138 protein-coding genes (2 of these 138 running past the window's edge) are annotated in these 115,343 nt (G+C 32.1%); 19 read left to right on the top strand and 119 right to left on the bottom strand.

Annotated features, from left to right (window positions below; translation table 11 throughout):
* The 28 genes from PTA89_RS03975 to PTA89_RS03840 form a co-directional block, all read right to left on the bottom strand.
* Positions 1 to 101 carry the 5' portion of a restriction endonuclease subunit S domain-containing protein gene (locus PTA89_RS03975; RefSeq protein ID WP_324177421.1) on the bottom strand. The gene continues 121 nt to the left of window position 1, outside the view, so the window shows 101 of its 222 coding nt (coding positions 1-101); it begins with the start codon at positions 99 to 101; its stop codon lies off the left edge, out of view.
* A 23-nt stretch (positions 102 to 124) separates the two neighbouring features.
* The gene (locus PTA89_RS03970) at positions 125 to 319 is read right to left on the bottom strand and encodes a hypothetical protein (RefSeq protein ID WP_324177420.1); all 195 of its coding nucleotides are present in this window, start codon (positions 317 to 319) and stop codon (positions 125 to 127) included.
* Complete coding sequence (locus PTA89_RS03965; RefSeq protein ID WP_324177419.1) at positions 313 to 1,578, bottom strand: N-6 DNA methylase; 1,266 nt, start codon at positions 1,576 to 1,578, stop codon at positions 313 to 315. Before PTA89_RS03965 ends, PTA89_RS03970 begins: the two co-directional genes overlap by 7 nt.
* Positions 1,575 to 1,733: a hypothetical protein gene (locus PTA89_RS03960; protein ID WP_081530473.1), complete on the bottom strand. Its 159-nt coding sequence runs from the start codon at positions 1,731 to 1,733 to the stop codon at positions 1,575 to 1,577. Before PTA89_RS03960 ends, PTA89_RS03965 begins: the two co-directional genes overlap by 4 nt.
* Before the next feature lie 39 nt (positions 1,734 to 1,772).
* On the bottom strand, positions 1,773 to 2,240 hold the full coding sequence (locus tag PTA89_RS03955; protein WP_324177418.1) for a super-infection exclusion protein B: 468 nt from the start codon (positions 2,238 to 2,240) through the stop codon (positions 1,773 to 1,775).
* A gap of 271 nt (positions 2,241 to 2,511) precedes the next feature.
* Entirely contained in the window at positions 2,512 to 2,961 is a 450-nt protein-coding gene (locus tag PTA89_RS03950) for a transcriptional regulator (protein WP_225442341.1), read from the bottom strand.
* Between the two features lie 66 nt (positions 2,962 to 3,027).
* Positions 3,028 to 3,189: a hypothetical protein gene (locus PTA89_RS03945; RefSeq protein WP_324177417.1), complete on the bottom strand. Its 162-nt coding sequence runs from the start codon at positions 3,187 to 3,189 to the stop codon at positions 3,028 to 3,030.
* 79 nt (positions 3,190 to 3,268) lie between these two features.
* Positions 3,269 to 3,577, bottom strand: coding sequence for a hypothetical protein (locus PTA89_RS03940; protein WP_324177416.1), 309 nt, complete (start codon positions 3,575 to 3,577; stop codon positions 3,269 to 3,271).
* 14 nt (positions 3,578 to 3,591) lie between these two features.
* Positions 3,592 to 3,834, bottom strand: a complete 243-nt coding sequence (locus PTA89_RS03935) for a hypothetical protein (protein WP_324177415.1) — start codon at positions 3,832 to 3,834, stop codon at positions 3,592 to 3,594.
* 461 nt (positions 3,835 to 4,295) lie between these two features.
* Positions 4,296 to 4,526, bottom strand: a complete 231-nt coding sequence (locus PTA89_RS03930; RefSeq protein ID WP_324177414.1) for a hypothetical protein — start codon at positions 4,524 to 4,526, stop codon at positions 4,296 to 4,298.
* A gap of 13 nt (positions 4,527 to 4,539) precedes the next feature.
* Entirely contained in the window at positions 4,540 to 4,779 is a 240-nt protein-coding gene (locus PTA89_RS03925) for a hypothetical protein (protein ID WP_324177413.1), read from the bottom strand.
* Positions 4,780 to 5,022 carry a hypothetical protein gene (locus PTA89_RS03920; protein WP_324177412.1) on the bottom strand — a complete coding sequence of 81 codons (243 nt, stop codon included), beginning with the start codon at positions 5,020 to 5,022 and terminating at the stop codon, positions 4,780 to 4,782.
* Positions 5,019 to 5,339, bottom strand: a complete 321-nt coding sequence (locus tag PTA89_RS03915; RefSeq protein WP_324177411.1) for a hypothetical protein — start codon at positions 5,337 to 5,339, stop codon at positions 5,019 to 5,021. The genes PTA89_RS03920 and PTA89_RS03915 overlap by 4 nt, the downstream gene beginning before the upstream one ends.
* Positions 5,340 to 5,440: 101 nt before the next feature.
* Positions 5,441 to 5,755: a hypothetical protein gene (locus PTA89_RS03910; RefSeq protein WP_324177410.1), complete on the bottom strand. Its 315-nt coding sequence runs from the start codon at positions 5,753 to 5,755 to the stop codon at positions 5,441 to 5,443.
* Between the two features lie 10 nt (positions 5,756 to 5,765).
* Positions 5,766 to 6,089 carry a hypothetical protein gene (locus PTA89_RS03905; protein WP_324177409.1) on the bottom strand — a complete coding sequence of 108 codons (324 nt, stop codon included), beginning with the start codon at positions 6,087 to 6,089 and terminating at the stop codon, positions 5,766 to 5,768.
* Entirely contained in the window at positions 6,079 to 6,255 is a 177-nt protein-coding gene (locus PTA89_RS03900) for a hypothetical protein (RefSeq protein WP_324177408.1), read from the bottom strand. Before PTA89_RS03900 ends, PTA89_RS03905 begins: the two co-directional genes overlap by 11 nt.
* Positions 6,256 to 6,585: a hypothetical protein gene (locus tag PTA89_RS03895; RefSeq protein WP_324177407.1), complete on the bottom strand. Its 330-nt coding sequence runs from the start codon at positions 6,583 to 6,585 to the stop codon at positions 6,256 to 6,258.
* Positions 6,586 to 6,590: 5 nt separating this feature from the next.
* Entirely contained in the window at positions 6,591 to 6,791 is a 201-nt protein-coding gene (locus tag PTA89_RS03890; protein ID WP_255906358.1) for a hypothetical protein, read from the bottom strand.
* A 3-nt stretch (positions 6,792 to 6,794) separates the two neighbouring features.
* Positions 6,795 to 6,971 (bottom strand): hypothetical protein, encoded by a 177-nt coding sequence (locus PTA89_RS03885; protein WP_324177406.1) that lies wholly within the window; start codon positions 6,969 to 6,971, stop codon positions 6,795 to 6,797.
* Positions 6,972 to 7,011: 40 nt separating this feature from the next.
* The gene (locus tag PTA89_RS03880) at positions 7,012 to 7,740 is read right to left on the bottom strand and encodes a hypothetical protein (RefSeq protein ID WP_324177405.1); all 729 of its coding nucleotides are present in this window, start codon (positions 7,738 to 7,740) and stop codon (positions 7,012 to 7,014) included.
* Between the two features lie 4 nt (positions 7,741 to 7,744).
* Positions 7,745 to 8,161, bottom strand: a complete 417-nt coding sequence (locus PTA89_RS03875) for a replication terminator protein (RefSeq protein ID WP_324177404.1) — start codon at positions 8,159 to 8,161, stop codon at positions 7,745 to 7,747.
* The gene (locus PTA89_RS03870) at positions 8,142 to 8,405 is read right to left on the bottom strand and encodes a hypothetical protein (RefSeq protein ID WP_255906349.1); all 264 of its coding nucleotides are present in this window, start codon (positions 8,403 to 8,405) and stop codon (positions 8,142 to 8,144) included. The genes PTA89_RS03875 and PTA89_RS03870 overlap by 20 nt, the downstream gene beginning before the upstream one ends.
* Before the next feature lie 3 nt (positions 8,406 to 8,408).
* The gene (locus PTA89_RS03865; RefSeq protein WP_255906348.1) at positions 8,409 to 8,612 is read right to left on the bottom strand and encodes a hypothetical protein; all 204 of its coding nucleotides are present in this window, start codon (positions 8,610 to 8,612) and stop codon (positions 8,409 to 8,411) included.
* Positions 8,612 to 9,577: a phage replisome organizer N-terminal domain-containing protein gene (locus PTA89_RS03860; RefSeq protein WP_324177403.1), complete on the bottom strand. Its 966-nt coding sequence runs from the start codon at positions 9,575 to 9,577 to the stop codon at positions 8,612 to 8,614. The genes PTA89_RS03865 and PTA89_RS03860 overlap by 1 nt, the downstream gene beginning before the upstream one ends.
* Complete coding sequence (locus PTA89_RS03855) at positions 9,570 to 10,283, bottom strand: putative HNHc nuclease (protein ID WP_324177402.1); 714 nt, start codon at positions 10,281 to 10,283, stop codon at positions 9,570 to 9,572. Before PTA89_RS03855 ends, PTA89_RS03860 begins: the two co-directional genes overlap by 8 nt.
* Positions 10,276 to 10,494, bottom strand: a complete 219-nt coding sequence (locus PTA89_RS03850; protein WP_324177401.1) for a hypothetical protein — start codon at positions 10,492 to 10,494, stop codon at positions 10,276 to 10,278. The genes PTA89_RS03855 and PTA89_RS03850 overlap by 8 nt, the downstream gene beginning before the upstream one ends.
* Positions 10,495 to 10,499: 5 nt before the next feature.
* Positions 10,500 to 10,652 (bottom strand): hypothetical protein, encoded by a 153-nt coding sequence (locus PTA89_RS03845; RefSeq protein ID WP_324177400.1) that lies wholly within the window; start codon positions 10,650 to 10,652, stop codon positions 10,500 to 10,502.
* Positions 10,649 to 10,858: a helix-turn-helix domain-containing protein gene (locus tag PTA89_RS03840; protein ID WP_324177399.1), complete on the bottom strand. Its 210-nt coding sequence runs from the start codon at positions 10,856 to 10,858 to the stop codon at positions 10,649 to 10,651. The genes PTA89_RS03845 and PTA89_RS03840 overlap by 4 nt, the downstream gene beginning before the upstream one ends.
* A 128-nt stretch (positions 10,859 to 10,986) precedes the next feature.
* Here PTA89_RS03840 and PTA89_RS03835 point away from each other — a divergent pair, with 128 nt between their 5' ends.
* On the top strand, positions 10,987 to 11,301 hold the full coding sequence (locus tag PTA89_RS03835; RefSeq protein ID WP_324177398.1) for a hypothetical protein: 315 nt from the start codon (positions 10,987 to 10,989) through the stop codon (positions 11,299 to 11,301).
* Between the two features lie 22 nt (positions 11,302 to 11,323).
* Here the strand turns inward: PTA89_RS03835 and PTA89_RS03830 are convergent, their stop codons facing one another.
* The 6 genes from PTA89_RS03830 to PTA89_RS03805 form a co-directional block, all read right to left on the bottom strand.
* Positions 11,324 to 11,476 (bottom strand): hypothetical protein, encoded by a 153-nt coding sequence (locus tag PTA89_RS03830; protein ID WP_324177397.1) that lies wholly within the window; start codon positions 11,474 to 11,476, stop codon positions 11,324 to 11,326.
* Positions 11,477 to 11,664: 188 nt separating this feature from the next.
* Positions 11,665 to 11,958, bottom strand: a complete 294-nt coding sequence (locus PTA89_RS03825; RefSeq protein ID WP_250200978.1) for a hypothetical protein — start codon at positions 11,956 to 11,958, stop codon at positions 11,665 to 11,667.
* A 26-nt stretch (positions 11,959 to 11,984) separates the two neighbouring features.
* On the bottom strand, positions 11,985 to 12,716 hold the full coding sequence (locus PTA89_RS03820) for a phage antirepressor KilAC domain-containing protein (protein WP_324177457.1): 732 nt from the start codon (positions 12,714 to 12,716) through the stop codon (positions 11,985 to 11,987).
* A gap of 41 nt (positions 12,717 to 12,757) precedes the next feature.
* Complete coding sequence (locus PTA89_RS03815; protein WP_187397204.1) at positions 12,758 to 12,952, bottom strand: helix-turn-helix transcriptional regulator; 195 nt, start codon at positions 12,950 to 12,952, stop codon at positions 12,758 to 12,760.
* Positions 12,953 to 12,966: 14 nt separating this feature from the next.
* Entirely contained in the window at positions 12,967 to 13,116 is a 150-nt protein-coding gene (locus PTA89_RS03810; protein WP_324177396.1) for a hypothetical protein, read from the bottom strand.
* Positions 13,117 to 13,190: 74 nt separating this feature from the next.
* Complete coding sequence (locus PTA89_RS03805; protein WP_193524176.1) at positions 13,191 to 13,337, bottom strand: hypothetical protein; 147 nt, start codon at positions 13,335 to 13,337, stop codon at positions 13,191 to 13,193.
* A gap of 173 nt (positions 13,338 to 13,510) precedes the next feature.
* On the opposite strand from PTA89_RS03805, the gene PTA89_RS03800 reads away from it, so the two are divergent.
* From PTA89_RS03800 to PTA89_RS03790, 3 genes are all read left to right on the top strand, one after another.
* A complete protein-coding gene (locus PTA89_RS03800; RefSeq protein WP_324177395.1) occupies positions 13,511 to 14,284 on the top strand; it encodes an XRE family transcriptional regulator in 774 nt (257 codons plus the stop codon).
* 21 nt (positions 14,285 to 14,305) lie between these two features.
* A complete protein-coding gene (locus PTA89_RS03795) occupies positions 14,306 to 15,640 on the top strand; it encodes a DUF4041 domain-containing protein (RefSeq protein ID WP_161022389.1) in 1,335 nt (444 codons plus the stop codon).
* 80 nt (positions 15,641 to 15,720) lie between these two features.
* The gene (locus tag PTA89_RS03790; RefSeq protein WP_289582584.1) at positions 15,721 to 16,113 is read left to right on the top strand and encodes a hypothetical protein; all 393 of its coding nucleotides are present in this window, start codon (positions 15,721 to 15,723) and stop codon (positions 16,111 to 16,113) included.
* Between the two features lie 186 nt (positions 16,114 to 16,299).
* On the opposite strand, the gene PTA89_RS03785 is transcribed toward PTA89_RS03790, so the two are convergent.
* Positions 16,300 to 16,914 carry a hypothetical protein gene (locus tag PTA89_RS03785; RefSeq protein ID WP_289582585.1) on the bottom strand — a complete coding sequence of 205 codons (615 nt, stop codon included), beginning with the start codon at positions 16,912 to 16,914 and terminating at the stop codon, positions 16,300 to 16,302.
* 155 nt (positions 16,915 to 17,069) lie between these two features.
* Between PTA89_RS03785 and PTA89_RS03780 the strand changes: the two genes are divergently transcribed.
* The 6 genes from PTA89_RS03780 (at position 17,070) to PTA89_RS03755 (ending at position 20,803) form a co-directional block, all read left to right on the top strand.
* Entirely contained in the window at positions 17,070 to 17,219 is a 150-nt protein-coding gene (locus PTA89_RS03780; protein WP_157664642.1) for a hypothetical protein, read from the top strand.
* Positions 17,220 to 17,380: 161 nt separating this feature from the next.
* The gene (locus PTA89_RS03775; RefSeq protein WP_324177394.1) at positions 17,381 to 17,602 is read left to right on the top strand and encodes a hypothetical protein; all 222 of its coding nucleotides are present in this window, start codon (positions 17,381 to 17,383) and stop codon (positions 17,600 to 17,602) included.
* Positions 17,603 to 17,687: 85 nt separating this feature from the next.
* Entirely contained in the window at positions 17,688 to 18,605 is a 918-nt protein-coding gene (locus PTA89_RS03770) for a ParA family protein (RefSeq protein WP_324177393.1), read from the top strand.
* 13 nt (positions 18,606 to 18,618) lie between these two features.
* A complete protein-coding gene (locus PTA89_RS03765; RefSeq protein WP_163614042.1) occupies positions 18,619 to 18,921 on the top strand; it encodes a hypothetical protein in 303 nt (100 codons plus the stop codon).
* Entirely contained in the window at positions 18,914 to 19,543 is a 630-nt protein-coding gene (locus PTA89_RS03760) for a hypothetical protein (protein ID WP_324177392.1), read from the top strand. Before PTA89_RS03765 ends, PTA89_RS03760 begins: the two co-directional genes overlap by 8 nt.
* An 81-nt stretch (positions 19,544 to 19,624) precedes the next feature.
* On the top strand, positions 19,625 to 20,803 hold the full coding sequence (locus tag PTA89_RS03755; RefSeq protein WP_324177391.1) for a tyrosine-type recombinase/integrase: 1,179 nt from the start codon (positions 19,625 to 19,627) through the stop codon (positions 20,801 to 20,803).
* 348 nt (positions 20,804 to 21,151) lie between these two features.
* On the opposite strand, the gene PTA89_RS03750 is transcribed toward PTA89_RS03755, so the two are convergent.
* Entirely contained in the window at positions 21,152 to 22,039 is an 888-nt protein-coding gene (locus PTA89_RS03750; protein ID WP_003706120.1) for a LysR family transcriptional regulator, read from the bottom strand.
* A gap of 112 nt (positions 22,040 to 22,151) precedes the next feature.
* Here PTA89_RS03750 and cls point away from each other — a divergent pair, with 112 nt between their 5' ends.
* The gene (gene cls, locus PTA89_RS03745; protein WP_324177390.1) at positions 22,152 to 23,645 is read left to right on the top strand and encodes a cardiolipin synthase; all 1,494 of its coding nucleotides are present in this window, start codon (positions 22,152 to 22,154) and stop codon (positions 23,643 to 23,645) included.
* Between the two features lie 66 nt (positions 23,646 to 23,711).
* On the opposite strand, the gene PTA89_RS03740 is transcribed toward cls, so the two are convergent.
* From PTA89_RS03740 to PTA89_RS03630, 23 genes are all read right to left on the bottom strand, one after another.
* Positions 23,712 to 24,785: an acyltransferase gene (locus tag PTA89_RS03740; RefSeq protein ID WP_087250189.1), complete on the bottom strand. Its 1,074-nt coding sequence runs from the start codon at positions 24,783 to 24,785 to the stop codon at positions 23,712 to 23,714.
* A 173-nt stretch (positions 24,786 to 24,958) separates the two neighbouring features.
* The gene (gene purD / locus PTA89_RS03735; RefSeq protein ID WP_003709975.1) at positions 24,959 to 26,215 is read right to left on the bottom strand and encodes a phosphoribosylamine--glycine ligase; all 1,257 of its coding nucleotides are present in this window, start codon (positions 26,213 to 26,215) and stop codon (positions 24,959 to 24,961) included.
* Between the two features lie 16 nt (positions 26,216 to 26,231).
* Positions 26,232 to 27,770 carry a bifunctional phosphoribosylaminoimidazolecarboxamide formyltransferase/IMP cyclohydrolase gene (purH, locus tag PTA89_RS03730; protein WP_160993581.1) on the bottom strand — a complete coding sequence of 513 codons (1,539 nt, stop codon included), beginning with the start codon at positions 27,768 to 27,770 and terminating at the stop codon, positions 26,232 to 26,234.
* Positions 27,771 to 27,781: 11 nt separating this feature from the next.
* Positions 27,782 to 28,369, bottom strand: a complete 588-nt coding sequence (gene purN, locus PTA89_RS03725; protein ID WP_003709972.1) for a phosphoribosylglycinamide formyltransferase — start codon at positions 28,367 to 28,369, stop codon at positions 27,782 to 27,784.
* A 12-nt stretch (positions 28,370 to 28,381) separates the two neighbouring features.
* Complete coding sequence (purM, locus tag PTA89_RS03720) at positions 28,382 to 29,419, bottom strand: phosphoribosylformylglycinamidine cyclo-ligase (protein WP_081537938.1); 1,038 nt, start codon at positions 29,417 to 29,419, stop codon at positions 28,382 to 28,384.
* Positions 29,420 to 30,871: an amidophosphoribosyltransferase gene (purF, locus tag PTA89_RS03715; RefSeq protein ID WP_324177389.1), complete on the bottom strand. Its 1,452-nt coding sequence runs from the start codon at positions 30,869 to 30,871 to the stop codon at positions 29,420 to 29,422.
* The gene (purL, locus tag PTA89_RS03710; RefSeq protein ID WP_003709965.1) at positions 30,847 to 33,072 is read right to left on the bottom strand and encodes a phosphoribosylformylglycinamidine synthase subunit PurL; all 2,226 of its coding nucleotides are present in this window, start codon (positions 33,070 to 33,072) and stop codon (positions 30,847 to 30,849) included. Before purL ends, purF begins: the two co-directional genes overlap by 25 nt.
* A 1-nt stretch (position 33,073) precedes the next feature.
* Positions 33,074 to 33,748, bottom strand: a complete 675-nt coding sequence (purQ, locus tag PTA89_RS03705) for a phosphoribosylformylglycinamidine synthase subunit PurQ (protein ID WP_003700039.1) — start codon at positions 33,746 to 33,748, stop codon at positions 33,074 to 33,076.
* Entirely contained in the window at positions 33,748 to 33,996 is a 249-nt protein-coding gene (gene purS / locus PTA89_RS03700; protein WP_041822741.1) for a phosphoribosylformylglycinamidine synthase subunit PurS, read from the bottom strand. The genes purQ and purS overlap by 1 nt, the downstream gene beginning before the upstream one ends.
* An 18-nt stretch (positions 33,997 to 34,014) precedes the next feature.
* Positions 34,015 to 34,728, bottom strand: a complete 714-nt coding sequence (purC, locus tag PTA89_RS03695; protein ID WP_201897173.1) for a phosphoribosylaminoimidazolesuccinocarboxamide synthase — start codon at positions 34,726 to 34,728, stop codon at positions 34,015 to 34,017.
* Between the two features lie 310 nt (positions 34,729 to 35,038).
* Positions 35,039 to 36,073: a SepM family pheromone-processing serine protease gene (locus PTA89_RS03690; RefSeq protein WP_087366205.1), complete on the bottom strand. Its 1,035-nt coding sequence runs from the start codon at positions 36,071 to 36,073 to the stop codon at positions 35,039 to 35,041.
* Positions 36,070 to 36,552, bottom strand: coding sequence for a pantetheine-phosphate adenylyltransferase (coaD, locus tag PTA89_RS03685; RefSeq protein ID WP_003706099.1), 483 nt, complete (start codon positions 36,550 to 36,552; stop codon positions 36,070 to 36,072). The genes PTA89_RS03690 and coaD overlap by 4 nt, the downstream gene beginning before the upstream one ends.
* 2 nt (positions 36,553 to 36,554) lie before the next feature.
* The gene (gene rsmD, locus PTA89_RS03680) at positions 36,555 to 37,115 is read right to left on the bottom strand and encodes a 16S rRNA (guanine(966)-N(2))-methyltransferase RsmD (RefSeq protein ID WP_069469423.1); all 561 of its coding nucleotides are present in this window, start codon (positions 37,113 to 37,115) and stop codon (positions 36,555 to 36,557) included.
* Between the two features lie 10 nt (positions 37,116 to 37,125).
* The gene (locus PTA89_RS03675; RefSeq protein ID WP_003700030.1) at positions 37,126 to 37,404 is read right to left on the bottom strand and encodes a YlbG family protein; all 279 of its coding nucleotides are present in this window, start codon (positions 37,402 to 37,404) and stop codon (positions 37,126 to 37,128) included.
* A gap of 160 nt (positions 37,405 to 37,564) precedes the next feature.
* Positions 37,565 to 40,990 carry a pyruvate carboxylase gene (locus tag PTA89_RS03670; RefSeq protein ID WP_201897172.1) on the bottom strand — a complete coding sequence of 1,142 codons (3,426 nt, stop codon included), beginning with the start codon at positions 40,988 to 40,990 and terminating at the stop codon, positions 37,565 to 37,567.
* Positions 40,991 to 41,020: 30 nt separating this feature from the next.
* On the bottom strand, positions 41,021 to 42,220 hold the full coding sequence (locus tag PTA89_RS03665; RefSeq protein ID WP_113896139.1) for an FtsW/RodA/SpoVE family cell cycle protein: 1,200 nt from the start codon (positions 42,218 to 42,220) through the stop codon (positions 41,021 to 41,023).
* 299 nt (positions 42,221 to 42,519) lie between these two features.
* Entirely contained in the window at positions 42,520 to 43,440 is a 921-nt protein-coding gene (locus PTA89_RS03660) for a PTS system mannose/fructose/sorbose family transporter subunit IID (protein ID WP_003700025.1), read from the bottom strand.
* Between the two features lie 20 nt (positions 43,441 to 43,460).
* Positions 43,461 to 44,261, bottom strand: coding sequence for a PTS mannose/fructose/sorbose transporter subunit IIC (locus PTA89_RS03655; RefSeq protein ID WP_003706091.1), 801 nt, complete (start codon positions 44,259 to 44,261; stop codon positions 43,461 to 43,463).
* 20 nt (positions 44,262 to 44,281) lie between these two features.
* Positions 44,282 to 45,274, bottom strand: a complete 993-nt coding sequence (locus tag PTA89_RS03650) for a mannose/fructose/sorbose PTS transporter subunit IIB (RefSeq protein ID WP_069469426.1) — start codon at positions 45,272 to 45,274, stop codon at positions 44,282 to 44,284.
* A gap of 404 nt (positions 45,275 to 45,678) precedes the next feature.
* Positions 45,679 to 47,520 (bottom strand): translational GTPase TypA, encoded by a 1,842-nt coding sequence (gene typA / locus PTA89_RS03645; protein ID WP_081534066.1) that lies wholly within the window; start codon positions 47,518 to 47,520, stop codon positions 45,679 to 45,681.
* Between the two features lie 126 nt (positions 47,521 to 47,646).
* The gene (locus PTA89_RS03640; RefSeq protein WP_081534064.1) at positions 47,647 to 48,426 is read right to left on the bottom strand and encodes an inositol monophosphatase family protein; all 780 of its coding nucleotides are present in this window, start codon (positions 48,424 to 48,426) and stop codon (positions 47,647 to 47,649) included.
* 9 nt (positions 48,427 to 48,435) lie between these two features.
* Complete coding sequence (locus PTA89_RS03635; protein ID WP_003706083.1) at positions 48,436 to 48,711, bottom strand: UPF0223 family protein; 276 nt, start codon at positions 48,709 to 48,711, stop codon at positions 48,436 to 48,438.
* A 10-nt stretch (positions 48,712 to 48,721) separates the two neighbouring features.
* Positions 48,722 to 49,606: a Rossmann-fold NAD(P)-binding domain-containing protein gene (locus PTA89_RS03630; RefSeq protein WP_201897171.1), complete on the bottom strand. Its 885-nt coding sequence runs from the start codon at positions 49,604 to 49,606 to the stop codon at positions 48,722 to 48,724.
* 155 nt (positions 49,607 to 49,761) lie between these two features.
* Between PTA89_RS03630 and def the strand changes: the two genes are divergently transcribed.
* Positions 49,762 to 50,322 (top strand): peptide deformylase, encoded by a 561-nt coding sequence (def, locus tag PTA89_RS03625; protein WP_081534059.1) that lies wholly within the window; start codon positions 49,762 to 49,764, stop codon positions 50,320 to 50,322.
* Between the two features lie 105 nt (positions 50,323 to 50,427).
* Here the strand turns inward: def and PTA89_RS03620 are convergent, their stop codons facing one another.
* Positions 50,428 to 50,931 (bottom strand): hypothetical protein, encoded by a 504-nt coding sequence (locus tag PTA89_RS03620; protein WP_003706076.1) that lies wholly within the window; start codon positions 50,929 to 50,931, stop codon positions 50,428 to 50,430.
* A gap of 206 nt (positions 50,932 to 51,137) precedes the next feature.
* On the opposite strand from PTA89_RS03620, the gene PTA89_RS03615 reads away from it, so the two are divergent.
* Positions 51,138 to 51,353 (top strand): DNA-directed RNA polymerase subunit epsilon, encoded by a 216-nt coding sequence (locus tag PTA89_RS03615; RefSeq protein ID WP_003707954.1) that lies wholly within the window; start codon positions 51,138 to 51,140, stop codon positions 51,351 to 51,353.
* Between the two features lie 4 nt (positions 51,354 to 51,357).
* On the top strand, positions 51,358 to 53,034 hold the full coding sequence (gene rnjA, locus PTA89_RS03610) for a ribonuclease J1 (RefSeq protein WP_003700012.1): 1,677 nt from the start codon (positions 51,358 to 51,360) through the stop codon (positions 53,032 to 53,034).
* Positions 53,035 to 53,113: 79 nt separating this feature from the next.
* Here the strand turns inward: rnjA and gndA are convergent, their stop codons facing one another.
* The 8 genes from gndA to rpsO form a co-directional block, all read right to left on the bottom strand.
* Positions 53,114 to 54,535 carry an NADP-dependent phosphogluconate dehydrogenase gene (gndA, locus tag PTA89_RS03605; RefSeq protein ID WP_003700011.1) on the bottom strand — a complete coding sequence of 474 codons (1,422 nt, stop codon included), beginning with the start codon at positions 54,533 to 54,535 and terminating at the stop codon, positions 53,114 to 53,116.
* A 108-nt stretch (positions 54,536 to 54,643) separates the two neighbouring features.
* Positions 54,644 to 55,870, bottom strand: a complete 1,227-nt coding sequence (gene clpX, locus PTA89_RS03600) for an ATP-dependent Clp protease ATP-binding subunit ClpX (RefSeq protein ID WP_003700010.1) — start codon at positions 55,868 to 55,870, stop codon at positions 54,644 to 54,646.
* 214 nt (positions 55,871 to 56,084) lie between these two features.
* Positions 56,085 to 57,395 (bottom strand): trigger factor, encoded by a 1,311-nt coding sequence (gene tig, locus PTA89_RS03595; RefSeq protein ID WP_201897169.1) that lies wholly within the window; start codon positions 57,393 to 57,395, stop codon positions 56,085 to 56,087.
* A 199-nt stretch (positions 57,396 to 57,594) separates the two neighbouring features.
* On the bottom strand, positions 57,595 to 58,782 hold the full coding sequence (tuf, locus tag PTA89_RS03590; RefSeq protein WP_003706071.1) for an elongation factor Tu: 1,188 nt from the start codon (positions 58,780 to 58,782) through the stop codon (positions 57,595 to 57,597).
* Between the two features lie 347 nt (positions 58,783 to 59,129).
* On the bottom strand, positions 59,130 to 60,017 hold the full coding sequence (locus PTA89_RS03585) for an outer membrane protein assembly factor BamD (protein ID WP_087250169.1): 888 nt from the start codon (positions 60,015 to 60,017) through the stop codon (positions 59,130 to 59,132).
* 51 nt (positions 60,018 to 60,068) lie between these two features.
* Entirely contained in the window at positions 60,069 to 61,766 is a 1,698-nt protein-coding gene (locus tag PTA89_RS03580; protein WP_003700005.1) for a ribonuclease J, read from the bottom strand.
* Positions 61,767 to 61,784: 18 nt separating this feature from the next.
* The gene (gene dapA / locus PTA89_RS03575; RefSeq protein WP_003700003.1) at positions 61,785 to 62,657 is read right to left on the bottom strand and encodes a 4-hydroxy-tetrahydrodipicolinate synthase; all 873 of its coding nucleotides are present in this window, start codon (positions 62,655 to 62,657) and stop codon (positions 61,785 to 61,787) included.
* Positions 62,658 to 62,797: 140 nt separating this feature from the next.
* Positions 62,798 to 63,067 carry a 30S ribosomal protein S15 gene (gene rpsO, locus PTA89_RS03570; RefSeq protein WP_003701713.1) on the bottom strand — a complete coding sequence of 90 codons (270 nt, stop codon included), beginning with the start codon at positions 63,065 to 63,067 and terminating at the stop codon, positions 62,798 to 62,800.
* Positions 63,068 to 63,370: 303 nt separating this feature from the next.
* On the opposite strand from rpsO, the gene rpsT reads away from it, so the two are divergent.
* A complete protein-coding gene (gene rpsT, locus PTA89_RS03565; protein WP_003699999.1) occupies positions 63,371 to 63,625 on the top strand; it encodes a 30S ribosomal protein S20 in 255 nt (84 codons plus the stop codon).
* A gap of 299 nt (positions 63,626 to 63,924) precedes the next feature.
* On the opposite strand, the gene rplS is transcribed toward rpsT, so the two are convergent.
* From rplS to PTA89_RS03480, 17 genes are all read right to left on the bottom strand, one after another.
* Positions 63,925 to 64,281, bottom strand: a complete 357-nt coding sequence (gene rplS / locus PTA89_RS03560) for a 50S ribosomal protein L19 (RefSeq protein WP_003701743.1) — start codon at positions 64,279 to 64,281, stop codon at positions 63,925 to 63,927.
* Between the two features lie 116 nt (positions 64,282 to 64,397).
* Positions 64,398 to 65,828, bottom strand: coding sequence for an APC family permease (locus PTA89_RS03555; protein WP_003706000.1), 1,431 nt, complete (start codon positions 65,826 to 65,828; stop codon positions 64,398 to 64,400).
* Positions 65,825 to 66,421: a GNAT family N-acetyltransferase gene (locus tag PTA89_RS03550; RefSeq protein ID WP_147759317.1), complete on the bottom strand. Its 597-nt coding sequence runs from the start codon at positions 66,419 to 66,421 to the stop codon at positions 65,825 to 65,827. The genes PTA89_RS03555 and PTA89_RS03550 overlap by 4 nt, the downstream gene beginning before the upstream one ends.
* Entirely contained in the window at positions 66,408 to 67,160 is a 753-nt protein-coding gene (trmD, locus tag PTA89_RS03545; protein WP_289571165.1) for a tRNA (guanosine(37)-N1)-methyltransferase TrmD, read from the bottom strand. Before trmD ends, PTA89_RS03550 begins: the two co-directional genes overlap by 14 nt.
* 2 nt (positions 67,161 to 67,162) lie before the next feature.
* On the bottom strand, positions 67,163 to 67,669 hold the full coding sequence (gene rimM / locus PTA89_RS03540) for a ribosome maturation factor RimM (protein ID WP_289571164.1): 507 nt from the start codon (positions 67,667 to 67,669) through the stop codon (positions 67,163 to 67,165).
* Between the two features lie 84 nt (positions 67,670 to 67,753).
* Positions 67,754 to 67,999: a KH domain-containing protein gene (locus PTA89_RS03535; protein ID WP_003699990.1), complete on the bottom strand. Its 246-nt coding sequence runs from the start codon at positions 67,997 to 67,999 to the stop codon at positions 67,754 to 67,756.
* Between the two features lie 9 nt (positions 68,000 to 68,008).
* Entirely contained in the window at positions 68,009 to 68,284 is a 276-nt protein-coding gene (gene rpsP / locus PTA89_RS03530) for a 30S ribosomal protein S16 (RefSeq protein ID WP_003699989.1), read from the bottom strand.
* A gap of 94 nt (positions 68,285 to 68,378) precedes the next feature.
* Complete coding sequence (gene ffh / locus PTA89_RS03525) at positions 68,379 to 69,818, bottom strand: signal recognition particle protein (protein WP_324177388.1); 1,440 nt, start codon at positions 69,816 to 69,818, stop codon at positions 68,379 to 68,381.
* 15 nt (positions 69,819 to 69,833) lie between these two features.
* Positions 69,834 to 70,172 (bottom strand): putative DNA-binding protein, encoded by a 339-nt coding sequence (locus PTA89_RS03520; protein WP_003699985.1) that lies wholly within the window; start codon positions 70,170 to 70,172, stop codon positions 69,834 to 69,836.
* An 18-nt stretch (positions 70,173 to 70,190) separates the two neighbouring features.
* Positions 70,191 to 71,462 (bottom strand): signal recognition particle-docking protein FtsY, encoded by a 1,272-nt coding sequence (ftsY, locus tag PTA89_RS03515; RefSeq protein ID WP_324177387.1) that lies wholly within the window; start codon positions 71,460 to 71,462, stop codon positions 70,191 to 70,193.
* An 11-nt stretch (positions 71,463 to 71,473) separates the two neighbouring features.
* Positions 71,474 to 75,010: a chromosome segregation protein SMC gene (gene smc, locus PTA89_RS03510; protein WP_324177386.1), complete on the bottom strand. Its 3,537-nt coding sequence runs from the start codon at positions 75,008 to 75,010 to the stop codon at positions 71,474 to 71,476.
* A 14-nt stretch (positions 75,011 to 75,024) separates the two neighbouring features.
* Positions 75,025 to 75,723 (bottom strand): ribonuclease III, encoded by a 699-nt coding sequence (gene rnc, locus PTA89_RS03505; protein ID WP_003699981.1) that lies wholly within the window; start codon positions 75,721 to 75,723, stop codon positions 75,025 to 75,027.
* A gap of 153 nt (positions 75,724 to 75,876) precedes the next feature.
* Positions 75,877 to 76,119, bottom strand: coding sequence for an acyl carrier protein (gene acpP / locus PTA89_RS03500; RefSeq protein WP_003699980.1), 243 nt, complete (start codon positions 76,117 to 76,119; stop codon positions 75,877 to 75,879).
* A gap of 76 nt (positions 76,120 to 76,195) precedes the next feature.
* The gene (gene plsX / locus PTA89_RS03495; RefSeq protein WP_081540694.1) at positions 76,196 to 77,197 is read right to left on the bottom strand and encodes a phosphate acyltransferase PlsX; all 1,002 of its coding nucleotides are present in this window, start codon (positions 77,195 to 77,197) and stop codon (positions 76,196 to 76,198) included.
* A gap of 12 nt (positions 77,198 to 77,209) precedes the next feature.
* The gene (gene recG, locus PTA89_RS03490; protein WP_268857631.1) at positions 77,210 to 79,246 is read right to left on the bottom strand and encodes an ATP-dependent DNA helicase RecG; all 2,037 of its coding nucleotides are present in this window, start codon (positions 79,244 to 79,246) and stop codon (positions 77,210 to 77,212) included.
* A gap of 74 nt (positions 79,247 to 79,320) precedes the next feature.
* Positions 79,321 to 81,021, bottom strand: a complete 1,701-nt coding sequence (locus tag PTA89_RS03485) for a DAK2 domain-containing protein (RefSeq protein ID WP_069469439.1) — start codon at positions 81,019 to 81,021, stop codon at positions 79,321 to 79,323.
* Between the two features lie 42 nt (positions 81,022 to 81,063).
* Positions 81,064 to 81,426 (bottom strand): Asp23/Gls24 family envelope stress response protein, encoded by a 363-nt coding sequence (locus PTA89_RS03480; protein WP_003701710.1) that lies wholly within the window; start codon positions 81,424 to 81,426, stop codon positions 81,064 to 81,066.
* 264 nt (positions 81,427 to 81,690) lie between these two features.
* On the opposite strand from PTA89_RS03480, the gene rpmB reads away from it, so the two are divergent.
* Positions 81,691 to 81,876: a 50S ribosomal protein L28 gene (rpmB, locus tag PTA89_RS03475; RefSeq protein ID WP_003694225.1), complete on the top strand. Its 186-nt coding sequence runs from the start codon at positions 81,691 to 81,693 to the stop codon at positions 81,874 to 81,876.
* Positions 81,877 to 81,947: 71 nt separating this feature from the next.
* Here rpmB and PTA89_RS03470 read toward each other — a convergent pair whose 3' ends face one another.
* The 31 genes from PTA89_RS03470 to PTA89_RS03320 form a co-directional block, all read right to left on the bottom strand.
* Positions 81,948 to 82,610, bottom strand: coding sequence for a thiamine diphosphokinase (locus tag PTA89_RS03470; protein WP_003709940.1), 663 nt, complete (start codon positions 82,608 to 82,610; stop codon positions 81,948 to 81,950).
* On the bottom strand, positions 82,607 to 83,521 hold the full coding sequence (rsgA, locus tag PTA89_RS03465) for a ribosome small subunit-dependent GTPase A (RefSeq protein ID WP_034982533.1): 915 nt from the start codon (positions 83,519 to 83,521) through the stop codon (positions 82,607 to 82,609). The genes PTA89_RS03470 and rsgA overlap by 4 nt, the downstream gene beginning before the upstream one ends.
* Positions 83,522 to 83,566: 45 nt before the next feature.
* The gene (pknB, locus tag PTA89_RS03460) at positions 83,567 to 85,270 is read right to left on the bottom strand and encodes a Stk1 family PASTA domain-containing Ser/Thr kinase (RefSeq protein WP_193524184.1); all 1,704 of its coding nucleotides are present in this window, start codon (positions 85,268 to 85,270) and stop codon (positions 83,567 to 83,569) included.
* Positions 85,270 to 86,013: a Stp1/IreP family PP2C-type Ser/Thr phosphatase gene (locus PTA89_RS03455; protein WP_003705984.1), complete on the bottom strand. Its 744-nt coding sequence runs from the start codon at positions 86,011 to 86,013 to the stop codon at positions 85,270 to 85,272. The genes pknB and PTA89_RS03455 overlap by 1 nt, the downstream gene beginning before the upstream one ends.
* Before the next feature lie 12 nt (positions 86,014 to 86,025).
* Positions 86,026 to 87,363 (bottom strand): 16S rRNA (cytosine(967)-C(5))-methyltransferase RsmB, encoded by a 1,338-nt coding sequence (gene rsmB, locus PTA89_RS03450; protein WP_003705982.1) that lies wholly within the window; start codon positions 87,361 to 87,363, stop codon positions 86,026 to 86,028.
* Positions 87,353 to 88,309 (bottom strand): methionyl-tRNA formyltransferase, encoded by a 957-nt coding sequence (fmt, locus tag PTA89_RS03445; RefSeq protein WP_003705980.1) that lies wholly within the window; start codon positions 88,307 to 88,309, stop codon positions 87,353 to 87,355. Before fmt ends, rsmB begins: the two co-directional genes overlap by 11 nt.
* A gap of 17 nt (positions 88,310 to 88,326) precedes the next feature.
* Positions 88,327 to 90,747, bottom strand: coding sequence for a primosomal protein N' (gene priA / locus PTA89_RS03440; RefSeq protein ID WP_324177456.1), 2,421 nt, complete (start codon positions 90,745 to 90,747; stop codon positions 88,327 to 88,329).
* Positions 90,748 to 90,753: 6 nt separating this feature from the next.
* Positions 90,754 to 91,953: a bifunctional phosphopantothenoylcysteine decarboxylase/phosphopantothenate--cysteine ligase CoaBC gene (coaBC, locus tag PTA89_RS03435; RefSeq protein WP_113896125.1), complete on the bottom strand. Its 1,200-nt coding sequence runs from the start codon at positions 91,951 to 91,953 to the stop codon at positions 90,754 to 90,756.
* A 144-nt stretch (positions 91,954 to 92,097) separates the two neighbouring features.
* A complete protein-coding gene (rpoZ, locus tag PTA89_RS03430) occupies positions 92,098 to 92,295 on the bottom strand; it encodes a DNA-directed RNA polymerase subunit omega (protein ID WP_003699958.1) in 198 nt (65 codons plus the stop codon).
* Position 92,296: 1 nt separating this feature from the next.
* On the bottom strand, positions 92,297 to 92,914 hold the full coding sequence (gmk, locus tag PTA89_RS03425) for a guanylate kinase (protein ID WP_003699957.1): 618 nt from the start codon (positions 92,912 to 92,914) through the stop codon (positions 92,297 to 92,299).
* 121 nt (positions 92,915 to 93,035) lie between these two features.
* The gene (locus tag PTA89_RS03420) at positions 93,036 to 93,890 is read right to left on the bottom strand and encodes a phosphotransferase (RefSeq protein ID WP_034998106.1); all 855 of its coding nucleotides are present in this window, start codon (positions 93,888 to 93,890) and stop codon (positions 93,036 to 93,038) included.
* A 155-nt stretch (positions 93,891 to 94,045) separates the two neighbouring features.
* Entirely contained in the window at positions 94,046 to 94,399 is a 354-nt protein-coding gene (locus PTA89_RS03415) for a Spx/MgsR family RNA polymerase-binding regulatory protein (protein ID WP_003701717.1), read from the bottom strand.
* 24 nt (positions 94,400 to 94,423) lie between these two features.
* A complete protein-coding gene (locus PTA89_RS03410; protein WP_003699953.1) occupies positions 94,424 to 95,626 on the bottom strand; it encodes an FtsW/RodA/SpoVE family cell cycle protein in 1,203 nt (400 codons plus the stop codon).
* A gap of 71 nt (positions 95,627 to 95,697) precedes the next feature.
* Positions 95,698 to 95,919, bottom strand: a complete 222-nt coding sequence (locus PTA89_RS03405) for a DUF2969 domain-containing protein (RefSeq protein ID WP_003699952.1) — start codon at positions 95,917 to 95,919, stop codon at positions 95,698 to 95,700.
* Positions 95,920 to 95,930: 11 nt separating this feature from the next.
* Positions 95,931 to 96,194 (bottom strand): membrane protein insertion efficiency factor YidD, encoded by a 264-nt coding sequence (gene yidD, locus PTA89_RS03400; protein WP_283604514.1) that lies wholly within the window; start codon positions 96,192 to 96,194, stop codon positions 95,931 to 95,933.
* Positions 96,169 to 97,155, bottom strand: a complete 987-nt coding sequence (mreB, locus tag PTA89_RS03395) for a rod shape-determining protein (RefSeq protein ID WP_003701754.1) — start codon at positions 97,153 to 97,155, stop codon at positions 96,169 to 96,171. The genes yidD and mreB overlap by 26 nt, the downstream gene beginning before the upstream one ends.
* Positions 97,156 to 97,312: 157 nt before the next feature.
* Positions 97,313 to 98,638 (bottom strand): UDP-N-acetylglucosamine 1-carboxyvinyltransferase, encoded by a 1,326-nt coding sequence (gene murA / locus PTA89_RS03390; RefSeq protein ID WP_324177385.1) that lies wholly within the window; start codon positions 98,636 to 98,638, stop codon positions 97,313 to 97,315.
* A gap of 19 nt (positions 98,639 to 98,657) precedes the next feature.
* Entirely contained in the window at positions 98,658 to 98,924 is a 267-nt protein-coding gene (locus tag PTA89_RS03385) for a DUF1146 family protein (protein WP_003699948.1), read from the bottom strand.
* A gap of 100 nt (positions 98,925 to 99,024) precedes the next feature.
* Positions 99,025 to 99,444, bottom strand: a complete 420-nt coding sequence (locus tag PTA89_RS03380; protein ID WP_003699947.1) for a F0F1 ATP synthase subunit epsilon — start codon at positions 99,442 to 99,444, stop codon at positions 99,025 to 99,027.
* A gap of 14 nt (positions 99,445 to 99,458) precedes the next feature.
* Positions 99,459 to 100,865: a F0F1 ATP synthase subunit beta gene (atpD, locus tag PTA89_RS03375; RefSeq protein ID WP_003699945.1), complete on the bottom strand. Its 1,407-nt coding sequence runs from the start codon at positions 100,863 to 100,865 to the stop codon at positions 99,459 to 99,461.
* Between the two features lie 24 nt (positions 100,866 to 100,889).
* Positions 100,890 to 101,819: a F0F1 ATP synthase subunit gamma gene (locus PTA89_RS03370; protein WP_003699944.1), complete on the bottom strand. Its 930-nt coding sequence runs from the start codon at positions 101,817 to 101,819 to the stop codon at positions 100,890 to 100,892.
* Positions 101,820 to 101,838: 19 nt separating this feature from the next.
* Positions 101,839 to 103,350: a F0F1 ATP synthase subunit alpha gene (atpA, locus tag PTA89_RS03365; RefSeq protein ID WP_003699942.1), complete on the bottom strand. Its 1,512-nt coding sequence runs from the start codon at positions 103,348 to 103,350 to the stop codon at positions 101,839 to 101,841.
* Between the two features lie 20 nt (positions 103,351 to 103,370).
* Positions 103,371 to 103,913, bottom strand: coding sequence for an ATP synthase F1 subunit delta (gene atpH / locus PTA89_RS03360; RefSeq protein WP_003705975.1), 543 nt, complete (start codon positions 103,911 to 103,913; stop codon positions 103,371 to 103,373).
* On the bottom strand, positions 103,900 to 104,427 hold the full coding sequence (gene atpF / locus PTA89_RS03355) for a F0F1 ATP synthase subunit B (protein WP_003699938.1): 528 nt from the start codon (positions 104,425 to 104,427) through the stop codon (positions 103,900 to 103,902). The genes atpH and atpF overlap by 14 nt, the downstream gene beginning before the upstream one ends.
* A gap of 52 nt (positions 104,428 to 104,479) precedes the next feature.
* Complete coding sequence (atpE, locus tag PTA89_RS03350) at positions 104,480 to 104,704, bottom strand: F0F1 ATP synthase subunit C (protein WP_003699937.1); 225 nt, start codon at positions 104,702 to 104,704, stop codon at positions 104,480 to 104,482.
* An 18-nt stretch (positions 104,705 to 104,722) separates the two neighbouring features.
* On the bottom strand, positions 104,723 to 105,436 hold the full coding sequence (gene atpB / locus PTA89_RS03345; RefSeq protein WP_003705974.1) for a F0F1 ATP synthase subunit A: 714 nt from the start codon (positions 105,434 to 105,436) through the stop codon (positions 104,723 to 104,725).
* Positions 105,437 to 105,666: 230 nt separating this feature from the next.
* Complete coding sequence (upp, locus tag PTA89_RS03340; RefSeq protein WP_003699935.1) at positions 105,667 to 106,296, bottom strand: uracil phosphoribosyltransferase; 630 nt, start codon at positions 106,294 to 106,296, stop codon at positions 105,667 to 105,669.
* Positions 106,297 to 106,389: 93 nt separating this feature from the next.
* Positions 106,390 to 107,400 carry an L-threonylcarbamoyladenylate synthase gene (locus tag PTA89_RS03335; RefSeq protein WP_324177384.1) on the bottom strand — a complete coding sequence of 337 codons (1,011 nt, stop codon included), beginning with the start codon at positions 107,398 to 107,400 and terminating at the stop codon, positions 106,390 to 106,392.
* A 17-nt stretch (positions 107,401 to 107,417) separates the two neighbouring features.
* Positions 107,418 to 108,257 carry a peptide chain release factor N(5)-glutamine methyltransferase gene (gene prmC, locus PTA89_RS03330; protein ID WP_324177455.1) on the bottom strand — a complete coding sequence of 280 codons (840 nt, stop codon included), beginning with the start codon at positions 108,255 to 108,257 and terminating at the stop codon, positions 107,418 to 107,420.
* Complete coding sequence (gene prfA / locus PTA89_RS03325) at positions 108,250 to 109,332, bottom strand: peptide chain release factor 1 (protein WP_003705971.1); 1,083 nt, start codon at positions 109,330 to 109,332, stop codon at positions 108,250 to 108,252. Before prfA ends, prmC begins: the two co-directional genes overlap by 8 nt.
* Positions 109,325 to 109,930 (bottom strand): thymidine kinase, encoded by a 606-nt coding sequence (locus tag PTA89_RS03320; protein WP_003699928.1) that lies wholly within the window; start codon positions 109,928 to 109,930, stop codon positions 109,325 to 109,327. The genes prfA and PTA89_RS03320 overlap by 8 nt, the downstream gene beginning before the upstream one ends.
* Positions 109,931 to 110,201: 271 nt before the next feature.
* Here PTA89_RS03320 and PTA89_RS03315 point away from each other — a divergent pair, with 271 nt between their 5' ends.
* Both PTA89_RS03315 and PTA89_RS03310 read left to right on the top strand, forming a co-directional pair.
* Positions 110,202 to 111,551 (top strand): Mur ligase family protein, encoded by a 1,350-nt coding sequence (locus tag PTA89_RS03315; RefSeq protein ID WP_034983410.1) that lies wholly within the window; start codon positions 110,202 to 110,204, stop codon positions 111,549 to 111,551.
* Between the two features lie 2 nt (positions 111,552 to 111,553).
* Positions 111,554 to 112,258 carry a type 1 glutamine amidotransferase gene (locus PTA89_RS03310; protein WP_003705969.1) on the top strand — a complete coding sequence of 235 codons (705 nt, stop codon included), beginning with the start codon at positions 111,554 to 111,556 and terminating at the stop codon, positions 112,256 to 112,258.
* 53 nt (positions 112,259 to 112,311) lie between these two features.
* On the opposite strand, the gene PTA89_RS03305 is transcribed toward PTA89_RS03310, so the two are convergent.
* Positions 112,312 to 113,313 carry a serine hydrolase domain-containing protein gene (locus PTA89_RS03305; protein ID WP_003705968.1) on the bottom strand — a complete coding sequence of 334 codons (1,002 nt, stop codon included), beginning with the start codon at positions 113,311 to 113,313 and terminating at the stop codon, positions 112,312 to 112,314.
* 92 nt (positions 113,314 to 113,405) lie between these two features.
* Here PTA89_RS03305 and PTA89_RS03300 point away from each other — a divergent pair, with 92 nt between their 5' ends.
* Positions 113,406 to 113,735, top strand: coding sequence for a hypothetical protein (locus tag PTA89_RS03300; protein WP_003704574.1), 330 nt, complete (start codon positions 113,406 to 113,408; stop codon positions 113,733 to 113,735).
* Positions 113,736 to 113,815: 80 nt separating this feature from the next.
* Here the strand turns inward: PTA89_RS03300 and PTA89_RS03295 are convergent, their stop codons facing one another.
* Together PTA89_RS03295 and PTA89_RS03290 are read right to left on the bottom strand one after the other, a co-directional pair.
* Positions 113,816 to 114,556, bottom strand: coding sequence for an amino acid ABC transporter ATP-binding protein (locus tag PTA89_RS03295; protein WP_081533976.1), 741 nt, complete (start codon positions 114,554 to 114,556; stop codon positions 113,816 to 113,818).
* Positions 114,556 to 115,343, bottom strand: the 3' portion of a protein-coding gene (locus tag PTA89_RS03290; protein WP_324177383.1) for an amino acid ABC transporter substrate-binding protein/permease. Its footprint extends 670 nt past the window's final position; only the last 788 of its 1,458 coding nucleotides appear in the window; its start codon lies off the right edge, out of view — the gene reads right to left on this strand; the stop codon is at positions 114,556 to 114,558. The genes PTA89_RS03295 and PTA89_RS03290 overlap by 1 nt, the downstream gene beginning before the upstream one ends.

Below are 115,343 nucleotides of genomic sequence, written 5' to 3'. Positions count from 1 at the left end.
TCATAGTCATGCAGATAGATAGGAAACTTACCTACTTCATGTTCTTGAATATTGATACCAGTTGCGTACTTATGCATAAACAAATCTATGTTACGTTGCATCGCAATATTGAAATACAATGGATCTATTCCAGTTTGTGGGATAATAGCAACGTTCTTTGTGTGAACATATCCTGGCTCAGATAGAAAGCCAATCCCCCCCTAGTAGCTGATATCTGTAGAGTAGATGTTCCAGCAGGATATATCTTTCCTTGCTTGGCTCTAGCATACTCAGCAACATCTTCAAGTTTAACTACTTCATAAGTTCTGAAATCTACCATAGTGTCAACTGCCTTTCCCTATCCTTGCTATACTTTTCTTTCCAATACTTGGTAAAGTGTTTTAGTTCCTTATCCATGCTTGGTGTTGTTCCAACCAAATCATCTAGCATATTGCCGAACTCAATAGAATTCTCTTCGATTTGCTTATCTATCTTTCGCATCTCTTTAGTAATCTCATATAGCGATGGAACTTCTTCAGGTTCAAATGTATCTATATATCTAGGAATGTTAAGATTGAACTCATTCTCTTCAATAAGATATCTAGATATATCATCGCTGAACTTATCTATTTTCTTTCGATCCTTGTATGCTTTGATAATTTTATCTACATGTTCTTGCTTTAGGTAATTATGGTTCTTACCTTTTTCAAACTCTTTACTAGCATCAATAAAGAAAATCTTCTTATGTTCTCTTTTCTTCTTGAGAATTAATATAACTGTTGGAATATCAGTATTTAGGAATAACTTAGCAGGCAATCCTATTACTGCATCCAATGCATTAAGTTCTATTAAACGTTCTCTTATCTTTCCTTCAGCTTGTCCCCTGAACAACACACCATGTGGCAGAATGATAGCCATAGTTCCATCATCTGAAAGCCTGTTATATCCTTCTAATAAGAATGCATAATCAGCTTTAGATTTAGGTGCTAATACTTCGAACTGTTTAAATCGTTCTTGTTCTAGCATTTTGTTATCTGGTTGCCACGTAAAAGAATAAGGTGGATTCATAACTACTGTATCAGCTTTACTTTCTAGTAATTCATTAACCAACTCTATCTTGCTAAATTGTTCTTGCTTTGATAGTTTGTAAAGATGTTTTACTTTTCTAGATAAGCTATCGCCATGAAATATGTATGCATTAATGTTTCTAATTGCTAGGTTAAATAATAGGAATGGCATCGCTCTGTCTGAAAATTCTTCACAGTAGAAACTACTGTCACGATTAGTACTCCAACGTTTAATGGTTAATCCACCAGTACCAGCACATATATCAGCGATGACTTTAGATGATCCTAGTAATTGATTAACTAATTCCACAACTCCATCTGGTGTGAAATCTTGTTTGTTTTTCTTTCGGTCAGAATGTTCTTCTTGGTAGTAATCTGTAAACCAATCATAAGTTAAGTCGCTTTCGATAGCTAAGAATAACTTGAATAGTTCATCCTTTTCATCGCTCATCAGTAACTTATATAATCTATCTGATGCTTTAAAGCTCTCATCTACTCCAATCAGTTCATTAATCTTTTGAATATCTATCAATTACTACCACCACCTTTTAATTTGATTTTGCTGATATCTCTACTGTACTTACGCTTACGTTTGACTGGATGTTTCTTGTAATGTTTCTCTAACTCACGTAACATCCTTAGTTCTTCATAAGTTTGTACTTTTCCGAAATCTATACTGTCTTTCATAATTTTCTCCAAAATAAAAAGCCAGCCTGGATAGACTGACTAATTATTTGATTGACTATATTTATGTAAAACTTCTAAAGCTGCAGGTTGCAATATAAATAAAAATTCTGGATCATTAATATCTTCAACTTCACGTTCTCTAACAATAACTTGGTTTCCTAACTGACAAATTACTTTCTTACTAACAAGTTCTATTATGTTTGTGTCATGTTGTCTAAAGTATCCTTGATGATATTTATTTTTGTAAAGTTCATTTACAATTTTCAGTTTTCTTCCTGTCAAACCCAAGATATACTCTTCGTAATTCTTTTCATTCATATGATGATCGTATTTTTTCTTTAAGAAACTACAAAAATCAAAAAATAAAGTCGCAATAAAAGCAATAGTTATTAACACGACCAGCCACGTAAATTTATCATAGAACCATACCATTTTTAAATAATTAGCAAAAGGCATTAAACATAAGACTATAATTCCAAAAAATACTATTTCAGCTCTTTGTCTCATATTAGATTTCAAAGCCTCCAAAAAATATTTTATATTTTCAATCATTAAATTTCACCTCATAACTATAATACAAAAGCCTAGCCATAATGACTAGACTTCTTGAAGTGAAATTTAATTTAACAACTAAAGTACGCATTAGTAAGTTTTAACTCTCGTGGTCTATAAAGCGACTAACCTAACTTACCTTTGCTACAATACCATAATAGCACGGAAAGCTACCCCTTGTGGTTCGTTGCTCATCCCTTTGTTTTCCGATTTTTAACATACCTTATTAAACATAAATATGTAAATCAGGACAATTAATTTTCATCTCTAAACCATCTGCAAACTCATTTAATGCCATTTTTCTTATTTGATAATATCTAGTTTTTTCAAAATGTAGTCTCATCATTGCTTCAACTGCTGATATTTTCCCTAGTGTATTATCTAGTACTACTTTCAACTCTACTGACCCTTTATCGTATGTATCTGCAACTCCATCAACTATTGATTTAGCATACAAATATTTTACTAATTTTTCTTCATTACTGTTTCCTATACTTCCACCAGGCATACCACTTAAACTTGGACTTTGTATAAACTCTGGACTTGCCTGTTGATATATCTTATATAGTCTTGGATAGTAACGTTTGTCAGTTAGAAACCTTGCCACATTATCAGCTGTTTTATCATAGTCAATGTTTTTCATTCCGGGTATCATTAATTCTTCCAAGCTAAGCACTCTCCCTGTGGTATAATTATCTTAGTTTATGTATTATGCATGTTTCCAAGGGAGCGTGCTTTTTTATTAGTTATAGCTTCTAACCATATCGACTAATTGCTGTTCTTTACCTGTCCATTGGCGTTTAGTTTTTCGATAATCAAAATGTCCTGGATACTTATTGTTGGGGTTTGTTTCTTCTAGTCCTAATTCACGTTTTCTAACTATCCAAGTTAAATTTGTATTCACATCTAGAATTGACGCTGTATTCTTATAAATTCTGATAACCTCTACTTCTTTATGATTATTTCCAAAAATATCCTTAACATTAATTTTCTTTAATCATATATTTACACTCTTTCTCAACGCTCTTTAGATCTCGTGTCTCTTGATCATCAAATGTATGTAAGGTATCAAATCCGATAACTTTAACTTTTGATGATCCATCTCTAACGTATCCTTTAAACGTTATACCACCATGAACTGTTAGTTCGTCTTCATCGCCATCTTTCCAACTCTTAGGTAACTCAGCATAACCATTTAAAGCTCCAAATAGACTTGGAATGATAAAGTATTTATATCCTTTGTACGACCTTATCTTTGCAGGCATCGCTTCATTTGTTCCTAAATATTGCATAAATAATTACTCCCTTAATCAAAATCGCTTGGCACTATATCCCATAAACCAAGTTGATTTCCTAAAACATCAAATTTTACTTCATAAGTATTAGGTTCTAAATATCTAAGCACTACTTTCTTTGTGCCTTTTTTATAAGATTCATCAGTATGGTACGTTAACTTTATAAAATTGATTCCTTTCTCTTCTTCATCAATATACAATTTCATGTTGTCCATATCATCATCAGTAAATTCTATCCTGTATTTTTTAGCCATAATTTCACTCCTGTCGTTTTATTTTCTATACCGGTATAAAAAGCCTTGCTATGCTCTCAACACATACGACCATCTCAAATCATGTGGATGCAAGGCGATGTTACAGTTACACACGAAGAATATAATGCACGGAGGTTTAACTCCTTCCAAATTTATTTGTAACTGTAACGTGTATTTAAAATTAGTAGGGTTCGGTAGTAATAATCGCCAAACTACTGCGATATAAAATGTAATAACGGAAAGGAAAACTTCACCTACCTTTTCAATAAATTTTGTTGTTTGCAGCTCATCAGTAATATCACTACCTATGACTCAGCATCCTTTGACAGATACTAAGCCTGTACTGTTTATGTCGTTATTTGTGAGATCCTGATTTACGTTGTTGTGAATGTATACCGTTCAAATAGACATAAGCCAGTATTAACAGTTTTCTGACTTGTTAAGGTCAATTTATTTGCTGTTTAAAATACATTTATTTCTGCATTAACTAAAACATTGTCTTGTGATTCATTAAATTTAATTAATTCTTCAATTGTTTTATATCTTCCAATAACTTGATCGTGGCTTAGATTGACAATTAAATATCCACCATCAATATCTCTAACTACAAGATATAAGTATTCTTCATTTCTGATAAGGTTTCCTACTTCGTAAATGTCTTCTGGTTTTATATTTTTAAAATTAATTTTCATTTACTTATTCTCCTTAAATTTCGTTTATCTCTACGTTTATTAATTCGTCGGTTTCGTCTCCTATAGTCATATATAAGTCTTCAAGCGTTTTGTAAGTTCCAAAAACTCGATTATTTTTTAAATCGATAATCGAATACCCGTCATCTATGTTTGTGGCTATAAGATACAGAACGTTGTTTTCGTCTTTAATGACATTTCCAACTTTGTATATTTCTTTCATATTTTTCTTTATTTTTTTTAAATTAATTTTCATTTACTCATCTCCTAAATTGATACCTAAAATCAAAGATAGTAGTATTAATTTATCTTTATCATCTAAATTTTCAATAATGTTATATATGGTATTCAATGCATCTTTTCTAGTTCCAAAAGCATTGATAGCTGTTCCGATGTCTTTACTTAAAGCTATTAATCCTGCTCTATATCCTGAATTTTTTAAAATTGTAGATATTTCTTCTGCTTGCTTCTGCATTTCTTTTGCTTTTTCTGAACTCATATTTTCACCTCATTAGGTTCATAACCATATCCAATAAAATTAGGGTTGTCCACTTTGAAAATTGCTACATGTTTTTTGTTTCTAGCTTTATTAAGATAAAAGATTTTAAGCCATTTATCATTGATACTAAAACTTGAAACTCGGAAAAATACTTTTTCCTCACCTTTTAGAAAAACTGTCATATTTATTGTATTTTCTGTTCCTACTGTGTATTTACCTTCTACATCATCAAACATCGCTCTACTCCTTTTGCTTATTGCCAATTTATCTATTTCTTGTCTAATCTTGCTAAATGCTCGTTTATTAATTTTTGCCATTTAGATCAGCTTCTTTCACGAATATTCTTCTGTTTACGTTTTTTTCAAAAAAAGGTAAACTATTAACATTACACGTTCTAGTTTTTATTTTTTCTAAAATACTATTCTTCTTCAAATTCAATCTTGCTCAAGTGTTTAACTACTATACTTATAACTTTTCCGATAACTGCTAAATCTTCTTGCTCGATAAGTATGTCTGTTTGAATATCGAATAAACTATATTTATTTCTCCTTACATCCACTACATTCGCTTCGTAATCTATAAACAGATTTCTAAATATTTTTTCTTGAAATTCATCATCTTCAGAATATTCGTTTCCATCGTTATCATAAATTATCAAATCTAATTCTTGATATACGTTTTTCGGAAACTCTTTCCTTAATTCGTCAAACATGTTGTCAATATTTTCATTCATACCATATACCTCAATCCCACTTGTAATTGATTCTCTTTAAATGCTTACCTATTATGTTAATAATCTTTCCAAGATCATCTAAATAGTGTATATCTAAATAATCGTCGCCCGAAATTTCAAATAAGTCAGTATATTTACGTCTAATCGTAAATAACTTATCACGATAAAAAATTATTACCTTCCACAATTTAGATTCATCAAAATCAGCATAAACATCATAGTTATAATTTTTATCCACAACTTCAACCCTTATATTTTCATTTTCGTAATCAATAGCGTATTCCTTTCTAAGTTCTGACAGCATCGCTTTGATGTTTTTATTTCTATTCATCATCAAGTCCATACCTTTCGCTTATTTTCTTACGAAGATCCCTCATACCACGTCTGTACTCATATTCTTGTCTAATCTTTAAACCTTTAATGAAACCTGCTAGATAATCACTATCCCAATATCTAGCTCGATTTCTTATCTTTTGTCTTGGCGATTGCTTTCTAATCATCTAGTTTAGTTCCTTCCAATTCTTAAAATGTTTACCAATGATTCCAATAACTTTAGTAATCACATCTAAGTTTTCGTACTTAACTGTATTAGCTTTGAATGTGCATTTGCCTATAAAGTTTGGGAAAACTGAAACTGCATCGCCATTGTAAATAACTTGAACTTCGTCAATATCATCTTCATTGAAATCTGGCTCTGATTCATCATCGTAAATCTTGCCATTTTCATCAATTACAAGTACGTATAGTCCGTAATTGATACGATCATAAATGTTTGGAAATGTGTCTTCCAGTTCTTTCACCAATGCTTTTGTTTTTTTATTTTCGTTCATCTTCTTCACTCCTTATCAGAAACATATATCTTTCTGATTGTCCCACCTAAATCAGATGCAACTCTTTCTGCGATGTCTAATTCATTTTCATCATATATTTCCGCTTGTTGTGGCTTTTTCACGATGTTAATTGAATTTTGAATTCTGCCATTTAGGTAATAATTTCCAAGCTTGATAACATATCCGATAAATTCAACTTCTGTCATCTCTTATATCCCCTTAACTCGATAGATTTTTATTTTAGGATTTATAACCCCACGTCTGAGTCTACTTGATAAGGTATAGACTGATCTTATCCCAATCCCAAGATAATCAGCTATTTCCTTAGCAGTACCCAAAGTCAGAATTCTTTCTTTGTCGTCATAAACTATGTATGTAGCTTCCATTTGCATCACTCCTAAAAGACTATTCTTACACTTCGAATAATTAAGCGAGTAACACTACTCCAGTTCCTTCTAATCGCTCTTCTAAATATTTAGCAATGGTCTTGATAGCTTCAACTCTCCATAAACCACCATCGCCTTCAAAGATTGCACCACGTGGCCCGCTTTGCATTCTAAAGATGAACTTGCTTTCAGGTTGCTCAACTTCAACGAATGTTCTATATGGTGAAAGTATTACTGGATTAGGAACTTTGATATTTTCTGCAGTAGCAATTCCAGATTTGATTGTCACTGCTTGACTGATACCATCATCGCCAGTGCTACGAACATTATCTTCTTTAAGGTTTCCAACCACCTTAAGCAAGATGTCCCTATCATCAGTCTTTACAAATTGTGATTGTAAGGCGATGTTAAATGATTCAATATCCATGTATGAATCAAAATTAAATTCTGGAACAATTGCAGTTGCTACTGCTAACAATTCACGATCACCACTAGGTTGTAACTTGCCTTTCAATTCGACCAACTTTTCATCAACTACATGCAAGATTAAGTCATCAAAACCATCAATGTTTGACTTGATGTAATCAACTAAACCAGATAGAGTATTTAATCTGATTGGCTCTTTAGCATTATGAACTACTGGTTCAACCAATACTGGCTCGCCATCTTTGTTGATAATGTAGTTCTGGCCATCAATTTTTAATTGTCGTTCTTCAGGTTTAATACCTTGTTCCGCTAAGTAATCTAGTGCTTCTTTTGTTAAATCCATCGCTCTAACCTCTCTTTTCTTGTAAATCTATAATCTTGCTCTTTTTCTCAATATCTTCAACCTTTTCGCCAGTGTCTGTTCTTACATCGCCTTGTTCATCGATATAAGTTTGACCCTTAACACCAGATTTGAGTTCACTAGCTGCAATCATTCCTGTATTTAAATCACGTCCAGTCATGATTTTAGTTGTAATTGGTGCTGCAGGAGCTAACTTACTAGAAACATTAATTGACGCTTTAACTTCGTCATAGTCTGCATCTGGAACAAAGTCCACTTTGACGATTAAGCTACGTTTCTTTGTTGGATCTGCATTTGGATCATTAATATTGTTAAAGATGTCGCTCAACTCACGCTCGATTAGTTCCTTACCTGCACCTTCTGCCAATGAATCAATACTGAAATTAATCTTTACTTTTGCCATCGTTATTACCTTCCTTTACTACGTTATTTAGAAATTTAACAAACTTGTTAATACCCGCTAGATGCTTGCTTGTATCAAAGCATCGCATTGAGTCAATTTTTGGACTATATAAAGCAACTAAGTCATCTTCGAATAAGTCCCCTTTATTTGCGATGAACTGTTTCAATCCATAAGTATCATCGCTGAATTTAACTGCTGTATACTTAGCATCAAATGGCCACTCATTTATAACTACTCGTTCCATGCTCTAACCTACTTTCACATAATCATTTTTCAAATCAGATGGAATCACTGGCATTGGTGGTCTAACATCTGACAAGCTCACCAACACTAGATATCTATCATGGTGTTCACTTACCATGTATTGAACACCATCTTTATCAACTAACTTGTCATATCGCTTAATAAATTGACCTTTAGCGTCTTTGAATTCTGCAATTCTTTTCTTCATTAGGACATCCTCCTCAACATCTCATCAATTTCAGCTTCTGCCTTAGCTTTCTCAGCCCTAGACATAATTGAATTTGATGGTTGTTTCTTACCTGCATTCTTAGCCCAATCTGGTAATTTCTCTTTTTGAATTAGTTGTCGCTGATTATTATTTCGTTTAGGCGGTTCGAAGTTGTATTCATTTTCCCACCCAGCGTTACCAAACCAAGTAGCACCATACTGAATGAAGTTAGTTTGAGTGCCTTGAACTCGAATTTCTTTGTTATAGTTCTCAATACCCTTTTTTATCGTTTCATCGCTAGTGCCATTCTTGACTGCTCGCTCATAGTACTTACGTGCCTTTTGCTTACCGACTTTTCTAGGATATAAAGCCCATAAGCTTTCAAATCTTTCATCCAGCTCTTTTTTAGTTGGTTTATGAATTGAATGATGTTCCTTAGATGCAGATTTTTCAGAAGTAACTTGATCGTTTTCGTCAGAAAATGATCGTATATTATTATCTATATCTTTCTCTTTATCTATATCTATATCTAAGTTACGGTTCGTTTCATCGGTGTTACATTGTAACGCTTTTTGTTCGTTAGCTATCGCTTTTTGGCGTTCACGATATGCTCGAACTCTACGAGCTGATGCACTTTCCGAGCCTACTAAGTCTGCAGTCACATCTTCTGTAAATTTAAAAGATGCATCATCAGCAAATTCAATCAATCGTTTTTGTTTTAAGAATGCTAAAACGAACTCAACGTTAATTGTTTCTTCATCTAGTACCAAAGCAATTTCTTCAGCGAAACTATCGCCTACACCTGAATAATAGATATACCCATTGTTTTCTAGTGATAACAAAATCATCTCAAGGTAGATGACTGCATATGTGTCACCACCTGATGGTTTACGTAACATTTTTACGACTGGACTTTTCCAGAAATCCATCTGCAATTTAATCCAGAAGTAACGTTTTTCAGTCATTTTTACTCATCTCCTGTTGTCTTTTGTATTCTTCATCAAATTCATCCATTTGTTTTTGACTCATAAGCTTTAAATTTAAAATACTTTTATCGCTTAACTTGATACCATGAAAGTGATATTTATCAGCAAAAGCTTTAGCTCCGATGTTGTGAAATTCACTATGATGTTTAAAACACAACATCTCAAGTCTATGATTTCTATGATCGATATGATTACGATTATTTCCCATACCGACCGTATCTTCGTGATTTATCTGCAGTCCCTGCCTTGATCCACAAACAGTACACTGTCTATGCACCAAGCACAAAAACACACGACGTTCTGCATCGATTGTGTTTTCCATTGCTTTTGAATCGAATGGAATATCATATCGAAAGCAAAACTCAATCACAAAACGAATGAATTGTGTTGCCAGTTCTTTAGTGCAATTGCTCAGTGAAAAATCTTGCTTTATATTGTATGAAAATTTGAATTTTAAGCGATTTTTGACTTCTTGTTCTTCATACCCTGTATATTCTGAAATATCACGAAACAAGGCATAAATTTTCTTTCTCTGAGCATTCGAAATCATGTTATGATCTGCGGGCGATGCATTGAATTTAAGATGACCTTTTCTGAGATCTTTCTTAAATGCATCAAGATCATCGATTTCAAATTGAACTTTGGAACCCACTATTTTATTAAATTTGAGTTCATAATTATCCATCGTCATACCTACCATAGATACTTTCTAACTTTTTTAAGAATTCATATTGCTCCCGTTCTAAATGCGGAACAGTGAACAATATGTTAATATGTATATAGAGTTGTATCGACTCTATATAATTTAAGTTAGTAATATTTCTGATTATTTCTTTTTGATAATCAGAACTCATCTTGATAGGTGTTGCAGCACCTATCTTTTTTATTTCTTTCAAAATTCTTATCCCCTTTTCTTCCTGTCTACCGAATCTTCATCGCCCCAATCAAAGAACGTTCCGTCCTTGATTGCTTCAACAATTCCGTGTAGCACATATCCAGCACTTATACATAAACCAATCAACGTCCAATATGAAATCCAATGCATTACAATCATTTTTCTTCATCCTTTCTGAAATAATCTAAGCTAACGTCTAAGGCATCTGCTATTTTGCACATCAATTCAAAGCTAGGTTTCTTAATCTTTCCATCTCTCAACTGATACATAGTTCTATTATTTTTAGATAGCCCCATTTTTAAAGATAGTTGATTGATACTCATATCCTTTTCTATTAATAATTTTTGCACTTTATACCACAACATATTGTAGTACCCCTTTCTTGATTGTCTATATATTGACATAAGCTATTATTTTTGATATATTGCTGTTAGCAAATAGACAGCCTCCTAAAAATGTTTATTTGCTAATTTATGAAGAAAGGAGCCACAATATGAAAATTAAAGGATTAGATAACGTGAACAAAAATCTGAATAATTTTACTAAGAATGTTCAAAAGTTATCTGGTACATCTAACATCTCTATAACTAGCTTGTTGAATCCAAAATTCATGGCTAAATATACTTCCAATAAGTATCAATCTTTAGAAAGCTTTCTAGCTGATAGTGATTTTTCAGGGATTCCACTCGAACAAATTCCCGAAAAAGATCTAGATAAGTTGGTATCTCAATCAACTCCCTTTACCACTTGGAAAGATATGTTAGCTAAAGCTATGAATGAGTACGTTGCTAAAAAACTTGGCTTTTAGCCTTATCAAGGTAGATAGCATTTTAGTTATCTGCCTTTTTTAGTTCATCAATTTTCTTAATTATTTCTTCTTGAGTATCCCCAATTTGTTGCAATGCTTCTAAAATACCTTTTAAATAATCTATGTTGTTTAATAATTCAGCTGCATCAATTTTTACTTTGATTTCTTTGTCCATCTTTCATCATCCTTTCTTTTCAAATATCTATACAAATCAACGCTCCCTGCGTATGCTATGCATAGCAGAATACCGTATATACACCACATTTCATTTCCTCCATGTAAATAAATCTTTTAACCAACTGACTAAAATAAAAATTATTACATAAGCTATACACGCTACAATCACTGCTAAAACTGGTTCCATCAAGCTACCCCACTATATTTATTTTCCAATTTATTCAGTTCGATTAATTCGTCTAAATCTCGTACGTCATATAAAATCTTATTTACACCATCAAACCTAACTGGGGTAATCATTCCTTGCTTAGCTAGTCTGTCTAAAATATCAACACTAAGTCCTATATACTTAGCAGCATCTTTTCTACTTTTTAAACGGCCTTCATTTGTTTTAGTAGCAATTTTTACAGCTTCCATAAATAACTCTTTTAACTCATTAATTAATGCTTGCAATGCTTTTGGAGATAATATATTTAACATCAAAAACACCTACCTTATTTTTAAATCTATGCTGTCTCATTCATCTTCATGAACTTATTGATGAAATATTGTTGTCCTTTACCAGTAACTTTTGTTGTTTTACTGATTGATACTGAACCATTGCTATGTGTAATAGTTGATTCCTTAATCTTGAACAACCCCAAGTTCATGCTTCTTTGAGTTGGCATATTGTAGTCTGTTCCTTTTCTACTGATGAGATAACCTTGATCTCTCATCCATTGGAACAAACGATTAGCTCCAATATTTATTCCGTTACCACGTAAAATCTTAGCTAGTTCACCGATTAAGATTGTGGTGTGGCTTGCTGCAACACTATCAGCAAATAATGCTTTAGGCTGCATCTGCTTGTTTTCTAATTTCAATTGCTCTACTTTCTTATTAGCAATTTCCAACGCTCTCTTCATAACCATTTCAGGACTATTCCAAGCTTGTTCCACCTTGATAAAGTAGTCTCTGATTTCATATCCTTTATCAGTTCCACTCATCATGGCGATATGCTTAGCCATTTCAATGGTTAATACATAATCTTGCAATTCTTGTTGTTTCCCATCTGGATAATTAGGATTAAAGGGTGTAGTTACAACTACGCCCTCGAAATCAATACCCTTGCGAAAGTGTTTAAAGTTTTGTTTAGCCCATTGACTAAATCTTGTTTTCACACCTAACACTTCATATAAATCCCTAGCTGATACAATTTGCATATCTTCCTTTGTTTTCACTTTTATTAATTCATTCATTTTTCTTACCCTTTTCTCTTTTTTCATTTTAAACCGTAATTTTATTTTAAAAAAATATATTCCAATGGAAAGCCATAAACGGAACACATTTTTTTAATCATCGCAAGTTTGACTTTACTCTCATCTTTTTCGTACTCAGACAAAGTCTGATAACTAATACCTATCTTTTCAGCAGCTTCCTTTTGTGTTAAGCCTGCATTTACTCTTGCCGCCTTTAATGTAATTTTAGGCACCATGATCAACTTCCTTTCTATTTATCTTTTTTCTTCAATTCATCTAGCTCTTTTTTTAGTTGTTCTCGTTCTTTTTTTAATTTCTTGATTTTGTTATCAAGATAAAAATCAATCATTTTGCTAACAATTACAACTGCTAAGATTACATATAATAATGCTGTATTCATAATCATTATTATGTTATGATGAGGGTGCCACAAATTAAGGGGCAAGCCCCTTTCATTGTGGTTTAATCAGAACTTTAATGTTTTCGTCTATATCTTAGTTCTGATTTTGTTTTTTTATTTTCTAGTCTTAGTTTTTCGACTTCCAGATATTTCTTATATAGATTTAAGAATATATCTGTTATGAAGTAGATAGCTAAGGCTATTTTTATTACCTCATTCATAACTTTCTCCTTTCTTTAGTATTCGTAAAGTCCTTATCAACCTTACATACATTATTATATTACGTTTTAAAACGTAAAACAAGTATTTTTTCGTATTTTTTTATTTTTTTTTCGCTTTTATATGAATTTTTGTTAAAATGTATATTGTAAGTAAACTATAGGAGGTGTGTATTATGGGTAGAAATAAATTAACACCACAAGAAATTGAGTTAAAGAAAGTTGTTGCATCTAACTTAAACGAATTGTTAAATAAAACAACAAAAAAGAAAATAGATATACATAGAGAATATGGCATTCCTAATAGTAGTATCAGTGATTATTTTAAGGGCAAGAGTTTACCTTCAGAAGAAAATGTAATTAAACTCGCTAAATTTTTCAATGTTAATACTTATGATATTGACCCTCGAATGAAAGTTAGTGATTTTAATAATGATAAATTACGTATGTCTTTGCTAGCTAAATACGAAAAACTGAATACAGATAACAAGAAGAAAGTTGTTGAATATGCCGACAATAGGCTTAAAGACCAAATTAGACAAGAAAATAATATCTACTCCATTAATGATAAAGATAATACATATACTATTGAAGTTCTAGGCTCCGTTTCTGCAGGTACTGGCGAATGGTTAACAGATGAGCAACACGAAGAAATAACTGTTAATAATGAGCCACCAATGCACGACTTCGCTTTACGTGTTAATGGTGATTCAATGATTCCACTATTTTCAGATGGTCAAATTATCTATGTAAATAAGATCGATGACTTGGATATGGTTAGAAATGAACAGATAGTAATTGCTGAATTGAACGGTGACGCTTTTGTTAAGAAAATCGTTTTTGATAACAACAGAAAGAGTTGCAAATTGATTTCCTTGAATAAAGAATATAAACCTATTGATGTTACTTCTGATGATGAATTTAAAATATCTGGAGTAGTAGTTATATAACATTTTATAAGGAGTATTATTATGGCTGTATTTTTTCTTATATTTTTGGTAGTAGTTATTCTTTTATTTATAGCTTCTATTAATTCACGTGGATATTCTAATAAGGTTGAAAAATTAGAATCTCTTAACGAGAAACTCCAATGGAAAGAACAACAATTAGACAATAGGGAAATGAATATTTCAAATAGAGAACGTGAACTTAGTGAGTTAAAAAATGAAATTTCTAAATTAACAAAAAATATTAAATCAGCTAAAAAAGAATACAATGATATTCTTAAATCTACTGCTGATATATTAAAAAATAAGGATTCAGAGCTAGCTATATTTGAAGAAAGTTATCGCCCTACTCTAGTAAGTTCTCTAATTCCACTAAAGATTGATGATAAATTAACATCTTCTGAAGTAAGAAACAAATTAGTAATTTTTAGAGATGAGAATAAAGATCTAGTTAAGAATAATTCTGTTGAGTTTTATAAGACTTTTGATTCCAAATTAGAAAAGTCAAACTTACAGAAAAAAATCCTACTTCTATTTAATTCCGAAGTAGCTGGTCTACTTAATAAGTTAACTTTAAGTAACATTAATAGTATTAGAAATAAGATTGTCACTTCATATGAACGTGCAAATAAATTATTCAAAAATGATGGTGTTCAAATATCAAGACAATATTTTGAGTATAAATTAAACGAATTAGACTTTAATTATCAATATCTAGTTAAGAAAAATGATGAAAAAGAGCAACAAGCTGCAATTAAAGAACAAATGATTGATGAAGCTAAAGCTCAAAAAGAACTCGAAAAAGAGCAAAGGCGTATTGAGAAGGAACAACGTAAATTTAACAATGAATTAGATAAAACCATGAAATACTTGAGTAAGAGTACAGACTCTATACAAAGTGAAATATATGCTGAAAAGATAAAAGAACTTGAGGCAAAAATAAAAGAACTTGAATCTGACAAAGCTAATGTTACTAAGCGTTTGGCAAATACTCGAGCTGGCTATGTTTATGTAATTTCAAATATCGGATCTTTTGGTGATAATGTCTATAAAATCGGTATGACTAAACGTCTAAATCCGTTAGATAGAGTTAATGAATTAGGTAGTGCATCTGTTCCATTTAAATTTGATGTACATGCAATGATATTCTCAGATGATGCTCCTACTTTGGAAAATCATTTGCATAAAGTATTTGCTGATAAGTCCGTTAATAAAGTAAATTCCAGGAAAGAATTCTTCAATGTAACTTTAAAAGAAATTGAAAAAGAAGTTTTAGATAACTTTGATGCGACGGTTGAATTTACTGAGTACGCTAAAGCTGAAGAATATAGGCGCAGCTTAGAATTGCGTGAAGAATAATCTCAGTTATCAACTTTGAACATTCTTTTATAATGTTCATGTTTTAACAGAACCTGTATTCTACTTAAGGAGGAACTATTATGACACCGGAAAATTATTTTAATTTATGTAACTTACTTATCAAAACTATCAATGATTTTTATATAAGAGATAGAGATACCCTTCTTTTAAAAATAAAAAATAATGACTTAATAGTAACTTTATCAAAAGAAATTTCACCTCTAATGTTAGAGCAACAAATTGATAATATACTTATGGATATGATTAATAACGGTTTAATTAAGGGTAACGCTACCTCGACAAAGATGGGACCGATTTTTACATTTCGAGGCCTAACTTCTAAAGGTATGGAATATATTAGCTCTATCAATTCGAATACAATTAAAAATAAAATGAAAAAAGCAATACATGATGAAGGATTACCACTAACAATACCTTCTTTACTAAAAGTATTAGGAAAAACAATTTGTTAATCCTTTTATACAATTAAATTTAAAGATCATAATCTCGCCAGAATTGACGGCTTTAAGATCAAGAAAGGAGAACCAGATGACAAATACTACTCAACCAGATTATAGAAATAGTGGCAATAAAGCTGTAAAGATTCCAGAACGTGGAAAAGGACCAGCTCCCGTTCCTAAACCTATTAAGAAAGATAGCTAGTCCCTAAGAATATATATTTTGATTTTCTTTTCAAAGTCTATCAAAGTTCTAGAATCTTGATGCTTCGATGCTTCTTCTACTATCTGATTAAAACTATATTGATTTTCTGGATAATCTAACGGAATCAATGCTAAATCAAAATAATTATTGTCACCAGATTGTTGGTAGTCAAGATATCCACACGTTATAAGTTTGTTATCAAAACCAAAGATAAATAACGTTTGTGTCTTATTTGTATTAAATATGTAATCCCTAGTTTCTCTATTTTCTGCATAACTTTGTCCGAAAATACGTCTAATTATGTTAATTACATAATCTATACCTTTAGCTAACGGTGCAATAATCAAGATCGTACCCACAACATCAAACAATAATACAAGCACAATTGATAAGGCTATTTCATAATTTAGTACAGTCGTTAGGATCCAGTACAAGCTGATATTAATACCTGTAAATATCATTATTTTTTGTTTCTTATCGGTTTCTTTATTCGGTCTATCAACTACTACATTAAGTTTCTCAAGGATATTATAGTTGATATATCCAAAGCAACCAGATGTAATTAAAATCGTTATAATCGAGTATATTAGTTTGTATAATTCGTCATTCATGCGTTACACCTCTTTACTTGATTATATCATTATTTACAAATCCGCAAAATTAGCGGGTTTAAAAATACATTTAACAGAACTTAGTAGCGTTACAAAAAGATGATGAGTTTAAAATTGTTGGTGTAGTTATCATTTAAATAAAGGAGTGAATAACTGTGGATTGGAAAAAAGTACTATTAGGTAAGTTCGATTATTCTAAAACAACAGAAAATGGCAAATACAATTTAAACATTAATATTCAAGGTGGTATTTTCTCAGTAGCAATTATCATTGTTTTAATCGTCTGGTTAATTAAGGTTATCTAACTCACAATGTCATTTGAAGATAGTGTACGTCGAATTATTATGGGTGGGTTGAGTGTTTAGAGACTTTAATACTTTTAACGGTGTTTTAGATTGAGATATCTGACCAATGATTTGACGTCACTAAAAGCTAATCTCAAAGATATTTTTAGGGAGGTTCCTTTATGAGACGTTACTATAAGTCAACATTTTGGTTTATGTTTTTTTGTGCTTTTTCTTTAATTATTTTATCTATAATAGATGGTGTACTATTTGTGTTTCTTCCTAATAACGCTTTTGTTATTATGTTTGATAAATTTTTGTCTATTAGTGTTGCTCCTATTCTAGTCTTTTCACTTGGTATAGCAGTAGGTGAAATTGATAAAATAAATAATAAATTTAAATAATAATTAATATATTTTCTAGTATAATTTTAGAAAAAAATCCATATTAAATTTGATATTCAAATAAAGTATTTTGGAGATGATTATAATGTCTGGCGAAGGAAAAGTTATTAGTTTTATTAATATGAAAGGTGGCGTGGGTAAAACAACATTGAGTATGGGAATTGCTGATTATCTAGCTGAGCAAAATAAAAAGACCTTATTTATTGATATCGATCCTCAATTTAATGGTACTCAAGGGTTGCTAGATTATTATAAAAAGAACGACACTGTTAATATTATTTCTGAAAGAGAAAAAATAAATAAAAAAGAAGCTCTAGATAATTTTGACTCCTATGAATATAATTATTATACTGAAATGGTAAAGAAACAGCATAAAACTATTTATAGACTATTTACTCCACAAATTGAATTAAGTGAGGAATATCGCTCTCCTAAAAATATTATCACTACTCTGACTGATAACCTAGATATTGTTTGCGGAGATTTGAATTTGGTACTTGCTAATAAAAGTGCCAATTATGACTTCATTAATAGAATTAAAAACTTCATTGTAGATGAGAAAATAAAGGAAAACTACGACTATATAATCATAGATTGTCCTCCTACCTTAACTATATACACAGATAGTGCTCTATACGCATCAGATTATTATGTTATTCCGAATAGAATAGATCGTTATTCTATTACTGGTATTGATTCATTACAAAGTTCTGTTAAGAGCTTAATAAAAAGTCACCAGCTATCTCTACGTTGCTTAGGAATTGTTTACACAATGGTTCCTACAGATATTGGAAAAAAGCAAGCTCGTATTCAGAGTAGTTTTGAATCAAGGAAGGCAGTTAATGAACTCGACATCTTCTCTTCTAAAACACATATAGTTAATAACATTCAAGTTGGAGTAACAGGTGGAACATTACCAACTAAATATCAAAATTCCAGGGAAGACATTATTGCAATTGGGCAAGAATTAATAAAGCGCATAAATGAAAAAATGTCAGATTGAAGAGGTGCTAACAATGGATGAACTATATATTTATAGAAACGAATTAAAAAATAAAATTATCCCTAAATATAAGATTATTGGTATCTCTAGTGAACTGATTCTCTCAAAAGAGTTATTTAAAAATAACATTGACATAGTTCCATTTATAGAGATTGTTTTTTCTACTTCTTTTAGACCTTATGTTATAAAAAGCAGAACTTTATTATTAGCAAGAGTATCTAGTCTAATAAACGATTATTCTGATGAACAGCTTTTTAACGTTAAAACAAAATTATACAACTATATCGGAAAGGCTTTGACAAATCAAAATGAATAATATATCTTACCTTCCCTTCATTAAGGGAGAACTGAAGTCATCAATAGATTATATTAGGAAAGAATTTAATGATTTTGAAGTTGATTCCTCTTTTCTAAGTTTCAATTTAAAAAAAGCTATATTTTTTAAATTATTAGCTATTAAAGGATATGATAAAGAACATTCTATCATACTAGTCAGCGAATTTCTTTACTTAATCAAGTATTATTGTTCCCGTGACTATAGAGCGTTCACTCTTTCCGAACGTACTATTATAGAGAATTTGCTAAAAATAATAACCAAATCTAACACTAGAGAAAGTACTACCGAATTAATTGCCAAAGCTAATTTACCTGATACTAAGAAATCTCAAGTTATGTCTATCTTTAAGGAAGATAGTAATATAATTCACCATAGTTTATTGTTTAAAGATAGTGATACTATTTCTATTTTGTTATCAGATGTTTTTAAAAAAAGTAGTGAATTTACCACAACTGACAAAAGAAATACAGTTATCCGAAAAAACTTGAATGTAATCAACATACTGATACATCATTTAATATTAACTTCAGAAAATGAATTAAGGCTTGCCTTTTCTAGGGAGATTGATGTGTTGAATTTTCTAACAAATAGCAAAATTTAAAAATATATTAATAATTAACCCGCTACTACAGCGGGTTAAAAAAGAACTTAAAAAGAACATATATTCTAAGGAGATGATAGTATGCCTAAGATAGATAAACGTATCAAAAAATACTTTTTAAAAGATGGCTCAATTAGATATGGGTTTAGGGCTTATCTAGGGACTGACGAATTAACTGGTAAAGAAGTTCGTGTTAAAAGAAATGGTTTTAAAACTTCTAAAGATGCAACACTTGCTTTAAATACTTTAGAATTAGAATTTGAAAATAAAGTTTTCCGCCCTACTACTGATATAATGACTTTTGGAGATATTTATAATCTATGGTTTGAAGTTTATAAAACTAGTGTAAAGAAGTCTACTTATCAAGAACTAAATGATAGTTATCAACGACACATTATGCCTATTTTTGCTAAATTACGAATTAATAAAATTTCATCTGCTTTATGTCAAAAAGCTATTAATAACTGGTATAAAAAATATGCCAATGCTAATAAATATCGGTCTATTTTAAATAGAGTTTTCAAATATGCTCTGAGTCTTAATTTGGTCGACAATAATCCTATTGAAAGAACTATTATTCCCCATAAAAAAGCTAAAGAAAAAAAGATTGATTTTTTCGATAAACAAGATTTAAACTATTTCTTAAATTTTGTCAAGGATAACTACCCTATACAAACCTATACTTATTTTAGATTATTAGCTTATTCAGGCATGCGTAAAGGTGAAGCTGGAGCACTACAATGGTGTGATATTAACTTTAGAAATAATACTATTAGTATTACTAAAACTGCTTACCAAGATAATGAAAATAAGGGTGTTATGATTAACGATACACCCAAAACAAGTTCTTCTGTTCGTACAATTGATATTGATAATGAAACTATGAATATCTTAGAAAAATGGAAAATAGAACAAGCTAAACTCATGTTATCACATGGCTACAACCCCAATACTAAGCATGGTAAACAATATGTATTTACTAAAGATTGGACTAAAAATACTCCTTTAAATTACAGTGTTTATAATAGTTTGTTAAGACGATTATTACAACGAGATGACTATCAAGGTAAAAGAATATCTATTCATGGATTCAGACATACTCATGCATCATTACTATTTGAAGCAGGAGCTAGTATTAAAGAAGTTCAAGAAAGATTAGGACATTCAAATATTCAAACCACCCTTAACATCTATACTCACGTTACTAAAAATGCTAAAAAAGAAACTGCTAATAAATTTTTTGAATATATGTCATTATGATAGTTAAATTTATTTAAACACCTTTTTTTATAAATTTGTACCGAAATTTGGTCCAGAATTTTAATTCATAATCTGTTGCTATACGTTTATAAAAAATGTAAATACCATATTTAAAACAATATCTGCTATTACAAATTAATATATGTTCTAATATTGCAATTTCCCAAGCTGGTGTCGCGAGTTCGATTCTCGTTACCCGCTTATTAATTTATCAAGTCTTTGACGCATTACTAGTAATACTCATTATCCATTAAGGTCTGAAAGAGTACCCAGAAAATTTAATATAATTATGGAAAATAAGCTCATCTAATCCTTTTTCTAGGGAATAGATGAGCTTTTATTCTATCTCTAATTAATATCTCCATATCTATCACTAATATAGTTTTCAATTATAGATACAAAGGCTTTAACGGATGGAGTTTGCTGTTTCTTCTGATGTGTTACTAAACATATTGTTCGATAAAAATGTTCACTAAAAATATATCTATTAACATCTCCACTTAAATTTTGTAAAGCAAGCTCTGGTAAAATTCCTAGTCCCAAACCACTTTCCACCATCGCTATAATTGAAGCATCATCTATACTATACTGTAGTGAATTGACAGAAACATTATATGTATCCAAAGCTCTTTTGGTATCTCTATCATAATCAATTTGTTGTAAAATAAATTTTTCGTTCTTTATATCATCTCTTGTAATTGATTTTCCCCTATGAAGTTTAAAGTCTTGTGGCGTAATGCAATATATTGGGTCTTTATATAATGGGATAACTTCTAAATTTTCTTCAATTGGCAATGCACTAAAACCTATATCAAGTATCCCTAATTTAACTTGTTCAACAACATCATTAAAATTTCCCTGCCAAACCGTTACTTCTATATCAGGATAAATATTTTTAAATTTATTTATTATGTCTGGCAACCAATTAATGCATACACTACTAAATGCTCCTATTCTTACACGTCCTTTATTTAATCCATTAATTAGAGCAGCCTCTTCGTTTAAAGTAGCCTCAGCATTCAAAATATCTTGAATAAGCGGTAATACCCTTTGACCATTAGGTGTGAGTCTTACACCACTTCTACTCCTAACAAACAGTGAGAATCCTAAATCTTTCTCTAAACTATTAATTGAATGACTAATTGCTGAAGGTGTAACTTGTAATTGTTTAGCAGCAGCAATAAATGTTTTTTGTCTAGCAACTTCACTAAAAACTTCGTAACTAAAATTTGTCATATTATTTAATCCTCATTACTAAAATTTGCTTTTATGTTACATTTAATTTCTTACTTATTCAAGACGTAAACTCAAGATAATGTTATAATTACTTTAAAATCTTTAGAAAGGTGTGAGTGCTATCATTATTTTTATTACTCATCCATTATGGATTATTGCAATTATTTTCTTTGCTAACTTGATAGCAGCTATTTGGACAGTTTTTCGTGAAAAACGAGATATTGCAACCACATGGGCTTGGTTATTAGTTTTAACATTACTACCTATAATCGGCTTCACTTTGTACCTTTTCGCTGGTAGAAAGATTTCTAATGAACAAATTTTCAGTATGAAGAAGGAACAACAGGAACAAATTACCAAGTTAGCTAATGAACAAAAAAGCCTCTGGAATAAACATTCCCTAATTCCATCTGAAAAAACTACTGATACTGGTCGTGCACTAATTCATTTTTTCCTTGAATCAGAAGATGCTTTTATAACTCAAGATAATCAAGTAGAAATTTTTACTGATGGAAAAGAAAAATTTGAATCTCTTCTTCGTGATATAAAGAATGCTAAACACCATATTCACATCGAATACTATTCTTTTATCGCTGATGATATTGGTAATAAAATACTGAAAGCTCTAGAAGAAGCTGCTGCTCGGGGAGTAGAAGTTAGAGTTTTATACGATTTATTCGGTTCACACGGTACTACCTACAAATTCTTCAAACATTTAGAAGAACTCGGAGGGTATGCTCAAGCCTTTATTTCAGCATCTAAGGCGTTAATTTCGACACCTAGGCTAAATTACCATGATCACCGAAAACTTGTTATTATAGACGGTAATATTGGCTATATCGGTGGGTTTAATATTGGAGATCAATACTTAGGAAAGTCCCCAAAGTTTGGTTACTGGCGCGATACTCATCTTCGTATCAAAGGATTTGCCCTTTTTGAAATGCAAGCACGTTTTTCAATGGATTGGAATACTACTTGTCGGAAAACTAAAAAACCCCGTTTAGATATTTCAACTAAAAAATATATGCCTATGGATTCTAACGAACAAGCCAATGGCTCTACCAGAATACAAATTGTTTCTTCGGGACCAGATAGTGAGCGTCAATCAATTAAACGTGGATACCAATATATCATTGCAAATGCTAAAGATTATGTTTATATCCAGACTCCTTACTTAATTCCTGACGATTCAGTCCTCGAAGCCCTTATTATTTCTGCTAAAGCTGGTACTGACGTGCGTATTATGATTCCATGTATGCCTGATCATGTTTTTGTTTACAGAGCTACTCAATTCTATGCCAAATACTTAGTTGAAAATGGAGTTAAAGTTTACCAGTATAATAATGGCTTCCTACATGCTAAAACTGTTGTTTCTGATGACCACATTTCTTCTGTTGGTTCTGCTAATATGGACTTTCGTAGTTTTAAACTTAATTTTGAAGGTAATGCTTTTTGTTATGATGATAAGTTATCAAAAGATTTAAAGGCTATCTTTTTAAAGGATTTGGATAATTGTACAGAGTTAACTACTGAATTCTTTGATAATCAATCTAGTTGGTTAAAATTCAAGCAATATTTCTCAAGACTGCTTTCTCCAACTCTATAATTATCTGCAACTAAATACCCTCTAAATATGCTGTATATTGGCATACTTAGAGGGTATTTTTATACATTAAATTAACTTTTCAAAATGTCTTTGTATATACGCCGCTATTGCATCTGCCAATACGTTCAATTTCAACAATTTAAATAGTTTTGCACGTACTAACTCAATAATTGAACAAACTAAGTAAATACATAAACTAAAAATTATAATTTTTCCAATAAACATGACAGGCGAATTTAGAGCTATATCAGCAAATCTATCTTTAAATAAATACTCCGCTACAAAGGGATGAATATGTATCAAATATACTCCAAAAGTCAATGGGGCAAATAATTTTACTCCTTGTATAATTCTAGAATTCAACGACAGCTTACTAAAAATATTTAACAATGCTATTCCCATAAATAACATTGTTGGTGCAGGATAATTTATTAGAACACGTCCATGCGATTGTTCTCCACCTAACAATAAGAAAACTGCAAAAGAAAGGATTGCCATTGAAAAATACACTGTTTTATCGTGTTTCCAAAACTTCCAACCATACAATTTAATATATCCACCAATTAAATATAGAATTATTAACCATGGTGCACTATATCCACTCTGGAGGCTTAGGAAGGTTTTAGCCCTAAAAATGAAAGTTTCCCCAAAAGAACATACTAATATTAATGTTATTAATAACTTAGTCGCCATTGATTTATCCAACTTATTCAGTAATAGATTCAAGAAAGGCATAAATGCAAAGAGAATAAAATATGCTGAGAAGTACCAGTATCTTTCAAAAGAAATCGGCATTAACATTTGTATTAATAACCCTTTATTAATAGGCACATTGGGTATTGTTACCCATATTATTATATTTAATACTACAGAATAGAATAATACCTGAAACCAAAGTTTTATTATATTTTGTAATTTAAATTTACTTTTTACCCCTACATAACCAGATATTAGTGCATAGCAATTAACTGCACAATAGCATAATGTATCTAATAGCCAGCTTATATCATAATTTATACTTCCTATACCAATTTGTGTTGCTTTATTAATCACTCCACCTAGTAATAAGCAATGATACAATACAATCATATACATCGCTACTATTCGTAATAAATCAATCCCATAATTTCTACGTTTCACAAGTATAAACTCCTTAATTAAAAAATGTTCATTTACAAGTTTAAGTTGTTAAGTTAGAAAGGTCAATATTAGTTGAGATATAATCCTAATAAGTATCTCTTAATTAATTCTAACTATCAATAAAATTAAAAAAGCTGTACAAACATAATTGTACAACTTTTACTATATTATAATTATTTAAAAGCTTTTACACCTATATCATGACGATAGAAACAATCATTCCACTTGTAGTTTTCCAAATACTTGTAGACTAATTTATGTGCTTCTTCAATTGTAGATGCCTCACCTACGATTGATAAAATTCTACCACCATTACCATATACAACCTCATCTTCAATCTTAACATTTGCATAAATGGTGTATATGTCTTTTTGACTTTCCAACTTAGGTAAAGCTTGCCCCTTTACTGCTTGCTTAGGATAGCCTGCTCCTGCAACTACTACATTTAAGTATGCTTTATCTGAAATCTTCAATTCTGGTAATTGTTTATCATTAATGGCCGCATCTATCAACTCAGCAAAATCACTTTCTACACGAGGTAAAACTACTTGAGTTTCTGGATCTCCTAAACGAACATTATATTCAATAACTTTAGGACCTTCTTTTGTCATTATCATACCTATATACAAAATTCCATGATAATGATAATCCCCAGCTTCTAGTCCCTTCACTGTTGGTTCTACAATATCTGTAATCATTGCTTGGTATTCTGCATCAGATAACTGTGGTAAAGGACTATATGCACCCATACCACCTGTATTGGGACCTTCATCATTATCGTATGCTCTTTTATGATCTTGAGCCATTGGTAAAATTCGATAGCCCTTATCACTTAATACTAAGAACATAGAGTATTCATTTCCAACCAAGAATTCTTCAAGTACTACTTTTTTCTGACCTTTTCTAAACATCAATCGAATTTCATCTTCAGCTTCTTGATAGGATTGAGCTATTACAACACCTTTACCTGCTGCTAATCCGTCTTCTTTAATAACTACAGGTTCGTCAAATTCTTTCAACCCTGCGATTGCTTCATCTGAGGTAGTATAGGTTTTAAATTTAGCAGTTGGAATATGATACCTATCCATAAATTCCATCGCATAATTTTTTGATCCTTCTAATTGTGCTGCACGTTTGTCTGGACCGAAAATCTTTAGATTATCTTCTCTAAAAGAATCAACAATCCCTGCAACTAAAGCATCTTCAGGACCTACAAAAGTCCATTCTATATCATTATCGTAAACAAAACCCTTTAACGCATCAAAGTTCAACTCATTTATTGCTACAACTTCAATGCCATCAAAAGTCATTCCTGGATTACCTGGTGCACAGTAAACTTTAGCAACTTTCTCGCTTTTCAATAATGCTTTACAAATTGCATGTTCGCGTCCACCAGAACCTACAACTAATAAATTTACGTTTTCTTTCATCTTATAACTCCATTAATTAGTGTCTAAAATGTCTTACACCTGTGAATACCATCGCTACCCCATACTTATTAGCCATAGCAATGGAATCTTTATCTCTAATTGATCCACCAGGTTGAACTATTGCTTTAATCCCATGTTCAGCAGCATATTGGACACAATCATCCATTGGGAAGAATGCATCACTTGCTAACACAGCTTTATCATTTAGTGAATCGCCAGCATGCTTAATTGCTATCTTTGTAGAATCAATACGGTTTGGTTGTCCAGCTCCTATACCTAATGTTCTCTCATCGTTTGCTACAACAATTGCATTAGACTTAGTATGTTTAACTGCTTTCCAAGCAAATAATAATGTTTCTAATTGACTATCACTAGGAGCATTTTCTGTTACTACTTCCCAATTCTTAGGATCTTCATCTATAACGTCTTGTTCTTGACGAAGCAAACCACCCATAATTGAAACTGTTTCATCGCGAACATCTTCATCTTTTTTAGTAAAATCAAGTTGTAATAAACGTAGATTTTTCTTCTTGGATAATACTTCTAAAGCGTCAGCATCGAATTCCGGAGCAATTATAATTTCTAAAAATAGTTTATGCATTTTTTCTGCTGTTGCTAAATCTACTTTTCTATTTAAAGCAATTACACCACCAAAAATTGAGATTGAATCAGCTTCATATGCTCTATCCCATGCTAATTCAATATTATCAGCTTGACCTATTCCACAAGGATTCATATGTTTCAAAGCTACAACTGTTGGTGCATCAAATTCTCTAACTACTCTAATTGCAGCATCAGCATCGCGTATATTATTGAATGAAAGCTTTTTACCATTTAATTGCTTAGCTTGTGTAATAGAGTATGCTTTAGGCATAGCATCTTCATAGAACCATGCTTTTTGATGACTATTTTCTCCATATCTCATTGAAGAAATCAAATCATATGTTAGTGTTAATTTTTCTGGATTATTTTCACCAACTTGTTTACTTAAGTAATCTGCAATTAAAGCATCATATGCTGCTGTATGTCTAAATGTTTTAGCAGATAATTTAAATCTTGTTTCTAATGAAATTTCTCCATTTTCATCTAATTCTTTCTCTAAGCCTTCATAATCACTTGCATCTACAACAACCACTACATCGCGATAATTCTTAGCTGCTGAGCGTAGCATACTTGGTCCGCCAATATCAATATTTTCAATAGCATTTTCTAAGGTTACTTCAGGATTTTCGATAGTTTGCTTAAATGGGTATAAATTTACACATACTAAATCAATTGGTGTAATATTTTGTTCTTTTAAAGTTTCCATATGTTCTGGTAACTCACGTCTTGCAAGTAAACCGCCATGAATATAAGGATTCAAAGTTTTAACTCGTCCATCTAAAATTTCTGGGAAATGAGTAACTTCTTCAACAGAAATAGTCTTAATACCTGCTTCATCTAAGTATTTCTTAGTTCCACCAGTTGAAACAATTTCAAAATCATGTTCTACTAATTTCTTTACAAATGGTACTAAATTATTTTTATCAGATACACTAACTAATGCTCGTTTCATTTTAATTCTCCTTAATTATTTGACTTACTTAACAAAACTTCGTTTAAAACTTTAGGATATATACGATGTTCACACTCATGAATTCTTTCTTCTAAAGTTTCACAAGTATCATCTTGATAAATGGGTACATGTTCTTGGTATATAACTGGTCCCGAATCTAAACCAGAATCAATATAATGTAATGTTACTCCTGTTTGATCCTTATTATGCTCTTTATGATCAGCAAATGCTCTTTCAATCGCATGTAACCCTTGATATTCAGGTAAGTATGCAGGATGAAGATTTATAATGGATCCTTCATACTCATCTAGTATTGGCTTGCCAATAATTCTCATGTATCCTGCTAAAGCGATAAAATCTATTTGATGAGCCTTTAACACTTCAACAATTCGTTTTTCATAATCTAATTTATTGCCGCATTCTTTAACTGTAAATGTTTCATAGGGAATGTTAAATTTTTCAGCTCTTTTAATAACTGGAGCATTAGGATGATCACAAAAAAGCAATACTAAATTTCCAGTAATTTCTTTTTTAGCAAATTTATCTGCTAATACCTCAAAATTAGTTCCATTTCCTGAAGCAAAAATTGCTACTCTCATCACCTATGCTCCTTAATGTACAATGATTTTTTCTTCATTGCCTTTTCTTTTCCTCAAGTTTCCAATAATATAGAAATCTTCGTTTTTATCACTTAATAATTTCTTTACTGATTCTAACTTATCTTCAGATACTGCTAAAACCATACCAATACCCATGTTGAAAGTTTCATAACAATCATCTTGTGATAAGTTACCTAATTTTTTAAGATATTCAAAAATTGGTAAAACTTTCCAAGAGCTTGCATCAATTTCAGCAGTTAGATCATTAGCAAACATTCTTGGTAAATTTTCAATCAGTCCCCCGCCTGTAATATGAGCTATCCCATTTACTAAATTTTCTTTTACAAGTGGTAAAACACTATCTATATAAATTTTTGTTGGTTCTAAAATTACTTCTCCAATTGTTTTTCCACCAAATTCTTCCCTTTTTTCAGATAAATCAATTTTATTATCCTTAAATAGAATTTGACGAACTAAGGAGAAACCATTTGAATGTATTCCACTAGAAGCTAAGCCTACCAAAATATCATTTTCTTGAGGATTAGCATCCGTCAATAGCTTACTTTTTTCTACAACACCAGAGGAAAATCCTGCTAAATCATATTCATCTTTCGCATACATATCTGGCATTTCAGCAGTTTCTCCTCCAATTAAGGCAGTTCCCGCTTGTCTACAACCTTCAGCAACTCCAGCAACAATCTGCGCAATCTTATCTGGATCATTTTTTCCAGTAGCAATATAGTCTAGAAAATATAGAGGTTCTGCTCCTTGAGCCAAAATATCATTTACACACATAGCAACACAATCAATCCCTATGGTGTCATGCTTGTACATCTTTTGTGCAATTAATAACTTAGTTCCTACTCCGTCAGTACCAGAAACTAATACAGGTTCTTTAACATTTAGTACACTTAAGTCAAAAGTTCCACCAAAGCTGCCAATATTTCCTGTTGTTCCCATTCTTTGAGTAGATTTGACATCTTTTTTTATTTTATTAACTAATTCATAACCCGCATGAATATCTACTCCAGCTTCTTGATAGCGACTCATTTACTTTTCCTCTCTTTCTTGTTGTGATTTCAAAGAAGTTAAGTAAGCTTCTTCATAATCATATAAAGGAGTTGGATACTTACCATCAAAATAAGCAACCGTTAATCCACCATTAGGATAATCGACACCACCTTTAACAGAAATAGACTTTATTAAGGATGGTATACTCAAAAATCCTAAACTATCTGCACCTATTAAATCTGACATTTCTTCTACAGTATGATTTGCAGCCATTAACTCTGAACGAGTTGAAATATCAATTCCATAGAAACAAGGGAACTTAAATGGTGGAGATGAAATTCGCATATGAACCTCTTTAGCCCCAGCCTCTCGTAATAATTTTACTAATTGCTTTGAAGTTGTTCCTCTAACAATTGAATCATCTACAACAACAACTCGCTTGCCTTCAACTACCCCTCTAACAGCTGACAACTTCATCTTTACTCCACGTTCACGTAATTCTTGTGTCGGTTGAATAAATGTACGAGCAATATACTGATTCTTTATTAATCCCATTTCATAAGGTAGTCCCAATTCCTCTGCATATCCAGAAGCAGCCGATAATGAGGAGTTAGGAACGCCAATAACCATATCAGCATCTGCTGGTTGTTCCTTGGCTAAAAGTTTTCCCATTCTCTTTCGCGCATTATGCACAGTTACACCATGAATAATTGAATCAGGTCTGGCAAAATATATGTATTCCATTGAACAAATTGATAGTTGTGTTTTATCAGTATATCGATCTATCTTCATACCATCTTTGTTGATTACAATTAATTCACCCGGCTGCACATCTCTAACAAATTTTGCTCCTACTGTGTCCAACGCACAAGTTTCACTTGCTACTACATATGCACCGTTATCTAATTGTCCTATTGATAAAGGACGAAAACCATTCGGATCCAGTGCTGCAATTAAACTATCCTTACGTAATAAGAGAAAAGCAAATCCACCTTTTACTTCATTTAAACTTTGCTTAAGTGCTTCAATAAAAGTGCAATTTTGTTTTTGACGAATCAAATGAATTAGAATTTCAGTATCTGAATTTGACTGAAAAACTGCCCCTCTGTCTTCAAGATCTCGCTTTAAAGTTACAGCGTTGGTCAAATTACCATTATGAGCTAAAGCAACATCACCATCATGAAATCTGAATAAAAATGGTTGAATGTTATTGATAGAATTATTACCACTTGTTCCATAACGAACATGACCAATAGCACTATCTCCAGTTAACCTTAGTAAGTCTTTTTCGTCAGCAAATACTTTTGCTAATAATCCCCTATCGCGATGTTGATGTAGTCTATCGCCATCACTTGAAACAATTCCTGCTCCTTCTTGTCCTCTATGTTGTAAACTATGTAGACCAAAATAAGTCAATTGACTTGCATTTTCAGCCCCAAAAACTCCAAAGACTCCACACTCTTCGTTTAATCCTTTGATTTCATAAGACATGGGATTGCCTCCTCCCATAGTTTTTCTAATTCTGATACTTCTGCAACAAAGTTTTCATCTGTTAAAGTTATATCTAATTGATGATCAGCTTGAACTTCACCAATTTCTGTAATATCTTCACCCATAATTTCTTCAAAAGCTGCTACATTACCCTTTGAAACACTAACAACTAATCGTCCAGGAGTTTCACTGAATAATAGTTCTTTTTTCATATCTAAACTAACTTTGATCCCCTTATCAGTTCCAAAAACCATTTCAGCTAAGCTAACACCCAAGCCACCTTCACTCAAGTCATGAGAAGATGAAACTAAACCTTGTTCCATAGCTGCTAAAAGGTTCTTCAAATATGAGTTAACTTTTTCTAAATCAAAATCATTTAGATCACCAGAGATCTTATTATTTAATAATTTTTGCAATTCGGAACCATTAAAATCATTACCTGTTTTACCTACCAAGTAAAGTTTATCACCTACATTTTGAACAAAAGATGGTACTGTGCGATAAACATCTTTAATTAATCCAACCATACCAATCATAGCAGTAGGATAAATAGCTTCTCCGTTATTTTCGTTATACAAAGAAACATTACCGGAAATAACTGGTGTATCCAAAGTTCTGCAAGCTTCAGCCATCCCATTAATAGACTGATGTAGTTCCCAGTAGATTTCAGGATCATTAGGATCACCATAATTCAAACAGTCAGTTATAGCTAATGGCAAAGCACCACTTGAAATAATATTTGTTGCAGCTTCTAAAACAGCTATTTTTCCACCAACTTCTGGATTTAAATAAATGAAGCGACCATTTCCATCAGTTGTCATTGCTAAAGCTTTTTTAGTTCCACGAATACGAATTACACCAGCATCGCTTCCTGGTCCTACAACTGTACTTGTTCGTACTTGTGAATCATAAGTTTCTGTAAACATCTTCTTTGAAGCAATTGTTGGTTGTTGCAATAAAGCTTTTAATGTTTCTTTTGCATTAGATAACTGTGGTACCCCAGCATCTTTATTTTTATTATCTAAAATACGTTGAGGAACTCTTTCTTCACTAGGTTCTTCTAAAACATCATCCGTTAGAGTAGATACTGGTATATTTGTAACTACTTCACCTTTATGATGTAATATGTAATCATGTCCTTCTGTTACTCTACCTATAACTACAGCTTCTAAATTGTAGTCTTCAAATAACTTTTTAACATCATTTTCATGTCCTTTTTTGACACATAATAACATTCTTTCCTGGGACTCACTCAACATGATTTCATAAGCAGACATTCCTTCTTCACGTTGTGGAACCATATCTAAGTTTAATTCCATACCACTGTTAGCTTTTGAAGCCATTTCACAACTAGATGAAACAATACCTGCAGCTCCCATATCTTGAATACCAACTAACCAGTCTTGGTGATTATTTGTTAATTCAATACATGCTTCCATAAGTAGTTTTTCCATAAATGGATCACCTACCTGAACAGCTGAACGTTGAGTTTCCTTATCATCAGCAAAATCTGCAGAGGCAAATGTTGCACCATGAATACCATCACGACCAGTTTTAGCCCCCACATACATAACTGCATTACCAATACCTTTAGCTTGTCCTTTTTGAATATGACTTTGGTCTAAAATACCAACACTCATTGCATTTACTAAAGGATTTCCAGCATAGCAACCATCAAAAGTTATTTCTCCAGCAACAGTTGGAATACCCATACAGTTACCATAACCACCGATCCCAGCTACAACTTCATTGATAAGATACTTAGTTCTAGCATTATCAATTTCACCAAAATGCAATGAATCTAAAGATGCTATTGGTCTAGCTCCCATACTGAAAATATCACGTAAAATTCCCCCAACACCTGTTGCTGCACCTTCATAAGGTTCTACAGCTGAGGGATGATTATGACTTTCAGCCTTGAAAACTACTGCTTGATTATCACCAATGTCTACGATACCAGCACCTTCACCAGGGCCTTGCAAAACACGTTCATTTTTATTTGGAAATAGTTTAAGCACTGGTTTAGATTTCTTATATGAGCAATGTTCTGACCACATTACAGAGAAAAGACCAGTTTCTGTATAATTAGGTAAGCGACCTAATAATTTATCACAAATATATTCGTATTCTTTTTGTGTTAAGCCCCATTCTAGATAAACCTTTTGCTCTTTTATTTGTTCAGGTGTTAATTCCTTATTCATATTAGCCTTTTACCTTTCCTTCTTCTAGTAATGATTTGAATACTCTTAATCCATCTTCATTGCCTAATAACATTTCAACAGCTCTTTCAGGATGTGGCATCATTCCTAAAACATTTCCTTGCTTATTTGTAATTCCAGCAATATCATTCAAACTGCCATTAGGATTTTCTTTTGAATATCTAAAAACAACTTGTCCATTTTCTTCAAGCTCTGCTAATAATTCTTCATCTGCATAATAACTTCCATCAGCATGAGCAATAGGTAAGTTTATTTTTTCGCCTTTTTTATACAAAGAAGTAAATGGTGTATTAGTATTTTCAACAGTTAATTCGACTGTTTTACATACAAACTTCAAACTGTTATTTCTCTTCAAAGCTCCTGGTAATAGACCAACCTCTGTTAAAATTTGGAATCCATTGCAAGTACCAAAAACTGGCTTACCATTTTTTGCAAATTCTATTACTGCTGGCATAATAGGTGAGAACCGTGCTATTGCACCACAACGAAGATAATCACCATAAGAGAATCCCCCTGGTAACATTACAGCATCAAAACCATCTAAGTTATCTTGCTTATATGAAACATATTCAACATCTGCATCACATACAGTATGTAATGCTTCGTATAAGTCTATATCACAATTTGAGCCAGGAAAAACGATAACTGCTATTTTCATTAATCTTCCTCCATAATTTCATAACGATATGTTTCAAGATTAAAGTTCACCAATAATTGTTCTGAAATTTCTTTTACAGATTCTTCAACTTCTTTTTCTTTACTATCAATAGTTACATCGAAAAATTTTCCCACTTTAATTTCTTTTACTTCATCATGTCCTAAAGAATGAACAGCTTCAGTAATTGTTTCTCCTTGTGGATCAAAAACAGATTGCTTATATGTTACGAAAATACGTACCTTTGTCATGGTGTTGTGTTCCTCCTATTATTTGTTTAGCACTTTCTTCAAACGATTTAATACTTCTTCATATACAGGTGTTAAGTCACCAATATCTCTACGATAGACATCTTTATCTAAATGACGATTATCCTCTAAATCCCATAAACGACAATTATCTGGAGAAAATTCATCAGCTAAAACTAATGTACCATCTGCTAAATTTCCAAATTCGAGTTTAAAATCAACTAATTTCATCCCTGCTTGTTTAAATAAATCTGTCAATAATGCATTTACTTTTCTAGATAAATCCCAGATTCTATTTAAATCTTCCTTAGTAGCAATTTCTAATGCTAATGCCTGTGACTCGTTAATGAATGGATCATCTAATTCATCACTCTTGAAGTACATTTCTTCTACAGGTTTATTGAATTTCTTTCCTTCTTCTACTCCATATCTAGTTGAAAAATGTCCTGCCGAAACATTTCGTGTAACTATCTCAAGTGGGAAGATTTTAACTTTTTTTACTAATTCTTCGTTCTCAGAAATCTTCTTTATAAAATGTGTAGGAATGTCATTCTTTATCAAATATTCAAAGATTAAACTTGAAATTTGATTGTTAACATGACCCTTACCTTTAATGACATCCTTTTTCTTACCATTGAGTGCAGTAGCCTGGTCCATATACACTACTCTTAATACATTTTCATCTTCTGTACTCCACATTTGCTTAGCTTTACCTTCATATAACAGTTCAGACATTATTCTATCTCCTTATTGTTCGTCTTTTAAATAAAAAATATATTTTATAAACCTTACAAACCATATATTATCAATTAAACACGAATAATGCAACAAATAAAATGCACTTTATTTTTAAAAAACGATTTCATTTTTAACAAAAAAGGTAATGATTAAGTCTATTACATAAACTCTATCTTTTATATATTACGTATAATCAAGTTTATATAAAGGCTTATAATACGTTTTTAATTAACAAACATATATAATATGATAGTTCGCAAAAAATGGCGTTATAAAGATTTCTTCAATCTTTATAACGCCATTTATACTAATTATTTTCCAAATAATTAACTGCATCATTAAATGATCTTACTGGAACAATTTTCATTTTTGTATGAATTTCTTTTGCAGTCTCAACTGCTTCTTCATAATTTGATTTAGCATTCGGATCATACTTCTTAACCACTTTACTTACAGGATTATCAGGAGCAAAGAATATTTTAGCATGTGCTTTAGAAGCGGAGATAACCTTCTTGTCAATTCCACCAATATCTCCAACTTTTCCATCTGCATCAATAGTACCTGTACCTGCAACATCTCTACCTTTTAATAAGTCTTTTTTCGACAATTGCGAATACATTTGTAAAGACAACATTAAACCTGCAGATGGTCCTCCTATCCCTTCCATATTAGCGGATATCTTTTCATTGGTTTTTACTTTCGAACGGTTAGCCAGTGTTATCCCTATACCTGTTCTCTTAGTTTGTGGTAATTTCATTGTCTTACCAATAGCCTTATGATTCTTTCCATCACGTTGATAAGTAATAGTTACTTTTTCTCCGGCTTTAATTTTTGCTAAAGCATTTTGATATCCTGTGGCATTACTATAATGTTTTCCATTAACGTTTGTTATTGTATCGCCAACTTGAATTTTATTCTTAAAATCAGATTTATCTAAGACAGACATAACATATATTCCAATATATTTTTGGCTAACTTCTTTCCCTGCATGTTTCAAAGCTACATATTTGGCAGAGTTCACTGCATCTTGCATATAATATTCTTGAATTCTATCAAATTCTGCATCTGAACTGCCACCTGTCATTTCTTCAGCTGATACTCTATCAATATGTTTTTGCGAAAAACTCCATAAGTATGTTAGTGGTGTTGCTTTTTGAACAGCAACATAAACTAGCATGAAATCACCTTTTTGCTTATTAGTCTTACCATTAACCGTTACATATTGATTAATACTTTCAGCTGCACCTGGCTGCTCTAAGTAAATGGGAATTGGTAAAAACATTAAAATAGCTACTATTACCAATATAGTTAAAGTAACAATGTATTTATTTACTTTTTTCAATTCTTAACCTTCTTTCTTAATGCCTCAATAACATTATCTGGCACCGTCCCAACCAATTTGTCTAAATTAAACTGTGAAATTTCTCTAACTAAGGTTGAAGAAATAAAACTTACTTCTGGATTTGAAAATAAAGTAATTGTTTCAATATCACTATCTAACTTTTTATTCATTAATGCTATTTCTTGTTCATACGTGAAATCTCTTGTATTTCTAATTCCACGAATAATCGCATCCGCATTAAATTTTTTTACTACATTGATAGTTAAGTCAGTTTGAATAAGCTCAACTGATACATTACTAAATTTTGATAATGCTTCAGTGACAAGATGATATTTTTCTTTGGGAGTAAATAATGAGTGTTTACTAGTATTATTGGAAATAACTACTACAACTTGATCAAATAACTTACTTGCACGACTAATTAAATCCATATGACCATTTGTAATAGGATCAAAACTTCCTGGAAAAATAACTTTCATTATTATTCACCGCCTTCAAACTCATAGATATTTAGTTGTGTAATCCCATAATCTGCTTTTTTTATCCACTTAAATCCTAATATTTCATCTGGTAAATTAGCTTCCTGATCTGTCTCACACACAATAATCGCATTTTTATTAAGTAAAGATAATTCTGCTAATTTTAACATCATTTCTACTATTTTTTGTTCCTTATAAGGTGGATCAAAATAAACTAAATCATAACTCAATTGTTTTTTAGCTAGCACATGAATTATTTTATTAGCATCCCCCTTTATAATTTTAAATTTTTCTGGATGCTTTGTTACTGCTATATTTTCTTTAATAGTTTTTATTGCTTGATATTGTCTATCTATAAGGGTTGCTTCTTCAATACCACGAGAAACCCCCTCAATACTTAATCCGCCACTTCCAGAAAATAGATCTAACGACTTTCCACCTTCAAAATATGGACCAATAATATTAAACATTGCTTCTTTAACTTTATCTGTAGTTGGACGAGTTTTCATTCCTGGAACTGCCTTTAGACGTCGTCCACCATATTCACCTGCTACAATTCTCATTCTAATTACCTCAATCAAAATCTTCTAAATTTTCTCTTGCTGTACCTCTAACTTGTTCTAAATCCTTATCAATTTCTTTACGAGGTGAAATTTCAACCTTCGATACAAATTTCATGCTTTTTAGTTTATGCAAAGCTTCATTAACATCCTCAGCGTTCATATAAATTAAAACATATTTCATCTTTCGAGATACATAGTGAATAGTTCCAAATTTCCGTAATTGTTTACTTTGTTTTAAATGTTTCAAATAAACAATTACTCCCTGGCGTTCTACTCTTTTAAATTCCATTATTTTACACACCTCACTTTAAAATAAAAGTTTTCAGGTTATTAATACAATCATATCAAATTATACTTGATATATGCTAAAAATTCAGTGAAAAAATCTTTTAATTCCATGTGAAATAAAAAAAGTGAGAAGAAACTTCTTCCCACTCCTAAAATGATTATTAGTTTTTGTCCAATTCCAATAATAAATCTTGACTTTCAAGAACATCGCCATTTTTAACATATACATGACTAACTTTTCCATCAAATGGAGCCTTAATTGTTGTTTCCATCTTCATAGCCTCAGTAACAATTAATGCTTCACCCTTCTTAACTTCTTGACCCTTTTGTACTAATACTTCTAGTACTGATCCACTTAAAGTTGCACCTATATGACTTTCATTAGTTGGCTCTGCTTTAGGAATCTTCTTAATCTTAGCTTCCTTACTCTTATCATGAACAATAATTTGAATATTTTGACCATTTAATGAGAAGAATAAGCTACGATTTCCTTCCTCATCAGCTTCTGAAACAGAATCTAGACGAATTATAATACTACGTCCTGGTTTAAAGTCAACATGAATTGTTTCTCCTTCACGCATTCCTTGATAGAAAGTAATTGTATCTAAATCATGCATAGAACCAAAACGTTTTACGTTGTTAATATAATCTATGAAGACTTCTGGATATAGGATATAACTTAGAACTTCTTCCTTTGTAGGGTTACGTTTAATCTTATCTTTTAATTCATCAGCTACTTCATCAAAGTCAACTGGCTTAGCTAAACTACCTGGTCGCACTGTGATTGGCTTCTTACCTTTAAGTACAAGTTCTTGTAGTTTCTTAGGAAATCCACCAACTGGTTGACCCAAATCGCCTGCAAAGAAATCTACAACTGATTTAGGGAAATCTAAAGTTTTACCTCTTTCAAAGATTGACTTTTCATCTAAATTATTTTGAATCATAAAGATCGCAAAATCACCCACAACTTTTGAACTTGGAGTAACTTTAATAATATCACCTAATAACTTATTAACAGTTCTGTACATTGACTTAACTTGTTCAAAATCATCAATACCTACTGCCTTTGCTTGTTGTTGTAAATTAGAATATTGTCCACCCGGCATTTCTGTTTGATAGATATCCGTTTGTGGAGATGTAGTTCCATTCATAAAATCTTGATAGAATGGCTTAATTCCACTCCAATAACGATTCAATGTTTCAACATTATCAATATTTAGTTCTGGCTGACGAGCATTCCCTTCTAATGCGTAATACAAACTACTCATACTTGGTTGACTTGTTGTACCAGAAAGTGAACTAGTTGCAACATCAATAATATCAACTCCACCGCGAACTGCTTGTACATATGTTGCCACACCATTACCTGTTGTATCGTGTGTATGTAAATGTATTGGCACATTAACTTGTTCTTTCAATGTACTAATTAATTCATAAGCAGCATTTGGTTTTAGAAGTCCTGCCATATCTTTAATACCAATAATATGCGAACCCATTGTTTCTAATTCCTTAGCTAAGTTGACATAGTAGTCTAAACTATACTTATTATTCTCAGGAGTTAAAATATCTCCAGTATAACACATTGTCCCCTCTGCTATCTTTCCAGCATCACGAACAAACTCTATACTCTTTTCCATTTGATCTGTCCAGTTAAGACTATCGAAAATTCTAAATACATCAACTCCATGTTTTGCACTTTCATTGACAAATTCTCTCAATACATTGTCAGGATAATTCTTATATCCTACAGCATTAGAACCTCTCAATAGCATTTGTAGCAAAGTATTAGGCATTTTCTCACGAATAATATCTAATCTATCCCATGGACTTTCATTTAAGAAACGATACGCTACGTCAAAAGTAGCTCCACCCCAAACCTCAGCAGAAAATACATGAGGTAAAGCTGTATCATATTTTTCAATTACTGGAAGCATATCTTTAGTACGCATTCTAGTTGCAAATAAACTTTGGTGGGCATCTCTCATTGTTGTATCTGTTATTAATACCCTTTCTTGTTTATTTACCCAATTTGCTAAAGCGTCAACTCCACCATTATCAAATACTGATTTTGCATTTTCTACTTTACTTTCAGATACAAAATCCTTATCCAATTTAATATCAGGGACAAATACTTTACGATGATGCTTTGTGCCTGGGAATCCGTTAACAGTAACATCACCAATATACTTCAATAATTGGTTATTATTGTTACTGCTACGATTAAATTCGAATAACTCTGGTGTGTTATCAATAAATGTAGTGCGTGCATCGCCTGCAACGAAAACAGGATGGTTCAACACGTTACGCATGAATTTAATATTTGTTTTAACACCTCTAATTCTAAATTCATTAAGCACTCTGTTCATACGCTTAATAGCTTCTTTAAAGTTTCGTGCTTGAACACAAGCCTTAACTAATAAAGAATCATAAAAAGGTGTTATTACTGCTCCAGCATATACATTACCACCATCTAGGCGAACACCAAAACCACCTGGTGAACGATATGTTTCCAATTTACCTGTATCTGGCATAAAGTTATTTTCTGGATCTTCAGTTGTAATACGACATTGGATTGCTATACCTTGGCTTGTTAACTCCTCTTGCTTTGGTAATTCTAAATCATTATACAAATCTTTACCTTCAGCAATTTGAATTTGTGATTGTACAATATCAACACCTGTGATCATTTCTGTAACAGTATGCTCTACTTGAACACGTGGATTTACTTCAACAAAGTAAAAATCATCTTCAGTTACTAAAAATTCTACTGTTCCAGCATTATAGTAGTTTACAGATTTCGCCAAATTAACTGCAGCTTCACAAATTTCTTTGCGACGTTCTTGTGATAAAGTTATGCTTGGGGCAAATTCTATAACCTTTTGATTACGACGTTGTACAGAACAGTCTCTTTCAAAAAGATGCATTACATTTCCATGTTTATCTGCTAAAACTTGAACTTCTATATGTTTAGGGTTAACAATCATTTTTTCAACATAAAGTTCATCATCACCAAATGATTGGTTAGCTTCACTTCTAGCACGTTCATATGCCTCGCGTAATTCTTCTTTACGTTTAACAATTCTCATACCACGGCCACCGCCACCCATTGCTGCTTTAATCATAATAGGATAACCGTGTTTATCTGCAAACTTTTCAACATCTTTAAGTGATTTTACTGGATCATTCGTTCCCGGAATAGTATGTAAACCAGCAGAATTAGCAACATTACGAGCTTCTACTTTATCACCAAAAATACGTAGATGTTCCACTGATGGTCCAATAAATGTAATTCCATTTTCTTCACATTTTTGAGCAAATTCTTCATTTTCAGCTAAAAATCCATAACCTGGATGAATTGCATCAGCATTTGTCATCTTAGCTATTCGAATTATGTCATTGATATCTAGATAAGCTTCAATAGGCTTTTTACCACTACCTACTAAGTAAGCTTCATCAGCTTTAAAACGATGAACACCATATTCATCTTCTTTGGCATAAATAGCTACTGTTTTTAATCCTAGTTCATGACATGCTCTAATAATACGAATCGCAATTTCGCCACGATTAGCAATTAATACTTTTTCCACTCGTCTTCACTCCTATTCCGAAAACTTAAACTATTTCTTCAACTCCATATTTAAAAACATATTTCTTGCTGTATGTCTCTTCTCATTTGCTGAAATGTTCATTACCATTCCTAAAGCCATAGACAATACCACCATACTTGAACCACCATAAGAAATAAAAGGCAATGTAACACCTGTAATAGGTAGTAGTCCATTAACAGCGCCAATATTAAATATTGATTCTACTGTAAAAAATGTTGCTACTCCGTAACAAACTAAGGTATTGAAAGTATTATTGGATCTTATACCAATCAAAATTATTCTTAAAATTATAAAAAATAGTAACCCTAAGACCACTAAAACTCCTATAAATCCTAGTTCTTCTGCAATGATTGCCAATATAAAATCTGTATAGGGTTCTGGTAAATATCCTCTTTTTTGAATACTATTTCCCAGTCCTACTCCAAACAATCCTCCGTTACTGATAGCGTAAAAAGAATTAACTAACTGTTTACCACTTGTAGTTGCATATGTAAATGGATCAAAATAACCCTCAAAACGCTTATACATATACTCAACTTTACTTCCCTTAAATGGGTTAATTGCATGGATAACCATAACTGTAAATGCTATTATTGAAATTGCTACTCCCAAAATTCCTATGCTTGCTCTCCAATTTTTAGAATTGGCCAAAATAAGAACTAAACAAATTGCAGCACAAATTGTAGCGCCACCAGTATCAGGTTCAATTGCGATCAAGGCCAAAATTGGTAAGATATTTACTGCCAAATTTTTTCGCGTAGTCGTACGTTTATGTTTTCCTAAATAAATATCAGCTTCTCTTTTTGAAAAAGCTTTAGAAATCGCAACTACCAAGTAAAGCTTAGCTATCTCTGCTGGCTGAATACTAAATGAACCTAATGTAATCCAACCGTTAGCACCATTAATAGCACCAAATAAAAATTTAGCCATCATCAGGAGAATTATTACAGTCCAATATCCAAATCTTAGAACATTTTTACTAACCCAAAATTTTGGATTCATATGACTAAAAATTAAAGTTAATGTAATCCCTATTCCAACAAAAATTATTTGCTTAAAGAGATAAGAAGTTGCTTTGACTCCGACATAAGTAAGGTTAATCGCACTAGCAGAGTAAACCATTACAATGCCAATAAGACATAAAATTAAATACGGTATAAATAATCCATAGTCGAAATATTTTAACTTTTCTTTTAACTTATTCTTCATTATCAATTCTTCAAATCCTTAACGATTTAAATTCCTCCTTTACCCTTAAATTTATTATAACATAACGTAATACTATGCAATAAAATGATTTCTATAAGAAAAGTATAAAGAATTAGATAATTCGCAAGTTAACGATATTTTTATCATATAAGTCTTTATTTTTTCGTATTTAAATGACTTAACACTATTATGTTAGCATATATTTTCGCTTTTATCAGCATTAATATAAAGATAATCAAAAAATAAACTACAAAAAAAGATAGGCTATAAAACCTATCTTCCTTAAATTAATTATGAAATTACATTAAACCAATAACGTGTGCAATAATACCTACAATGAAAATCCCCAAGATGATAACAATTGGAGAAACTTTCTTCTTCAATAACCACATACATAAGAATGTTAGAAGTAAAGCTGCTAAACCAGGAATTAATTGATCCAAGTTATCTTGCAATGTTGTAACTTTAATCTTATCTAAGGACATGCCCTTACCCATATTCCATTGAGTTAGAACTTCCTTGATTCCTTTAGCACCACTAGGAATGTGATCCCAGTCAATGTAACCACCTTTTTGCACAGGAGTCTTTGAAACAACTGGTGTAAATTTAATACTTACCCAACGTTCAATTAAAGCACCTAGAACAAACATACCCATCATGGCAGCACCACGAGTAACTTTTTGCAATAATCCACCAGAAAGATCGTCTGTGATCTTAGAACCTGCACGGTAACCAAATTCTTGTGTATACCATAAGAATGCAATACGTAGAACATTCCAAAGTACGAAGAATAAGATAGGTCCAACAATGTTTCCTGAAATAGCTAAGGAAGCACCTAATGCACCAATAATAGGACGAGCTGTAAACCAGAATACTGGATCACCAACACCAGCCAACGGTCCCATCATACCAACTTTAACACCGTTAATAGCAACATCATCAACTGGAGCACCATTAGCACGATCTTCTTCAAGAGCTAATGTAACACCTAAAATAGGAGCTGCTAAATATGGATGAGTATTAAAGAATTCCAAGTGACGCTTTAAAGCTGCAGCACGATCTTCTTTAGTAGTGTATAATTTCTTTAAAGCTGGAATCATAGAGTAAGCCCAGCCACCATTTTGCATACGTTCGTAGTTCCATGATCCTTGAAGGAATGTTGAACGCCAACAAACAGCCATACGATCTTTTTTACTTAATGTAACTTTCTTTTCAGCCATTATACTCTTCCTCCTTCATCTTAGTAGTCATCTAAAATATCGCCAAGTGGATCTCCAGTATTGCTTGAACCACCATTACCTGAACCGCCCTTAGATTCTAATTCTAAATAGATTAAAGCAAAAGCAATACCTAAAGCACCAATAGCAATTAATGTTAATTGAGAAATTGCAGCAATAACAAAACCAATGATGAAGAATGGCCATACTTCACGAGAAGCCATCATATTGATAACCATAGCATAACCTACGGCAACAACCATACCACCACCGATTGCCATACCATCTGTTAACCAAGCTGGCATTGATTCTAGGAATGAACGTACAACGCTTGTTGGAATAACTAATAAGAATGCAGCTGGTAATGCAATACGTAAACCTTGTAATAGTAAGGCGATAAATTGCCAAACTTCAATACCGCGGAAGCTACCTTTTTCAGCTTCTTTATCCATAATGTGAATAATAGCAACAGAAATTGTACGAACAATCATTGTTAAGAATAGACCAGCAACAGCTAAAGGAATAGCAACAGCAATAGCTGTACTGATTCCTGCTGTACCTTGACCACCTTTAACCAAAATAATAGCAGATGCAACAGCAGCCAAAGCAGCATCAGGAGCAACAGCAGCCCCAATGTTAGCCCAACCTAAAGCGATCATTTGCAAAGATCCGCCTAACATAATTCCGGCAGTTAAATTACCTGTAACTAAACCAATTAATGTACATGCAATTAATGGTTGATGGAATTGGAATTGATCCAAAATACCTTCCAAACCTGCAAAGAACGCTACAATAACAACTAAAATCATTGAAATAGCAGACATGAGATATTTCCTCCTTAATTTTAATTACCTTGATTTACAAGGTCTTGTGCCTTCTTTAATAAGTTATCCATATTTTCTGGAGAACTAGAAGGAACTTTGCGGACATCAAATTTTACACCCAATTTTTTGAGTTCATTAAATGTATCAATATCCTTTTGATCCATAGCAAGAACTTGGTTAACGTTAACTTTACCATCGCTATAAGCCATTGAACCAACGTTGATTTCTTTGATATCAACGCCACCCTTAATTGCTTCAAGAGCATCTTGAGGTGTTTCAAATAAAAGCATTGCCTTTGTGTTACCAAAACGAGGATCTTTAGCTACTTCAATCATCTTCTTGATTGGAACGGTATTAGCATGTACACCACTTGGAGCAGCTTGAGCAATCATGTTCTTACGTAACTTATCTTTAGCAACACTATCAGATACAACAATGATACGATTTGGATTCATTGCTTTAGTCCATCCTGTAGCAACTTGTCCATGAAGCAAACGTGTATCAATACGTGCTAAAACATATTTGATTTTACCATCACCGATAACAGTACCTTTAGGAATAGCTCCAGTTGGTTGACCAGAATCTGCTGCTTGTTTAGGTGCTTCCTTAGGTTGTAATGATTCTGGCATTACTTTGACACCATCTTTTGCTGTTTCAATAATATGAGCAGCAATTTCATGTGCAGATTCCATAGAGAAACGTGATGCATAAGCTTCAATAACCATCGGCAAGTTCATACCTGCAACGATTGCCCATTTATCTTTGTGTTGCTCAACCAAGTTATTTGCTTGATTGAAAGGAGTTCCTCCCCAAAGATCCACTAAGAAAAGGACTTCATCTTGACTATCAAAAGATTCAATAGCCTTTTCCATCTTAGCACGTACATCATCTGGACCTTCATCAGGTTTTAAAATAACATGTGCTACGTTTTCTTGCTTGCCAAAAATCATTTCACCAGATTGATAAATACCATCGGCAAAGCCACCATGACTAGCTAGGATAATCCCTACCATTTGTCTTACCTCCTATAAAATAAATTGAAACTACATTTTCAAATTTATAAAGCCTTTTCATTCAATAACAAAAAAATAAAAACATTATAAGTGCTCATGTTGAAAATGTTGTTCCCTTGAAAACACTTACTATAATATCATGAAATGTGATTATTGTCATCAATTTCTTTAAAAATAATTAAAAATAATCAAAAAAACTTAGTTTCTAATTGTTTCTTAACTTAAATATATGATTGGTACGCCCCAATCGAGAAAACGTTTTATGTTGCATAGATACATTGTATATCAAATATTTCACCGATCTAATACTTTACTTCTATACATTATAGTTACTTATATTATTATAATTTTATATCCGTATAAATAAGAAAAAGCCCGTAAATACTTACGAGCTTTTTTCCGTATTATTCAGTTACTTTCTTAGCTTTTTTAGCAGCCTTTTCACGCGCATTTGTTTCCAAAATACGTTTACGTAAACGTATGGATTCTGGTGTAATTTCTAGAAGTTCATCCTCATTCAAGAATTCTAGAGATTCTTCCAATGTCAAATGTGTTGGTTTCTTAATTGTTGCTGTTTGGTCTTTTGTAGCAGAACGAACGTTAGTCATGTTCTTACCCTTTGTAACGTTAACAGAAATATCACGTTCACGTGAAGATTGACCTATAATCATACCTTCATAAACTTCTGTACCTGGATCTACAAAAATAGTTCCACGACCTTCAACACCCATAATTGCATATGTTGTAGTTTTTCCTTGATTAATTGATACTAATGCTCCGTTACGACGACCTGGTTCCCATCCTCTAATAACTGGTTTATATTCAGAGAATGTATGGTTTAAGATACCGTATCCACGAGTCATTGATAGGAATTGTGAATCGTATCCAATCAAACCACGTGTTGGTGTAGAGAATTCTAAACGTGTTTGACCATTATTACCAGTTTCCATGTTCAACATTTCACCTTTACGTTGAGCCATAGAATCAATAACCGCACCAGAATATTCATCAGGTGTATCGATAACAACACTTTCAAATGGTTCAGAAAGCTTACCATCAATTTCTCGATAGATTACTTTAGGACGAGATACAGCTAATTCGAATCCTTCACGACGCAATGTTTCAATTAAGATAGATAAATGTAATTCCCCACGACCTGATACAGTCCAAGCATCTGGAGATTCTGTATCTTCAACTTTTAATGAAACATCAGTATGAAGTTGAACTTTCAATCTATCTTCTAGCTTACGTGCAGTAACATTATCACCTTCACGTCCAACAAATGGAGAGGTGTTAGTCATAAATGTCATTTGTAATGTAGGAGGATCTATACGAAGCAATGGTAGTGCTTCTGGATGATCAACAGGACATACAGTTTCACCAACGAAAATATCTTCCATACCAGAAACTGCAATTAAATCGCCGGCTTTAGCTTCTTGAATTTCCAAACGTTTCAAACCAAAGAAACCAAATAACTTGGTTACACGGAAGTTCTTTTGAGAACCATCAAGTTTCATAACTGTTACTTGATCACCAACTTTGATCTTTCCACGGAATACACGACCAATACCTACACGACCAACAAATTCGTTATAATCAAGCATTGCCACTTGGAATTGAAGTGGTTCATCTGAGTTATCAACAGGAGCAGGAATTGTATTGATAATTGTATCAAAAATTGGATTCATTGTATGTTCTTGTGTCTCAGGATCAGAATCAAGAGAAGTTGTACCATTCATTGCAGAAGCGTAGATAACTGGGAAATCTAATTGATCTTCATCTGCTCCTAATTCAATGAATAAATCCAATACTTCGTCTACTACTTCTTCTGGACGAGCACCTGGACGGTCAATTTTATTAATAATAACAATTGGTGTTAAATGTTGTTCAAGAGCTTTCTTCAATACAAAACGAGTTTGTGGCATAGTACCTTCAAATGCATCGACAATTAAAAGTACACCATCAACCATTTTCATGATACGTTCAACTTCTCCACCGAAGTCAGCGTGTCCAGGTGTATCTAAAATATTAATTTGTTTATCCCCATACTTAACAGCTGTATTCTTGGAAAGAATTGTAATACCACGTTCCTTTTCAAGATCATTGGAATCCAAAGCACGATCACCAATGTCAGTATGTTCATCTAATGTATCTGATTGCTTAAGTAATTCGTTAACTAAGGTTGTTTTACCGTGGTCAACGTGGGCAATAATTGCAACGTTACGAATATCTTCACGTCTTTTCAAAGCTATTTCTTCCCTTCAAAAAATTTTTTAGCACAAAAAGCTTTCATTAATTCATGAAAACAAATTACTCTACTTTCATTTACTTATATTAAAAATGCTGTGGTTCAACCACAGACTTACTCTTATCTATATAGAAATGAGTTTTGTAATGTCTTTTTCAGCATTCTTTGTAGCTACTAATACAACTTTTGATGATAACATATTAGTTTCTTTTACGTCAATTGTTTCAACAACTAAATCTAATGTTTCAGCTAAAATTTTTCCAGCAGCCAAATCCCATGGGCGTAATGTTGAAGCATAACAAATACATCTTCCTGTTAAAACATTAATAAATTCTAGACCAGCACAACCGTACATTCTTAAACCAGCACTAGCATCTACTACTCTTCTAAAACCATAGCTATCATTCATGACAAAAGGTCTGCAAAGTTGTACTAAACCTTCACTTAAAATACTATCTGTTGGAATTGCAAGCTGATAATCGTTGCAATAAACGGCATCATATACCGGTCCACCCCAATATAGTTCATCCCTTATAATGTCATATATATATCCTAAAAGCGGACGATTATTATAATATACAGCAATCATACTTGCAAAATTACGTTTTTGCTTAACAAAATTCATCGTACCATCAATTGGATCTAAAATAAAAACTAGCCCTTCCATATTTGTAAGCGGATGTATTTTTGAAGTTTCCTCTCCTAAAATCTTAGCTTCTGGGTATGCATTTTGTATTTGTTGAATATAAAATCTCTCAACCTCTTTATCAACATTCGTCACTAAATCTGTCGGTCCACTTTTCGTTTCAACATCCAAGCTTAAATTGAAACTATCTAATATTATTTCCCGAGCTTTTCTTAGCCAATCTTTAACGTTAGCATCAATGCCTTGAAAATCTCTCATAAAATTCCACTATCCTTTTACAAATTTTTTCTCGTTTTCTTTAACTTTCTTTACTGATTGATAAATACTATAACCCGAAAGTTTTTCATATTCTCTATCTAGCCTTTTTTGAAGCATTTTAGATGGGGCTACTTTCAAAAAATCTTGATATTTATCCAGGAATTCCTCCCTATTCACCCCATTAGTATTATATTTTTCAACTTCTGCATAAAATTCACAAGCAATTATAATCTCCTCCGTACTCCAATCAGGTAGTAACGGATAACTGTAATTTTCTTTTACCATTTGTTAAACCTCATCTTAATTTATATCTATCTAACTCATCATTAATAGCTTTTTTTATCTCGTTTAAAGTCTCTTGCTCATCTTCTGTATAATTTACTTTTATTAATTCTATAACTCCCATCTTTCCAACTAATACAGGTGAACTATAACTTTCAATCTCTTCATTCCTACTATGAACCAGAGTTATTATAAACTGTTCGGAAGTATCCATCGCCATTAATATCTTATTCAATACAGAAGAAAAAACTAACTTCCGAGTCTTTTCAGCTAACTCTTTATACTCTCTAGATATTTCTTGCATATTTTTTACACTAAACATATTTTTTCCTTGCACTATTAAACTCATAAGTGATGCTTCAGCAACTCTACCCTTACTCCACAAAACAAAAGACTTATCCCTAGTTCCAATTACACTCGTCTGAATATAATTACTATTAATCCCTAATTTCTTTGCAACCATTCTAGCTACAACTTCTGATTCTATAGAAGTTCCTAATCCCAACATTTGTCTAGATGAAAGCCCTGTGTATTTTAAAATTTCATTAATCAATAAATAGTCCTTATTACTATCTAATACAACTATACCATTAAATCCATTGGCTACAGCTTCAGTGACCACTTTTTGAATCCAACTATTCTTTTGAGCAAAATTATCTCTATCCACATCAATTGAAAGTAGCATCATGTCAATTTCATCCCAATTTACAGTTTCATTTATATAAAAATAAAAATTAGATGATAGCAGACGTGAACACTCTACCAAATTATTTATTTCATCCTGAATATCAGTATCATTAATTTGCCAATTAAAATATAACTTAGTATTATTATTTATGCCTATTTTCAGAAAGTCCAGTACGCTTTCATTATATCCATAATATACTATCTTCTGCATTAATCATTTTACTCCTTTCTTTATATTTTATTACTACTATTCTACCATATAATTAGATATAGTAACTTTTTTTGACTTAAAACTATTAATATGCTATTACAGAAAAATTGTGATATCATAAGTGTATTAAATCATATTATTGGAGGTCTTTTCTGTTGATTACAATGGATAACATTATTCGTGATGGAAATCCAACTCTAAGAGCCAGAGCAAAAGCTATCGAATTTCCATTAAGCGAAGAAGATAAAAAATTAGCACATGATATGATGGAGTTTCTCGAAAATAGTCAAAATCCTGAAATTGCCAAAAAATATCATCTTCGTGCGGGTGTTGGTTTAGCAGCTCCTCAAGTAGATGTTTCTAAAAGAATGACTGCTGTTTTGGTTCCAGGTATTGAAGATGATGACGAACCAATTTTTAAACATGTTCTGATCAATCCTACAATTTTAAGTGAATCCGTTCAATTAGCAGCACTTGGTGAAGGTGAAGGTTGCCTTTCAGTTGATCGTGATATTCCAGGATATGTCCCTCGACACGATCGTATTAAACTTCGCTGGTATGACCTAGAAGGAAATAAGCATGTTGAAAGACTTCGTGACTACCCTGCAATTGTAGTTCAACATGAAATTGATCACTTAAATGGTATTTTATTCTATGATCATATTAATAAGGAACAACCTTTAACCGTTCCAGAAGGTACTATTATTTTAGAATAAAATAAATCTCAAAAATAATTTTATACAAGCAAAAGATCGATAAAGATTAATATTTTAGTAGCTTAATCTTTACCGATCTTTTATTTTTTACTTGATGATTCTCCACTATTTCTTAAAACCAGGCTCTAACTTTTCAATATCATTTAAATACTTATACGTTGCCTCATTCATTATATATGCTACATCTATATGCAGTATATTTTCTAACTGCCAAATATCTGATACTATAAATGGAGGTTTATTAGTTATATTTTGAATCTTTTTCTGTTTTGCATAATCAAATAATTTCTTTTCTAGTAATTCCTTCAAAGCATTTAGTTTCTCACTGGAAAATTTTTGATTCTGAATCAATTCTACTGAATATTCAAAAACCATCACATCTTTTCCCCAAACGTCAGATACTACTGCTATATCTCTTATATTTTTGTGATTATTCTGATTAAACCATTCTAGATCTATCTCATTTATCGATTTATACATAGCATCGTCAGTAAGCTTTCTACTTCTTGCTTGTAATCTTTTCAATTCCTTATTTTTTATGTAATACTGTATAACAACAATAATTACAATGAAAACTATCGCAGTTAATATAACTAACCAAAATTTCATATCATCAGCCTCTTTCTACAAAGCTTCCTCATTTTTAAGTATATCACAGTCTATTGTCTAATTTTTATATGTTTTGTCTAAGTTCTATACTTAATTTGCTTGTTATGCTAAAATGTACTTAACTATTGTGTAAAGCAATCTTTGTTCGGTTAAATAATTTTTTGTTATACACTATTGTGTAAATTCATTTTAAAGGAGAAGTTTTAATGACTTTTAAAGTATATTATCAACCATCAAAAAAATCTAATCCAAAGCGTGAAAATACTCATGTTATGTATTTTGAAGCTAAAGACGAAGTTGAAGCTCGTCATCTTGTTGAAACACATTTTCCAGAATACAATGTTGAATTTATTGAAGCTTTGGACGAAGCTACACTTGAATATGAAAAACAAAGTGTTAACTTCAAACTCACGGAGTTTTAGTTAAATGAAAAAACTAAATGTTAAAAATAATGAGACTGCTGTTTTTGCAATCGGTGGTCTTGGAGAAATTGGAAAGAATACTTACGGTATCCAATTTCAAGATGAAATCATCGTAGTGGATGCTGGTATCAAATTTCCAGAAGATGATTTGTTAGGTATTGATTATGTTATACCTGACTACTCATATTTAATTGCAAATCAACAAAAAATTAAAGCTTTAGTTATCACACATGGACATGAGGATCATATTGGCGGTATTCCTTATTTACTACAAAAAATAAATGTACCTGTCTATGCTGGCCCTCTTGCACTTGCATTGATTAAAAGCAAACTAGAAGAACATGGACTACTTCGCACAACTGAACTTCATGAAATAGATGAAGACTCTATTCTAAAATTTAGAAAAACGACAGTATCTTTTTTTAGAACAACACATTCTATCCCTGATACTTTAGGTGTGGCTGTCAAAACACCTTCTGGAACAATTGTATGTACAGGAGATTATAAGTTCGATCTTACTCCTGTTACAAATCAGCCACCTAATTTACAGAAAATGGCAAAATTAGGTGATGAAGGTGTGCTTTGCCTACTTTCTGATAGTACTAATGCTGAAGTTCCTAACTTTACTAAGTCAGAACGCTGGGTTGGCCGTTCTATTCGTCGTATATTTGAAAAAGTCGAAGGCCGTATAATATTTGCTACTTTTGCCTCTAACATTTCGCGTGTACAGCAAGCTACATCTGCAGCTATTGCTCGTGGTCGTAAAATAGCTGTTTTTGGACGTAGTATGGAAGCTGCAATTGTAAATGGTAGAGAACTTGGTTATTTAGATATTCCTGACGATGCTTTAGTTGATGCTAGAGAAATAAGTAGTTTACCCGCTAATAAAATTATGATTCTATGTACAGGATCTCAAGGAGAACCTATGGCAGCTTTGAGTCGTATAGCTAATGGTACTCACCGTCAAGTATCTATTCAACCCGGTGATACTGTAGTATTCTCTAGTTCTCCTATTCCAGGAAATACTACCAGTGTAAATAAAGTTATTAATGAGTTAGAAGAAGCTGGAGCTACTGTTATTCATGGTAAAGTTAATAATATTCACGCCTCTGGACATGGTGGTCAAGAAGAACAAAAACTTATGCTTCGCTTGATGAAACCTAAGTACTTCATGCCTGTCCATGGTGAATACAGAATGTTAAAAATTCATACTGAGTTAGCTGAAAAGTGTGATGTTCCTAAAGAAAATTCATTTATTCTAAAAAATGGAGATGTTTTAGCACTTACAAAGGATTCAGCAAGATATGCAGGCCACTTTAATGCTGGTGATGTCTATGTTGACGGTTCTGGCGTTGGAGATATTGGAAATGTTGTACTTCGAGATCGTCGTTTACTTTCAGAAGAAGGTCTAGTAGTTGTTGTAGCAACCATAGATATGCAAAAGCGCCAAATTATTGCCGGCCCAGATTTATTATCACGAGGTTTTATCTACATGCGTGAATCTGGCGATTTAATTAATCAAGGTCGTCGTCATCTTTATCGTTCTATTAAGAGAGAACTTAAAAATGATAAAGTTTCTGAAGCTCAAATTAAAAATACTATTATCTCTGATCTGCAAGAATTTTTATTTGAACAAACAGAAAGACATCCTATGATTTTACCAATGCTTGTTACAATATAATTTAGATATATTAAAAACGGTATAAGAACTATTGTTAATAGTCCTTATACCGTTTATTTTATACTATACATCTTAATAATTATTCTTCATGATACCATTCGTAATGGTAAATACCTTCACGATCAGTACGTTCATAAGTATGTGCCCCAAAGTAGTCACGTTGTGCTTGAATAATATTTGCAGGAAGATGTGCAGATCTATATTGATCATAATATGTGATAGCACTAGAAAATCCTGGGCAAGCAACACCTGCTTTAATTGCTAAAGCAGCAATATCACGGACATCATTTTGATATTCTTCAACGATTTTCTTGAAGTAATCATCTAACATCAAATTCTTTAATTCAGGATTCTTTTCATATGCATCAGTAATCTTTTGTAAGAATTGAGCACGAATAATGCAACCTTCACGCCAAATCTTAGCCATATCGCCATAATTTAGGTTCCAGTCATAATTTTCAGATGCTACTCTTAATTGTTCAAAACCTTGAGCATAACTCATAATCTTACTAAAGTATAATGCACGACGAATTTTTTCTACTAATTCTTTCTTATTTACGTCACCTAAATCAAATTCCGGATTAGGTAAAACTTGACTAGCAGCCACACGTTCATCTTTCATTGCTGAAATATAACGAGCATATACAGATTCTGTAATTAATGATTGAGGTACTCCTAATTCTAAAGCACTTTGAGAACTCCACTTACCAGTACCCTTGTTGCCAGCACGATCTAAAATAACATCTACAATTGGTTTACCCGTACCCAAATCATCTTTACGAGTTAAAATATCGGCAGTTATATCAATTAAATAACTCTTCAGCTCGCCATCTTTCCATTCATTAAATACGTCAGAAATTTCATCATTTGATAAACCTAGTAAGTTACGCATCAAGTTATAGCTTTCAGCAATAAGTTCCATATCACCGTATTCAATACCGTTATGAACCATCTTAACATAGTGACCTGCTCCGTTAGGTCCAACGTAAGTTACACAGGCTTCACCATCTTCAGCCTTAGCAGCTATTTTCTTCAAAATTGGTTCTACTAAATCATATGCTTCTTTTTGTCCACCTGGCATTAAAGAAGGTCCTTCTAACGCACCTTTTTCTCCCCCAGATACACCCATACCGATAAAGTTAATACCAGAATTATCTAGTTCTTCATTGCGACGCATAGTTTCTTGGAAGAATGTATTTCCACCATCAATTAAAACATCACCTTTATCTAAATGAGGCAATAATGACTTAATTGTTGCATCTGTTGGAGCACCCGCTTTAACCATCAAAATAATTCGACGAGGTGTTTCTAAAGAATTAACAAAATCTTCAATCGTATAACTAGGTACTAAATTCTTATCAGGATGATCAGCAACTACCTTTTCAGTTTTTGATCCTGTTCTGTTATAGATAGCAACACTGTATCCACGACTTTCAATGTTTAAGGCTAGGTTTTTACCCATAACAGCCATACCAACAACACCAATTTGTGGTTTGCTCATAATAAATATCCTCCTAAATTATCATATACAATTTCAACATGTAAATTACAATAGTATTCTAACAAATATCATATCATGGTGCAATTAATTAAATATACATAAAAATGCTTATTTTACTATTTCAGGTTTACTCTTACCATCAACAGTATCTTTTGTAATAACTACCTCTTTAATATTATCTTCGCTAGGAATGTCAAACATAATATCTCTCATAGTAGCTTCAACAATGGATCTCAAACCTCTGGCACCTGTGTTTCTTTCAATAGCTAAATGCGCAATTTCCTTAACAGCATCATCTTCAAATTTTAATGATACATCATCAAACGATACTAATTTTTGATATTGCTTAATTAATGCATTCTTAGGTTCTGTTAAAATTCTCACTAAATCTTCTTCAGTAAGTTTTTCAAGTGCTGTAAGAATTGGCAAACGACCAATAAATTCAGGGATTAATCCAAACTTTAATAGGTCTTCAGGAATGATTTGTTGCATTAAACTCTTATCAGGATCATATTCCTGCTTAGAATCTACACCAAAACCTATTGTTTTGTCTCCTAAACGATTTTTTACCATTGTTTCAATACCATCAAAAGCTCCACCAACAATAAATAGAATATTTGTAGTATCAATTTGTATAAACTCTTGTTGTGGGTGCTTACGGCCACCTTGAGGAGGAACATTAGCTATTGTACCTTCAAGAATCTTAAGTAACGCTTGTTGTACACCTTCACCAGAAACATCACGCGTAATTGATACATTTTCAGATTTCTTAGCAATTTTATCAATTTCATCTATATAAATAATGCCTCTTTGAGCTCTTTCTACATCATAATCAGCATTTTGTAAAAGTTTCAATAAAATATTTTCAACGTCTTCACCAACATAACCTGCTTCTGTTAAAGTTGTTGCATCTGCAATTGCAAATGGTACGTTCAAAATTCTAGCTAAATTCTGAGCTAAGAATGTTTTACCAGAACCTGTTGGTCCAACAAGACAAATATTACTCTTTTGTAATTCTGTTCCATCATCATCTGACAATGAAGCATTAACACGTTTGTAGTGATTATATACAGCAACTGCTAATGTTTTCTTAGCTTCTTCCTGTCCAACAACGTATTGATTTAAAGTATCAACAATTTCATGAGGAGTAGGAACATTAGTAAAATCTTTTTGTGCTTCTGCTTTTGTTTCTGTATCAATAATTGATTGTGCTAATTCTACACATTCATTACATATATACACTCCTGGTCCAGAAATCATACTTTTAACTTGATCTTCTGTTTTTCCACAAAAAGAACATGTCGCAGGAGTCTTATTATCTTCATTTTCAAACATCTAAAAATCTCCCTACGTGTTTTTTATTTCATAAGACTGCCTTTATTTTAGCAAACAATAGTGCTAAACGCCATTAACACGACTTAAAAGCTACTTATCTTAATTTATTAATAAAAAAAGTGCTAATAGATTTTCATCCATCAGCACTTCTATAACTAATTAGTTCTGTAAAAGTTATACTTTCACCTACAGAAAATCACTAAGGAAGTCTTAATTATTCTTCATCCTTTTTAGCATCACGAGTTTGCTTTGCAGAATCAGCAATTTCATCAACTACTTTTCTAACTGCAATATCATGCTTCAACATGTCATCAGATAAAGCAGAACGAACTGCTGCTTCATCCATTTGATATTGTTCAGCTAAACTCTTAATTTCAGCATTGATTTCATCTTCAGATGGTTCAATCTTTTCAGCCTTAACAATTGCTTCAAGAACAAGATTTGTTTTAACGCGCTTTTCAGCACCTTCTTCAAATTGTTTGTGCAAATCATCTGCTGATGTACCTGTTAATTGGTAATACATATCAGTACTGATACCTTGATTTTGCATACCTGCTAAGAAGTTATCCATTTGACGATGTACGTCGTCCTCAATCATAACAGCTGGAATTTCACCAATTGTTGCATTTTCTACAGCAATATCAAGTGCTTCTTCTTGAATTGCAGCTTTAGCTTCAGCAACTTTTTGATCTTTCAAACGATCTTTAATTTTTGCCTTTAATTCTTCAAGAGTTGCAACATCTTCATCAACATCTTTTGCAAATTCATCATCTAGTTCTGGTAATTCTTTTGTCTTTACTTCATGAATCTTTGTATCAAAAACAGCTTCTTTACCAGCTAGATCTTTTGCTTGATAATCTTCTGGGAATGTTACAGTTACAGCAACTTCTTCACCAGCTTTGTGACCTACTAATTGATCTTCAAAACCTGGAATAAATTGACCAGAACCTAATTCAAGAGAATGGTTTTCACCTTTTCCACCATCAAAAGCTTCTCCATTGATCTTACCTTCAAAATCAATAACAACAGTGTCACCTTGTTCTGCTGGTTCATCTTCTTTAAGAACTAATTCTGCTTCTTGTTGTTGTAATCTATCCAATTCATTTTCAATATCAGCTTTCAAAACACGTGTTGGGTGCTTTGTAACTTCTAAATCTTTATATTGACCTAATTCAACTTCAGGTTCAACAGTAACTTTTGCAGTTAATACCCATGCAGCATCTGATTCCATTGATTCAACATCAATTTGTGGTTGATCAACTGGATTGATATCTGCTTCTTTAACAGCATTTGAATATGCTTCAGGTAATAAATCATTTAAAGCTTCTTGATATAATGCTTCTTCACCATACATCTTGTTGAAGATTTGGCGAGGAACTTTACCCTTTCTAAATCCAGGTACATTTAAAGATTTCTTTACACGATTGAAAGCAGAATTCAAGCCTTCTTTAATTTTTTCTGGAGCAATTTCAAAAGTTAATTTACCTTCGTTTGTTCCGTCTTTCTTTTCCCACTTTATAGACATCTTATTCCCTCCGAATAATTATTTTTAATAATTACTTAGTAATTGCATACCTATTAATTTTAACGTAGATAATCAAAATTGTAAATGTTTAGAGTGTAAAAAAGTTAGTAAATACATCTTTTTACATAAAAAAAGAAGGTTGGAAAACCAACCCTCTTTCTTGAAAGTTAACAAAATGTCAACATTACGTGAAATCTTATTAGTCGTCGATTTCAGAAACCACACCAGCACCAACTGTACGGCCACCTTCACGAACTGTGAACTTAAGACCTTTTTCAATAGCAACTGGAGCAATCAATTCTACTGTAAATGTTACGTTATCACCAGGCATAACCATTTCTACACCTTCTGGTAATTCGATAACACCAGTAACGTCTGTTGTGTGGAAGTAGAATTGTGGACGATAGTTAGAGAAGAATGGTGTATGACGACCACCTTCGTCCTTTGTCAATACGTAAACTTCACCTTTGAATTTCTTGTGAGTTTGGATTGAACCTGGCTTAGCTAAAACTTGTCCACGTTCAACTTGTGTACGGTCAACACCACGAAGTAAAGCACCGATGTTATCGCCAGCTTCACCTTCGTCAAGTGTCTTACGGAACATTTCAACACCAGTAACAGTTGTCTTAACAATGTCATCCTTCAAACCAACGATTTCAACTTCGTCACCAACTTTAACTGTACCACGATCGATACGACCAGAAGCAACAGTACCACGACCTGTGATTGTAAATACATCTTCAACAGGCATTAAGAATGGCTTGTCTGTAGGGCGTTGTGGAGTTGGAATGTATTCGTCAACTGTGTCCATTAATTCCATGATTTGTGCTTCAGCATCTTTGTCGCCTTCAAGAGCCTTCAAAGCGGAACCACGAATAACAGGAATATCGTCACCAGGGAAGTCGTATTCAGATAATAAATCACGAACTTCCATTTCAACTAAGTCAAGTAATTCGTCATCGTCAACCAAGTCGCACTTGTTTAAGAAGACAACAATGTATTCAACACCAACTTGACGAGCAAGTAAGATGTGTTCACGAGTTTGTGGCATAGGACCATCAGTAGCAGCAACAACTAAGATAGCACCATCCATTTGTGCAGCACCAGTGATCATGTTCTTAACGTAGTCAGCATGTCCTGGAGCATCGATATGTGCATAGTGACGCTTTTCTGTTTCATATTCAACGTGAGCTGTGTTGATTGTAATACCACGTTCACGTTCTTCTGGAGCAGCGTCGATAGAAGCGTAGTCAGAAGCTTCAGCCAAACCTTTTTCAGCCAAAACCTTTGTAATTGCTGCTGTTAAAGTTGTTTTCCCATGGTCAACGTGTCCGATTGTACCGATGTTTACATGGGGTTTTGTTCTTTCGTAATGTTCTTTAGCCATTAAAGAAAACCTCCTAAAAATTTGCAAGAAATATCGTATAATACGATAAACCTTTGTTTTTATTATACTACTTCTCTAAAAGAAAACCAAGTGTGATATCTATTAAAGAAGAATTCTCTAAATATTATATATATATAGAATGATTTTGTAAACAAAAAAATTATAATTTTTTTGAAAATAATTCATTGTTACAAACTCCAGCATTCGATAAGTATTATTACTATTCCTAAAAAACTTTCAGTCATACTTATCAAACGTTATGAGTTTATCATCACACAATAAAATATGCAATCTTTTTGCATACTTTATTTTCATCTATTTTGATAATGTATACATAATTAGTTGATTCACAGATTATTCCATTGTTCGATGTAGTCTTCTAATTTCTTCGAAAAAGCCAGTTCCTGTTCATTTAGAACTTTAAACTCATCATTACATAGTAATATATATATTAAGTTTTGTTCTAAATTCTGTTCAATATCATTGAATGGATACAACACCATTAACTTTAAAACTATCTCCTTCCATTTCAAATCTTTCTCAAAGTTATTCATTGGTAATTGTTTAAACTCTTTATAGATTTTTTTATAAATTTTATATTCTTCTATTTCTTTCATTTTTTTTACATCTAATGTTTTGACAGTATTTTTATAATCTGTATATTGTACTGTTTCTTCTAAATTTAATTTTCTATAATCATCTAGTATGTTACTTTTTAAAAGTGGATGTATGTTGGAATCTATTAATATTTTTTTAGTATTTATGAAGAAATCATCTACACTTAATCCATAGGCATCTTTCAGTATTTTTCTTTGTTGAAATAAAGGAAAAATACCTAGATAACTTAGCTGTTTCATTATCTCAAGTTTTGAATTCTTATTTAAGTAATCTGTTAATAGTGTTTGCTGATTCTTATCAAATTCTTTTTGTTCACTTTCTGTTGTATATTCAAATATATTATTTGATAACTCTTGCAATTTTACATTCATCCCTGCAAAAATTGCTGCTTTTTGATACTTCTTGAATTTCTCATTGTCAATAATATACTGTCTTATATATTCGTTTGCTGTTTCATATGCAGCAATATAGTCCTCTATTTTAAGAAATACTAAAAATAAAAAATAATTTGTCCTAAATGTTTTCTTTTCTAGATACTCTTTTTCTAGCAATTTTCTTGCTTTTGTATAATCTTTATTTTTATATGCTTCTTCAGCTTGAAAATATAATTCACTCAAATTATTACCTTATAAAAAAGTCGTTGAAGATTTGTTCAACGACTTTTAATATTAACCTTTCTTTTTCTTCTTAGAAAAATGATTATTTTGATTTATTTCCATAATTACTGGTAAAATAACTGGATGACGCTTTGTTTGCTCATACAAAAAATTATTCAAATTTTCTCGAATATCTTGTTTTAATTGGCTCCAGTCAAATTCCTTATTATCCAAATCTCTTTGAACAATCTTAGCTACAATATCCCTACTTTCAACCATCAAATCTTTACTTGTTTTAATATATACGAAACCACGAGATGTTATTTTAGGAGTATCAACAATCTTCCTCTTTTTACGATCAATAGTAACCACAGCAATAAAAATTCCATCTTCTGATAGGATTTTTCTATCTCTCAAAACAATATTTCCAATATCCCCAACGCCAGTTCCATCAATCATAGTGTTGCCTACTTCTACACTTGATGAAATTGTCATCTCATCTTTCTTATATTCTAAGACATCACCTTTTTTGAGTAAAAAGATATTTTCACTAGGAATCCCTAGTTCTCTAGCTAATTCTGCATGCGCAGACAACATTCTATATTCACCTTGAACAGGAATGACGTAACGTGGTTTTACCAAGTTCATCATTAACTGCAAATCATTCTTACTTGCATGACCTGAAGAATTTAATTCATCAAAAATAGCTTTAACGTCTGCTCCTGAGCGATATATCATGTCTCTAGTTCTTGCAACCTTAGTTTCCATAGCATGAGATGGAGTAGTTGTAATAAATACCAAATCTCCTTCATGTAGATTGACAAATCTATGTCTACCCATAGCCATTTTTTGCAATGATTTTAATGGTTCTCCAGAACGTCCAGTTTCAAGAATTACAATTTCATCATCATTGTAGTCGTTAATTTTTTTAATAGGTATGAGTAAATCCTCTTCCGGCAATACTAATTTATTTAAACGCATTGCAGTTTTAACAACTTTTTCTACATCATGTCCAGTAAGAGCCACTTTTCTATTATTAGCTGCAGCTGCATTAAAAATTTGTTGTACTCGTAAAATATTTGAAGCTACGCAAGCTACAATAATTCTTCCTTTACGGTATTCAAAATTTTCACTAATAAAATCATATATTGCTCGCTCATTAACTGTTTCTCTAGGATTTTCAGCATTGGCTGACTCACTTAATAAAGCTAGCACACCTTCACGACCAATTTCAGTTAATCTTGCATAATCTGTTCGATAACCTTTTTCTGCAGACTGATCAAATTTAAAGTCTCCAGTATAAACAACATTTCCATTTTCTGTTTTAATAACCACACCCAAAGACTCTGGAATAGAATGTGTAGTTTGAAAAAATGATATCGTTGCATTTTCAAAATCTATTTCTGTACTCTCATCAATTACATGAAAATCATCGAATTTTCTAGCATCTTCTTCATTTTCACATGCAATTTTAGCTAGTTCAATTGTTAATTCTGATCCAAAAACTGGCACATCAAATTCACTAACAAAATATGGTAGTGCTCCTATGGCATCTGCATGACCGTGTGTTAAGAAAACACCCACTATTTTACGTGAATTCTCTCTTAAATATGAAAAATCAGGAATAACAAAATCTATACCTAATAGTTCATTTTCTGGATACTTTAATCCACAGTCTAAAATAAATATTTCATCATCAACTTCGACAGCATACATGTTTTTGGCATTTTCACGTACCCCACCTAGCGAGATGATTTTTATATCACTCATATTTCCACCTCTTAATTATTAAATTTTTAATTTTTTAAATAGTTCATTTTCTTCGTTCTTATCAAGTGAAACAATAGGTAAACGGCATCCTCCAACGTTATAACCAATTTTATTCAAAGCAGCTTTAACTGGACTAGGTGAAGGATAAGAAAAAAGTGCTTCAGCCTTTGGTATTAAATCTCTCATAATTTTTCCAGCCATGGATACGTCTCCAGATTCTAAACTAGAATACATTGTCTTCATATTATCACCATAGATATGACTAGCAACTGAAATAATACCTTGCCCACCTAAAACTCTAGCAGATAGTGCTTCAGCATCTTCTCCTGAATAAACTAGAAAATCTTCTGGAACATTTTCTACTATTTTAGCTATATTTTCGACACCCGTACAATCTTTAATACCTATGATGTTATCATGTTGAGCAAGTTCAATAATAGTATCAACTTCCATGGTTACTCCTGTTCTTCCAGGAATGTTATAGATTATAATAGGTAAATTACTATAGTCTGCGACTTTTCTAAAATGAGCAATCATACCCTTTTGATTAGGTTTATTATAATAAGGCACCACAACTAAAGCAGCATCAACACCATCAATATCAGCCACTTTATTAGTATAATCTATTGTTTGTTGTGTATTATTTGATCCAGTCCCCACCATTAATGGTACTCTACCATCAATAAATTTCACAGAATCTTTTATCAATTGTAATTTTTCGTCTTCACTTAAAGTTGGTGCTTCACCAGTTGTTCCTGAAACAAGAAGACCTTCTGTACCATTATCAAGCAAGTAATTAATAAGATTTTTTGTTCTTTTAGAACTATAGTTACCTTCATCATCAAAAGGTGTAACCATCGCAGTCAAAATATGAGCATTTCTAAAATTCATGATAAAATCTCACTCCAATTTTCATTCGTTCTTTAATATTCTAATAGTTAATTATAGCATACTTTATATATTGTGACGTATAAAAAAAAGAGCTAGTATAAAACTACTAGCTCTATAGAGTATGCAATTACTTTCAAAAATTAACGACGTAAGCCTAAACTCTTAACAAGTTCACGGTAACGTTGTACATCTGTGTTACGTAAGTATGCTAAAAGGTTACGACGATGACCAATCTTCTTCATCAAACCACGGTAAGAAGCATAATCCTTCTTGTGAGCTTTGATATGATCGTTCAATTCGTTAATATCAGCTGTTAAAACTGCAATTTGTACTTCTGCGGAACCTGTATCTCCTTCATGACGAGCATACTTCTTCATAATTTCGTTTTTCTTTTCTTGTGAAATAGCCAATGTATTTCCCACCTTTCATAATAGTTGCCTTAATCCGAGATAAGACGACGGTGACCCGCCAAACTCAGTAAAAAGGTCATATTTGTATTCAACATACTAGAATAGTTTACAAGATATTTATTAAAAATGCAATACTTACAAGCTATCTTCTAAAAAATTATTTATTATATTAGCATGTCAAGGAATTTTTCTTGACATCTACGTATTTTTTTATTGCATTGTTTTGAACGCTCTTGTATAATGATAAATGTTGAAAAATTAGCTTGTCTTTATTAGAAGCTATAAATCGGAGGTGAAAAATTCATGCCAATTATCAAATCTGCTATTAAACGTGTTAAAACAACTGAAAAAGCTAATGCAAAGAACTCATCTCAATTAAGTAAGATGCGTACTGCTGTTAAGAAATTTGAAAAAGCTAAAACTGCTGGTGCTGACAACGTTGAACAACTTTTCAACGAAGCAGTTTCTGCTATCGACAAAGCACAATCTAAAGGTTTAATTAAAGCAAACAAAGCTGCTCGTGATAAGTCACGTATGGCTGCTCGTTTAGCTAAATAATTGACTTAAAAAACTGGCGAACCGAATTTTTTTGGTTCGCCAGTTTTTTCTTTTAGAAGATTGTAAATGTCAATCTTAGTAATTTTATTACTGATATTTTCAATTTTATTTATACAGTAATAAACTTCCAACATTATATTTCATCACAGAAAATAAAAGGAGCAACAACTCAGAGCAAGCTTAATTTTTTATAGTTTGCCCCAAAATTGCCCCCTTCGGCTTATTTTTTAATAATTTTATCATTCGTTATTAAAGGGTATAAAAAAAGAAACCCTGCAACAGCAAGGTTTCTAACGTTTTTAGCCACGGCGACGTTCTGGAATACGAGCTGCTTTACCGTGTAATGCACGTAAGTAGTATAACTTAGCACGACGTACACGACCGTGACGAGTAACTTCAATTTTATCAACACGTGGTGTATGTAATGGGAAAGTACGTTCAACACCAATACCGTTACTAATCTTACGAACAGTATATGTTTCACTGATACCTTCACCACGACGCTTAATAACTACACCTTCAAAAATTTGGATACGTTCACGTGAACCTTCAACGATTCGAGCATGAACACGCACTGAATCACCAGCACGGAAATCTGGAATATCATTACGTAATTGAGATTCCGTAATCTTTGCGATTAATGGATTTACTGACATTAAAATCTTTCCTTTCACCGACATTCATGTCCAGTTGCAGCGGAATATCGTTATTATATGGCAAATAAGCCAATTAATAAAATACCATAATTTACTATAAAAGTAAAGAACAAATTTTATTTTTTATTCAAATTTGAATGATGCATTCCATATACAAAATAAATAATAATACCTATTATAAACCAAACCAACATTAGTAGTTTTGCATCAATATTTAAATTCCAAAATATTATAATTGACACTAATGCCGAAATAGCTGGTAACAAAGGATATCCTGGCATTTTAAATTTAGCTTCAGGTAGATCAATTCCTTCTCTCTTTCTCAGAGCATAAATCCCTATTGAAACAAAAATAAATGCCACTAAAGTTCCCGCTGATACTAATGTTGCAAGAAAATCGAATGGAAAAAAGGAAGCTAATATTAATGCACCTAATGAAATTGACCATAAAGCATTCTTAGGAACATGTTTAGTATTAATTTTCCCTAATTTTGGAGATAAAAGCCCGTCTCTACCAAATGAATAAATTAACCTAGATGAAGCCAATAAAATACCTATTAAAGCAGAAAATATACCTATTATAGCTACCAGAGATAATAAATTTGCTGTAAAATAATGTCCTGCTTTTCTTAATGCGAAAGCCGCTGGTTCAGCATTACCAGCATAAATACTATACTTAAACATTCCGACTAATACTAGGGAAACTAGTACAAAAAATCCTGTTCCTAAAAATAAAGTCCCTAATAATCCCTTAGGCATTGTTTTCTGTGGATTAATAGTTTCAGCTGTATTTGCTGCAATAGCATCAAAACCAACATAAGCAATGAATATTTGTGATGCACCTGCTAAAATACCCGTTAAGCCACCAAAATGTGTTCCAGCTTTATGAGCAGGAATAAATGGAACATAATTATCAGGATGGATAGCCGTTGCTCCCACTGCAATAAAAATAATAATTACTATTAATTTTAGCATTACTATTCCATTTTCTATCCTAGCAACTTGCTTTACACCTTTTGACAATAAGACAGTAACTAACAAAATTGCAAAAGCCGCTAAAACGTCAAAAATCTGTCCAGTATTAGGATTAAATCCCCCACTAAGAGCTACTGGCAAATAAATACCCATACTTTTTAAAAATCCTTGCATATAAGCAGACCAACCTGAAGCAACAAACGCTACAGAAATAAAATATTCTGCTAATAACGCCCAGCCTGCAACCCAGCCAAAGAATTCCCCAAAGAGTACGCTTATCCATGAAAAAGCAGATCCAGCAAATGGCAAAACAGAAGCCATCTCGGCATAAGCAAGTGCCGAAAGTCCAGCACCTATTGCTCCTATAATAAATGCCAACGGAACAGCAGGACCTGTATATTCAGCAGCTACAATACCTGGTAAAGTGAATATGGCAGTACCTACTACCATTCCAGTTCCCAAACCAATTAAATCTAGAGTTCTTAAACTAGGACTTAATTTTGAATCTTTCGCTGCATATAGTTTAGGATTTTGCTTTTGCGTTATTTTTTTCAAAAATGTTTTCTTATTCAAGATATTAACTCCTCAAAAGTAAATTTTTCCAATAATTTAGAAATTTCTATCACTTTTCCAGGATTAAGATTATGTTCTCCTAAAGATTTTTCCATCCAACTCATATCAAACCATTCATCAAATTTATATCCACTGTTATGGAAGGTTCCTACATGTCTGTAGCCTAATTTTTCATGAAATAAGATACTTCCTTTGGTTACATACTTGCTTTCTTCACTTGGATTAGTTATACAAGCATTTACATTTAAAATACCTTGCTTCTTTAAAAGATTCTCCAAAGCTTTATATAATTGCAAACCTACCCCTTTACCTCTACTATTTTCATCAACATATATAGATGTTTCTACGGACCAATCATACGCTTCTCTATTTTTAAAAGTGTTAGCATAGGCATATCCCATAATTTTACCATCTATTTCTGCTACTATATAAGGATACTTTTTTACTATACTAGCTATCCTGTTTTTAAACTCTTCTAATGTTGGCACCGTATATTCAAAAGTAATAGCTGTATTTTCCACATATGGGCGATAAATTTGCAAAATTCTTTCAGCATCATTTAAATTAACCAATCTAATTTTAGCCTTTTCCATGAATTTCCACATCCTTATCCCGTTCAAATTCTCTTAACCATTCTTTTTCCTTATCAGAAAATTCATAATTTTCCAGCAAATCTGGTCTTCTTTGATAAGTTCTCCTTAAAGATTCTTTTTTTCTCCATTCAGCAATCTTTTGATGATTCCCACTCAATAAAACTTCTGGGACTTCCATTCCTCTAAAATTAGATGGTCTTGTATATTGAGGATATTCCAACAATCCCATTGAAAAAGAATCACCTGAAGCCGATTCATTGTTTCCCAAGACATCTGGTAACAATCTTACGGTAGCATCAATAACTACCATTGCACCGAGTTCGCCACCAGTAAGGACAAAATCACCTAATGAAATTTCATCTGTAACCTTTGCTCGTATTCTCTCATCATATCCTTCATAATGCCCACATATAAAAGTTAAATGATCTTCTTTAGATAGCTCTTCAGCAACACTCTGATCAAATTTTCTTCCAGCTGGATCAAGTAAAATAACTCTACCTAAGTTACCATTTTTCTCTTCAATATTATCTAAAGCATCATAGATTGGCTGTACTTGCAACAGCATTCCAGCTCCTCCACCGTATGGATAATCATCTACATGATTTTGTTTATTAGTAGTAAAATCCCTAAAATTTGTTACTTCTATGTCTAAAATATCTTTTTCTACTGCCTTACCAACAATTGATTCTGTCAAAGGGCCAAACATTTCTGGAAATAAACTTAAAATATCTATCTTCATTTTTAATCCAACCCATCTAATAATTCAATAATCACTTTATTTTGTTCTAAATCAATTTTTTTAATTACATCTTTAATAGCTGGTAATAAAAGATCACTTGATCCCTTACGTTTGACTACCCAAACATCATTAGCTCCAGGAGACATTATTTCTTTTATTACTCCTATATAGTTATTATCCTCACTAAAGACATCTAAACCTATAATTTGATGATGATAATAATTACCATCAGATAAACTTTCTTGCTGTTCTTCAGAAATTTCTAGTGTCTTTCCCTTTAAATTTTCTACTAGATTAATATTTTCCAACCCTTTAAAAGTTATCATTTCAAATTGTTTATGGGTTCTATAACCTTTAATTTCATAACTATTAATCTTTCCATTGTCTCTAATGTATAATATGTTTCCTGGCTTAAATCTGTCTTCAGGAAAATCCGTCTTACTAATAATTTTTAGTTCACCTTTAATACCATGTGTATTTACAATTTTTCCAACTTCATAATAATTCATTAACTCATCTCCTTAAAAATTAATAAAAACCTCAAAACAAGGTATGTACACTCCTTATTTTGAGGTTTCTTAACTTTATACTAATCAATCCACGATATTTAAGCGTACTTTAAGATTATTATCAAGTCTAATGCCGTAAACAATATTTCTAATAGCCTGAGCTATTCTTCCATGTTTACCAATCACACGACCAACATCTTCTTTTGAAACACTTAAATTAAAGTTTAAAAAATAATCATCCTGTTCAGTTTCTATTTTAACCTCATCAGGCTCAGCAACTAAAGGTTGAACAATCGTTAGAATTAATTGTTTAACATCTGTTTCTGTCATTTCTTAACCTTATTTCTTAGAAAATTTAGCTTCATGGAATTTCTTCATAACACCGTTACGTGAAAGAATGTTACGTACTGTATCAGATGGTTGAGCACCATTGTTTAACCAGTTCATAACCTTTTCTTCTTTAAGAGTAACTGTTTCTGGATCTGTTAATGGGTTGTAAGTACCAACTGTTTCGATGAAACGACCATCACGTGGAGAACGTGAGTCTGCCACAACGATACGGTAGAAAGGACGCTTCTTAGAACCCATACGCTTTAAACGAATCTTTACTGACATTAAATTTCCACCTCCTATTATTATCTCAACGTTTAATAATATACCAGTTATTTTGTCTGGTGTAAAGGAAAATTTCTTGACAGACTAAATTTTTTTATTTCCCTTTTCTTTTAAGTAGTTTTTTCAGCTTCTTTTGCTTTAATTTCTTATTTTTTCTAATCATTCTATTCATTGACATCTTAGCCAACTTACCTTGCATACCTCCACCTAAAAGGCCTTCCATACCTGAGAAGTTACCATTTGACATCTTTTTCATCATATCTTGCATTTGCTTAAACTGCTTTATCATGCGATTAACTTCCTGGATTGGTCTACCAGATCCAGCAGCTATACGGCGACGACGACTAGGATTCAATAAATCTGGATTTTCTCTTTCTTGTGGTGTCATTGAGTATACTATCGCTTTAGTGTGTTCAATGTCCTTAGGATCTACTTTCAAATTCTTCAGTGCAGGATTGTTAGCCATTCCTGGAATCATCTTTATAATATCTTCCATCGGTCCCATATTTTGAACTTGTTCCATCTGAATCAAGAAATCATTAAAATCAAAACTGTTCTCTCTCATCTTTTCTGCAAGTTCTTCTGCTTGTTTTTGATCATATTCTTGCTGTGCCTTCTCAATTAAGGTAAGCATATCACCCATTCCAAGAATACGAGAAGCCATTCTGTCAGGATAAAATACATCTAAATCCGTCATTTTTTCACCCTGACCAATAAATTTAATTGGTTTTCCAGTAACAGCTCTTATTGAAAGTGCAGCCCCACCACGAGTATCACCATCTAGCTTAGTTAGAACAACCCCTGTTACATCAAGTTGATCATTAAAACCTTTAGCAACTTCAACCGCATTCTGACCAGTCATCGCATCAACTGTTAATAGAATTTCATCTGGCTGTGCTAATTCTTTAATACTAGATAACTCCTGCATTAACTTTTCATCAATTTGTAAACGACCAGCGGTATCGATAATAACGTAATCATTTTTCTTGTCTTTAGCTTCTTCAAGACCTTGTCGTACAATCTCTACTGGATCAACATCAACACCTAATGAAAATACAGGAACATCAATATCTTTTCCTAATATTTTCAATTGGTCAATAGCAGCAGGTCTATATACGTCAGCTGCAATCATAAAAGGTCGTGCATTTTTTTCTTTTTTTAACTTGTTTGCTAACTTTGAAGCTGTAGTTGTCTTACCAGCACCCTGTAAACCTACCATCATAATAATTGTTGGAATTTTAGCTGATTTATTTAGGGGAGCGGCTTCCTCACCCATAACTTTCACTAATTCTTCATTAACAATCTTTACAATTTGTTGTGCGGGTGTAAGACTTTCTAATACTTCTGCTCCAATAGCTCTACTTCTAACGGTCTTTACAAAATCTTTAACAACTTTAAAATTTACATCGGCTTCAAGTAAAGCTAAACGAATTTCTCGCATAACTTCCTTGACATCAGATTCACTAATTTTACCTTTTCGTCTAAGTTTTCCAATTGCGTTTTGTAAACGTTCTGTTAAACCTTCAAATGCCACAATGGCCACCTACCTTTATTCTTCTAAACTTTCTAAACGATTAATTCTCGTTAATAATTCTTTGTCATATGCATAATTTTCTTCAACATACTTCAATAAATTATCTAGTTCCTCACTTTGTAGTTGGAAGTTCCTATATAAATGTAATTTACTCTCGTACTCTTCCAATATCTTTTCTGTTCTTCTTATATTATCATATACAGCTTGCCTTGAAACTTCATAATTTTCAGCAATTTCACCTAAAGAATAGTCATCTCGATAATACAATCCTATGTAGGTCATTTGTTTAGGCGTTAGCAATGGTTCATAAAAATCAAATAAAGCATTAATTCTATTAGTTTTTTCAATCGCCACTATATTTTCACCTACCTACTATTTACTTGGAGTAACTAACCCTTTGAATAATCCTACGACATATTCTTCTGGACTGAAATCACGTAAATCATCCATTTTTTCACCTAATCCCACTAATTTTACAGGTAAGTGTAATTCATTTCTTATTGCAAGTACAATACCACCTTTAGCAGTTCCATCTAATTTAGTTAGAACTATTCCTGTAACATTAGTAACATCTTTAAATTGCTTTGCTTGTGTTAAAGCATTTTGTCCTGTTGTAGCATCTAAAGCCAATAAAACTTCATGTGGTGCATCTGGAATTTCTCTTGTTATGACTCTAGCAATCTTTTCTAATTCTTTCATTAAGTTAACTTTATTCTGTAAACGACCAGCAGTATCAACTAATAAAATGTCATAGTCTTCTTCTTTAGCTTTCTTTACTGCATCAAATACTACAGCAGCAGGATCACTCTTTTCAACTTTTTTTACAACTGTTACACCTACACGTCGTCCCCATTCAGCTAACTGTTCAATTGCCCCAGCACGGAAAGTATCTGCTGCAGCTAGCATTACTTTTTTTCCTTCCATTTTATAACGATGGGCTAGTTTACCAATAGTTGTTGTCTTACCCACACCATTAACACCTACGAAAAGAAAAACTGTTGGTCCCTCGCTAGAAAAGTGTAAATTATTATCTTCCTCTTTTCCTTCGTTTTCGTAAATTTCAACAAGCTTTTCAATAATTGCATCAGAAATCTCATTTTTCTTTTTTGCATTTCTCAATTTAACTTCTTGTCTTAATTCATCGCTAATCTTCATAGCTGTTTCAAAGCCTACATCTGCTTCTATTAAAGTTTCTTCTAATTCTTCAAAGAAATCTTCATCTACATGTCTAAAATTAGCTAACAATGAATTTATCATTGCGCCAAAACCTTTTCGTGATTTTTCTAACCCTTTATCATAACGCTCTTCTTCATCACTTGAGACTTCCTCTTCAACTTTCAAGCTATCATTTTGTTCACTTGAATCATTCGAATTCTCTTCTTCAACAAATTCGCTATTATCTCCGTTTAAATCTAAGATTTCATCATTATCTTCTTCAGATTCATCACTATTTTTTTCTTGTGAATCAACACTTTGGTCAACATCTTCACTTGTTTTTTCTTCAGAAACTACATTACTATCTGAATTAGATGAGTTTTCTTCGCTCTTCATACTCTCTTCATCGTTATCAACAGTTTCTTGTTTTATTTTTTCTTCATCATCTTGACTAGAAAAAGCTTTTCTTATTCTATCAAAAAGTCCCATATTACCTCTCCTTAATCAATATCATCAAGAGCCACAGATACTATTTGTGAAACCCCTGATTCTTGCATAGTTACCCCATAAAGAACATCTGCATTTATCATCGTTCCTTTTCTATGAGTTATCACTATAAATTGTGTTTCATTATCAAATTTTTGTAAATACTGTGCGTATCTAGCTACATTTGTATCATCTAAGGCTGCTTCCGCTTCATCTAAAATTACAAATGGTACAGGTCGCACTTTTAAAATAGCAAATAATAAGGTAATGGCCGTCAATGCTCTTTCTCCACCAGAAAGTAAACTTAATTGCTGTAATTTTTTGCCCGGTGGTTGTGCCATTATCTCAATTCCTGTTTCTAAAATATTTTCAGGATTAGTTAAGCTTAGTTTTGCATATCCACCAGAGAACATTATTGGAAATACCTCACTGAAAGCTTTCGACACTTGTTCAAATGTTTTTTGGAATCTATTCTTAACTTCTAAGTCCATTTCATTCATACTTACTTCTAACTGCTCTTTTGCCGATAGTAAGTCATTTTGTTGGCTATTTAAAAATTCATAACGTTCATTGACTCTTTCATATTCAGAAATAGCACCTATATTTACTACACCTAACTCATCTAATCCTAATTTTAATAACTTGAGTTTCTTTTCAATAGTATTTAAGTCTTTTTCAGAAATTTGATGTTCTACTTCTTCAAAAGTCACCCCATAATTTTCTGATAAATCTTTTAAATTCCTATCCAAAATAGTATCACATTGACTTATACATATACTTAACTTTTTTTGTTCCTCATAAGCTGAGCGCTGAAGTTCGTTAGCTCTTGTTAATTGTTTCTCAGCTTCTTTTACTTCTATGTGTAATTGTTTTCTTTCTTCCTGTGCATCTTTTAATTTCTTCTTTATACTGTCAATCGTATTTCTTATATATTCTTGTTTATCCTTAATATCTTCTTTGGCACTTAAAGCAATTTTTTCTTTATTTTTTATTTTCGCAATAGCATCTTGCTGTTTCTTTAGTAATTCAGAAATATTTTCTTCTTGTGTCATTAATTCTTGCAACTGGAGTTTTAATCCTCTTAATTGTTCAATTATAACCGCCTCTCGTTGCTTATAACTGCTAATCTCTTCACGTTGCTTTTCTATACTATAAGAATTATGTTCTTCAGCTTTCGCTTTTTGAGTAATTAGCTGCTCTAAACTATCTATTTCTTTTGTTAAAGAGTGTAGTTTTTCTTTATTTTCTTCAAGATTTTGAGAAAGTATCTCTATATTTGTATACTTACCACTTTCCTTTAACTCTTTTAGTTTAATCGATTGGTGCTCATTTTCTATCTTAATAAGTTCGAATTTTCTACGATATTTATCTCTATCAGTTTGCAATCTATTCTTTTTAACTTGAAGGGTATCGATCTTATCTTGAATTTTTTTATATTCTTCGTGAACCTTTCCCCAATAGATTTCCATATCTTCTAATTTTTTCTTCATTACTTCGATATCGGATTGCAAATCTTCAATTTGTAATTTTTGTTCTAACAGACCTGACTTCTTTTGCTTTACAGCACCACCTGTTATAGCACCACCTGGATTCACTACATCACCATTTAACGAAACAATTCTTACACCATAATTTAATTTTTTTGCAATTTCAGTAGCAAAATCTATATTTTTAGCGATTACTGTTGTTCCTAATAAATTTTGACTCACTTTTAAATTTTCTTTAGATACTTTAACAAGCTCGCTTGCAATACCGACATAGCCATCTAATGATTCTAAAGTTACTCTATATTGTTTATTCAGCATTCTAGCTTTAACTGTTTTTTGTGGTAAAAATGTTGCCCTACCTAGTCTGTTATAAGTCAGATGCTGTATAACTTTTTTAGCTACATTCTCGTCTGTAACAATAATATCTTGTAAGTGTCCACCTAAAGCTACTTCCATCGCCTGAGCATATTCTTTAGGAATTACAAATTCTTCTGCTACAGATCCGATAATACCAGATACATTTTTACGTTCTTTTAGTACTTCTCTAGCACCTTGATAATATCCTGTATAACTATCTGAAATACTTTTTAGTGTCTCTAATTTAGTCTGTGCACGTTGATAAATATCCCATGCCTTATTTCTATTACTTTTTAACTCACTATCCTTTTTAGATAGTTCAACTTCCTTAATTTTAAGTTCTTTTAAAGTAGTAACTATTTCTTGATACTTATTATCTTTATTATTAAGAGTAGTTTTTAATTCATCTAGCTGTAGTTTTAATTTATTTTTTTCATTCGTTATATTTTGAATATTCTTATTAGTCTCAGCTTGATTCTGACTTTTTTCTTCTAACTCTTGCTCAATATAATTATTACTATTATTGACTAAATTCTTCTCTTGTATCTTTCGATTTAATTCACTTTTTAGTTTTTCTAGAATTTCTTCTGGTTCTTTTACATTATCTATTATTTTTTCTAGCTCTAATATTTTTTTAGATAGTTTTTCTCTATCATCTTCCAAATTAGCTATTTTTTCTTTAACAGATTGTTTTCCAGTTCGAATTTCAGTCAAATTATCTAGATTAGCACTATATTGCTCTTGAAGTTCAGATAATCTTTCCTTTTGAAATTTTTCTTCTTGTCTAGACATATTTTGTTGTCCAGATATTTTTTCCTCTTGTCTTACAAGTTCCGTCAATTCATTTTGTTCATTGTCAATTAAACTCTCTAATTTCTTTTGTCTAGAATGTAATACTTCTACCTGTTTACTCTGTTCAGAAGTCATTCTTTCTTTGTCAGATAAAATTTTTATAACTTTTTGTAATTCCGATTCTTTTTGCTCTTTTTCCGAACTTTTTTGTGTAATTTCTAAAACTAATCTATCTCTATTTAATAAATCATATTGTTCTTTTTGACTCAAATAATCTTTTGCCTTACTAGCCTGTTGAGCTAAGGGATCACGCTGCCTACTTAATTCAGACAGTATATCTGCTACTCTCTTTAAATGCTCAGTTGTTTCAACAAGTTCACTTTCTGCTTTTTTCTTTTCTTTTTTATATTTTAAGACTCCAGCAACCTCTTCAATTAAAATACGTCTATCTTGAGGTTTGCTATTAAAAATAGACTCTACTCTTCCTTGAGATATAATCGAAAACGATTCTCTTCCTAACCCTGTGTCGATAAATAAATCTACGACATCTTTCAACCTGACTTTCTTTTCGTTTATGAAGAATTCACTATCACCCGAACGAAAGATTCTTCTTGTAATTCTTATTTCATTTGGCTGATTATATAGATATCCATCTTCATTATCAAGAACTAATGTCACTTCTGCTCTATTTAAAGCTGCACGTGTATCTGAGCCGGCAAAAATAATGTCCGGCATTTTACTACCACGCAAATTTTTAACTGACTGTTCACCTAAAACCCAACGTAACGCCTCTGTAATATTACTCTTTCCACTACCATTCGGGCCAACAATTCCAGTTAATCCATCTTGAAAATTTATAATTGTTTTATTTGCAAAAGACTTAAAACCATTTAAAGTAAGTGATTTTATTTTCATCTGTATACAAACTCCTACTTTCTGAGTTTCTTTAAAGCTTGATATGCTGCCATCTGTTCGGCAGCTTTTTTAGTACGTCCAGTACCTTCGCCCATGACTTCATTATTAACAACTACATTCATTGTATAGACACGTTCATTATCCGGACCTGTAACATTAACTTCATTATATTTAATTTTACATTCCCCGTTTTGTTGCAAGACTTCCTGTAATTCAGTCTTATTATCCATCATATGGTCAAACCAACCCAATTCTAATTTTGGAAAAATAACCTTAGAAATAAATCTTACAACTTCATCTTTTCCTTGATCTAAATATAAAGCACCTATAAATGATTCAAAAATATCACATAACAAACTTGGACGCTGACGAGCATTTCCTTTTTCTTCACCTTTACCTAATCTAATATACTCATTAAAATGGCATTCAATAGCAAATTTACTAAAACTATCAGCTCTTACCATAGCCGCCCTTAGTCTTGACATTTTTCCTTCAGGCATTTCTGGATAATGTTCATAAATATATTCGGACACGCATAACTGCATTACAGCATCACCCAAAAATTCTATTCTTTCATAATATTTTAACTTTTTCTTTCTTTCTGGAGTTTCATTTACATACGATGCATGAGTAAATGCCGCATCCAATAAGTCTACATCTTTAAAAGTGATGTCAAAATCTCTTTTTAACATTTCTTGTAATCCTTCAATCATTAATACCTCTCCTTAATAAAATTAATAAATTTCATATTTTCCGTTATATAAAGTAATCAATCATTATACAGTGGAGAATAAAAAATTCAAAACAACTATGACTTATTTATTATACCAAAAAAGCCGGCTATATGTGCCAGCTTCCATCTTAAATTATCCTTGATGACTATATATATATTTAACAGCATCACCAACAGTATGAATATTTTCAGCATCCTCATCTGGAATTTCTGCACCAAATACATCTTCCAATTCAAGGACAAATTCCACGATATCAATTGAATCTGCATCTAAATCTTCTTGAAAATTTAAATTTTCTGTAATTTCATCTGCTTTTATTTCAAATCTATCCTCAATAATCTCAGAAATTTTTTCAAATATCTCTTTTTCTGACATAAATTTGCCTTCTTTCAAATTTTTTACTACTTGTAGTTTACTAATTTTACTATTAAATGTCTAGCTTAGTTTAGAATTATACATTCTTGTTAAAATAATCTGTAAATTTCGATAACATATCATTTTCTAGCATATCATTGATTTGTTTAACTGTATAATATACTGTTTCTGCATCTGATGCACCATGAGCCTTTACAACTGGGGCCTTAGCTCCCAATAATACTGCACCACCATATTGAGATGCACTCATTTTATTACGAATCTTCATAATACTTGGTTTTAATAATAAACCACCAATTTTTCCTAGTAGACCAGCTGACATTATAGTATCTTTTAAGAGATGCATAGCTGTACCGGCTGTACCTTCTATAGCCTTCAAGACTGCATTACCAGTAAAGCCATCTGCTACTACTACATCGCAAACACCTTTCAAAATATCCTTTGATTCTACATTACCAACAAAATTAATACTACTATCAGCTGCTATTAAATTATGTGCTTCAAGTGTTAATTTACTTCCCTTGTGTGGCTCAGTTCCATTATTTAACAAACCTATTCTTGGATTTTTAATATTTCTAACACTTTCAGCATAATATTTTCCCAATAAAGCATATTGATATAGCTGTTCTGGCTTATTATCAGCATTAGCTCCACTATCCAAAAGATTAAATGCTCCACCTTCTTTAGTTAATACTGGTAGAGTTGACAGTAATCCTGGACGAGCAATCCCTTTTATTCTACCAACAATTAATAAACCAGCCGCTAATAATGCTCCTGTATTTCCACAAGAAAATAATGCATCAGCCTTTCCTTCTTTTACAGCATATGCTGCTCTAACTAAAGAAGAATCTTTTTTTCTTCTAATTGCTTTAACTGGCTCATCATTCATGTCAATAACTTCAGTAGTTTGGATAATTTCAATATTTTTATCACTTGTCAGAATTTTTCTTATCTTCTGTTCATCACCAAATAACATAAATCTGAGATCCGGATATTTATTTCTCGCCTTTTCTACACCCTCAACTACACTTTGTGGTGCAAAATCTCCACCCATAGCGTCAACAGCAATTTTTTTCATCTTTACCATCTCCTAATCAATAATTTCCTCTTGGGTAAACTGTCTATTCAAATGCTTGATTAATTCAAAATTCTCTTCCTTTGTTTCAAAATTAGGACTAAAAACAACATTATGAGCTTCCTCTTGAGCAACTTGTAATATATTCAAATTTACTACTGGATCCCCCACTTTAAATTCAGGTAAACCTGACTGCTTTTTCCCTAGAACTTCACCAGGACCTCGCAATTCTAAATCTTTTTGCGAAATTAAGAATCCATCATTAGTTTCCGTCATTATTTTCATACGTTCTTTACCATACTCACTCTTAGGATCTGCCACTAAAATACAATATGATTCCTTACTACCACGTCCTACCCTTCCACGAAGTTGGTGTAATTGGGCTAGACCAAATCTATCTGCATCCAAAATGATCATTACAGTAGCATTAGGAACATCTACCCCTACCTCAATAACAGTCGTAGAAACAAGGATGGAAACCTCCTTATTTTTAAAAGCTTGCATGGCCTGTTCTTTTTCATTAGCATCCATCTTTCCATGTAATAATGCTACTTTTTCAGAACCAAAGTATTCTTTTGCCTTCTCAAAAACTTCTTCTGCATTTTGTAAATCTAATAATTCAGATTCTTCTACTAAAGGGGAAATAATATAGGCTTGTGTTCCTAATTCGAGCTGCCTTTTAACAAATTCAAATACATTTTTTACTTGTTTCTTCTTAACCCAGCTTGTTTTAACAGGTTGTCTCCCTTTTGGAAGTTCATCTATTATAGACACATCCATCTCACCGTACGTAGTGATTGCTAATGTACGAGGGATAGGAGTAGCAGTCATAGCTAAAATTTCAGGATTAACTCCTTTTTTCCTTAAAATTCTTCTCTGATTAACACCAAATCTGTGTTGTTCATCAGTAATAGCTAATCCTAAATTGTGAAATTCAATATTATCTTGGATAACAGCATGTGTTCCAATGACAATATCAATATCACCATTTTTTAAATGCTTTAATAATTCTCTCTTAACTTTTACTCTGCTCAATGAAGAACTTGTCATTAAAGCTACACTTATCCCATATTGCTCAAATAAATTAGCTAATTTTTCTGCGTGTTGCTGAGCTAATATTTCCGTCGGAGCCATTAATACTGCTTGAAAACCTGCAGTTACTGTAGCATACATAGCAATTGCAGCAATAATAGTCTTACCGGATCCAACATCACCTTGTAGCAATCTATTCATATGATTTGAACTTAACATATCTGCACAAATTTCATTTACTACTCTTTTTTGTGCTTTCGTTAATTCAAAAGGCAATCCTTTAATGAACTCTTTCAATTTTTCATTATTATACTTAATCCTCAACCCCATATTTTTATGATTATCCCTTTTTAAAAGTTGAAGACCAGCTTCAAAACTAAAAAATTCATCAAATATTGCACTTCTTCTAGCCAAATCTGCCTCCTTTTTCGTCGAAGGAAAATGCATATCATGAATCATTTGCTTTCTATTCTCTAAATGATATTTTATACGAATGCTTTCAGGAACAACATCTCTAATGTAGGAATTATATTCATCATATGCTTGTTTTACTAATTGCTTAACTACACTTTCCTTGATATCTTTAGACGAACGATATACTCCCACAAAATCATTAGTCTTTCTAGAGATTATCTTTATGCCAGATAAACTTTGCCTCAAAGCATCATATTTGCCATATACAGCTAGCTCTTGTCCTGTAGTTACCTGTTTTGATATCCATGGTTGATTAAAAAACGTTACACCAATCACGTCATGATTAATTAATAACTTAAAATTTAACCTACTCTTTTTTTTACCAAATCTTACTAAAACAGGTTCAGATGCCACTATTCCTTTTAGTGTAACTTTTTCTTGACTATTTATCTCTTCTAAATTTTTGACCGCAATATCATTATATCTAAAAGGATAGAATGTCAATAAATCTTCAATCGTATTAACTCCTAATTTATTAAGAGCCTGTATTTTCTTAGGACCAACACCTCGTAAAACTCCGACTGAATCACCCAAATTCACCAACATCACCCCTTTTAAAATCTACTTAAAAAGGAGCAAAAGAACTCATATCTCCCACTCCTTTAAAATAATAAAATATTTTACTCAACAGAAATTAGATAAGGATAAACAGGTTGATCTCCTTCGTGGATCTCTACTTCTAAGTCATCATCGATGTCAAGAATTGCCTGCTCAATTTCTTTAGCTTCAGCTTCATTACCATCTTCACCATAAATGATAGTTACAACTTCACTATCATCATCAAGCATTGATTCTACCATTGAAATTGCAGCAGTTTTAGAATCACTAGCAGTAACTGTAATATCTCCATCCACAATTCCCATATAATCGTCCTTTTTAATTTCCTTACCATTTAGAGTTGTATCTCTAACTGCGATCGTTACTTGACCAGATTTCACAGAAGATATATTTTCTTCCATATCTGTTACGTTATCTTCAAGATCCATATCCGGATTGAATGCAAATATTCCTGACAATCCCTCCAAAACAGATCTAGATTGTACAACCTTAACAGGAATATCTACTAATTCAGTTGCTTGCTTAGCAGCTAGGAATATATTTTTGTTGTTAGGGAAAATAATGAATTTCTTAGCTGAACTAGCAGAGATAATATCAACAAAATCTTGTGTACTTGGGTTCATTGTTTGACCACCATCTAAGATATCTGTTGCACCTAAACTAATAAATAAGTCTTTCAATCCTTTTCCAGAAACAACTGTTAATATTCCATAATCGCCAGCATTCTTTCTAGCATCAGCTAACTTCTTAGCTTCTACATCATCTTTATTATTATCTTCATCTTTTTCAAGAATAGTTTCATGTTGTAATCGCATGTTGTCAACTTTAACCTTGATTAAAGAACCGAATTCTTGGCCGTAGGATAAAACTTTGCCTGGATGTTCAGTATGTACATGAACCTTAACAACTTCATCATCCGCAATTACTAGTAAAGAGTCTCCAATTTCAGCCAAATGATTTCTAAATTTATCGTACTCAAATTCTTGGTCTACTAAGCGCCCTGCACCTAACTTTACCATTATTTCAGTACAGTAACCATATTTAATATCCTCTGTATGTAACTGACTTTGGACACTCTTATGATGTTCAGCATTTACCATTTCGTCCATTTCTTCTACATTAGGTACATGCTCATCATCGGTAATATTTCCTGATAAAGCTTCATAGAAACCTTCATATACAAATGTTAGCCCTTGACCACCAGAATCCACTACACCTACTTCTTTTAAAACCGGTAAAAGTTCTGGAGTTGTTGCCAATGCTTGCTTAGCAGCTTCATAAGTTGCTTCCATAACTTCAACACAATCATCTGTATTTTTTACTGTATTTCTAGCAGCTTCAGCAGCTTTACGAGCAACTGTTAAAATAGTTCCTTCAGTTGGTTTCATAACTGCTTTATATGCAGTCTCAACTCCACTTGTAATTGCATCTGCTAAATCTTGAGCTGTTAAATTTTCTTTTTTAGCCATACTCTTGCTAAAACCACGGAAAATTTGAGATAAAATAACACCTGAATTACCTCTAGCACCCATCAACAAACCTTTAGCTAAAGCTACTCCTAGGTCCCCTACCTTAGTAGATGTTGATTCTGAAACATATTTATATCCACTAGCTAGGGATAAACTCATATTGGTTCCTGTATCACCATCAGGAACTGGAAAAACGTTTAATGAATTAATAAATTCAGCATTTTTATTTAACTTATTAGAACTTGTCAGTACCATTTTTCGGAACTCTGACTCAGTAATCTTAGCGACTTTCAAATTAAAATTATCCTCCTTGGCAGTCTAGATTCCAAAATATATTTAATCTCCAATAACACGTACACCTTGTACAATGACGTTAACCGACTCAGCTTTAACTCCAAGCATAGATTCTAAGTTATATTTTACTTTACTTTGTACATTACGACATACTTCAGAAATTTTTGTACCATAACCTGCAATAATATAAACGTCAATAGCTACTCCATCTTCTTGTTGGCGAACAACTACACCCTTGGAATAGTTATCACGACGTAAAATTTCATTTAAATTATCACGAATTTGATTCTTACTAGCCATGCCAACAATACCGAAAATTTCAGTAGCAGCTCCACCAACAACTGTTGCAATAACATCATTGGAAATATCAATATTACCTAATTGGTTTTGAATTTTTACAGCCATAATATATAGCCTCCTTAACTGATTGGCATTCATACAAATAATTATTCTATCATATTTATGATACAATTAAAATCATCTTTAAACCAGAATATTTTATCTGATTATCAAAAAATTATCTATTTTGAAGTCATTTTATTCAAATAAAGGTGTAAAGTAAATTAACTTTACAAAAAAATGTTGCAATCATTCTCTATCTATGATAATTTTATTTAGTGGATAAGCATTTTTTGCTTTATTTGAGATTGAAATGGAGGATATATAGCAATGGCAAAAGATTTTGTTACAGGTCGTAAGACAACTTTTGGTAAGAAACGTTCTCACGCTTTGAACCAAACAAATCGTAGCTGGAAGCCAAACTTGCAAAAAGTTCGTATTTTAGTTGATGGTAAGCCTAAGAAAGTTTGGGTTTCAACTCGTGCTTTGAAGTCTGGCAAGGTTACTCGTGTCTAATAGATAACAAGTAATATACTAAAAAACAAAGGTCATAATGTTTCGAATTGAAGCATTATGACCTTTTACTTTTAATCTTTACTTTGAATAACACAAAGTAGTCCACTTTTAAAACTAAAGCTAGCTTTATCCCCTACAAATTCATTACTTGCTAATGCAATGGGGTAAGCATAGTTAGCATTATTCAATTTATATTTTTCATCATATAAATTTAAATCTTTAATTTCTTCTAATGGTATGAATGCCAAGTAATCAAAGTTTTCCTCTTTATTTATAGTATACTTACCTGGCAAAAAGAAATTTATAATATTTCTTCTATCAATAATTTTTATTTTGTCTGCATAAAATCTAAATTCTGGCTTTAAAACAAACATTATATTAGCCAATAAGTGATCTATTCTTCCACCTGTAGCTCCATAGATAGTAATTTTTTGGGGGTGATATTTATCTATTGCTAACTTTACAGATAATTCAGTGTCGGTGTAGTCTTTTTCTGGTTTAAAAGTTATTAATTCAGGTACATTTTCCTTCACTAATTCTATCTCTTCTTCACTAGAAGAATCAAAGTCTCCAACTGCAAATAGTAAGGATTGGTGATGTTTAACCAAATCTACTGCACCTTTATCCGCTCCTATCCAATGATCTTCACTAAAACTGTTTTTCCAAAAATTTTCAGGTAATTCTTCACGTGGTCCACCAACCAAAATGTTTATTGTCATTTCATTGTCCATCATTTATACCTAACCTTTTTATTAGCTAACATATCTTGAAACTGTACATAATTAATGTATCTATTTTCCAAAATTTCACCCTTGTTTACTGCATCTTTAACAGCACATTTAGGTTCTTTTAAATGTAAGCATCCTCTAAATTTACAGTTATCTTGATATTTAACAAAATCTGGATACATTAATGGTAATGTATCTTTTGTTATATTTAATAACTCAAATGATGAGAATCCTGGTGTATCAGCAATCATTACACCATTAATATCTAATAAAGTTACCTTTCTTGTCGTATGTTTTCCTCTACTTAATGCTTTAGAAATCTTACCTGTTTCTAAACTTAAATCTGGCTTTAAATCATTAAGTAAAGTAGACTTACCTGCTCCAGTTTGTCCCATCACAACCACTATTTCATTAGTTAAATCACTCATCAAATTATTTAATACATTTTGTCTGTTTTCATTTTCAAATGAAATATAGCATGAATAATACTTACTATAATAATTAAAGTAAGATTCAAATTTTTCTCTTTGTTCTTGGTTTAACAAATCTGCTTTTGAAAAAAATAAAACTGGTCTTACATTATTACTTTCTAACATTACTAACTGTCTGTCTAATAAATTTGGAGAAAAATCTGGCTCTACACACGCCGAAACAACAATAGCTGTATCTATGTTAGCTATAGGCGGTCTCACCAACTGATTCTTACGAGGATAAATTTTTAATATATATCCATCACCATTGTCGTCAATTTTAAAGTCTACCCAATCACCAACTACTGGTGTCATTTTCTTTTTCCTAAAATTTCCTCTTGCTCTTGTTCTATACTCTTTATCTTCTACTAAAACATCATAATACCCACTTAGTGATTGCTTTATGCGCCCTTTTGTCGTCAAAAAATATCCTACTTCCTTTCTCATTAATATAAAAAAGTAGAGAAATACATCCTATATTTCCTCACTTTATTATTTAGCTAACACAACAATTACTTGTGATCCTCTCTCAACAATAGCATTGGGTGCTGGACCTTGTCTCACAACTTCACCACTTTTAAACTTATCAGATGCCTCGTACTGAAAAACTACATCTATATTCTGTTGCTTAGCGTAACTTTCAATTTGAGATTTATTCATCCCACTAAACATTTTTAACCTAAAATGAACGGGACCTTTACTAACTGTAAATGTAACGGTTGTTTGACTCATAACAACAGCAGCGCTTGGCTTTAAACTTTGAGATGTTATTGAATCTTTAGTAACATCATCAGTATACTTCAATTTCTTATAAACATGTACACCTTGATTTTCAAGTCTCTCTTTAACATCATCATAATTTTGTCCGCGATAATCGCCAAATGGTTTCTTATCTGGTCCCTTAGATATTACCAAACCTACCGATGTTTTTTGCCGTACATTTGATCCCTGCTTAGGATTAGTACTAACTATTTGGCCATAATTATATAAATTTGAATATTTTTCCGTAACTTTACCTATTTCTAATTTCTTGTTATCAAGAATGCTTTCAGCCTGCGTTTGAGTCATTCCTCTTAAATCTGGCATAGTAATTACTTTGGGAGTTGTAATTAAAGCAAAAATCACAACCGAAATAACGATTAAAGCTAATATTATTGCCCCAACTGTAATACCTCTTTTTTTTCTGCTCCACTTTTGTTTTTTCTCTCTAGTCTTAGTAGTTTCTTCGTTCTTCTTTATAGCATCTTCTGAGAGAATCAAAGTTTTAGTTTCATCTAAATTTTCGTCAATAAAACTGTCTTTTATTTGAGGTAATATCTTTGTTTCTTCATCAACAAAATTTTGCGGTCTCCATACTTTTTCGTTTTTTCTATCTTCATCTAAAACTGTTCTTAAATCATCCGCCATTTCTGCCACTGTTTTATATCGGTCATTTAAATTTTTAGCAGTCGCATGCAATATGACATTCTCTAGGGATTGTGGAATATTATTATCATAATTACGAACAGATGGCATATCATTACGATAATGCTTTAAAGCTACAGAGATAGCTGTCTCTCCTTGGTACGGAACTTCACCAGTTAACATTTCAAACAAAATTATTCCTAAAGAATAAATATCGGATTGCTTAGTTACCATACTTCCTCTTGCTTGTTCAGGTGAAATATAATGTACTGAACCAACTAATGTATTAGTCTGAGTCATTGTAAATTCCGCAACTGCAACAGCAATTCCAAAATCAGTAATCTTAACTGTCCCATTCTTATCAATTAAAATATTTTTCGGCTTTAAATCTCTATGAATTATATTGTGTGCATGCGCATCCTCTACAGCCGATAAGATTTGTTCCATAATTTCTATTACACGTTCGTATGGAAGTTTATGATTTTTCTTTATGTATACTTTTAAATCCATACCATCTACATATTCCATAACTAGATACTGCATACCATCATCTGTTTGATCAATGTCATAAATGTTAACTATATTAGGATTAGTTAATTCTGTTAATGCCATCGCTTCTCTATGAAATCTTCTCAAAGAAGCAGGATCATTTTGTAAATCTAGTCTTAAAACTTTCACCGTAACTGGTCGATTTAAAATTAAATCATCAGCTAAATAAACATTAGCCATTCCACCTTCACCTAGAACACGTCGAATCTTATAACGTCCATTCAAAACGTATCCTGGTCCCATTAATATTTCACCTCTTCATCAAACGACACAAGTAATACAGAAATATTATCATTTCCTCCTGCTCTATTAGCCTCATCAACCAATCTTTGACATTTATCAGGTAAAGATTCAGATATATTTAATAAACGTTCTAACTTCGTATCTTCAACCATATTAGTTAAGCCATCTGTACATAACATCAAAATGCTATTTTTAGTAATTTGAAAAAATTCTTCATCTAATTCTGAATTTTCCGATATTCCTAAAGATCGTGTGATGATATTCTTTTTAGGATGATGCTCAGCCTCTTCTGGACTTAATTCACCCTCCTTTATTAATTCATTGACTAGAGAATGATCTTCTGTAACCCTAGTAAGATTTCCTTTTTCTAAAATATATCCCCTACTGTCACCTATATGTGCTAGTAAAAATTCTTGTTCAAATATGATAGCTACTACTAATGTTGTTCCCATACCACGTAAATCTTTATAGTGAAGAGAATTTTTTAAAATTAAACTATTTTCCTCATCTACTTTTTTAGAAAGCCAAGTACTTGCTTGAGAAATAGAAAAAAAACTTGTTTCACTAAAGTAATAGCCTAGATGGGATACTGCCATTTCTGAAGCTACTTCTCCCCCGTTATGGCCACCTAATCCATCAGCCACAATTACCATTACTGCTCCAGCTTTATTGACAAATTTTCCAACATAGTCTTCATTATTTTTTCTCATTTTTCCTAAATCACTTAAATATGCAATCTCCATACTCATCAACTCCTATTTTTTACGTAGCGTTGCTATAAAGAAACCATCCGACATGTAATCATCTGGATATATGGTTAAAGAAAGTGTATCTCTTTCATCTTTTAATTTATTTTTTGTATAAGTCTTTTCTTGAACAAACTCTGGATGCTTTTTAAGAAAATCATCAATAACTTTTTGATTTTCAATATTTAAAATTGTACATGTACTATAAGTCAAGTATCCACCTTTTTTTAATAAAGGTGCTATTTTTTCTAAAATATTAACTTGAATATCATGTAGACTATATGAGTCAGCCAACTTTTTTTCATATTTTACTTCTGGTTTTCTTCTCATTAAGCCTAATCCAGAACAAGGTGCATCTACTAAAATTTTATCAAATTTTTCCGAATCAAATTCTGTTATCGCCTTTCTCGCATCTAATTGTTTAGCTGATACTTTAGATATTAATCCTAATTTATTAGCATTTTCCTCTATCAATTTCACCTTATGTTTGTGAATATCTAAAGCCCAAACTTTGCCTTCACCTGTCATTAATTTTTCAGCTATTTGTGTTGTTTTACCACCAGGAGCAGCACAAGCATCTAGAACTATATCATCTTCTTGAATATCCATACTTTCAACAGCTAACATTGCACTTTCATCTTGAATTATCATCTTTCCATTTCGAAATTCTGAACTCTTTGGTAAGAAACCCCCATCTACTATTAAAGCATCTGGTGTAACTTCACTTTCTCTAATCGTATAGCCATCATTCTTTAGTTCATTTACTAAAATTTGCTTGTTAACTTTATGAGTATTGATTCTTACACTATGCTTTGGAGAAGTATTTATTGTATCTAATATCGACTCGACTTTAGTAATTCCTAATTCCTTAATTAATTCTTCCACTAGCCACTCAGGGGTACTAGTCCCTATACTCAACCTTGTAATATCGTTATCAATTTCATTAACTTCTCTCAAACCATTTCTTCTGATTGAATGCAGCACACCTGTAACAAATTTTCTAATACCGGTATGTCCCTTGATTTTTGCTATTTCAATAGATTCATTAAATACAGCTCGGTCTGGAATTTTATCTAAATAAACCATTTGATACAATGATACTAATAATAATTCCTTAACCCATAATTGTAACCTATTTGCCTTCTTAATAAATGGTTCTAACCAATATTCTAAAGTTAACTTATGTTGTATTACTCCATAAACAATTGTTGTTAATAATTTTGTATCTTTAACAGAAAGGTTATTTTCTTCTATCACTTTATTTAATGCTAGATTTGAATATGTACCTTGACTTTCAACTCTAGTTAGTAATTCAACTGCTAGTAATCTAACTGTCTTATTCTTCATCTTCAATTATCCTTTGTCCAATTTTTAATCCTTGTCCAACTCCATTTAAATATGAAGTTATATCCATTTTTTGTTTACCTGCCGGTTGTAATTCAATAATTGAATAAACAGTCCCATTATATGCAGATACTTTTAACTCATGCTTATCAACATTCACAACATATCCTGGAGCGAATTCTGTTTTTTCTTCAAGTGGTTTAATACTCCATAACTTCGTTCTCTTTCCTTTGAAATTTTTAAAATAAGCTCCAGGTGCTGGGCGTAATGCTCTCGTCTTCCAATCAATTTCTTTAGCTTCTAAATTTAAGTGTAAAATTTCTTCTTCTGGTTTGATATTAGGTGAAAAAACAACTTTATTTTCATCTTGTTTTACAGCTTCAACATTACCAGAAATAATTTTAGGTAATGTTTCTAGAAGCACATCTCTTCCTAAAATACTCATTTTTTCAAAAATAGTTCCAGTATCATCTGTAGATTCTATTTTTAATTCAGCTTGAGCTAGCATATCCCCAGCATCCATTTTCTTAACCATATAAATAATAGTTACACCTGTCTTATCATCACCATTCATAATTGAATATTGTACAGGAGCACCGCCTCTATATTTAGGCAATAATGATCCATGAACATTAATTGCAGCAATTTTTGCACTTTCAATTAATTTTGTTGGCAAAAATTGACCGTATGCTGCTGTTACTATTAAATCTGGTTGTAAGTCTATTATTTCCTGCATTTCATCACTGCCACTTAATTTTACTGGTTGAAATACTTTTATACCGTATTTCAAAGCAACTTCTTTTACAGGTGAGGCATGTAGTACTCTCTTTCTTCCAACAGGTCTATCAGGTTGTGTGACCACAGCTAAAACATTATAACCATTTTCAATAATTCCTTCTAAAATTGGTGCAGCAAAAGTTGGTGTTCCCATAAATACAATATTTGTCATAATATCACGTCCTTAACTTAATTAAATTTCAATGGTTCTCTATCTATCACAATTTGTATACCTTCTCTTTCAATTATTTGACTTGAAAGAAGCAAATCTTGTAAATAGTTAATTAATTTTGTTTCTTTTTTATATTTAATAACAATTTGATAATAATAACGATTATTTATTTTAGTAACCGTCTGTGGAGTCGGACCCAATATAATAGTTCCTTTAGAGACATTCATCCTTACTTCATTATTTATTTTAAAAATAGTTCTAGCCGTCAATGACTCTGAATTAGAACTTACTGTTATCTTTAATGTATAGTAATACGGTGGATAATTTAAATTATGTCTAAGTTTCATTTCTTTATAGAAAAAATTTTCATAATCGTGATTCTGAGCTAGTTTTATAGCATAATGATCAGGATTAAAAGTTTGAATAATAACCTCTCCATCTTTATCAGCACGTCCAGCACGTCCACTAACTTGTGTTAAAAGTTGAAAAGTTCTCTCACTTGCTCTAAAATCCGATATTCCAAGCGATGTATCTGCATTTAAAACTCCAACAAAAGTTACATTTGGAAAATCTAGTCCTTTAGCTATCATTTGCGTTCCAAGTAAAATATCAGCCTTCCCATCTCCAAATGTTCTTAATAGTTTCTCATGTGCTCCTTTTTTTCTAGTTGTATCTACATCCATTCTCAAAATTCGAGCTTGTGGAAATAGACCTTTTAGCTCTTTTTCAATTTTTTGTGTCCCAGTACCATAATATCTTATTTTTTTGCTACTACAACTAGGACATTCATATGGTATTCTCGCTTCATATCCACAATAATGACACTTTAAAGATCTGCTATCTAAATGAACTGTCAAAGAAATATCACAGTTAGGACACTTTATTACATAACCACACTCTCTACACATCATAAACGTCGAATACCCTCTACGATTTAATAGAAGCACTATTTGTTCCTTTTTATCTAGTTTTTCCTGAATTGAATTAACCATTTTAAGAGAAAAATCTGGAATTGGAGAGGTTTTTACTGCCTCTCTCATATCAACAATTTGTACTTTAGGTAGCTTTTGATCGTTAACTCTTTTAGTTAATCTTAGCCAATCATATACTCCCTTTTGTGCCCTAGCTCTAGACTCTAGTGATGGGGTTGCACTCCCGAAAATAACAGGACATGAGTGGTATATTCCACGCCATTTAGCAACATCTTTTGCATTATATCTAGGCATTTCATCTTGCTTGTAACTAGATTCATGTTCCTCATCCACTATTATGACTCCTAAATTTTTCAAAGGAGCAAAAATAGCAGATCGCGCTCCTACAACTACCTGTGCTTCTTCTCTCTCTATTCTTCTCCATTCATCGTATTTTTCTCCTATAGAAAGCCCACTATGCAAAACTGCAACTTTGGTGCCAAACCTAGCTCTAAATCTTTTTACCATTTGCGGTGTTAACGATATTTCAGGAACCAATACAATAGCTGTTTTCCCTTGATTAAGAGCAGTATCTATTACTTGTAAATATACCTCTGTTTTTCCACTTCCTGTTACCCCTTGAAGCAAAGATACTCGCGCTTTATCGTTTTCGATATCATTATCTAATTTTTTCACAACTTTACTTTGTTCTTGTGTAAGCTTATGCTTTTTTTCATAATAACTCTTATAGTTAGCAAATGGATCGCGATATTTTTCAACTTTTACTACATCTATCCATCCTTTTTCACTAGCATTTTTTATATCAGCATTAGTAAAATTGTATTTTTCCCTCAATTCACTTTGCCGTATTTTTGACCCCACAGGAAACTCTTTTAATGTATTTAGTAACTTTTTTTGTTTGCTGGCATTAGGGGAAATACTTCCTAACTCATTCTCATACTCTTGTAAAGATAATTTTGTCTTAACCACTGAGACTAACTTTGCTTTAGCCTTATTTTTTACAATGTAGTCTACTTTTATTTTTCCTTGCTTTCTTAACTGTAATAATTTATTTATCGTACTAGAATTTAATTTTTTATCACTATCTAATAAATCAGATTTACCTGAAAATAGCTCTTTAACTTTTTCATCTTGCTCTCCAATATAAGTAAACTTTCGCTCATATTTAGCTTTCATAATACTTGGAAGCATTACTTGAAGGCACCTAATTTTGAATGAAAAAGTATACTTTGACAACCAATCTGCAATTTCCAACATTTCTTCATTCAATATAGGTTCTAAATCTAATACACTATCAATTTCTTTTATATTATCTATATTTTCACTACTAGACTTAAAATTTATAATAAATCCCTGAATCAATCTGTTTCCCTTTCCAAAGGGAACTACTACCCTCATTCCTTTTTCTAGTTGTCCCTGCAAATTTTCAGGTATTTTATAAGTAAATGGTTTATTAGTTTGCATTGTAGGTACATCTACAATAACTTCAGCAAAATTTTTTAAAATTTTAAATCACTCCTTAGACATAAGTTTTTCAACAATTACATCCAAAATTTTATGACTTAATTCTTTTTTATTAGTCTTAGGTAACTTAATAGGACTATTTTTCAAAGTAAATAGTGTTACTTCATTATCATCATTTCCAAATCCTATATCTTTTCTAGATACGTCATTTCCAACAATCATGTCCGCATGTTTGGAAAGTAACTTATTTTGAGCATTTTCATATAAATTATTCGTCTCAGCAGCAAATCCTACTAATATTTGTTTTTCCTTAACTGAGCCCAGTCCTTTTAAAATATCAGGATTTTGTACCAATTCTAATGTTAACTTTTCTCCAGTCTTTTTAATCTTGTTATTTGCTACTTTAGCAACATGATAGTCAGAAACAGCTGCTGCCATTATTGCAATATCAGCAGTTTTAAATTCTTCATTCATTTTTCTTTCTAATTCTTTAGTTGTTTTAATTCTGTTGATTTTTACACCTGGGGTTGCCAATAAATTAGTAGGACCACTTACTAATGTAACGCTTGCTCCACGTTCGAATGCTGCTTCCGCTAAAGCGTAGCCCATTTTTCCACTCGAATAGTTAGATATATACCTGACAGGATCAATTGGTTCGATTGTACTTCCAGCAGAAATAACGACTTTTTTACCAACTAAATCTTTCTTTAAATTTATTTTATTAATAATCCACTCAATGATCTCTTCTTCTTTAGGCAATCTTCCCTTACCAGTATATCCTTCAGCTAACATACCTGTATCTGGAGACATTATTTTTACACCATCATTTATCAAAGTTTGCATATTTCTTTTGGTAGCATTGTTCAATAACATTTTCTCATTCATCGCTGGAACAACAAATTTCGGCATATCTATTGCTAATAGTGTCGTAGTAATAAAATCATCAGCTATACCATTAGCCATTTTTGCTATTATGTTTGCTGTAGCTGGTATAATCAAAGCAAAATCAGCCCAATCAGCTAATTCAATATGTGGTATTGGGTTATCATCTGTTATCTCAAATAAATCAGTATAGACTTCTTCATGTGTTAAAGCTTGGAATGTATATGGAGTTATAAATTTTTGAGAAGCTTCGCTCATAGCTACTTTTACTTTAAATCCTTTTTTAATTAAGCCTCTAACAACATTTGCTGCTTTATAAACAGCAATTCCACCTGTTAAAAATACAGCAATATTTTTTCTCTCCATAAAGACTTCATCCCTTCAAATTTCTATCAATATCATAGAATAAATCTCATATACTATATTATACCAAGTGACATACAATTTCATTATAAAAAAGCCGTGGAGAACAATCTCTACGGCTTTAATATAGCTACTAATTATATATAATTAGTCTTCCTTAATTTTAACTTTACCAGCAGCTATTTCTTCTAATGCATGTCCAATATTTTTTGGTGATTCATAATTGGATAATAATTCTGGGGAACCAGCATCTAAATCGTGTGCACGCTTAGCAGCTAACATAATTAAAGAATATCTAGAATCAACTTGTTCTAATAAATCATCTACTGATGGGTATAAAATCATTTTAATTCAACTCTCCTAACTGTTTTCGATAGTCTGGCAAGAAACGCTTTACTCTCCAGCGTTCTGCTCTAATTATTGTTTTAATTTTTTCGGCTGCCTTCTCAACTTCGTCATTTACAACAGCATAATCATAATTTTGCATCATTTCTATCTCATCTACTGCTTTTTTCATACGTTTATTAATAGTATCAATATCATCAGTACCTCGATTAATAATGCGCTGTCTCAACTCCATCAAATCTGGTGGTGTAAGGAAAATAAATAAGCCATCCGGAGCCTTTTCTCTAACTTGCATAGCACCTTTAACTTCAATCTCTAAAAATACATCCTTACCACTATCAAGCATCTCATTAACATACTTCAATGGAGTACCATAATAATTATCTACGTATTGTGCATACTCTAGCATTTGTCCAGCAGCAATTTCTTGTTCAAATTCTTCCTTTGATACAAAATAGTAATCTTTACCGTTTACTTCTCCAGGACGCATTTCTCTTGTTGTCATAGAAACAGAATAATGAAACTTATTACCTGGTTGTGAAAATATCTCTTTTCTGACAGTTCCTTTTCCAACACCTGAAGGGCCAGAAAGAACAATCAACATACCTCTTTTAGCCATGAATTAAAAAACTCCTATTTAATATGTACTAAAATTAATAATGCACTATCTTAATTATAAATGCAAGTAAACTTATCAAATTTTTATTAATATATAAATTACCAGTCATAAAGTAGCCGTATTACAATTCTAAAAAACTCTTATCTTCCTTAATAGCTACTAACATATCATCAGCCATTCTCCCAAATTTTTTCTCAGGATGTGATAGATGAAAATTCAATATCTCTAATGCTGTTTTAAATAATAATACACTTTGAAGAGTTTCACTAGGAATTTCAAATGGTCTATTTTCTCTATAGCCCTTCAAGAAAGCATTTCTTAAATCTAAATCTTTTACTTCATTAAAAAAGAACTTCACAAAATCTTGATATGCTACTCCAATACGAGAACGTTCGAAATCAATTAATATTACTTGATCTTGATATTTTTTTATATTTCTAATACTAAAGTCACCATGCAACACTACTCTTGGTAATAATTCATACTCCAATTGTGCTTTTTCAAGACGTTCTTTAATAATTTTATTTACATCATTAATATCATCTATATATTCTGTGTTTTGCAGCGTTTTTACTAAAGTATCTATTTGTTCACCTAATGAACTTTTATCTTCATAAACAGATACATTTCCTGTTAATTTATTATGGAAATCTGCTAATAAATTACCATATAAATAAGCTTGTTCTTTAGAGATTTTTTTCTTATCCGTATCCTCTAATTGTCTATCCTTAAGAACTACTACATAATTATCTTCAAAAATCACACTATCTAGATAAATCTCAGGATAATATACTTGATTTACATGTTGTTCAGCGTAAAACATATCTTTATTACTAAAAATCTTAACAAATAAGTCTTTTTTATATAATTCACTATATCCAGATAAATGGACATTACCAGCAATATCATGAATATTTTTTAATTTTGCCTTATAATAATCATTTAAAAATTCTATCAAAAAATCTATTCCATCCATCGTGCCTACCTCCCCATAATTTCCTTCTGTCATTATTGTATTAAAAATTAGATTGCACCACAAGTAAATTATCATATTAATCTAATAAAAAAATTCGAACCATAATTATTAGATTAATAAATTATAGTTCGAATTTTCAATTTTAGAATTACTTTTTATAAAAATTCTTTGTACTTTTCTTCTTTAAAGCCGCAAAGCACACTACCATCGTCTTTTATTACTAAAGGTCTTTTGATTAACATTCCGTTGTCAGCTAACAATTTTGCTTTTTCTTCAATTGATAACTCCTTCAATTTATCTTTTAGATTCATTGTTCTATATAAGTTACCACTAGTATTAAAGAAATATGTTGCCTTTTTTTCTGTATCTTGTAACCATAATTTGAATAAATCTTCCTGAGGTCTTTCTTCAGTAATCTCATAATATTTATAATCAATACTATGATTATCTAGCCATTTAATTGCTTTTTTACATGTACTACATTTTTTATAACAATAAACCTTTAACATAATTTATTCTCACCTCAGTATGTATTAACGAAATTCCTTACTGCTGCTAAACATATAGCTCTTATTATGGTATCTCATGGACATTATTAATCCTATACCTATCATGTTTGCAATTAAAGCAGATCCACCTTGGCTTATAAATGGTAGAGGAATACCTGTTAATGGTAATAATCCAATACTCATACCAATATTTTCAAAAACGTGGAATAAGATCATCATAATAACACCTGTAGAAATATACGCATAAAATTCATTTCTAGTATCAAAGGTAACCTGAATCATTTGGAAAATAAGTAATAGATATATAAAAATCAAAATGCATCCACCAATGAATCCAAAATTTTCACCTATAACAGAAAATATCATATCCGATTCTCTAACAGGAACATATACATTAGAATGATTAAATCCAGTACCAAATAACTGTCCTGATCCAATAGCTTTCATACTTTGCCATAATTGATAACTATTACCCGTAGTGGATGCAGATGGGTTTAACCAAGCTTCAATTCTAGCAAATTGATAAGCTTTAAAACCTATTGCCATTAATAAATTTCTCCCATAAACAGCTAATAAAATACCAGCGGTTCCTAAGAAAGCAGCACCTCCAAAAAGAGGTGCTAGTATCTTCCAAGAAACACCTGAAACTAAAATCACACCACTAAGAATAGCAAAGAAAACTAACATTGTACCGAAGTCATTTTGTAATTTCAACAATACAGCAACCGGTAATGTCCATAGAGCCAACTTTCCTATCAAATTCCAATCTGTTTTAATAGTATGCTCATAAAACTCTGCATTATGCTGTGCAACCACCCTACCTAACATTAAAATATAGGCAGGTTTCATCACTTCAGACGGTTGAAAAGTCAAAGGTCCAAAAGCTAACCAACTCTTAGCCCCAGTCTTTAAAGCATAAGCTCTACTATAAAAAATCAAAACCAAAACTAACAAAGTAATACCTAAACCATACGCAATAGGAGCTACTTTCCACAATTGTTCAGCATCAAACTGCATAATAAATATAATTGCACCTATCCCTATTGCATACCACATAGCTTGAGAAATAAGTGTTCTTGGTACACTCATTGTACTAGTGTCATGACTTGCAGCAACATAAATTGAAAGCATTCCTATTATTGCAAGAACCATAACAGATAGAATGATTCCCCAATCTATTCGTGCGTCTTCTTCTTCACGACGTTCTCGCGACTGTCTATCCTGCACTACTATCCTTCTCCTTTGTCTAACAAATTAGTTATATTGGTACACTATTAACTTTTACTGTTCGTAGCTTATTATCTATGCAAATGATATTCTCTTAATAAAATTTCCATTGCTTCAGCTTGTGAACTGACTCTAAAAGTTTCACCATTTTTCAATTCTGCAATATATCTTTTCCCATCTTGCAAAATTCTACCGATCACTTCTTGATCCTTAGTAGTTAGTTCTGTAATTGTATTATTATCAACAATTTTTTCGACTTCAAGTATTTCAATATTCTTTTCTCGTTTCGACACAAAAAATCCTCCTACTTATCATCATTTCTAAAAATTGTAAACTTCTCCGGAACAACATCTACTCCACCCTCTACAAATGGATTACATCTCAAAATCCTAAAAATCCCCATTATAATTCCTTTAACAACACCATGCTTTTTTATTGCATCTATTGCGTAGTTAGAACAAGTTGGATAATATCTACACGTTGGTGGAAACATAGGAGAAATATACTTTTGATAACATATTATTAAGAATATTATTCCCTTATTAATTTGATTTTTCAATATGGTCAAGTAATTTTCCTGTTCCTAAAGCAACATCATCCAATGGAGTTTCTGAAATCATAACTGGTACCTTCAAATGCTCTGAGAACAACATGTCTATTCCATCTAACAACGCACCACCACCAGTAATAACAATTCCTCTATCAATGATATCTGAAGCTAATTCTGGAGGAGTCGTACTTAATAGATCCTTAGCAGCAGAAATCATAGCTTGCATCGTATCATGCATTGCTTCTTCCGTTTCATCAGAAGTCATCGTAATAGTCTTAGGTAATCCATCAACTACATTTCTACCACGTACACTAAATGTTTCATCTCTGTGTCCTTTTAGTACAGAACCTATTTCCATTTTTACTTTTTCAGCAGTTCTTTCACCTATAATTAAGTTATGTTTATTTCTTACGTAATTTGCGATATCACTATTTAATTTATCTCCAGCTGCACGTAATGAACGACTTACAACAATATCTCCTAGTGATAGTACTGCTATATCACTAGTCCCACCACCGATATCAATTACCATATTTCCATGTGGTTGGAAAACATCTAAACCTGCACCAATTGCTGCAACTTTAGGTTCTTCTTCCAAGTATACCTTACTACCACCACCAGATTTTTCTGCTGCTTGTCTAATTGCTTTTCTTTCAATATCTGTAGTGTTAGTAGGACAACAAATTAAAATGTTAGGACGAGACATGAAACCTTTAACGTTTAATTTTTTTATAAAGTAGGACAACATTTGCTCAGTCATATCAAAATCAGCAATTACTCCATCTTTTAAAGGACGAATTGCACGAATATTACTAGGTGTTCTACCAACCATTTGATATGCTTCAGATCCAACAGAAAGAACCCTGCCACTCTTAGTATCTATAGCAACAACTGATGGCTCATTAAGGACAATACCTCTACCTTTAACATTTATTAAAACATTAGCAGTACCCAAGTCGATACCTATATCCTTCACCATAAGAGAAATCTCCTTTTACTAAATTTTATTTATCAAATTAATAATATATCTAGCTTATTATACCATAGACAAGATTAAATTTTAATTTTAATTCCTATTTAAAAACACTAAAATACCGTTAAACCATCTTATTTGATTTAACGGATTAAGAACTTAGTTATTGTAAGTTATTGACGTTTTTTAATTTTTCCTTTTTTATTTCAAATGATCTATCAGTAATATCATCAATTCTCTTAATATCAGCACCTAAAGAAGCTAATTTTTGATGGAAATGATAATATCCTCTGTCAAGATACTTTAGATTAGTAACTTGAGTAATATTTTTCGCAACTAATCCTGCCAAAACTAACGCAGCTGCAGCTCTTAAATCAGTAGCAGCTACCTCGGCACCATTGAAATCAGTTGGCCCATGAAGAACTACCGAATTCCCTTCTGCTTTAAAATCAGCATTCATTCTTCTTAATTCTTCTAAATGCATGAATCTATTTTCAAACACAGTTTCAGTTAAAATACTTGTTCCCTCAGCAGCTAGTTGCAAAATTGAAATTTGTGGTTGCATATCCGTAGGAAAACCCGGATGAGGTAAAGTTTTAACTGTAGTTGGTTTCAATTTTTCAGGTCCTATTATTCGAATGCCTTCATTTTCTTCGATAACTTTTACACCCATTTCCTCTAGTTTAGAAATCAATGGGATATTATGTTCTGCAATTGCTTCTTTAATTAAAACATTTCCTTGGGTTAAAGCACTAGCAACCATAAATGTTCCAGCTTCTATTCTATCTTGAATAATAGCATGTTCAGTTCCGTGTAAACTTTCTACACCTATAATTTTGATTTTTTCAGTACCCGCTCCGTAAACTTTAGCTCCCATCTTATTTAAAACATTAGCTAAATCTACAATTTCTGGCTCTCTTGCAACATTTTCAATAATAGTTGTGCCCTTAGCTAGAGTAGCAGCCATCATAATATTTTGAGTAGCACCAACACTTGGAAAATCTAAATAAATATTTGCTCCCACCAATCTTCCATCGGTATGTGCATCTATGTAACCATTATGTTGCTCAATTTTAGCTCCTAACAATTCTAATCCTTTTAAATGTAAGTCTATTGGACGAGAACCTATAGCACATCCTCCAGGCATTGCTACTCTAGCTTTGCCTAATCGTGCTAATAATGGTCCTAACACAACAATTGATGCTCTCATTTTAGAAACATACTTGAATGGTGCATCATATGATAATTTACCAGTTGCGTCTATTTCAACTGATTTTTCATTTTCATCAAAGCCAACCTTAACGTTTAAAAATCTGATTACATTATTCATAGTATATACATCAGATAGCATTGGAACATTAGTTAGAATCGTTCTTCCTTCGCTGGGCAAGATTGCTGCAGCTAAGATAGGAAGAACTGCATTTTTAGCTCCTTCAATTTCTACTTCTCCTTCTAACTTATTTCCACCACGAACTACAATTTTTTCCATTACAATTCCTCACTCTGCATTACTTAATTAAAAATAGCAAATTGCGAATACTATCGATAAAACTTAAGAAGAATTCACTTGCTAAATACCCGATAGCTACAGAAAAAAGTACAAGTGCTAATCGGAATTTTCCTTGTTTTTCCTTACTAAAAAAATAATCTAGTCTTAATCCCTGAAAACTTATAAAAACGAGTGTTATGAAGAAAAAATGACTAATAATTGTAACTACTGCCATTAATCCTAAATACATATTAATATTATTCCTTTCTAAACTAATCGAACTCATAATAGCATAATTTATAAATTAAGTCATGATTTTTATAAAATTTTAAATTTTTCTACATAAAAAAAGACAGTATCCAAAAAATACTGTCTTTCTATTATGATTAGTGTTTTGAAATGTTCAATCGATTTATAGCTCTACGTAGGGAAACTTCAGCTCTACGTAAATCAATGTCATTATTTTCGTTCTTAGCTTCTTCAATACGCTTTTCAGCACGTTGCTTAGCACGTTCCGCACGAGAAACATCAATAGTTTCTTTTCTTTCGGCAGCTGAAGCAACAACAGATAAAGTATTGTCTGAAAATTCCACAAATCCGCCACTAACAGCAATTTCATCAAAATTTTCATCATCAACTTTTACTCGAACTTCATCAATAGCTAAAGAAGCCAGCAATGGTAAGTGATTAGGCATTATACCTATTTCACCTACAGTAGTTTTACAAATAACTAAATCCGTAGTATTTTCATAAACACTTCCATCAGGAGTAACGACATTTATCGTCAATATAGATTTTTCATCCATCAGACGTTACCTCCTTAATTATTGCCAGCAAGTTTCTTAGCTTTTTCAACTACATCTTCGATTCCACCAACTAATCTGAAGGCTTCTTCAGGAAGATTATCATACTTACCTTCTAAAATTTCTTTAAATCCTTTTACTGTTTCTTCAACAGGAACATAAGAACCAGGGTTACCTGTAAATTGTTCAGCAACATGGAAATTTTGTGATAAGAAGAATTGTATACGACGTGCACGTGCAACAATAATCTTTTCTTCATCAGATAATTCATCCATACCTAAAATAGAAATGATATCTTGTAATTCACGATAACGTTGTAATACATGTTGCACTTCTGTAGCAACCTCATAATGTTCTTCACCAACAATTTCAGGTGTTAAAGCACTTGAAGTAGATGCTAATGGATCCACAGCTGGATAAATACCTTGTTGTGTTAAAGAACGTTCCAAGTTAGTTGTAGCATCCAAGTGAGCAAATGTTGTTGCAGGTGCAGGGTCAGTATAGTCATCAGCTGGAACATAAACAGCTTGAATAGAAGTTACAGAACCTTTCTTAGTAGAAGTAATACGTTCTTGTAATTGACCCATTTCAGTTGCAAGTGTTGGTTGATAACCAACGGCAGAAGGTATACGTCCCAACAAAGCTGAAACTTCAGAACCAGCTTGTGTGAAGCGGAAAATGTTATCAATAAATAATAACACATCTTGACCTTCAACATCACGGAAATATTCAGCTAATGTTAACCCTGTAAGAGCCACACGCATACGGGCTCCAGGTGGCTCATTCATTTGTCCGAATACCATGGCTGTTTTTTCCAAAACGCCAGATTCTTTCATTTCAAAGTATAAATCGTTACCTTCACGAGTACGTTCACCAACACCAGTAAATACTGAAATACCGTTATGTTCTTGAGCAATATTATGAATTAACTCTTGAATCAAAACAGTCTTACCAACACCGGCACCACCGAACAAACCAATTTTACCACCTTTAATATAAGGTGCTAAAAGGTCAATAACTTTTATACCTGTTTCAAGGATTTCAATCCCTGTACTCAATTGATCATATTTAGGAGCATCACGATGAATAGGATTACGTGGATGATCCTCATCAAATTCAGGCCCATTATCAATGGTATTTCCTAAAACGTTAAATACACGTCCAAGTGTATCTTTACCAACAGGAACACTAATAGATGCCCCTGTACCTTCAACTTCAGCTCCACGCTTTAAACCATCAGTGGAGTCCATAGCAACAGTACGCATAATACCGTCACCAAGCTCAAGTGCAACTTCGATAACTAATTCTGTACCGTCTTCACGTTTCACTTTCAAAGCATCGTCAATATCTGGTAATGATTCACTTAGAGGAAATTGAACATCAACAACGGGTCCGATAACTTGAACTACTTTACCAGAACTCATTAGTTTATTCCTCCCAATTTTTTACTATTCTAAGGCAGCCTGAGCACCTGTAATTTCTGTGATTTCAGTAGTAATAGCACTTTGACGAGCACGATTATACTGCAATTCTAATGAAGAAATAATATCCTTAGCATTATCAGATGCAGATTTCATTGCAGTAGAACTTGATGCATGTTCAGATGTTTTAGCATCAAGAATTGCACCATATACCAAAGATTCAGCATACTGTGGCAAAACTACTTCTAATATTGCATCTTCAGAAGGCTCAGTTTCGTATTCAATACTGTAGCCTTCATCGTTACTTGTTAAGTCATCATGTCCCATGTTTTCAGCTGAAACTGGTAACATTTTTTCAGCTCTAAATTCTGATGTTAATGTATTTACAAAATGACTGTAACAAACGAATAATTCATCATATACTTCTTTATCATACATACTTACAATTGCCTCTACTAAAGGTCTAGCATCTTTGTAAGTAGGAATATCACTTATTCCTCGGTACTCATAAGCAACGTTATAACCTCTCTTCTTAAAGAAATCTGCTCCAGTACCTCCAATAGCTATAATAGCTACATCTTCAGTACTATGATGATTATTTTCTATAAGTTCGAGAGTTTCTTTAATAACATTACTATTGTAACTTCCAACTAAACCACGGTCAGAAGTAATGACAACAATCCCTGTAGTTTTTACTGGACGCTGCCTTAACATTCCTAGAGTGTTTACCTTTCCATCACTATTTTTACTAGTAGTATTTACTGAATCTAGTAAATGTGATTTAGAAAGATGTGTTATAACACTGCGAATTTTGGTGGCATAAACTTGATAACTAGTCGCATGCTTTTGAATTTGACTAAGCTTAGCAGTTGAAACCATCTGCATCGCACTGGTAATTTGACTAGTTTTTTTAGTCGATTCAATTCGACGTTTAACTTCTTGTAGAGAAGCTGGCATTAGTTTTCACCAACCTTTCTTATTTTTCGCTAGCTTGGAATGTAGCTGCATATTCTTTGATTGCAGCATCTAATTTTTCAGTTTCAGGTAGTTTACCTGTATTTGCTATTTCGTCAAGTAAATCTTTATGATTTGCATCAAAATAATCAAATAAACCATCTTGATATGGTAAAATATCATCAACTTTAACTGGATCTAAGAATCCGTGTGTTAATGCGTATAATATCAATACTTGTTTTTCAACAGGAAGTGGTTTATGAAGTGGTTGTTTTAGTACTTCAACTGTACGACGTCCTCGATTCAATTTTGCTTGTGTTGCTTCATCTAAATCAGAACCAAATTGAGCAAATGATTCTAATTCACTATAAGATGCCAAGTCTGTACGTAAAGTACCAGCAACTTTCTTCATAGCTTTAACTTGTGCGTTACCACCAACACGTGAAACAGATGTACCAGCATCAATAGCTGGACGAATACCTGAATAGAAACGATCACTGTCTAAGAAAATCTGACCATCTGTGATAGAAATAACATTAGTTGGAATATAAGCAGAAACGTCCCCTGCTTTTGTTTCAATAAACGGCAATGCCGTCATTGATCCTCCACCTAATTCGTCACTTAACTTAGCAGCACGCTCTAATAAACGTGAATGTAAGTAGAAAACATCACCAGGATAAGCTTCACGACCAGGTGGTCTTCTTAGAATCAAAGATAATTCACGGTAAGCATCAGCTTGCTTTGAAAGATCATCATATACTATCAAAACATGCTTACCATTGAACATAAATTCTTCACCCATAGCAGCACCAGCATAAGGAGCTAGGTACAATAATGGTGCTGGTGATGATGGGCCAGCAGAAACAACAATTGTATAATCCATAGCACCAAATTTACGTAAAGTTTCTACAGACGTACGAACTGTTGAGTCCTTTTGACCAATAGCTACATAAATACAGATCATATCTTGATCTTTTTGATTTATGATTGTATCGATAGCAACTGATGTCTTACCAGTCTTTCTATCACCAATAACTAATTCACGTTGTCCACGCCCAATTGGAACTAATGCATCAATAGCTTTCAAACCTGTTTGTAATGGTTCTGTAACTGATTGACGTTCCATAACACCTGGAGCTTTTCTTTCAACTGGACGTGTTTTATTTGTTTTAATTTCACCTAAACCATCAATAGGTTGTCCTAATGGGTTTACAACTCGACCAATTAGCTCTTCACCAACTGGAACTTCCATGATTCGACCTGTACGTTTAACAGTATCTCCTTCACGAATTCCCTTAAAAGAACCTAAAATAATGATACCTACATCATTAGATTCAAGGTTTTGAGCCATACCGTAAGTACCATCATCAAATTCAACCAATTCGCCAGCAAGCGCATTGTCTAAACCATTAGCACGAGCAATTCCGTCACCAACATAAGTAACAGTACCAACTTCATCAACAGTAAGCTCATCTTGATAATTTGCTAATTGTTGTTTAATCAGAGCACTGATTTCCTCAGCCTTAATGCTCATAAAAGTCTCACCTCTTTAAATCATTTTAATAATAGACGTTTAATGCGTGCAATTTTTGTTTTAATAGATCCATCATAGATATAGCTTTCAGATTTTAAAATAACTCCACCTATAATCCCAGGATCGACAATAGGGTCAATAATGACTTTTTTTGCACCAACAACATTAGCAAATGAAGATGCTAGTTTTTGTTTGCGTTCTTCATCTAATTCGATAGCAGTTATGACTGATGCACGCACTGTCTTTTCGAATTCGTCATTTAATCTGTCAAATTCATCAATAATGCCTTCTAAATTAGTAATTCTACCATAGTCATAGAGCATATCTAAAAGATTAGTCATTAACTTTGAAGAATCTTTCTTCAAAATTTCCATAATCTTCAATTTAGCTTCAGGACTAATTTGATTACTACTCATAAAGACTTTTAACTGTGGTTCATTCTGGAGTACCTTCTTATATTCTTGCAATTCAGAATGAAATTCATTTCTTATTTTCATTTCTTCAGCAAGTTCAAATAAGGCTTTTCCATAACGATGTACTATCGTTTCATTATCTAGTTTCATTTTGCTTTCCCAACCCTTCGATATATGAATCAACTAAGGCCTTTTGGTCATCAGCAGTTAGTTCTTTACGAATAATCTTCGAAGCAATTTCAATAGATAACTCTGCCACATCATTTTTTACACTATCTAATGCTTCTTGGCGTTCTTGTTGAATATCCTTCTTAGCATTAGCTTTCATTGTCTGAACTTCTTCATGTGCTGAACTTACAATATTAGCCTTTTGTTGTTCTCCATTTTTCTTTGCACGATCAATAATTTGAGAAGCTTCTGAACGAGAGTTTTTCAAAGCAAGATCTCGTTTTTCAACTAACTCTTCTGCTTTTTGACGCGCTTGTTCAGCAGAATCAATATCATTAGAGATTTTTGTTGCACGTTTTTCCATCATATCCGTGATAGGAGTCCATGCAAACTTTTTAACTAGAGCAAGCAAAATCAAGAACGTTACGATGTAGAAAATAAAATCTCCCCATGCAACACCTTGTTCAGTAGCACTTAGTAAAAATGTTGTGTTCATTACTATTGACACCTCCTCAATCCAATATTTGTTAAATTAATTAAATTGAGAATTATCCTTTTGCAACAAGCAAGAAAGAAACAACAATAGCTAAGATAGGTGTAGCTTCAACCAAACCAACACCAATGAACATATTACTACGTAATTGATTTGAAAGTTCTGGTTGACGAGCCATACCTTCCAACATTTTAGAAATAACAAGACTGTTACCAATAGCACCACCAATAGCAGCACCTGCAGCAGCTAAACCTGCACCAATTAATGCTAAAGCACTCATAATTAAAATCCTCCTCGATTACTCTTTTTCAACTTTTTGAGAGATGTATACCATTGTCAATGTGACAAAGACATAGGCTTGGATACTTCCGATAAAGACAGAGAATCCCTGCCATATAATTTCCAATGGAATTGCAGGTATATATGTTAATACACCTTTAGAGTTTGCCATATTGTAAATTAATTTTAGCAAAACTTCACCGGCATAAATATTACCATATAAACGCAATGCCAATGTTATAAAATTAGTAAATTGTTCAAAAATACTAATAGGTAATAATGCTGGCATTGGACTAAGGAATGTATTTTTAAAATATCCCTTAAAACCAAATTTCTTTACTCCTAAATAATGGGATAACACTAGTATCATAAATGCTAGAGTTAACGTTGTTAATGGAGAAGATGTGGGACTTTTCACATATTCAACTCCATTAAACGTAAGCTCTATTATTAATCCCAACTGATTAGAGATAAAGATGAAAACAAATAAGGTAAAGGCTAACAAACCAAACTGCTTTCCTTCTTCATCTGGTAAAGCATTCTTTATAATACCATTTGTAAAATCTACAACCCATTCTAAAACATTTTGTCTACCAACAGGTTTCATTTGAATTTTACGAGATAACCAAAATAATACTAAGAATACTATTACCGCTGAAACTAATCCAGAAACAATATTACCAACATTAAAAGGAATTCCAAAAAACTCTACAATTTGAGTTCCTTCATTCACCAAGTCTCACCTCTTTTCAAATTTTGTCCAGTGAGCTTAAAACAACTGGTATGCATTCAAAGACGGGATAAATCTTCGAATACTAAAAAGATAATACCACCATTTTGATAAAATTACAAAAGTCAATTTGAGAAAAATAATACAAAAATGATGATTTATCGCATTTAAATTCAATAAATCATCATTTTAAAAGTAATTATTAATAATTAAAATACTAACAAACTAATTATTTACTTAGTACCAAATAATCTATCACCTGCGTCACCTAATCCAGGAACAATATATCCGTCTTCATTTAGATATTCATCTAATGAAGCTGAATAAATATCTACATCTGGATGTGCTTCACGAAATGCTTTAACACCTTCTGGAGCAGCAACTAAGCAAACAAATTTTATAGATTTTGCACCACGCTTTTTGAGTGCATCAACAGCCATGATTGCTGAACCACCAGTTGCTAACATTGGATCAACAATTATCATTTCACGATTTTCTAAGTCATCTGGCATTTTCACAAAATATTCATGTGGTTGTAGTGTCTCTTCATCACGATACATGCCTATATGACCTACTTTAGCAGCTGGGATTAATTCCAAGATACCATCTACCATTCCAATACCAGCACGTAAAATTGGAACTACTACCACTTTTTTACCAGCTAGTCGTTTAGTAGTTGCTTTTGTAATTGGTGTTTCTACTTCTACATCTTCTAAAGGCATATCTCTAGAAACTTCATAAACCATTAATTCAGCTATTTCATTTACACATTGTCTAAATTCTCTTGTTCCACAATTTTTATCTCTAATAATTGATAATTTGTGTTGAATTAATGGATGATCTAATACTTGAAATTTTCCCATGTTTAACGCTCCCTTGATTTAATTAATATAATTTTCTCTACTAATTTTATATGATATCACATCTAATTTCTACCATATTAATAAATAATTACTCTATTTATTATAAAATTGATTACCGGCTGATTTTTTTAAACGATTCATATATGCTAAACCGACACCTTCTTCAGGAAACGCTTCGGCTAAAATATACTTAATCTGATTGTCATCATCAAAATATCTAAGCCCTGCAAAAAGATTCTTAGCTGCACTTTCTACATTTTCTCCCAATGAATAAGTTTTATTTTCTAAGGCTTTACTCAATACTTCATCATCAGCTAATATTCCTACCTGATTTTTATTTTCATTTGCCCACTGTAGTGCACTATTCCAATTATCTTTATTAACTATTAACACTTGTGCTGATGGAGCATAGTGCTTATATTTCATTCCCGGAGCTTTAGGTATTTCATTTTCTTTAACTTTATGTTTATCACTATATACTTCTTTACCTATGACTTTTTCAATTTCTTCTGCTGTTACTGCTCCTGGTCTTAAAATTGTTGGTATTTCTGTACTCATATCAATAATTGTTGACTCTACACCGACATCAGTAGGTCCATCATCTAAAATACCTGCAATTCTTCCCTCTAAATCATGATAAACGTGCTGAGCAGTCGTGGGACTTGGCTTTCCCGAAGAATTTGCTGAAGGGCCTACAATAGGATTACCTAATACTGTTATCAAGTTTAATGTAGTTTCATTTTTAGGCATTCTAAACGCAGCAGTTTTCAAACCACCTGTTACTGTCTTAGATAAACTACCATCTTTTATTTTTAGTACAATTGTCAATGAACCCGGCCAGAATTTTTCTATTATCTTTTCTACCTCTTTACTTAACGATGGAACAAATCTTTTTACCATCTCTAGTGATGATACAGTCACAATCAAAGGATTATCTGATGGTCTTCCTTTAGCCAAATAAACCCTCTTTACTGCTTGTTCATTAGTAGCATCTGCCCCTAATCCATATACTGTTTCTGTTGGAAAAGCTACAAGTTCTCCTAGACGTAATTCTTTTGCAGCTTCATTAAACTCACTTGGTTTATAAATTTTTGTGATTAACAAAAAATCTCCTTCTTCCTCTAAATTTTTACACAGATCATTCTATCATTACCATTGATATCTTTCTTTAAAGTAATTTCCGAATTTGGAAAACTATCTTTAAAGATTTTTTTTACTGCCTTTCCCTGTAAAAATCCTATCTCCATATAGATTTTGCTACCTTGTTTAAGAAGTTTACCACTTTCATTTGCAATTCTTTCATATATTTCTAGTCCATTATTTTTTGCAAATAAAGCTTGATGAGGTTCATAATTCAAAACACTCTTGTCCATATAAATTTTTTCGTTTTCCGAAATATATGGTGGATTAGAAACAATGATATCTTTTTTTCCTTCAATTTTTTCAAATAAATCACTTGTAGAAAATGATACATCTAAATTTAAATTTTGAGCATTCTCTTTAGCTACTTTTAATGCAGACTCAGAAATGTCAGATAAAAAAATATTCCAGTTACTTCGTATAGATTTTAGTGCTAATCCTATCGCTCCAGTTCCTGTACCAACATCTAAGACATCGTAGTTCTCATTTTTTGAATTATCATTTAAAATCCAATCCACAAGTTCTTCAGTTTCTGGGCGTGGTATTAATGTATCCTTCGTAACTTTTAGTCTCAAACCATAAAAATCCTGATAACCTATTAAATACTGTAGGGGATAATCTTGATTATACAATTCTATCTTTTCTTGTAGTTCTTGGTAATTTTTATCATCAATACGTGTCCGGTAATTCATCAACAATTGTGTTTTATTCCAACCCATTTGACCACATATTAAGTAATCTACATCTTCTAATGTACCACCATTTCCCTTTATACAAGAAAAAGCCCATTTCTGGACTTCAAAAAATGTTGGATTATTCATTTTCCAACTTCTCCATTGCTTTAGTTTGCTCAAATAAAACTAAAGCATCAATAACATCCTCTAACTCACCATTCATGATGCGGTCTAATTTATTTAATGATAAACCTATACGATGATCTGTAACTCTATTTTGAGGATAGTTATAAGTTCTAATTCTTTCAGATCTATCCCCTGTACCAACTGCAGATTTACGATTTGCATCATATTCACTTTGTTCTTGTTGAGCGTAGTAGTCGTATACACGAGCCTTTAATATTTTCATTGCTTTTTCTCTGTTTTGTTGTTGAGAACGTTGATCTTGCATAGCAACAACTATACCTGTAGGTAAGTGAGTCATACGTACAGCAGAAGATGTTTTATTAATATGCTGTCCACCAGCACCAGATGAACGATAAACATCTACTCGGATATCTTTAGGATCTAGCTCAATTTCTACATCTTCTTCTTCAGGCATAACAACAACTGTCGCAGTTGATGTATGTACTCGTCCTGCAGATTCTGTTACTGGTATTCTTTGAACTCGGTGGGCACCACTCTCATATTTTAACTTAGACCATACACTATTACCGTTAATTATAAGTGCTATTTCCTTAAAGCCACCAACTTCTGTTACATTCTTATCAATAACTTCAATTGACCATCCTTGACGTTCAGCATACTTGCTGTACATAGAAAATAAATCTGCAGCAAATAAACTAGCTTCGTCGCCACCAGCAGCACCTCTAATTTCCATAATAATATTCTTGTCATCATTAGGATCTTTAGGTAGTAATAAAATTTTAATTTCTTCTTCTAGCTTTACCTTCTCATCCTTAGCATTTGACAATTCTTCTTTCACTAAAGATGCCATTTCATCATCTAATCCATCACTTAGCATCTCTTCATCATCAGAAATTTGTTGTGTTACTTCTTTATATTTATTATATTTTTCAACAGTTTCTCTTAAGTCAGCCATTTCTTTAGATAACTTTGTAAAACGCTTTGTATCTGAAATTACATCGGGATCTGATAGAAGTTCACCTAATTCTTCATATCTATCTTCTAACATCTGCAATCTATCAAATAACTTATCCATTTATTTCTCCTTCATCTTTTTCTAAATTATTAATAGGTGGATTAAAATAATGTTTTCTACATACTGGATAATAAGATTCATTACCACCAATCATTATCTGTTCACCACTATATACCGGTTTAGAATCATGCATTCTTAAATTCATAATAGCCTTTTTATTACAAAACCAACAAATTGTCTTCATTTCTTCTATTTTGTCAGCATATAATAAAAGATATTTAGATCCTTCAAACAACTCATTCATAAAATCATTTTTTAACCCAAAAGTCATTACAGGAATATTCAGTTCATCTACAATCTGAGTTAATTCCAATACATGATGTTTTTCTAAAAATTGTGCCTCATCAACTAAAATACAGGCAGGCTCTAAAGAAGATTGTTCTACTAGATCTTTAATATTAGTTTCACTAACAACTGGAATAGCTTTTCTTTTCAAACCTATACGACTAGAAACATAACCATAACCATCGCGATTATCCAAACCACTTGTCATGATAATAACATTTTTCCCTTGTTCTTCATAATTATGTGCAACTTTAAGGATTTCGATTGTCTTACCACTATTCATCGCTCCATAGCGAAAAAAAAGTTGAGCCACAAAAAATCACTCCATTGAATAAAATTTCCTAGTCTAGTATAGATTATTTCATAGACTAAAAACAAGCCTATATCATGCTTTTTTATAATTAATAATTATGATCAACAACACTTTTTAATTTTAAACTTTCAACATTCTTTAAATTTACAATATCTCTGCCTTTCAATATAGTCTTTTGATATGCACAACCACAAATTTATGCTATCATATTTTTTAGTATTATTAAATTCTTATGTTTTTTTATCAAACATATATCTGGAGGAACTTTAAAATGAGTTTGAAAAGTTCAGTTGCCATTACGGCAGGAAAAACTTCACATTGGTTTTTACACAAATTTACAAATGGTGGTACTTCTTTACCTGGAAAGATTACTTTAGCTATTGATCCTGATGTTTTAAAAAGTCTAGCAAAAGATTATGAAATAGTTATCATCACAGGTACTAATGGCAAGACGTTAACTACTGCTTTAACTGTTAAAGTTTTAGGTGAAAAATACTCCAACATTTTAACTAACCCTAGTGGATCTAATATGAAACAAGGTATTGTATCCGCCTTTTTAACCGCTCAAAAAACAAAGAGTGGAAAAAAACTTGCAGTATTAGAAACTGATGAAGCCAATGTTCCAATTATATCTCAATATATATCCCCTTCTATCTATGTCATGACAAACTTATTCCGTGATCAAATGGATAGATATGGTGAAATATATACCACTTACGATAAAATATTAAAAGGTATTAATATGCATCCCGATGCACTCGTTATTGCTAACGGTGATGCTCCTATCTTCAATAGTAGAGAATTAAAAAATAAAGTTATTTATTACGGATTTGATGATAAAGCAGATAGAGAACAAATGGCACCAGCTAACACAGACAGTTTATTATGTCCTAAATGCCAACATATTTTACACTATAAGAATAGAAGTTACAGTAATTTGGGGAAATATTATTGTCCTAACTGCGATTTCAAACGTCCAAAACTCTCTTATCGAATGAACCGTATTCTAAGTCAAAGTCCTCAAAGCTCGACTTTTGAAATCGATAATACTAACATCTCACTTCATATAGGTGGAACATATAATATTTATAATGCTTTAGCAGCATATGCTGTCGGAAATGAATTAGGCGTTTCACCTCAACAGATAGCACATGCTTTAAGCAGTAACGATGAAAAAGTCTTTGGAAGACAAGAAGTTATCAAGATAGGTGATAAAGAACTAACATTGGTCTTGATTAAAAATCCAGTTGGTCTAGATCAAGTACTTGATATGATAAAAACCGATACAGAACCATTTTCTTTAGCAGTGTTATTAAATGCTAACTATGCTGACGGTATCGATACTAGCTGGATTTGGGATGGAAGTTTTGAATCTCTTCCATTTGATAAGATACCAGCTATTTTAACTGGTGGTGAAAGATACCGCGATATTACTTTTAGATTGAGAGTCGCTGGTGTACCTGAAGAAAATTTCTCTCAAGAAGAAAAACTTCCTGACGTGCTTGAAAATATTAAAAAAATGCCAACTAAGCATGTTTATGTTTTAGCAACTTATACCGCTGTGTTACAGTTACGTAAATTATTGTCTGAACAAGGTTATATTAAAGGAGGCATGGATTAATTATGAAATATTCACTAAATTTAGCCCATCTATACGGTGACTTATTGAATACTTATGGTGATATCGGAAATATCCTTGCTTTACGCTATTATGCTAAACAAATGGACACTGATTTAAAAGTTGATATTATCTCCTTAAATCAAGAATTTAATCCTGAAAAGTATGATATTGCCTTTTTTGGTGGTGGCCAAGATTACGAGCAGATGATTGTTTCAAAAGATATTCAATCAAAAAAAGAAGCATTGACTAAATATATACATGATGGCGGGCCAATGCTTGCTATTTGTGGTGGGTATCAATTACTAGGTCAATACTATATTGGGGCTGACGGTCAAAAAATTAAAGGTATTCATGCCTTAGACCATTATACTGAAAGTCAAGATAATAATCGTTTCATCGGAGATATTGTTATTAAGAACGAAGAAACCAACCAAGAATATCATGGTTTCGAAAATCATAATGGAGTCACATATTTAGGAAAAAATGAGCGACCTCTAGGTACTGTTGTAAGTGGACATGGAAATAATGGAAAAGACAAAACTGAAGGTGCTATTTTTAAAAATACTTATTGTTCTTACTTCCATGGACCTATCTTAGCTAGAAATGGTGAATTAGCTAAACGTATATTAATTACTGCTTTACAAAGAAAATATCCAGATGCTGATTTATCAAAGCAACAAGCTCTAGAAATAAAACCTACCTACTAAAAGCAAATAGAGTGAGAAAATAGTTCCTACTATTACCTCACTCTATTATTTTTTTAATTAATAATTTCATCAAGAAAAGTAGATATAATTATATCTCTTCTATCTAAAAAGATTTGATTATTAGAACTTGGATGAACCCTATTACTCAATACTATTAATCCACATCCACTATCTCTATCTATTAAAATGAATGTACCAGTATATCCTGTATGATAAATACATGGAACTCCATCATTTCTATATCTTAAATCCCAACCTAGCGATCGCCCCAAAGTCCCATTAGGAGTCCAATCATTAAACAATTTAGATATTGTCTTGTCTTTTAATACTCTATTTTTTGAATTATGTATAATCCAATTAGAAAACTTAATCAAATCATTTAGCGACATAAATAGACCAGCTGATCCACAATATTTACCTAAAATCCTAGCTTTAGGATCATGTACAATTCCTTTCAAGACTTTACCATTTTTTTGAACTTCAGTAGGTACACACAATCCCGGATCCGGATTAAACGTACTTTCAAATAACTGCAATGGTTGCAACACTTCTTGCGTTATAACTGTCTGTACAGGTTTATTGTATATTTTTTGAATTATTTCTCCTAACAATATTAATCCTGTATCTGTATATACCACTTTTTTTCCTAACCAGTCTCCCACTTTTAGAGTATACATTGCCTCAATTAATTCTTGTGCATTTAACTCATTTCGATGCGGTATATACCCATTCAATGCTGAAGTATGGGTTAATAAATGTCTAATTGTAACTCTATCATCTTTAAATAATGGTAGATAATCCTTCACTTTGTCATCAATTAATATCTTATTATCTTCAACTAACTTTAAAATTACTGTCGTAGTTCCTACAACTTTAGTTAAAGAAGCCATATCATATAACATGCCTGCTTTTAGTTTTTCTACTTTAGGAATCAACTGACTATTTCCTATAACTTTAGTTAATACTTCTCCGGGCTTTATTACAGCATATGATACACCAGGAACAATGTTGTCTTTATATAAATTTTCTATTAAATCACAAGTTCTTTCAAACATCCTATTCTCTCTTTTCTTTATTTTATATACTAAGTGTACTCTAAAAATGATACAATGAATATTAAATGATTGTGTAAAGGAGTTTTTGTGTTTTGGCAAGTAATTCAGATTCTCTATTCTTCATCTTATCTTATATTAAAAGACATCCTGATGATTTAGTAAAGGCCATTCCCGCTTACGATAATGTTATTAGACTATTTATTTCTGATAAAGTTAAGGTTTCAGATGCAGAAATATATTTCCCTGATAATAGCCTTATGGTTAATAGATTAAAGCTTGACTTCATTTCTCAACATGGAAAATTATTAGACGATTTCTTTCAAATGACTGGTCGCCAATTACGTGGATACCATGAAGTTTGGGCTAGTACGGCTCATTTAACTGATAGAAATGTATATCTTGTCGAATTATCTTATGAATAATAAAATAAAAATCGCTAAAGATCGCCATTATTAAAATAATGCAATCTTTAGCGATTATTTAATCCCAGTCTTTTTATACTCTAGACATTAATTACTTTGTCTAAAAATGCTTTAGTTCTTTTATTTTGAGGATTATCAAATACCTCTTCAGGAGTACCCTCTTCCATCACATGACCATCAGCCATAAAAACAACTCTATCTGCAACTTCTTTAGCAAATCCCATTTCATGTGTTACAACAACCATAGTCATTCCATCTTTAGCTAATTCTTTCATTACTTCAAGAACATCTCCAACCATTTCAGGGTCTAGAGCCGAAGTGGGTTCATCAAATAGCATAATATCTGGTTTCATTGCTAATGCTCTTGCTATAGCAACTCTTTGCTTTTGACCACCAGACAATGAAGCAGGCATTGCATCATATTTATCAGCTAAGCCTACTGTTTCTAGTAAATTCTTAGCTACAAATTCAGCTTGTTCCTTTTCTAACTTTCCAAGCTCTACTGGTGCCAAAGTAATATTTTCACCTACTGTTAAGTTATTAAATAGATTAAAGTGTTGGAAAACCATACCGATATTTTCACGTGCTTTATCTATATCAGTCTTAGGATCACTTATATCATGTCCGTCAATGATAATTGAACCACTCGTAGGTTCTTCTAATTTATTTAGACATCTCAACAACGTACTTTTCCCTGAACCAGATGGTCCAATTAAAACTACAACTTCATTATTTTTTACTTTAAAATTGATTCCCTTTAATACATGATTACTACCATAATTCTTTTTTAAATCTGTAACATCTACTTTTAAATCTGTCATTAGTTATTTATCCTCCGTTCAATCCATTTGGATAATAAAGTTAAAATTGTAATTATTAATAGGTACATTATTGCTATAATGCCCCAAATTCTAAAACCTTCTAAGTTTCTAGCAATAATGATTTTACCAGTTTGAGTTAATTCTAATATACCTATAATAGATAAAATTGAAGTATCCTTTAATGTAATTATAAACTGATTAATGAAAGATGGAATCATAATTTTAACACCTTGAGGTAAGATAACTTTTCTCATGGATTTGCCAAACGAAAGTCCCAAACTTCTAGCTGCTTCCATTTGACCTTTATCTACGGCCTCGATTCCACCCTTCACAAAAGCTGCAGTATATGCACCTTCGTTTAAAGTTAATGTAATAATTCCGGCGATAAATGCTGGAATTTTTGATCCTGTTAAACTAGGAATACCATTGTAAATAAACAAAGCTAGAACTAACAATGGAAGTCCTCTAAAAATATAAATTATTGTTGTAGAAATACCTTGAGCAAATTTGTTTGGCACAACACCTAACATTCCTATTAGAATCCCAAAAATAGTTGCACCTATAATTCCAACTACTGTCAATTTTAAAGTTTCTACTATTCCGTCTAAAAAGGCCTTTTTATTTTGTTTTAATAGTCCTAAGACAGTATGACTATCTTTACTTTTCTTTTCATTAGCCTCTTTAGTAGCTGAAATTGCACTTTTACCTGTATATTTTTCAATTATCTTTTGGTATTTTCCATTTTTCTTAAGTTTATCTAAACCATCATTGAATTTATTCATCAATT

The organism is Ligilactobacillus salivarius (assembly GCF_035231985.1).
Lineage (GTDB): Bacteria > Bacillota > Bacilli > Lactobacillales > Lactobacillaceae > Ligilactobacillus > Ligilactobacillus salivarius.
The sequence above is the reverse complement of the archived record's forward strand: the minus strand, read 5'-3'. Positions and strand labels throughout refer to the sequence as shown.

Excerpts from the sequence above, each read along its gene's own strand:
- PTA89_RS03970 (WP_324177420.1), bottom strand. The coding sequence starts at position 319 with ATGGTAGATTTCAGAACTTATGAAGTAGTTAAACTTGAAGATGTTGCT.
- PTA89_RS03960 (WP_081530473.1), bottom strand. The coding sequence starts at position 1,733 with ATGAAAGACAGTATAGATTTCGGAAAAGTACAAACTTATGAAGAACTA.
- PTA89_RS03955 (WP_324177418.1), bottom strand. The coding sequence starts at position 2,240 with ATGAGACAAAGAGCTGAAATAGTATTTTTTGGAATTATAGTCTTATGT.
- PTA89_RS03940 (WP_324177416.1), bottom strand. The coding sequence starts at position 3,577 with ATGCAATATTTAGGAACAAATGAAGCGATGCCTGCAAAGATAAGGTCG.
- PTA89_RS03935 (WP_324177415.1), bottom strand. The coding sequence starts at position 3,834 with ATGGCTAAAAAATACAGGATAGAATTTACTGATGATGATATGGACAAC.
- PTA89_RS03930 (WP_324177414.1), bottom strand. The coding sequence starts at position 4,526 with ATGAAAATTAATTTTAAAAATATAAAACCAGAAGACATTTACGAAGTA.
- PTA89_RS03925 (WP_324177413.1), bottom strand. The coding sequence starts at position 4,779 with ATGAAAATTAATTTAAAAAAAATAAAGAAAAATATGAAAGAAATATAC.
- PTA89_RS03920 (WP_324177412.1), bottom strand. The coding sequence starts at position 5,022 with ATGAGTTCAGAAAAAGCAAAAGAAATGCAGAAGCAAGCAGAAGAAATA.
- PTA89_RS03915 (WP_324177411.1), bottom strand. The coding sequence starts at position 5,339 with ATGGCAAAAATTAATAAACGAGCATTTAGCAAGATTAGACAAGAAATA.
- PTA89_RS03910 (WP_324177410.1), bottom strand. The coding sequence starts at position 5,755 with ATGAATGAAAATATTGACAACATGTTTGACGAATTAAGGAAAGAGTTT.
- PTA89_RS03905 (WP_324177409.1), bottom strand. The coding sequence starts at position 6,089 with ATGATGAATAGAAATAAAAACATCAAAGCGATGCTGTCAGAACTTAGA.
- PTA89_RS03900 (WP_324177408.1), bottom strand. The coding sequence starts at position 6,255 with ATGATTAGAAAGCAATCGCCAAGACAAAAGATAAGAAATCGAGCTAGA.
- PTA89_RS03895 (WP_324177407.1), bottom strand. The coding sequence starts at position 6,585 with ATGAACGAAAATAAAAAAACAAAAGCATTGGTGAAAGAACTGGAAGAC.
- PTA89_RS03890 (WP_255906358.1), bottom strand. The coding sequence starts at position 6,791 with ATGACAGAAGTTGAATTTATCGGATATGTTATCAAGCTTGGAAATTAT.
- PTA89_RS03885 (WP_324177406.1), bottom strand. The coding sequence starts at position 6,971 with ATGGAAGCTACATACATAGTTTATGACGACAAAGAAAGAATTCTGACT.
- PTA89_RS03880 (WP_324177405.1), bottom strand. The coding sequence starts at position 7,740 with ATGGATTTAACAAAAGAAGCACTAGATTACTTAGCGGAACAAGGTATT.
- PTA89_RS03875 (WP_324177404.1), bottom strand. The coding sequence starts at position 8,161 with ATGGCAAAAGTAAAGATTAATTTCAGTATTGATTCATTGGCAGAAGGT.
- PTA89_RS03870 (WP_255906349.1), bottom strand. The coding sequence starts at position 8,405 with ATGGAACGAGTAGTTATAAATGAGTGGCCATTTGATGCTAAGTATACA.
- PTA89_RS03865 (WP_255906348.1), bottom strand. The coding sequence starts at position 8,612 with ATGAAGAAAAGAATTGCAGAATTCAAAGACGCTAAAGGTCAATTTATT.
- PTA89_RS03860 (WP_324177403.1), bottom strand. The coding sequence starts at position 9,577 with ATGACTGAAAAACGTTACTTCTGGATTAAATTGCAGATGGATTTCTGG.
- PTA89_RS03855 (WP_324177402.1), bottom strand. The coding sequence starts at position 10,283 with ATGGATAATTATGAACTCAAATTTAATAAAATAGTGGGTTCCAAAGTT.
- PTA89_RS03845 (WP_324177400.1), bottom strand. The coding sequence starts at position 10,652 with ATGATTGTAATGCATTGGATTTCATATTGGACGTTGATTGGTTTATGT.
- PTA89_RS03840 (WP_324177399.1), bottom strand. The coding sequence starts at position 10,858 with ATGTTGTGGTATAAAGTGCAAAAATTATTAATAGAAAAGGATATGAGT.
- PTA89_RS03835 (WP_324177398.1), top strand. The coding sequence starts at position 10,987 with ATGAAAATTAAAGGATTAGATAACGTGAACAAAAATCTGAATAATTTT.
- PTA89_RS03830 (WP_324177397.1), bottom strand. The coding sequence starts at position 11,476 with ATGGACAAAGAAATCAAAGTAAAAATTGATGCAGCTGAATTATTAAAC.
- PTA89_RS03825 (WP_250200978.1), bottom strand. The coding sequence starts at position 11,958 with ATGTTAAATATATTATCTCCAAAAGCATTGCAAGCATTAATTAATGAG.
- PTA89_RS03820 (WP_324177457.1), bottom strand. The coding sequence starts at position 12,716 with ATGAATGAATTAATAAAAGTGAAAACAAAGGAAGATATGCAAATTGTA.
- PTA89_RS03815 (WP_187397204.1), bottom strand. The coding sequence starts at position 12,952 with ATGGTGCCTAAAATTACATTAAAGGCGGCAAGAGTAAATGCAGGCTTA.
- PTA89_RS03810 (WP_324177396.1), bottom strand. The coding sequence starts at position 13,116 with ATGAATACAGCATTATTATATGTAATCTTAGCAGTTGTAATTGTTAGC.
- PTA89_RS03805 (WP_193524176.1), bottom strand. The coding sequence starts at position 13,337 with ATGAATGAGGTAATAAAAATAGCCTTAGCTATCTACTTCATAACAGAT.
- PTA89_RS03800 (WP_324177395.1), top strand. The coding sequence starts at position 13,511 with ATGGGTAGAAATAAATTAACACCACAAGAAATTGAGTTAAAGAAAGTT.
- PTA89_RS03795 (WP_161022389.1), top strand. The coding sequence starts at position 14,306 with ATGGCTGTATTTTTTCTTATATTTTTGGTAGTAGTTATTCTTTTATTT.
- PTA89_RS03790 (WP_289582584.1), top strand. The coding sequence starts at position 15,721 with ATGACACCGGAAAATTATTTTAATTTATGTAACTTACTTATCAAAACT.
- PTA89_RS03785 (WP_289582585.1), bottom strand. The coding sequence starts at position 16,914 with ATGAATGACGAATTATACAAACTAATATACTCGATTATAACGATTTTA.
- PTA89_RS03775 (WP_324177394.1), top strand. The coding sequence starts at position 17,381 with ATGAGACGTTACTATAAGTCAACATTTTGGTTTATGTTTTTTTGTGCT.
- PTA89_RS03770 (WP_324177393.1), top strand. The coding sequence starts at position 17,688 with ATGTCTGGCGAAGGAAAAGTTATTAGTTTTATTAATATGAAAGGTGGC.
- PTA89_RS03765 (WP_163614042.1), top strand. The coding sequence starts at position 18,619 with ATGGATGAACTATATATTTATAGAAACGAATTAAAAAATAAAATTATC.
- PTA89_RS03760 (WP_324177392.1), top strand. The coding sequence starts at position 18,914 with ATGAATAATATATCTTACCTTCCCTTCATTAAGGGAGAACTGAAGTCA.
- PTA89_RS03755 (WP_324177391.1), top strand. The coding sequence starts at position 19,625 with ATGCCTAAGATAGATAAACGTATCAAAAAATACTTTTTAAAAGATGGC.
- PTA89_RS03750 (WP_003706120.1), bottom strand. The coding sequence starts at position 22,039 with ATGACAAATTTTAGTTACGAAGTTTTTAGTGAAGTTGCTAGACAAAAA.
- purD (WP_003709975.1), bottom strand. The coding sequence starts at position 26,215 with ATGAAAGAAAACGTAAATTTATTAGTTGTAGGTTCTGGTGGACGCGAA.
- purH (WP_160993581.1), bottom strand. The coding sequence starts at position 27,770 with ATGAAACGAGCATTAGTTAGTGTATCTGATAAAAATAATTTAGTACCA.
- purN (WP_003709972.1), bottom strand. The coding sequence starts at position 28,369 with ATGAGAGTAGCAATTTTTGCTTCAGGAAATGGAACTAATTTTGAGGTA.
- purM (WP_081537938.1), bottom strand. The coding sequence starts at position 29,419 with ATGAGTCGCTATCAAGAAGCTGGAGTAGATATTCATGCGGGTTATGAA.
- purF (WP_324177389.1), bottom strand. The coding sequence starts at position 30,871 with ATGTCTTATGAAATCAAAGGATTAAACGAAGAGTGTGGAGTCTTTGGA.
- purL (WP_003709965.1), bottom strand. The coding sequence starts at position 33,072 with ATGAATAAGGAATTAACACCTGAACAAATAAAAGAGCAAAAGGTTTAT.
- purQ (WP_003700039.1), bottom strand. The coding sequence starts at position 33,748 with ATGAAAATAGCAGTTATCGTTTTTCCTGGCTCAAATTGTGATATAGAC.
- purS (WP_041822741.1), bottom strand. The coding sequence starts at position 33,996 with ATGACAAAGGTACGTATTTTCGTAACATATAAGCAATCTGTTTTTGAT.
- purC (WP_201897173.1), bottom strand. The coding sequence starts at position 34,728 with ATGTCTGAACTGTTATATGAAGGTAAAGCTAAGCAAATGTGGAGTACA.
- coaD (WP_003706099.1), bottom strand. The coding sequence starts at position 36,552 with ATGAAAGTTATTTTTCCAGGAAGTTTTGATCCTATTACAAATGGTCAT.
- rsmD (WP_069469423.1), bottom strand. The coding sequence starts at position 37,115 with ATGAGAATTGTAGCAGGTGAATATGGTGGACGACGTCTAAAGGCAGTT.
- PTA89_RS03675 (WP_003700030.1), bottom strand. The coding sequence starts at position 37,404 with ATGGAATTTAAAAGAGTAGAACGCCAGGGAGTAATTGTTTATTTGAAA.
- PTA89_RS03665 (WP_113896139.1), bottom strand. The coding sequence starts at position 42,220 with ATGAAGAATAAGTTAAAAGAAAAGTTAAAATATTTCGACTATGGATTA.
- PTA89_RS03660 (WP_003700025.1), bottom strand. The coding sequence starts at position 43,440 with ATGGCTGAAAAGAAAGTTACATTAAGTAAAAAAGATCGTATGGCTGTT.
- PTA89_RS03655 (WP_003706091.1), bottom strand. The coding sequence starts at position 44,261 with ATGTCTGCTATTTCAATGATTTTAGTTGTTATTGTAGCGTTCTTTGCA.
- PTA89_RS03650 (WP_069469426.1), bottom strand. The coding sequence starts at position 45,274 with ATGGTAGGGATTATCCTAGCTAGTCATGGTGGCTTTGCCGATGGTATT.
- PTA89_RS03640 (WP_081534064.1), bottom strand. The coding sequence starts at position 48,426 with ATGAGAGATTTTCAAGGCATTGATGCTAACGTTAAAGATTGGCTAAGA.
- PTA89_RS03635 (WP_003706083.1), bottom strand. The coding sequence starts at position 48,711 with ATGGTAAAAGAAAATTACAGTTATCCGTTACTACCTGATTGGAGTACG.
- PTA89_RS03630 (WP_201897171.1), bottom strand. The coding sequence starts at position 49,606 with ATGCAGAAGATAGTATATTATGGATATAATGAAAGCGTACTGGACTTT.
- PTA89_RS03620 (WP_003706076.1), bottom strand. The coding sequence starts at position 50,931 with ATGAAATTTTGGTTAGTTATATTAACTGCGATAGTTTTCATTGTAATT.
- PTA89_RS03615 (WP_003707954.1), top strand. The coding sequence starts at position 51,138 with ATGACTTTTAAAGTATATTATCAACCATCAAAAAAATCTAATCCAAAG.
- rnjA (WP_003700012.1), top strand. The coding sequence starts at position 51,358 with ATGAAAAAACTAAATGTTAAAAATAATGAGACTGCTGTTTTTGCAATC.
- gndA (WP_003700011.1), bottom strand. The coding sequence starts at position 54,535 with ATGAGCAAACCACAAATTGGTGTTGTTGGTATGGCTGTTATGGGTAAA.
- clpX (WP_003700010.1), bottom strand. The coding sequence starts at position 55,870 with ATGTTTGAAAATGAAGATAATAAGACTCCTGCGACATGTTCTTTTTGT.
- tig (WP_201897169.1), bottom strand. The coding sequence starts at position 57,395 with ATGTCTATAAAGTGGGAAAAGAAAGACGGAACAAACGAAGGTAAATTA.
- tuf (WP_003706071.1), bottom strand. The coding sequence starts at position 58,782 with ATGGCTAAAGAACATTACGAAAGAACAAAACCCCATGTAAACATCGGT.
- PTA89_RS03580 (WP_003700005.1), bottom strand. The coding sequence starts at position 61,766 with ATGAGTGATATAAAAATCATCTCGCTAGGTGGGGTACGTGAAAATGCC.
- dapA (WP_003700003.1), bottom strand. The coding sequence starts at position 62,657 with ATGAATTTTAGAAATGCTCATATTTTGACTGCGATGGTTACACCTTTT.
- rpsT (WP_003699999.1), top strand. The coding sequence starts at position 63,371 with ATGCCAATTATCAAATCTGCTATTAAACGTGTTAAAACAACTGAAAAA.
- rplS (WP_003701743.1), bottom strand. The coding sequence starts at position 64,281 with ATGTCAGTAAATCCATTAATCGCAAAGATTACGGAATCTCAATTACGT.
- PTA89_RS03550 (WP_147759317.1), bottom strand. The coding sequence starts at position 66,421 with ATGGAAAAGGCTAAAATTAGATTGGTTAATTTAAATGATGCTGAAAGA.
- trmD (WP_289571165.1), bottom strand. The coding sequence starts at position 67,160 with ATGAAGATAGATATTTTAAGTTTATTTCCAGAAATGTTTGGCCCTTTG.
- rimM (WP_289571164.1), bottom strand. The coding sequence starts at position 67,669 with ATGAATTATTATGAAGTTGGAAAAATTGTAAATACACATGGTATTAAA.
- PTA89_RS03535 (WP_003699990.1), bottom strand. The coding sequence starts at position 67,999 with ATGACAGAAACAGATGTTAAACAATTAATTCTAACGATTGTTCAACCT.
- rpsP (WP_003699989.1), bottom strand. The coding sequence starts at position 68,284 with ATGTCAGTAAAGATTCGTTTAAAGCGTATGGGTTCTAAGAAGCGTCCT.
- ftsY (WP_324177387.1), bottom strand. The coding sequence starts at position 71,462 with ATGGGACTTTTTGATAGAATAAGAAAAGCTTTTTCTAGTCAAGATGAT.
- smc (WP_324177386.1), bottom strand. The coding sequence starts at position 75,010 with ATGAAAATAAAATCACTTACTTTAAATGGTTTTAAGTCTTTTGCAAAT.
- rnc (WP_003699981.1), bottom strand. The coding sequence starts at position 75,723 with ATGATTGAAGGATTACAAGAAATGTTAAAAAGAGATTTTGACATCACT.
- acpP (WP_003699980.1), bottom strand. The coding sequence starts at position 76,119 with ATGTCAGAAAAAGAGATATTTGAAAAAATTTCTGAGATTATTGAGGAT.
- plsX (WP_081540694.1), bottom strand. The coding sequence starts at position 77,197 with ATGAAAAAAATTGCTGTTGACGCTATGGGTGGAGATTTTGCACCACAA.
- recG (WP_268857631.1), bottom strand. The coding sequence starts at position 79,246 with ATGTTGGTGAATTTGGGTGATTCAGTCGGAGTTTTACGAGGTGTTGGT.
- PTA89_RS03480 (WP_003701710.1), bottom strand. The coding sequence starts at position 81,426 with ATGGCTGTAAAAATTCAAAACCAATTAGGTAATATTGATATTTCCAAT.
- rpmB (WP_003694225.1), top strand. The coding sequence starts at position 81,691 with ATGGCAAAAGATTTTGTTACAGGTCGTAAGACAACTTTTGGTAAGAAA.
- PTA89_RS03470 (WP_003709940.1), bottom strand. The coding sequence starts at position 82,610 with ATGATGGACAATGAAATGACAATAAACATTTTGGTTGGTGGACCACGT.
- rsgA (WP_034982533.1), bottom strand. The coding sequence starts at position 83,521 with ATGAGAAAGGAAGTAGGATATTTTTTGACGACAAAAGGGCGCATAAAG.
- pknB (WP_193524184.1), bottom strand. The coding sequence starts at position 85,270 with ATGGGACCAGGATACGTTTTGAATGGACGTTATAAGATTCGACGTGTT.
- PTA89_RS03455 (WP_003705984.1), bottom strand. The coding sequence starts at position 86,013 with ATGGAGATTGCATATTTAAGTGATTTAGGAAAAATGAGAAAAAATAAT.
- rsmB (WP_003705982.1), bottom strand. The coding sequence starts at position 87,363 with ATGAAGAATAAGACAGTTAGATTACTAGCAGTTGAATTACTAACTAGA.
- fmt (WP_003705980.1), bottom strand. The coding sequence starts at position 88,309 with ATGACAAATATTGTATTTATGGGAACACCAACTTTTGCTGCACCAATT.
- coaBC (WP_113896125.1), bottom strand. The coding sequence starts at position 91,953 with ATGGAGAGAAAAAATATTGCTGTATTTTTAACAGGTGGAATTGCTGTT.
- rpoZ (WP_003699958.1), bottom strand. The coding sequence starts at position 92,295 with ATGATTTTATACCCATCAGTAGATGATTTATTAGAACAAGTTGATTCT.
- gmk (WP_003699957.1), bottom strand. The coding sequence starts at position 92,914 with ATGGCTAAAAGAGGTATGTTGATTGTTCTTTCTGGCCCTTCAGGTGTT.
- PTA89_RS03420 (WP_034998106.1), bottom strand. The coding sequence starts at position 93,890 with ATGGATGGAATAGATTTTTTGATAGAATTTTTAAATGATTATTATAAG.
- PTA89_RS03415 (WP_003701717.1), bottom strand. The coding sequence starts at position 94,399 with ATGTTAAAGGTTTATTGTTATAAAAAATGTAGTACATGTAAAAAAGCA.
- mreB (WP_003701754.1), bottom strand. The coding sequence starts at position 97,155 with ATGGTGAAGGATATAGGTATCGACTTGGGTACTGCTAATGTTTTAATA.
- murA (WP_324177385.1), bottom strand. The coding sequence starts at position 98,638 with ATGGAAAAAATTGTAGTTCGTGGTGGAAATAAGTTAGAAGGAGAAGTA.
- PTA89_RS03385 (WP_003699948.1), bottom strand. The coding sequence starts at position 98,924 with ATGAGTTCGATTAGTTTAGAAAGGAATAATATTAATATGTATTTAGGA.
- PTA89_RS03380 (WP_003699947.1), bottom strand. The coding sequence starts at position 99,444 with ATGGATGAAAAATCTATATTGACGATAAATGTCGTTACTCCTGATGGA.
- atpD (WP_003699945.1), bottom strand. The coding sequence starts at position 100,865 with ATGAGTTCTGGTAAAGTAGTTCAAGTTATCGGACCCGTTGTTGATGTT.
- PTA89_RS03370 (WP_003699944.1), bottom strand. The coding sequence starts at position 101,819 with ATGCCAGCTTCTCTACAAGAAGTTAAACGTCGAATTGAATCGACTAAA.
- atpA (WP_003699942.1), bottom strand. The coding sequence starts at position 103,350 with ATGAGCATTAAGGCTGAGGAAATCAGTGCTCTGATTAAACAACAATTA.
- atpH (WP_003705975.1), bottom strand. The coding sequence starts at position 103,913 with ATGAAACTAGATAATGAAACGATAGTACATCGTTATGGAAAAGCCTTA.
- atpF (WP_003699938.1), bottom strand. The coding sequence starts at position 104,427 with ATGAACACAACATTTTTACTAAGTGCTACTGAACAAGGTGTTGCATGG.
- atpE (WP_003699937.1), bottom strand. The coding sequence starts at position 104,704 with ATGAGTGCTTTAGCATTAATTGGTGCAGGTTTAGCTGCTGCAGGTGCT.
- upp (WP_003699935.1), bottom strand. The coding sequence starts at position 106,296 with ATGGGAAAATTTCAAGTATTAGATCATCCATTAATTCAACACAAATTA.
- prmC (WP_324177455.1), bottom strand. The coding sequence starts at position 108,257 with ATGAATAATCCAACATTTTTTGAAGTCCAGAAATGGGCTTTTTCTTGT.
- prfA (WP_003705971.1), bottom strand. The coding sequence starts at position 109,332 with ATGGATAAGTTATTTGATAGATTGCAGATGTTAGAAGATAGATATGAA.
- PTA89_RS03315 (WP_034983410.1), top strand. The coding sequence starts at position 110,202 with ATGAGTTTGAAAAGTTCAGTTGCCATTACGGCAGGAAAAACTTCACAT.
- PTA89_RS03310 (WP_003705969.1), top strand. The coding sequence starts at position 111,554 with ATGAAATATTCACTAAATTTAGCCCATCTATACGGTGACTTATTGAAT.
- PTA89_RS03305 (WP_003705968.1), bottom strand. The coding sequence starts at position 113,313 with ATGTTTGAAAGAACTTGTGATTTAATAGAAAATTTATATAAAGACAAC.
- PTA89_RS03295 (WP_081533976.1), bottom strand. The coding sequence starts at position 114,556 with ATGACAGATTTAAAAGTAGATGTTACAGATTTAAAAAAGAATTATGGT.